The 115,343-nt window shown below is 40.2% G+C and carries 115 protein-coding genes, 5 pseudogenes and 1 riboswitch (2 of these 121 cut by a window edge); of the genes and pseudogenes, 40 read left to right on the top strand and 80 right to left on the bottom strand.

Translation table 11 applies throughout. The features are described 5' to 3' along the window. The 15 genes from miaA to ACGG81_RS07175 form a co-directional block, all read left to right on the top strand. Window positions 1–118, top strand: the 3' end of a protein-coding gene (gene miaA, locus ACGG81_RS07105) for a tRNA (adenosine(37)-N6)-dimethylallyltransferase MiaA (protein ID WP_009261845.1). 845 nt of this gene lie to the left of the window's left edge; 118 of the gene's 963 nt are visible here — the last part of the coding sequence; its start codon lies beyond the left edge, outside the window; its stop codon occupies window positions 116–118. Continuing rightward, a complete protein-coding gene (locus ACGG81_RS07110) occupies window positions 112–1,407 on the top strand; it encodes an aminotransferase class I/II-fold pyridoxal phosphate-dependent enzyme (RefSeq protein WP_008975736.1) in 1,296 nt (431 codons plus the stop codon). The genes miaA and ACGG81_RS07110 overlap by 7 nt, the downstream gene beginning before the upstream one ends. 90 nt (window positions 1,408–1,497) lie before the next feature. After that, on the top strand, window positions 1,498–2,745 hold the full coding sequence (locus tag ACGG81_RS07115) for an NAD(P)/FAD-dependent oxidoreductase (protein WP_270196686.1): 1,248 nt from the start codon (window positions 1,498–1,500) through the stop codon (window positions 2,743–2,745). Next, entirely contained in the window at window positions 2,742–4,328 is a 1,587-nt protein-coding gene (locus tag ACGG81_RS07120) for an NAD(P)/FAD-dependent oxidoreductase (RefSeq protein WP_016438953.1), read from the top strand. The genes ACGG81_RS07115 and ACGG81_RS07120 overlap by 4 nt, the downstream gene beginning before the upstream one ends. 104 nt (window positions 4,329–4,432) lie before the next feature. Further along, window positions 4,433–4,693 (top strand): DUF4321 domain-containing protein, encoded by a 261-nt coding sequence (locus ACGG81_RS07125; RefSeq protein WP_009261847.1) that lies wholly within the window; start codon window positions 4,433–4,435, stop codon window positions 4,691–4,693. A gap of 35 nt (window positions 4,694–4,728) precedes the next feature. Next, window positions 4,729–5,424, top strand: coding sequence for a RadC family protein (gene radC / locus ACGG81_RS07130; protein WP_008975732.1), 696 nt, complete (start codon window positions 4,729–4,731; stop codon window positions 5,422–5,424). 17 nt (window positions 5,425–5,441) lie between these two features. Continuing rightward, on the top strand, window positions 5,442–6,464 hold the full coding sequence (locus tag ACGG81_RS07135) for a rod shape-determining protein (protein WP_016438952.1): 1,023 nt from the start codon (window positions 5,442–5,444) through the stop codon (window positions 6,462–6,464). Then, a complete protein-coding gene (gene mreC / locus ACGG81_RS07140; protein WP_009261848.1) occupies window positions 6,461–7,333 on the top strand; it encodes a rod shape-determining protein MreC in 873 nt (290 codons plus the stop codon). Before ACGG81_RS07135 ends, mreC begins: the two co-directional genes overlap by 4 nt. A 14-nt stretch (window positions 7,334–7,347) precedes the next feature. Next, window positions 7,348–7,866, top strand: a complete 519-nt coding sequence (gene mreD, locus ACGG81_RS07145; protein WP_008975729.1) for a rod shape-determining protein MreD — start codon at window positions 7,348–7,350, stop codon at window positions 7,864–7,866. Beyond that, window positions 7,859–10,771, top strand: coding sequence for a penicillin-binding transpeptidase domain-containing protein (locus ACGG81_RS07150; protein ID WP_390110359.1), 2,913 nt, complete (start codon window positions 7,859–7,861; stop codon window positions 10,769–10,771). Before mreD ends, ACGG81_RS07150 begins: the two co-directional genes overlap by 8 nt. Window positions 10,772–10,812: 41 nt before the next feature. Continuing rightward, window positions 10,813–11,601: a septum site-determining protein MinD gene (gene minD / locus ACGG81_RS07155; protein ID WP_008975726.1), complete on the top strand. Its 789-nt coding sequence runs from the start codon at window positions 10,813–10,815 to the stop codon at window positions 11,599–11,601. Between the two features lie 15 nt (window positions 11,602–11,616). Further along, entirely contained in the window at window positions 11,617–11,847 is a 231-nt protein-coding gene (minE, locus tag ACGG81_RS07160; protein WP_008975725.1) for a cell division topological specificity factor MinE, read from the top strand. After that, window positions 11,844–12,959: an FtsW/RodA/SpoVE family cell cycle protein gene (locus tag ACGG81_RS07165; protein WP_009261851.1), complete on the top strand. Its 1,116-nt coding sequence runs from the start codon at window positions 11,844–11,846 to the stop codon at window positions 12,957–12,959. The genes minE and ACGG81_RS07165 overlap by 4 nt, the downstream gene beginning before the upstream one ends. A 15-nt stretch (window positions 12,960–12,974) precedes the next feature. Then, the gene (locus ACGG81_RS07170) at window positions 12,975–13,370 is read left to right on the top strand and encodes a methylglyoxal synthase (protein WP_008975723.1); all 396 of its coding nucleotides are present in this window, start codon (window positions 12,975–12,977) and stop codon (window positions 13,368–13,370) included. Next, window positions 13,354–14,325 carry a D-alanyl-D-alanine carboxypeptidase family protein gene (locus ACGG81_RS07175; protein WP_009261852.1) on the top strand — a complete coding sequence of 324 codons (972 nt, stop codon included), beginning with the start codon at window positions 13,354–13,356 and terminating at the stop codon, window positions 14,323–14,325. The genes ACGG81_RS07170 and ACGG81_RS07175 overlap by 17 nt, the downstream gene beginning before the upstream one ends. Before the next feature lie 83 nt (window positions 14,326–14,408). Here ACGG81_RS07175 and ACGG81_RS07180 read toward each other — a convergent pair whose 3' ends face one another. Beyond that, window positions 14,409–14,615 carry a DUF378 domain-containing protein gene (locus tag ACGG81_RS07180; RefSeq protein ID WP_008975721.1) on the bottom strand — a complete coding sequence of 69 codons (207 nt, stop codon included), beginning with the start codon at window positions 14,613–14,615 and terminating at the stop codon, window positions 14,409–14,411. A 72-nt stretch (window positions 14,616–14,687) separates the two neighbouring features. On the opposite strand from ACGG81_RS07180, the gene ACGG81_RS07185 reads away from it, so the two are divergent. The 8 genes from ACGG81_RS07185 to ACGG81_RS07220 all read left to right on the top strand — a co-directional run bounded on the left by ACGG81_RS07185 (window position 14,688) and on the right by ACGG81_RS07220 (window position 21,320). Continuing rightward, window positions 14,688–15,632, top strand: a complete 945-nt coding sequence (locus ACGG81_RS07185; protein ID WP_120091690.1) for a TIGR01212 family radical SAM protein — start codon at window positions 14,688–14,690, stop codon at window positions 15,630–15,632. 15 nt (window positions 15,633–15,647) lie between these two features. Next, a complete protein-coding gene (locus ACGG81_RS07190) occupies window positions 15,648–17,036 on the top strand; it encodes an HlyD family efflux transporter periplasmic adaptor subunit (protein WP_317344305.1) in 1,389 nt (462 codons plus the stop codon). Window positions 17,037–17,098: 62 nt separating this feature from the next. Beyond that, window positions 17,099–17,800: a YggS family pyridoxal phosphate-dependent enzyme gene (locus ACGG81_RS07195; protein WP_008975718.1), complete on the top strand. Its 702-nt coding sequence runs from the start codon at window positions 17,099–17,101 to the stop codon at window positions 17,798–17,800. Window positions 17,801–17,813: 13 nt separating this feature from the next. After that, on the top strand, window positions 17,814–18,338 hold the full coding sequence (locus tag ACGG81_RS07200; protein ID WP_009261855.1) for a cell division protein SepF: 525 nt from the start codon (window positions 17,814–17,816) through the stop codon (window positions 18,336–18,338). 7 nt (window positions 18,339–18,345) lie between these two features. Then, a complete protein-coding gene (locus ACGG81_RS07205; RefSeq protein WP_008975715.1) occupies window positions 18,346–19,116 on the top strand; it encodes a YlmH/Sll1252 family protein in 771 nt (256 codons plus the stop codon). A gap of 17 nt (window positions 19,117–19,133) precedes the next feature. Beyond that, window positions 19,134–19,673 (top strand): signal peptidase II, encoded by a 540-nt coding sequence (gene lspA / locus ACGG81_RS07210; protein ID WP_008975714.1) that lies wholly within the window; start codon window positions 19,134–19,136, stop codon window positions 19,671–19,673. A gap of 3 nt (window positions 19,674–19,676) precedes the next feature. Beyond that, on the top strand, window positions 19,677–20,582 hold the full coding sequence (locus ACGG81_RS07215) for an RluA family pseudouridine synthase (protein ID WP_317344301.1): 906 nt from the start codon (window positions 19,677–19,679) through the stop codon (window positions 20,580–20,582). Between the two features lie 90 nt (window positions 20,583–20,672). Next, window positions 20,673–21,320: an AAA family ATPase gene (locus ACGG81_RS07220; protein ID WP_270457031.1), complete on the top strand. Its 648-nt coding sequence runs from the start codon at window positions 20,673–20,675 to the stop codon at window positions 21,318–21,320. A 98-nt stretch (window positions 21,321–21,418) separates the two neighbouring features. Here ACGG81_RS07220 and ACGG81_RS07225 read toward each other — a convergent pair whose 3' ends face one another. Continuing rightward, window positions 21,419–22,153 carry a tRNA 2-thiocytidine(32) synthetase TtcA gene (locus ACGG81_RS07225; protein WP_009261858.1) on the bottom strand — a complete coding sequence of 245 codons (735 nt, stop codon included), beginning with the start codon at window positions 22,151–22,153 and terminating at the stop codon, window positions 21,419–21,421. Window positions 22,154–22,298: 145 nt separating this feature from the next. Here ACGG81_RS07225 and dtd point away from each other — a divergent pair, with 145 nt between their 5' ends. Next, window positions 22,299–22,745: a D-aminoacyl-tRNA deacylase gene (gene dtd, locus ACGG81_RS07230; RefSeq protein ID WP_008975710.1), complete on the top strand. Its 447-nt coding sequence runs from the start codon at window positions 22,299–22,301 to the stop codon at window positions 22,743–22,745. Window positions 22,746–22,862: 117 nt separating this feature from the next. Here dtd and ACGG81_RS07235 read toward each other — a convergent pair whose 3' ends face one another. Then, window positions 22,863–23,927, bottom strand: a complete 1,065-nt coding sequence (locus tag ACGG81_RS07235) for a tyrosine-type recombinase/integrase (RefSeq protein WP_390107570.1) — start codon at window positions 23,925–23,927, stop codon at window positions 22,863–22,865. 183 nt (window positions 23,928–24,110) lie between these two features. Beyond that, window positions 24,111–24,479 carry a hypothetical protein gene (locus tag ACGG81_RS07240; RefSeq protein ID WP_390107572.1) on the bottom strand — a complete coding sequence of 123 codons (369 nt, stop codon included), beginning with the start codon at window positions 24,477–24,479 and terminating at the stop codon, window positions 24,111–24,113. A gap of 207 nt (window positions 24,480–24,686) precedes the next feature. Here ACGG81_RS07240 and lexA point away from each other — a divergent pair, with 207 nt between their 5' ends. Continuing rightward, window positions 24,687–25,304, top strand: a complete 618-nt coding sequence (gene lexA, locus ACGG81_RS07245) for a transcriptional repressor LexA (RefSeq protein WP_008975707.1) — start codon at window positions 24,687–24,689, stop codon at window positions 25,302–25,304. Window positions 25,305–25,424: 120 nt separating this feature from the next. On the opposite strand, the gene ACGG81_RS07250 is transcribed toward lexA, so the two are convergent. The 7 genes from ACGG81_RS07250 to ACGG81_RS07280 all read right to left on the bottom strand — a co-directional run bounded on the left by ACGG81_RS07250 (window position 25,425) and on the right by ACGG81_RS07280 (window position 29,193). Beyond that, window positions 25,425–26,720 carry a glycoside hydrolase family 1 protein gene (locus ACGG81_RS07250; RefSeq protein WP_390107575.1) on the bottom strand — a complete coding sequence of 432 codons (1,296 nt, stop codon included), beginning with the start codon at window positions 26,718–26,720 and terminating at the stop codon, window positions 25,425–25,427. A 182-nt stretch (window positions 26,721–26,902) separates the two neighbouring features. Continuing rightward, window positions 26,903–27,376: a DUF6560 family protein gene (locus ACGG81_RS07255; RefSeq protein ID WP_016438942.1), complete on the bottom strand. Its 474-nt coding sequence runs from the start codon at window positions 27,374–27,376 to the stop codon at window positions 26,903–26,905. A gap of 46 nt (window positions 27,377–27,422) precedes the next feature. Continuing rightward, the gene (locus tag ACGG81_RS07260; RefSeq protein ID WP_009261863.1) at window positions 27,423–27,671 is read right to left on the bottom strand and encodes a hypothetical protein; all 249 of its coding nucleotides are present in this window, start codon (window positions 27,669–27,671) and stop codon (window positions 27,423–27,425) included. Further along, the gene (locus tag ACGG81_RS07265) at window positions 27,604–27,783 is read right to left on the bottom strand and encodes a sensor histidine kinase (RefSeq protein WP_390107579.1); all 180 of its coding nucleotides are present in this window, start codon (window positions 27,781–27,783) and stop codon (window positions 27,604–27,606) included. Before ACGG81_RS07265 ends, ACGG81_RS07260 begins: the two co-directional genes overlap by 68 nt. Before the next feature lie 478 nt (window positions 27,784–28,261). Continuing rightward, window positions 28,262–28,441 (bottom strand): hypothetical protein, encoded by a 180-nt coding sequence (locus tag ACGG81_RS07270; RefSeq protein ID WP_009261865.1) that lies wholly within the window; start codon window positions 28,439–28,441, stop codon window positions 28,262–28,264. A 53-nt stretch (window positions 28,442–28,494) separates the two neighbouring features. Beyond that, window positions 28,495–28,824, bottom strand: a complete 330-nt coding sequence (locus tag ACGG81_RS07275; protein WP_009261866.1) for a DUF1648 domain-containing protein — start codon at window positions 28,822–28,824, stop codon at window positions 28,495–28,497. A 111-nt stretch (window positions 28,825–28,935) separates the two neighbouring features. Continuing rightward, window positions 28,936–29,193 carry a hypothetical protein gene (locus tag ACGG81_RS07280; RefSeq protein WP_009261867.1) on the bottom strand — a complete coding sequence of 86 codons (258 nt, stop codon included), beginning with the start codon at window positions 29,191–29,193 and terminating at the stop codon, window positions 28,936–28,938. Between the two features lie 249 nt (window positions 29,194–29,442). Between ACGG81_RS07280 and ACGG81_RS07285 the strand changes: the two genes are divergently transcribed. The 4 genes and pseudogenes from ACGG81_RS07285 to ACGG81_RS07300 all read left to right on the top strand — a co-directional run. Further along, window positions 29,443–30,141, top strand: a complete 699-nt coding sequence (locus tag ACGG81_RS07285; RefSeq protein WP_390107583.1) for a helix-turn-helix domain-containing protein — start codon at window positions 29,443–29,445, stop codon at window positions 30,139–30,141. 17 nt (window positions 30,142–30,158) lie between these two features. Then, window positions 30,159–31,028, top strand: coding sequence for an IS3 family transposase (locus tag ACGG81_RS07290; RefSeq protein WP_390110362.1), 870 nt, complete (start codon window positions 30,159–30,161; stop codon window positions 31,026–31,028). A gap of 310 nt (window positions 31,029–31,338) precedes the next feature. Beyond that, window positions 31,339–31,779: a hypothetical protein gene (locus ACGG81_RS07295; protein WP_009261882.1), complete on the top strand. Its 441-nt coding sequence runs from the start codon at window positions 31,339–31,341 to the stop codon at window positions 31,777–31,779. A 19-nt stretch (window positions 31,780–31,798) separates the two neighbouring features. Further along, window positions 31,799–32,134, top strand: a pseudogene (locus tag ACGG81_RS07300) (DUF6040 family protein); the annotation flags it as partial. A 355-nt stretch (window positions 32,135–32,489) separates the two neighbouring features. On the opposite strand, the gene ACGG81_RS07305 reads toward ACGG81_RS07300, so the two are convergent. The 11 genes and pseudogenes from ACGG81_RS07305 to ACGG81_RS07355 form a co-directional block, all read right to left on the bottom strand. Continuing rightward, window positions 32,490–32,837 carry a hypothetical protein gene (locus ACGG81_RS07305; protein ID WP_390107585.1) on the bottom strand — a complete coding sequence of 116 codons (348 nt, stop codon included), beginning with the start codon at window positions 32,835–32,837 and terminating at the stop codon, window positions 32,490–32,492. Between the two features lie 97 nt (window positions 32,838–32,934). Then, window positions 32,935–33,216, bottom strand: a complete 282-nt coding sequence (locus ACGG81_RS07310) for a hypothetical protein (protein WP_390107588.1) — start codon at window positions 33,214–33,216, stop codon at window positions 32,935–32,937. Window positions 33,217–33,235: 19 nt separating this feature from the next. Then, window positions 33,236–33,433: a hypothetical protein gene (locus tag ACGG81_RS07315; RefSeq protein WP_005334773.1), complete on the bottom strand. Its 198-nt coding sequence runs from the start codon at window positions 33,431–33,433 to the stop codon at window positions 33,236–33,238. Window positions 33,434–33,466: 33 nt separating this feature from the next. Next, on the bottom strand, window positions 33,467–34,669 hold the full coding sequence (locus ACGG81_RS07320; RefSeq protein ID WP_390107593.1) for a hypothetical protein: 1,203 nt from the start codon (window positions 34,667–34,669) through the stop codon (window positions 33,467–33,469). A 31-nt stretch (window positions 34,670–34,700) separates the two neighbouring features. Then, window positions 34,701–35,660, bottom strand: a complete 960-nt coding sequence (locus ACGG81_RS07325) for a DUF6560 family protein (RefSeq protein WP_270602533.1) — start codon at window positions 35,658–35,660, stop codon at window positions 34,701–34,703. 3 nt (window positions 35,661–35,663) lie between these two features. Next, complete coding sequence (locus ACGG81_RS07330; protein ID WP_390107595.1) at window positions 35,664–36,299, bottom strand: hypothetical protein; 636 nt, start codon at window positions 36,297–36,299, stop codon at window positions 35,664–35,666. A gap of 23 nt (window positions 36,300–36,322) precedes the next feature. Then, entirely contained in the window at window positions 36,323–36,820 is a 498-nt protein-coding gene (locus ACGG81_RS07335) for a hypothetical protein (protein ID WP_009261889.1), read from the bottom strand. 60 nt (window positions 36,821–36,880) lie between these two features. Next, window positions 36,881–37,537 (bottom strand): hypothetical protein, encoded by a 657-nt coding sequence (locus ACGG81_RS07340; protein WP_009261890.1) that lies wholly within the window; start codon window positions 37,535–37,537, stop codon window positions 36,881–36,883. Window positions 37,538–38,038: 501 nt separating this feature from the next. Beyond that, window positions 38,039–38,206 (bottom strand): annotated as a pseudogene (locus tag ACGG81_RS07345) (DUF6061 family protein); the annotation flags it as partial. A 302-nt stretch (window positions 38,207–38,508) separates the two neighbouring features. Continuing rightward, window positions 38,509–39,324 (bottom strand): alpha/beta hydrolase, encoded by an 816-nt coding sequence (locus ACGG81_RS07350; protein WP_320852343.1) that lies wholly within the window; start codon window positions 39,322–39,324, stop codon window positions 38,509–38,511. Between the two features lie 47 nt (window positions 39,325–39,371). Further along, window positions 39,372–39,722 carry a hypothetical protein gene (locus tag ACGG81_RS07355; protein WP_009261893.1) on the bottom strand — a complete coding sequence of 117 codons (351 nt, stop codon included), beginning with the start codon at window positions 39,720–39,722 and terminating at the stop codon, window positions 39,372–39,374. Window positions 39,723–40,050: 328 nt separating this feature from the next. Between ACGG81_RS07355 and ACGG81_RS07360 the strand changes: the two genes are divergently transcribed. Together ACGG81_RS07360 and ACGG81_RS07365 are read left to right on the top strand one after the other, a co-directional pair. Beyond that, complete coding sequence (locus tag ACGG81_RS07360; protein WP_120091263.1) at window positions 40,051–40,890, top strand: tyrosine-type recombinase/integrase; 840 nt, start codon at window positions 40,051–40,053, stop codon at window positions 40,888–40,890. Between the two features lie 2 nt (window positions 40,891–40,892). Continuing rightward, entirely contained in the window at window positions 40,893–42,044 is a 1,152-nt protein-coding gene (locus tag ACGG81_RS07365; protein ID WP_390107600.1) for an IS91 family transposase, read from the top strand. A 378-nt stretch (window positions 42,045–42,422) separates the two neighbouring features. Here ACGG81_RS07365 and ACGG81_RS07370 read toward each other — a convergent pair. Both ACGG81_RS07370 and ACGG81_RS14085 read right to left on the bottom strand, forming a co-directional pair. Further along, a pseudogene (locus tag ACGG81_RS07370) lies at window positions 42,423–43,014 on the bottom strand (hypothetical protein); the annotation flags it as partial. Between the two features lie 85 nt (window positions 43,015–43,099). Then, complete coding sequence (locus tag ACGG81_RS14085) at window positions 43,100–43,741, bottom strand: hypothetical protein (protein ID WP_409338802.1); 642 nt, start codon at window positions 43,739–43,741, stop codon at window positions 43,100–43,102. A 285-nt stretch (window positions 43,742–44,026) separates the two neighbouring features. Here ACGG81_RS14085 and ACGG81_RS07375 point away from each other — a divergent pair, with 285 nt between their 5' ends. Then, on the top strand, window positions 44,027–44,557 hold the full coding sequence (locus ACGG81_RS07375; protein ID WP_390107603.1) for a hypothetical protein: 531 nt from the start codon (window positions 44,027–44,029) through the stop codon (window positions 44,555–44,557). A gap of 25 nt (window positions 44,558–44,582) precedes the next feature. Here ACGG81_RS07375 and ACGG81_RS07380 read toward each other — a convergent pair whose 3' ends face one another. Genes ACGG81_RS07380 through ACGG81_RS07390 form a run of 3 tightly spaced genes read right to left on the bottom strand, consistent with a single transcriptional unit; the run spans window position 44,583 to window position 46,853 of the window. Continuing rightward, window positions 44,583–45,350 (bottom strand): ABC transporter permease, encoded by a 768-nt coding sequence (locus ACGG81_RS07380; RefSeq protein WP_120091260.1) that lies wholly within the window; start codon window positions 45,348–45,350, stop codon window positions 44,583–44,585. A gap of 16 nt (window positions 45,351–45,366) precedes the next feature. After that, window positions 45,367–46,092, bottom strand: a complete 726-nt coding sequence (locus tag ACGG81_RS07385; protein WP_390107606.1) for an ABC transporter permease — start codon at window positions 46,090–46,092, stop codon at window positions 45,367–45,369. Further along, on the bottom strand, window positions 46,089–46,853 hold the full coding sequence (locus ACGG81_RS07390; protein WP_390107608.1) for an ABC transporter ATP-binding protein: 765 nt from the start codon (window positions 46,851–46,853) through the stop codon (window positions 46,089–46,091). The genes ACGG81_RS07385 and ACGG81_RS07390 overlap by 4 nt, the downstream gene beginning before the upstream one ends. A 155-nt stretch (window positions 46,854–47,008) precedes the next feature. On the opposite strand from ACGG81_RS07390, the gene ACGG81_RS07395 reads away from it, so the two are divergent. The 4 genes from ACGG81_RS07395 (at window position 47,009) to ACGG81_RS07410 (ending at window position 50,644) form a co-directional block, all read left to right on the top strand. Beyond that, window positions 47,009–47,710: a response regulator transcription factor gene (locus ACGG81_RS07395; RefSeq protein ID WP_016440535.1), complete on the top strand. Its 702-nt coding sequence runs from the start codon at window positions 47,009–47,011 to the stop codon at window positions 47,708–47,710. Between the two features lie 4 nt (window positions 47,711–47,714). Beyond that, window positions 47,715–49,097: a sensor histidine kinase gene (locus tag ACGG81_RS07400; RefSeq protein WP_390107611.1), complete on the top strand. Its 1,383-nt coding sequence runs from the start codon at window positions 47,715–47,717 to the stop codon at window positions 49,095–49,097. A gap of 130 nt (window positions 49,098–49,227) precedes the next feature. After that, window positions 49,228–50,466 (top strand): transposase, encoded by a 1,239-nt coding sequence (locus ACGG81_RS07405; protein WP_390107614.1) that lies wholly within the window; start codon window positions 49,228–49,230, stop codon window positions 50,464–50,466. Continuing rightward, window positions 50,435–50,644 carry a hypothetical protein gene (locus tag ACGG81_RS07410; RefSeq protein ID WP_390107617.1) on the top strand — a complete coding sequence of 70 codons (210 nt, stop codon included), beginning with the start codon at window positions 50,435–50,437 and terminating at the stop codon, window positions 50,642–50,644. The genes ACGG81_RS07405 and ACGG81_RS07410 overlap by 32 nt, the downstream gene beginning before the upstream one ends. 224 nt (window positions 50,645–50,868) lie before the next feature. On the opposite strand, the gene ACGG81_RS07415 is transcribed toward ACGG81_RS07410, so the two are convergent. From ACGG81_RS07415 to ACGG81_RS07465, 11 genes and pseudogenes are all read right to left on the bottom strand, one after another. Next, window positions 50,869–53,064: an FtsX-like permease family protein gene (locus tag ACGG81_RS07415; protein ID WP_390107619.1), complete on the bottom strand. Its 2,196-nt coding sequence runs from the start codon at window positions 53,062–53,064 to the stop codon at window positions 50,869–50,871. Beyond that, entirely contained in the window at window positions 53,054–53,821 is a 768-nt protein-coding gene (locus ACGG81_RS07420) for an ABC transporter ATP-binding protein (protein ID WP_390107622.1), read from the bottom strand. The genes ACGG81_RS07415 and ACGG81_RS07420 overlap by 11 nt, the downstream gene beginning before the upstream one ends. Window positions 53,822–53,930: 109 nt before the next feature. Beyond that, on the bottom strand, window positions 53,931–54,944 hold the full coding sequence (locus tag ACGG81_RS07425; RefSeq protein ID WP_178027621.1) for a sensor histidine kinase: 1,014 nt from the start codon (window positions 54,942–54,944) through the stop codon (window positions 53,931–53,933). After that, window positions 54,941–55,609 carry a response regulator transcription factor gene (locus ACGG81_RS07430; protein WP_390107625.1) on the bottom strand — a complete coding sequence of 223 codons (669 nt, stop codon included), beginning with the start codon at window positions 55,607–55,609 and terminating at the stop codon, window positions 54,941–54,943. The genes ACGG81_RS07425 and ACGG81_RS07430 overlap by 4 nt, the downstream gene beginning before the upstream one ends. A gap of 166 nt (window positions 55,610–55,775) precedes the next feature. Next, on the bottom strand, window positions 55,776–56,975 hold the full coding sequence (locus ACGG81_RS07435) for an MFS transporter (protein WP_009261898.1): 1,200 nt from the start codon (window positions 56,973–56,975) through the stop codon (window positions 55,776–55,778). Next, entirely contained in the window at window positions 56,968–57,822 is an 855-nt protein-coding gene (locus ACGG81_RS07440) for a GNAT family N-acetyltransferase (protein WP_390107628.1), read from the bottom strand. The genes ACGG81_RS07435 and ACGG81_RS07440 overlap by 8 nt, the downstream gene beginning before the upstream one ends. 203 nt (window positions 57,823–58,025) lie before the next feature. Continuing rightward, window positions 58,026–58,172 (bottom strand): annotated as a pseudogene (locus ACGG81_RS07445) (sensor histidine kinase); the annotation flags it as partial. A gap of 37 nt (window positions 58,173–58,209) precedes the next feature. After that, the gene (locus ACGG81_RS07450; RefSeq protein ID WP_008975645.1) at window positions 58,210–58,425 is read right to left on the bottom strand and encodes a helix-turn-helix domain-containing protein; all 216 of its coding nucleotides are present in this window, start codon (window positions 58,423–58,425) and stop codon (window positions 58,210–58,212) included. A 12-nt stretch (window positions 58,426–58,437) separates the two neighbouring features. Next, window positions 58,438–58,944, bottom strand: a complete 507-nt coding sequence (locus tag ACGG81_RS07455) for a DUF2975 domain-containing protein (RefSeq protein ID WP_390107630.1) — start codon at window positions 58,942–58,944, stop codon at window positions 58,438–58,440. A 266-nt stretch (window positions 58,945–59,210) separates the two neighbouring features. Continuing rightward, the gene (locus ACGG81_RS07460; RefSeq protein WP_390107633.1) at window positions 59,211–59,576 is read right to left on the bottom strand and encodes a hypothetical protein; all 366 of its coding nucleotides are present in this window, start codon (window positions 59,574–59,576) and stop codon (window positions 59,211–59,213) included. Further along, window positions 59,573–60,637 carry a hypothetical protein gene (locus tag ACGG81_RS07465; protein WP_390107635.1) on the bottom strand — a complete coding sequence of 355 codons (1,065 nt, stop codon included), beginning with the start codon at window positions 60,635–60,637 and terminating at the stop codon, window positions 59,573–59,575. The genes ACGG81_RS07460 and ACGG81_RS07465 overlap by 4 nt, the downstream gene beginning before the upstream one ends. A gap of 233 nt (window positions 60,638–60,870) precedes the next feature. Continuing rightward, window positions 60,871–60,915, top strand: a riboswitch (PreQ1 riboswitch). A 50-nt stretch (window positions 60,916–60,965) separates the two neighbouring features. Between ACGG81_RS07465 and ACGG81_RS07470 the strand changes: the two genes are divergently transcribed. The 3 genes from ACGG81_RS07470 to ACGG81_RS07480 are packed head-to-tail and all read left to right on the top strand — an operon-like array spanning window position 60,966 to window position 63,245. Beyond that, on the top strand, window positions 60,966–61,985 hold the full coding sequence (locus ACGG81_RS07470) for a nucleoside hydrolase (RefSeq protein WP_390107637.1): 1,020 nt from the start codon (window positions 60,966–60,968) through the stop codon (window positions 61,983–61,985). Further along, window positions 61,982–62,569, top strand: a complete 588-nt coding sequence (locus ACGG81_RS07475; protein WP_009261905.1) for an ECF transporter S component — start codon at window positions 61,982–61,984, stop codon at window positions 62,567–62,569. The genes ACGG81_RS07470 and ACGG81_RS07475 overlap by 4 nt, the downstream gene beginning before the upstream one ends. Further along, window positions 62,556–63,245, top strand: coding sequence for a radical SAM protein (locus tag ACGG81_RS07480; RefSeq protein WP_009261906.1), 690 nt, complete (start codon window positions 62,556–62,558; stop codon window positions 63,243–63,245). Before ACGG81_RS07475 ends, ACGG81_RS07480 begins: the two co-directional genes overlap by 14 nt. Window positions 63,246–63,313: 68 nt before the next feature. Here the strand turns inward: ACGG81_RS07480 and ACGG81_RS07485 are convergent, their stop codons facing one another. The 18 genes and pseudogenes from ACGG81_RS07485 to ACGG81_RS07570 all read right to left on the bottom strand — a co-directional run bounded on the left by ACGG81_RS07485 (window position 63,314) and on the right by ACGG81_RS07570 (window position 85,112). Then, window positions 63,314–65,260 (bottom strand): FAD-dependent oxidoreductase, encoded by a 1,947-nt coding sequence (locus tag ACGG81_RS07485; RefSeq protein WP_390107641.1) that lies wholly within the window; start codon window positions 65,258–65,260, stop codon window positions 63,314–63,316. 247 nt (window positions 65,261–65,507) lie between these two features. Next, the gene (locus ACGG81_RS07490; protein WP_390107643.1) at window positions 65,508–66,569 is read right to left on the bottom strand and encodes a helix-turn-helix transcriptional regulator; all 1,062 of its coding nucleotides are present in this window, start codon (window positions 66,567–66,569) and stop codon (window positions 65,508–65,510) included. 222 nt (window positions 66,570–66,791) lie between these two features. Then, entirely contained in the window at window positions 66,792–68,651 is a 1,860-nt protein-coding gene (locus ACGG81_RS07495; RefSeq protein ID WP_009261909.1) for a DUF5696 domain-containing protein, read from the bottom strand. Window positions 68,652–68,741: 90 nt separating this feature from the next. Next, window positions 68,742–70,682: a DUF5107 domain-containing protein gene (locus ACGG81_RS07500; protein WP_390107646.1), complete on the bottom strand. Its 1,941-nt coding sequence runs from the start codon at window positions 70,680–70,682 to the stop codon at window positions 68,742–68,744. A 13-nt stretch (window positions 70,683–70,695) separates the two neighbouring features. Next, the gene (locus tag ACGG81_RS07505) at window positions 70,696–71,523 is read right to left on the bottom strand and encodes a carbohydrate ABC transporter permease (protein WP_009261911.1); all 828 of its coding nucleotides are present in this window, start codon (window positions 71,521–71,523) and stop codon (window positions 70,696–70,698) included. A gap of 10 nt (window positions 71,524–71,533) precedes the next feature. Next, window positions 71,534–72,454, bottom strand: a complete 921-nt coding sequence (locus ACGG81_RS07510) for a carbohydrate ABC transporter permease (RefSeq protein WP_009261912.1) — start codon at window positions 72,452–72,454, stop codon at window positions 71,534–71,536. A gap of 11 nt (window positions 72,455–72,465) precedes the next feature. Continuing rightward, on the bottom strand, window positions 72,466–73,746 hold the full coding sequence (locus tag ACGG81_RS07515) for a sugar ABC transporter substrate-binding protein (RefSeq protein ID WP_178027628.1): 1,281 nt from the start codon (window positions 73,744–73,746) through the stop codon (window positions 72,466–72,468). A gap of 194 nt (window positions 73,747–73,940) precedes the next feature. Next, complete coding sequence (locus ACGG81_RS07520) at window positions 73,941–75,572, bottom strand: extracellular solute-binding protein (RefSeq protein ID WP_009261914.1); 1,632 nt, start codon at window positions 75,570–75,572, stop codon at window positions 73,941–73,943. 15 nt (window positions 75,573–75,587) lie between these two features. Next, window positions 75,588–77,180: a helix-turn-helix domain-containing protein gene (locus ACGG81_RS07525; RefSeq protein ID WP_178027630.1), complete on the bottom strand. Its 1,593-nt coding sequence runs from the start codon at window positions 77,178–77,180 to the stop codon at window positions 75,588–75,590. Next, window positions 77,173–78,786 carry a sensor histidine kinase gene (locus ACGG81_RS07530; RefSeq protein ID WP_178027631.1) on the bottom strand — a complete coding sequence of 538 codons (1,614 nt, stop codon included), beginning with the start codon at window positions 78,784–78,786 and terminating at the stop codon, window positions 77,173–77,175. Before ACGG81_RS07530 ends, ACGG81_RS07525 begins: the two co-directional genes overlap by 8 nt. 244 nt (window positions 78,787–79,030) lie before the next feature. Beyond that, window positions 79,031–79,675, bottom strand: coding sequence for a pyroglutamyl-peptidase I (gene pcp / locus ACGG81_RS07535; RefSeq protein WP_390107651.1), 645 nt, complete (start codon window positions 79,673–79,675; stop codon window positions 79,031–79,033). A gap of 34 nt (window positions 79,676–79,709) precedes the next feature. Beyond that, window positions 79,710–80,654 (bottom strand): DUF979 domain-containing protein, encoded by a 945-nt coding sequence (locus ACGG81_RS07540; protein WP_390107654.1) that lies wholly within the window; start codon window positions 80,652–80,654, stop codon window positions 79,710–79,712. A gap of 14 nt (window positions 80,655–80,668) precedes the next feature. Further along, on the bottom strand, window positions 80,669–81,349 hold the full coding sequence (locus ACGG81_RS07545) for a 5-oxoproline transporter, DUF969 family subunit (RefSeq protein ID WP_009261923.1): 681 nt from the start codon (window positions 81,347–81,349) through the stop codon (window positions 80,669–80,671). Window positions 81,350–81,397: 48 nt separating this feature from the next. Then, a complete protein-coding gene (locus tag ACGG81_RS07550; RefSeq protein WP_270196105.1) occupies window positions 81,398–81,808 on the bottom strand; it encodes a hypothetical protein in 411 nt (136 codons plus the stop codon). 593 nt (window positions 81,809–82,401) lie between these two features. Then, a complete protein-coding gene (gene tnpB, locus ACGG81_RS07555) occupies window positions 82,402–83,499 on the bottom strand; it encodes an IS200/IS605 family element RNA-guided endonuclease TnpB (protein WP_178027637.1) in 1,098 nt (365 codons plus the stop codon). 17 nt (window positions 83,500–83,516) lie between these two features. Then, a pseudogene (gene tnpA / locus ACGG81_RS07560) lies at window positions 83,517–83,768 on the bottom strand (IS200/IS605 family transposase); the annotation flags it as partial. Continuing rightward, window positions 83,762–84,694, bottom strand: a complete 933-nt coding sequence (locus ACGG81_RS07565) for a sugar phosphate isomerase/epimerase family protein (protein ID WP_390107657.1) — start codon at window positions 84,692–84,694, stop codon at window positions 83,762–83,764. The gene ACGG81_RS07565 and the pseudogene tnpA, both read right to left, overlap by 7 nt. Window positions 84,695–84,794: 100 nt before the next feature. Continuing rightward, complete coding sequence (locus ACGG81_RS07570) at window positions 84,795–85,112, bottom strand: hypothetical protein (protein WP_009261927.1); 318 nt, start codon at window positions 85,110–85,112, stop codon at window positions 84,795–84,797. 144 nt (window positions 85,113–85,256) lie between these two features. Here ACGG81_RS07570 and ACGG81_RS07575 point away from each other — a divergent pair, with 144 nt between their 5' ends. Next, entirely contained in the window at window positions 85,257–85,541 is a 285-nt protein-coding gene (locus ACGG81_RS07575) for a response regulator (protein WP_039930499.1), read from the top strand. Between the two features lie 180 nt (window positions 85,542–85,721). On the opposite strand, the gene ACGG81_RS07580 is transcribed toward ACGG81_RS07575, so the two are convergent. The 24 genes from ACGG81_RS07580 to ACGG81_RS07695 all read right to left on the bottom strand — a co-directional run. Beyond that, window positions 85,722–86,417 carry a class II aldolase/adducin family protein gene (locus ACGG81_RS07580; RefSeq protein WP_009261929.1) on the bottom strand — a complete coding sequence of 232 codons (696 nt, stop codon included), beginning with the start codon at window positions 86,415–86,417 and terminating at the stop codon, window positions 85,722–85,724. Beyond that, window positions 86,414–87,910 carry a rhamnulokinase family protein gene (locus ACGG81_RS07585; protein WP_390107661.1) on the bottom strand — a complete coding sequence of 499 codons (1,497 nt, stop codon included), beginning with the start codon at window positions 87,908–87,910 and terminating at the stop codon, window positions 86,414–86,416. The genes ACGG81_RS07580 and ACGG81_RS07585 overlap by 4 nt, the downstream gene beginning before the upstream one ends. A 48-nt stretch (window positions 87,911–87,958) precedes the next feature. Continuing rightward, window positions 87,959–89,752: an L-fucose isomerase gene (locus ACGG81_RS07590; RefSeq protein ID WP_390107663.1), complete on the bottom strand. Its 1,794-nt coding sequence runs from the start codon at window positions 89,750–89,752 to the stop codon at window positions 87,959–87,961. Beyond that, window positions 89,749–91,029, bottom strand: a complete 1,281-nt coding sequence (locus tag ACGG81_RS07595) for a Gfo/Idh/MocA family protein (protein WP_390107666.1) — start codon at window positions 91,027–91,029, stop codon at window positions 89,749–89,751. The genes ACGG81_RS07590 and ACGG81_RS07595 overlap by 4 nt, the downstream gene beginning before the upstream one ends. Then, window positions 91,017–92,360, bottom strand: coding sequence for an alpha-L-fucosidase (locus ACGG81_RS07600; protein ID WP_390110364.1), 1,344 nt, complete (start codon window positions 92,358–92,360; stop codon window positions 91,017–91,019). Before ACGG81_RS07600 ends, ACGG81_RS07595 begins: the two co-directional genes overlap by 13 nt. Window positions 92,361–92,388: 28 nt before the next feature. Beyond that, window positions 92,389–93,252, bottom strand: coding sequence for a carbohydrate ABC transporter permease (locus ACGG81_RS07605; RefSeq protein ID WP_009261934.1), 864 nt, complete (start codon window positions 93,250–93,252; stop codon window positions 92,389–92,391). Next, window positions 93,249–94,178, bottom strand: a complete 930-nt coding sequence (locus ACGG81_RS07610; protein ID WP_008975629.1) for a carbohydrate ABC transporter permease — start codon at window positions 94,176–94,178, stop codon at window positions 93,249–93,251. Before ACGG81_RS07610 ends, ACGG81_RS07605 begins: the two co-directional genes overlap by 4 nt. A gap of 88 nt (window positions 94,179–94,266) precedes the next feature. Further along, entirely contained in the window at window positions 94,267–95,580 is a 1,314-nt protein-coding gene (locus tag ACGG81_RS07615) for an ABC transporter substrate-binding protein (RefSeq protein ID WP_016440558.1), read from the bottom strand. Window positions 95,581–95,739: 159 nt separating this feature from the next. Further along, window positions 95,740–97,029: an extracellular solute-binding protein gene (locus tag ACGG81_RS07620; protein WP_390107670.1), complete on the bottom strand. Its 1,290-nt coding sequence runs from the start codon at window positions 97,027–97,029 to the stop codon at window positions 95,740–95,742. Next, complete coding sequence (locus ACGG81_RS07625) at window positions 97,016–97,783, bottom strand: response regulator (protein ID WP_270428594.1); 768 nt, start codon at window positions 97,781–97,783, stop codon at window positions 97,016–97,018. The genes ACGG81_RS07620 and ACGG81_RS07625 overlap by 14 nt, the downstream gene beginning before the upstream one ends. Continuing rightward, the gene (locus ACGG81_RS07630; protein WP_009261939.1) at window positions 97,755–99,461 is read right to left on the bottom strand and encodes a sensor histidine kinase; all 1,707 of its coding nucleotides are present in this window, start codon (window positions 99,459–99,461) and stop codon (window positions 97,755–97,757) included. Before ACGG81_RS07630 ends, ACGG81_RS07625 begins: the two co-directional genes overlap by 29 nt. Window positions 99,462–99,852: 391 nt before the next feature. After that, window positions 99,853–100,470, bottom strand: coding sequence for a pyroglutamyl-peptidase I (gene pcp / locus ACGG81_RS07635; RefSeq protein WP_008975623.1), 618 nt, complete (start codon window positions 100,468–100,470; stop codon window positions 99,853–99,855). A gap of 29 nt (window positions 100,471–100,499) precedes the next feature. Next, a complete protein-coding gene (rlmH, locus tag ACGG81_RS07640) occupies window positions 100,500–100,979 on the bottom strand; it encodes a 23S rRNA (pseudouridine(1915)-N(3))-methyltransferase RlmH (protein WP_008975622.1) in 480 nt (159 codons plus the stop codon). Between the two features lie 178 nt (window positions 100,980–101,157). Further along, window positions 101,158–102,546 (bottom strand): NADPH-dependent glutamate synthase, encoded by a 1,389-nt coding sequence (gltA, locus tag ACGG81_RS07645; protein WP_008975621.1) that lies wholly within the window; start codon window positions 102,544–102,546, stop codon window positions 101,158–101,160. After that, window positions 102,546–103,433 carry a sulfide/dihydroorotate dehydrogenase-like FAD/NAD-binding protein gene (locus tag ACGG81_RS07650; protein WP_008975620.1) on the bottom strand — a complete coding sequence of 296 codons (888 nt, stop codon included), beginning with the start codon at window positions 103,431–103,433 and terminating at the stop codon, window positions 102,546–102,548. The genes gltA and ACGG81_RS07650 overlap by 1 nt, the downstream gene beginning before the upstream one ends. Before the next feature lie 324 nt (window positions 103,434–103,757). After that, window positions 103,758–104,939, bottom strand: coding sequence for an iron-containing alcohol dehydrogenase (locus ACGG81_RS07655; RefSeq protein WP_009261940.1), 1,182 nt, complete (start codon window positions 104,937–104,939; stop codon window positions 103,758–103,760). Between the two features lie 124 nt (window positions 104,940–105,063). Next, complete coding sequence (locus ACGG81_RS07660; protein WP_390107675.1) at window positions 105,064–106,299, bottom strand: chitobiase/beta-hexosaminidase C-terminal domain-containing protein; 1,236 nt, start codon at window positions 106,297–106,299, stop codon at window positions 105,064–105,066. Window positions 106,300–106,313: 14 nt separating this feature from the next. Continuing rightward, complete coding sequence (gene folD, locus ACGG81_RS07665) at window positions 106,314–107,153, bottom strand: bifunctional methylenetetrahydrofolate dehydrogenase/methenyltetrahydrofolate cyclohydrolase FolD (RefSeq protein ID WP_120091233.1); 840 nt, start codon at window positions 107,151–107,153, stop codon at window positions 106,314–106,316. 13 nt (window positions 107,154–107,166) lie between these two features. Next, a complete protein-coding gene (locus tag ACGG81_RS07670; RefSeq protein WP_390107678.1) occupies window positions 107,167–108,837 on the bottom strand; it encodes a formate--tetrahydrofolate ligase in 1,671 nt (556 codons plus the stop codon). A 42-nt stretch (window positions 108,838–108,879) separates the two neighbouring features. Continuing rightward, window positions 108,880–111,378 carry a DNA translocase FtsK 4TM domain-containing protein gene (locus tag ACGG81_RS07675; RefSeq protein ID WP_390107681.1) on the bottom strand — a complete coding sequence of 833 codons (2,499 nt, stop codon included), beginning with the start codon at window positions 111,376–111,378 and terminating at the stop codon, window positions 108,880–108,882. A gap of 88 nt (window positions 111,379–111,466) precedes the next feature. Continuing rightward, window positions 111,467–112,156: a ClpP family protease gene (locus tag ACGG81_RS07680; RefSeq protein ID WP_009261945.1), complete on the bottom strand. Its 690-nt coding sequence runs from the start codon at window positions 112,154–112,156 to the stop codon at window positions 111,467–111,469. 212 nt (window positions 112,157–112,368) lie between these two features. Further along, a complete protein-coding gene (locus ACGG81_RS07685) occupies window positions 112,369–113,652 on the bottom strand; it encodes an O-acetylhomoserine aminocarboxypropyltransferase/cysteine synthase family protein (RefSeq protein WP_009261946.1) in 1,284 nt (427 codons plus the stop codon). A gap of 268 nt (window positions 113,653–113,920) precedes the next feature. Further along, the gene (locus tag ACGG81_RS07690) at window positions 113,921–114,652 is read right to left on the bottom strand and encodes a YebC/PmpR family DNA-binding transcriptional regulator (protein WP_009261947.1); all 732 of its coding nucleotides are present in this window, start codon (window positions 114,650–114,652) and stop codon (window positions 113,921–113,923) included. A gap of 46 nt (window positions 114,653–114,698) precedes the next feature. Continuing rightward, window positions 114,699–115,343: the 3' portion of a hemolysin family protein gene (locus ACGG81_RS07695; protein ID WP_009261948.1), read on the bottom strand. It continues 204 nt past the right edge of the window; the window shows 645 of its 849 coding nt (coding positions 205–849); its start codon lies beyond the right edge, outside the window — the gene reads right to left on this strand; its stop codon occupies window positions 114,699–114,701.

The following is a 115,343-nucleotide window of genomic DNA, read 5'->3' on the forward strand; positions in this document are numbered from 1 at the left end:
GTTTAAGAGAGAGCGTGATGTAATCTGGGTTCAGAAAGATGAGTTGAATTATGATGACAAAAAATTATTACAAAGTTTGCTAGAAAGTATCAAAGAAAGGATGAATCTTCCATGTTAGAAGAAAAACAGACAGTGGCTGCTATTTATGAGACACTGGGGATTTCCAGAGAAGTCTATGCATTTGGCAGTGAAATTGAAAAAACATTACAGGAGCGGTTTGAAGAAATTGATCAGACAGCAGAATATAATCAGTTGAAAGTGGTACAGGCGATGCAGGAATGCAGAGTCAGTGAAGGGTGCTTTAATTATGTAAGTGGATATGGATACAATGATCAGGGAAGGGATACGCTGGAGGAAGTCTATGCACATACATTCCATACAGAAGCTGCGCTTGTCCGTCCGCAGATTACTTGTGGAACGCATGCGCTTGCATTGACTTTAAGTGCAAATTTGAGACCAGGAGATGAATTGCTTTCCCCTGTCGGGAAACCATATGATACGCTGGAAGAAGTAATTGGAATCCGTCCATCCAAAGGTTCTCTTGCGGAATACGGAGTTACATACCGCCAGGTAGATCTGCTCTCAGATGGAACCTTTGATTATCCGGCAATCAAAGCTGCAATCAATGAGAAGACAAAACTGGTCACCATTCAGCGCTCCAAAGGGTATCAGACCCGCCCGAGTTTTTCAGTAAAACAGATCGGAGAGCTGATCGCATTTGTCAAGGGGATCAAACCAGATGTAATCTGTATGGTAGATAACTGTTATGGAGAGTTTGTGGAGCGGATGGAACCAAGTGATGTCGGCGCGGATCTGATGGTAGGATCTCTGATTAAAAATCCAGGAGGCGGACTTGCTCCGATCGGCGGATATGTTGTCGGAAAGCAGGAATATATTGATCAGTGTGCGTACCGCCTAACTTCTCCGGGACTTGGGAAAGAAGTAGGAGCTTCCCTTGGGGTGATGAAAGACTTTTATCAAGGATTTTTCCTTGCACCAACAGTTGTAAAAGGTGCTTTAAAGGGAGCTGTGTTTGCTGCCAATATTTATGAAAAACTTGGATTTTCAGTTGTTCCAAACGGAAGTGAGAGCAGACATGATATTATACAAGCTGTGACTCTTGGGACACCGGAAGGTGTGATCGCATTTTGTCAGGGAATTCAGGCAGCTGCCCCTGTAGACAGTTATGTCACACCTGAGCCATGGGCAATGCCTGGATATGACAGTGATGTGATCATGGCTGCCGGCGCTTTTGTGCAGGGATCTTCTATTGAATTGAGTGCTGACGGTCCGATCAAGCCACCATATGCAGTTTATTTCCAAGGGGGGCTTACATGGGAACATGCAAAATTTGGAATTTTAATGTCGCTTCAGAAAATGGTAGACAAAGGTCTTGTTACACTATAAGAAGCATATAAGGAAAAGAAAATCTGTCTCACAATCTGGAGAAACATCTGATTTCATAAAGAATTTAGGCAGATCTGGGGAGAGGATACTATGAAGAATGTAATTGTAGTCGGAGGAGGAGCCTCCGGGCTGATGGCTGCAATCTCGGCAGCAAAATCAGGAGCCAGTGTCTGCATTTTAGAACACAATGAGAAATTAGGAAAGAAAATTCTTGCCACTGGGAATGGACGGTGTAATTTTTCAAATCGTCTGCAGGAACCTTCTTGTTATAGAAGTAGCCAGAGAAATTTTCCATGGCAGGTGATCGAACAGTTTCCGGCAGAAAAGACCATTGCTTTTTTTGAAGAACTGGGTATCTGTACCAGAGACCGGGGCGGATACCTTTATCCGGGGTCTGATCAGGCAGCCTCTGTTTTGGAAGTACTTCAGATGGAAGTAGAGCGACTGCAGATACCGGTAGAATATGGTGTGCAAATTTGTGGGATTGTGAAGAAGAAAGAACAGTTTGAAATCCGCACCGCCACAAAGAGATACCATTGCCAAAAACTAATTCTTGCCACGGGGTCAAAAGCATCTCCGGTAACCGGATCTGATGGAAGTGGATATCAATACGCGAAGGATCTGGGGCATACGATTGCTCCGGTCCTCCCCGCGCTTGTGGCATTGCATGCAAAGGAAAATTTTTTTGCTGCGTTAGCTGGTGTCCGCATCCAGGGGAAAGTAACACTTTTCGTAGATGGAACAAAATGTGCAGAAGATACCGGGGAGCTTCAACTTACCAAATATGGAATTTCCGGCATTCCGGTATTTCAAGTAAGTCGTTACGCATCGGAAGGCCTTTACAGAAAAAAAGAGGTCATTGCAGTCTTGGATCTGGCACCGAATGTGACAGAAAAGGAGATGGACGATATCCTCAGACTTCGGATCCGGAGGCATCCGGAACGCAAAATGACAGAGTTTTTCACGGGCATGTACCACCAGAAATTTTCTCAAACTATTTTAAGGCTTAGCAAAATTGATAAAAAGAAAAGCTGCCAGGAACTATCAGAGCGGGAAATTATGATTTTATGCCGACTGTTAAAATCACTTCGCATTACAATCAAGGGCACAAATGATTTTGATCAGGCACAAATTTGTGCGGGTGGTGTCAGGACAGAGGAAGTTGATCCAAAAACAATGGAATCCCATTGTGTATCGGGGTTGTATTTTGCGGGAGAGCTCCTCGATGTAGATGGGATTTGCGGAGGATATAACCTTCAGTGGGCATGGTCCAGTGGGTTTGTTGCAGGAAAATGTGCTGCGCAAAGCAGTATAGGAGAAAGGGAAAAAAGAATATGATTCAGATTAGCCAATTGAAATTGCCCTGCACACATACACAGCAGGAATTGAGAGAAAAGATTGAGAGAACACTTCGGATCCGTCCTGAGGAGCTGATAGAATATTCGATTGAAAAGCAATCAATTGACGCGCGCAAAAAACCACAGATATTTTATGTCTATACGATTCATGCTTCCGTTTTGCAGGAGAAAAAGGTGTTTAAAAAAGTTCACAGCAAAAATATCACCATCGTGGAAAAGAAAGTATATCAATTCCCGTTTCATGCGGAAAGCACACCGGCAGATCGACCGGTGATCATCGGAAGTGGTCCTGCAGGACTGTTCTGTGCATACATGTTGGCAGAACATGGATTTGCCCCAATACTTCTGGAGCGCGGCAAAGCAATAGAAGAGCGGAAGAAAGATGTAGATTCCTTTTGGGAGACGGGCAAACTGAATCCAGAATCCAATGTTCAGTTTGGAGAGGGAGGCGCCGGAACTTTTTCTGATGGTAAGCTAAATACACTTGTCAAAGATCCTTCCGGAAGAAATCGGAAAGTGTTAGAAATCTTTGTAAAAGAAGGCGCACCGGAGGAAATCTTATATGTAAATAAACCACATATTGGGACAGATCTTCTGATGAATGTTGTAAAGAATATGCGGAAGACGATCCAAAGCAACGGCGGAGAGGTTCGGTTTGAAAGCAAAGTGACTGAGCTTTGTATAACTGACGGAAAGATCTGTGGCGTTGTAATAAATAAAGAGCAATTTCTTCCTGCGAAATCGGTGATATTGGCAATTGGACACAGTGCGAGAGATACCTTTGAGATGCTTTGGGAAAAACAGATTTGCATGGAAGCAAAATCATTTGCTGTCGGTGTGCGCGTCGAACATCCACAGAAATTGATCAATTATGCACAATATCAGATGGAACTGCCCAAAACACTTCCAGCGGCATCTTACAAGGTGACGGCACAACTTTCAAATGGAAGAGGTGTTTATTCCTTCTGTATGTGTCCAGGCGGTTATGTGGTCAATGCTTCATCGGAAGAAGGGCGACTTGCAGTAAACGGAATGAGCTACCATAGCAGAGCAGGAGAAAATGCAAACAGTGCCATTATCGTGACCGTGACACCAAAAGATTATGGCAGTGACCATCCACTAGCTGGAATGGAGTTTCAAAGAAAATTGGAAGAAAAGGCATTTCGTCTGGCACAGGGCAAAATTCCTGTGCAGCGCTATGAAGATTTTTGCAAAAACCGGGCAACAGACAGTTTTGGAACGGTTCACCCTTCCATGAAAGGAAACTATGCGCCTGCTAATGTCAGAGAAATCCTGCCGGAGATTGTGGCAGCATCTATCGAAGAAGGCATCCGTTGCTTTGATCAAAAACTACAAGGATTTGCTGACCCAGATGCACTCTTATCTGGCGTGGAAAGCAGAACATCTTCTCCGGTCAGAATTTCCAGGGATCCTTCTACTATGGAAGGAAGTGTAAAAGGGTTATATCCGTGTGGAGAAGGGGCCGGATATGCCGGTGGAATCACTTCCGCCGCAATGGATGGGATTCGTATGGCAGAAGCTGTGGCAGGTCAACTCAGATAGAAAGACAAACAATCTTCACAAAAAATTAATGTCTTTTCTATATACACTTTTTTTAAAGTATGATAAAATAAACAGAGTTTGTGAGAAGAAGAGGTGGAGTAAAGATGAAAGGACACGCAGGAAAAAACACGTGGGCACTTTTTTTACTGCTTTTGGCAGGAATTGTGCTTGGCGGGTTTATAGGTATGCTGGCAGAGGGAGTGCCGGCACTGAGCTGGCTGTCATATGGCCAGACATTTGGGTTTGACAATCCGATTGTGCTGAATCTCGGCTTATTAGTCATTACTTTCGGCCTGAATATCAAAATTACAATTGCAAGTATTCTTGGAGTTGTGATATCTATTATTATATACCGCTTATTATAGCATCTTTACTTGTAGCACAAGAGTCTAAAGAACACATGAATCAAAATTGTACCATAAGAGAAATTATATCAGAGGAACGTCCTTACGAAAAATGTGAACAGTATGGCGCAGGCAATCTGACCGATGTTGAATTGCTTGCGATTCTTCTGCGCACAGGGACAAAAGGACACAGCGTGCTGGAACTGGCCAGAAAGATTTTGTATCCGGTTTATTGGCAGGATGGAATTTTAAATATTCATCACTGGACGATGGAACAACTGATGCAGATCAAAGGAATTGGAAAGATTAAAGCGATTCAGATTCTGTGCCTGTCGGAGCTTGCAAAGCGTCTCTCAAAAGCAGATGCGTACCAAGGACTTGATTTTCGGACTCCGTCCTCCATTGCTGAGTATTATATGGAGGATATGCGTCATCGTACGCAGGAGCATATGAAGCTTTTGATGTTAAATACAAAGGCAAAGCTTCTCGGTGAAACGACAATCTCAAAAGGGACGGTCAACGCGTCTTTATTGACTCCGCGGGAATTGTTCATTGAAGCTCTGCAGAAAAATGCTGTTTCTATCATATTGCTTCATAATCACCCAAGCGGGGATCCCACACCAAGCCGAGAAGATCTTCTGATTACAAAAAGAATTAAAGAGGCAGGAAGTCTGATTGGAATTGAACTGTTAGACCATATTATTATTGGGAACAATTGTTATATCAGCTTTGCCGAACAAGAACTTATTTAGAGAGGAATCGATGTCGGTTGTCTAGAAATATATATGGTCTTGATCTTGGCAGTTATGAGATCAAAGTATATGATAAAAAACAAAAAACAATCTGGCGTGAAAAAAATGCGATTGCATTTGCGGATGAAAAGGAAATTTTTGCAGTCGGAGATGAGGCATATGAGATGTATGGGAAAACACCTGATCACATCCGCGTTGTATTTCCGATGAAGGAAGGCGTGATTTCCGGAATCACCGATATGCAATATTTATTACAAAATCTTCTAAAACGAGGGCACCAATTTGCTTATGGGTCCGAGTATGTGATTGCTGTTCCGACAGATGTAACAGAACTGGAAAAGCGGGCATTCTGCGACCTTGTCCTTCATTCAACTGCGAGAGCAAAATCGGTGCGAATCGTGGCACGCGGCATTGCAGATGCAGTTGGTGCCGGAATTGCCGTGGAGCGAGAACCAGGGATTTTTTTAGTTAATTTTGGGGCATCTACGATGGAATTGTCTGTGCTTTCCTATGGAGGAATCGTATTGAACCGCCTGCTTAAGATTGGTGGAATGCATTTAGACCGTGAGATCATCCAGCTGGTTAAAAATCGGTACCAAATATTAATCTCCGGGCGAACCGCAGAATTTCTTCGAAAAGAAGCAGGATTATTTCCAAACAGGCAGGAATCTATTTATCAAGTTCCGTGCAAAAAATTAGGAACCGGCCTTCCAAAGTACAAGGAGATTCCCGGAACGTTAGTGAAAACGGCACTTCGGGAGCCTCTGTCAGACTGTGTGAAGGAAATGACGGCGCTTTTAAAAAGAACTCCTCCGGAAGTGCGGCAGGCAATTGAGCAAAAAGGAATCTTTCTGACCGGTGGTATGGCATCGCTTTCAGGTCTTGACAGATATTTATCGCATGCCGGCGGATGGAAAGTGACTGTGGCAAATCAGCCTGCAATTTGTGCAGTGAGAGGCCTTGAAAAAATCATACACAATAAAAATCTTCACAAACTGACTTATGAGATGTCAGTGGAAAATGACAGGTGGATACGATGAGAAAGAAAAAACAAAATGGTCTGGCAAGTAAATACTGGCTTTTAATCCTTTCAGCGGTATGTCTGCTTTTGATGGGAATTTCTCTGATTTCTGATAAAATCAACGGACCTTTGCGGATTTTTGCCAATTATACGGTTGTTCCGATGCAGAAAGGAATCAATCAAATAGGAATGTTTTTAACAGATATTACAGATAATTTTGAGACATTGCAGCTGACAAGAAAGGAAAAAGAAGCACTTCAGGAAAAGGTAGATGAACTGACGTTGGAAAACAAGATGCTCCAACAAGAAAAATACGAGTTAGAACGTCTTCAGGAACTGTATAAATTAGATTCTAATTATGCAGATTATGAGAAAGTGGGAGCTCATGTGATCGGGAAGGATCCGGGTAACTGGTTTAGTACCTTTACCATCGACAAAGGAAGTGATGATGGACTCGCAGTGGATATGAATGTAATTGCAGGATCTGGATTGGTTGGTATTATCACAGAAGTAGCCCCAGGATGGTCTCGTGTCCGTTCCATTATTGATGATTCCAGCAATATCAGTGCCATGACACTTTCGACACTGGATACTTGTATTGTCAAAGGGGATTTGAAGTTGATGAATGATGGCAAGATCAAGTTTGAACAATTAGAAAATAATAAGAATGAGATTGCGGTCGGAGAGGAAATTGTGACTTCTCATATCAGTGACAAATATCTCCAGGGAATTACAATTGGTGTTGTCAGTGATATTAAGGTAGATTCCAATAATCTGACACGATCCGGTTATCTCACTCCGGTTGTAGATTTCAAGCATCTTCATGAAGTGCTTGTCATTACTACTTTAAAAGAAGATGTAACGAAAGAGATAAAAGAAGCAAAGTAAGGAGTGGAGAACTGATGAAACGAAAAATAGTAACCGGATGTCTGATCTTCTTTTGTTTCCTGCTTCAGACAACCATTTTTCAGACACTTGCACTTGCTTCCATCGCACCGAACTTAATGATCATTCTTACAGCTTCATTCGGATTTATGCGAGGGAAAAAGTCGGGAATGTTTGTTGGATTTTTCTGTGGATTGTTCATGGATGTTTTTTCAGGAAATCTGATTGGATTTTATGCACTGCTCTATATGGTGATCGGATATCTCAACGGATTTTTTCGACGATTATTTTATGCAGAAGATATTAAACTTCCACTGATCTTGATTTCCGGAAGTGAATTTGTCTATGGGATGTTAATCTATCTTCTCCTGTTTTTACTTCGAAGCCGATTTGATTTCCCTTATTATCTCGGAAATGTCATTTTGCCTGAGTTGATCTATACTATACTTGTAACATTAATATTGTATCCGATCATTCTGACCTTGAATCGAAGATTGGAAGCAGAAGAAAAAAGGAGTGCTGGAAAATTTGTTTAATCGTATCAAAGAATGGATCATGGAAATTATAAAATCTCGTCTGTTCGTAACAGTGATTGCCTTTTGTGTTCTGTTTGCAATTTTGATCCAAAGAGTTTTTTATCTGCAGATTGTAAAAGGACAGTATTATCTGGATAATTATAAACTTCAGATTCGGAAAACAAGAGAAGTTCCCGGGACAAGAGGAAACATTTATGACCGGAATGGAGAATTGCTCGCCTACAATGAATTGGCATATTCTGTTACGATTGAGGACAACGGCGATTACTCTTCCATGACACTCAAAGAAAAAAATAAAATTATAAATGAAACGGTCGAAGAAGTGATTGACATTGTAGAGTCAAACGGTGATACCGTTATCAGTGATTTTGGAATCATTTTAAATGCTTCAGGAAATTATGAATTTGCGGCACAAAATGAGACGTCCAAGCTTAGGTTCCTTGCGGATATTTATGGTTATCAGACAATTGATGAACTGACAGACAAAGAGGAAAATGCCAGTGCCGATGACATTATAAATTATCTATGTGAAGATGAGCGTTATGGATATGGAATCGATCAATCTTCCATGGAAAAGTCTCGTATTTTAAAAATGGTCAACATCCGTTATGCCATCAGTCTCAACAGTTTCCAGAAATACATTCCGACAACCATCGCATCGAATGTCAGCGATGAGACGGTAGCTGAAATTATGGAAAACTCTGACAGACTGCAAGGAGTTAATATTGCAGAGGATTCTCTCAGACGTTATACGGACAGTAAATATTTTGCTTCATTGATCGGATATACCGGTAAGATTTCCCAAGAAGAATACAATGAGAAAAAGGAAAGCTCCAAAGAATATACATTGACTGATATTGTTGGAAAATCCGGATTAGAACAGACCATGGATGAAGAACTGCAAGGAACAAAAGGAAAAGAAATTGTCTATGTGGACAGTGTCGGAAATGTAATTGAGACAGAGAAAAAAACTGATGCCGTTGCCGGGAACGATCTCTATCTGACAATTGATAAAAATCTTCAGGAGGCAACCTATCAGATCATTGAAGAAAAACTTGCCGGAATTCTCGTGTCACGCATTCAAAATATCATGAATTATGATACGGCTTCCGCAGGAGACTCCAGCAAGATCATCATACCGATTGATGATGTTTATCATGCGCTATTTGCAAATGAAGTGATCGACACAAAACATTTTTCATCGACAGATGCAAAAGAGACAGAAAAAAAGGTGGAAGCTCTTGTCGCGGAAAAGAAAGCTTCCTGCATTGCGGAAGTTATGTCCCAACTCCGGGATCCAGCGGCTGCTTCTTACAAATCACTTTCCAAAGAAATGCAGGCATATATGAATTATATTGCAGACGATCTTCTGATGGACCAGGCAGGAATCCTATCTTCCGATGCGATAGATACAAGCGATAAAACCTATATCGCATGGACAAAAGATGAAACCATCAGCCTTTACGAATATCTGAACTATGCGATATCAAAAAACTGGATAAATCTTTCAGAGATTCTGCAGGCAGAAACTGAGCAGGAGAAATATTCGGATCTCAATGAAATTTACGGGCAGATTTTAACTTACCTCGAGCAAACGCTTCCGTCGGACAGCACATTCGAAAAGCTTGTTTATCGCTATATGATCAAAGCGAATGAACTGAAGGGCAAAGATATTTGCAGAATTTTATACGAACAGAATGTAATTGCCTTTGACGAAGGGCAATATCAGGGACTGGAAGGCGGTCAGATTGACCCATATAGTTTTCTTGTCGGGAAAATCAGTTCTCTTGAAATTACACCAGCCCAACTTGCACTGGAACCTTGTTCCGGTTCTGCAGTTGTGACCGATGTAAATACCGGGGAGGTGCTTGCATGTGTATCCTATCCGGGCTATGATAATAATAGGCTGGCCAATACAATGGATTCTGCTTACTATAATAAGCTTGCAAATGATCTCTCCAGTCCTTTTTATAATACTGCTACTCAGGAGCGGACTGCACCGGGATCTACGTATAAAATGTTGACATCCGTTGTAGCTTTGACAGAAGGAATCATTACACCATCTGATGGAGTTGTATGTGAAGGAATATTTGAGAAAGTATTTCCAAATCCAAAGTGCTGGATTTCGCCGGGAGCTCATGGTTGGCTTGACGTCACAGGCGCTCTTCAGCACTCTTGTAATATTTTCTATTATGAAATGGGATATGAGTTGGGAGTGACAGAATCAGGGGATAAAAAGGGAGAGGATGGAAAGCCTGCGAAAACGTATTCCAGTGATCTCGGTATTGAGAAACTGACAAAATATGCAGAGATGTTTGGGTTAAATGAAAAGTCCGGATTAGAAATTTCAGAATCGAAACCTCAGATTTCCGATACAGACTCCGTACTTTCTGCTATTGGTCAGGGAACAAACAACTATACGACAAGCCAGCTCGCACGCTATGTGACAGCTGTTGCAAACCGTGGAAAAGTCTTTCAGCTTTCCCTTCTCGACAAGACTGTGGATAAAAAAGGAAATGTTGTAAAAGACTATCAACCGGAACTGAGAAATGAAATTACCGAAGTTTCAGACAGCACCTGGAATGCAGTGCAACAGGGAATGGAAGATATGGTATCAACAACTGGAACATTTGATTCTCTCCGCCTGGAAGGTTTTCAGATGGCAGGCAAGACCGGTACGGCTCAGCAGAGTGAGACCCATCCGGATCATGCACTGTTTGTCGGCTATGCCCCAAGCGAAAATCCGGAAATTGCCGTGAGCGTAAGAATTGCCAATGGCTATAATTCCAGTTACACAGCAGAAATTGGAAGAGATATTGTAAAATATAAATATCATCTTGGAGATACGGAAGATATCGTCACAGGAAGCGCCAGCATGCTTGGTGTTGCCGGTGCCGGAGATTAAAATACAAAAGACAAAAAAGAAATGAAATGGAGGAATTTTGTATGGGTGAAGTAATTGTAATCACATCTGGCAAAGGCGGTGTCGGAAAGACAACAACAACGGCTAATATCGGAGTCGGACTTGCACAGATGGGGAAAAAAGTGATTGTGATCGATACTGACTTAGGACTTCGCAATCTCGATGTTGTGCTAGGTCTTGAAAATCGGATTGTTTACAATCTGGTCGATGTCATTACGGGAAGCTGCAGGCTAAAACAGGCGCTGATCAAGGACAAGCGCTATCCGGAATTATACTTGCTTCCATCGGCACAGACAAAAGATAAGTCAGCGGTAACTCCGGAACAGATGAAAAAGCTGACAGCAGAACTAAAAGAATTGTTTGATTATGTTATCCTCGACTGTCCGGCAGGAATTGAACAAGGATTTCAAAATGCAATCGCGGGAGCGGACCGTGCAGTTGTCGTCACAACACCAGAAGTCTCTGCAATCCGTGATGCAGATCGAATCATTGGTCTTTTGGAGCAAGGAGGAATTGCCCAGTCCGAGCTGATCATCAATCGACTTAGAATGGATATGGTAAAAAGAGGAGAGATGATGTCCGTGGAAGATGTGACAGAAATCCTTGGAATACGCCTGATCGGTGTCATTCCTGATGATGAACAAGTTGTAATCGGTACAAATCAGGGAGAGCCTGTCATTAGTCTAAGTTCCAAAGCAGGCGCGGCATATAAAAATATTTGTAAAAGGCTGACTGGAGAAGAAGTCCCTTTCTTGAATTTTGAAAAGCAGGATGGATTGTTTTCAAGACTGACAAAAGTATTCAAAAAGTAACAGGGAGGGAATCAGATGCAGAAATTTGGATGGAAAAAGAAACGTACTTCGGTAACGATTGCAAAAGAACGACTGCGGTTGATCTTGTCGTCTGACCGCGTAAACAGTACTCCGGAATATATGGAACGGATCGCAGAGGAATTATTTCTGACCGTCTCAAAATATATCGAAATTACACCCGAAAACTTTACTGTTCAAATTACACAATCTGATATACATATTCAATTAGCAGGAGAGAAAAAGTGAAATTTTTAAAACGATATCATTTGAAAAATTTTAACTTCATACTGGTGACTTTTGTCACAGCACTTTCGATTATCGGAATCATGGCCGTTGGAAGTGCACAGAAATCTATGCAAGGCAAACAGATCTTCGGAGTGATTCTTGGTCTGCTTGTAATGCTTTTATTTTCTGTCATCGACTACAAATGGATCTTGCGGTTTTACTGGATTTTGTATGCTGTCAATCTGATTCTACTTCTGCTTGTTCATTTTTTTGGAGCAGAGGCAAACAACGCAGTCAGGTGGCTTGATTTTGGATTTATCCGGTTTCAGCCTTCTGATCCAACAAAGATTCTGATGATTTTATTCTTTGCTCAATTTTTAACGAAACATAGAAAAAAATTAAATCATCCAGTCATGATCATGGAAGCGATTGCTTTGATCCTTCCCTCTTTGTATTTGATTTACAAGCAGCCTAACTTGTCTACCACCATTTGCCTTGCAGCACTGTTTTGTGTCCTCTTGTATCTGGGAGGCCTTAGCTATAAGTTTATCGGCACTGTGTTGGCGGTTGTGATTCCAGTCTGTCTGATCTTTTTAAGTCTTGTTGTACATTCCAATGTACCGTTCTTAAAAGACTATCAACGGCAGAGAATCCTTGCATGGCTGGAACCGCAGAAATATGCTTCTTCCACAGCATATCAACAGATGAATTCTATTATGGCAATCGGGTCTGGGCAACTGAAAGGGAAGGGGTATGACAACAATACAACAACATCTGTGAAAAACGGAAATTTCATTTCAGAGCCTCAGACAGATTTTATCTTCGCAATTATTGGGGAAGAACTTGGATTTATTGGATGCTGTATTGTAATTATTTTATTATTGTTAATTATTGTCCAATGTATTATAATCGGATTAAGAGCGCAGGATCTTGCAGGACAGATCATCTGCGGGGGGGTAGCCGCACTGATAGGAATACAGAGTTTTATCAACATCAGTGTGGCGACCGGAATTTTTCCGAACACAGGTATTTCATTGCCTTTTGTAAGCTATGGACTTTCTTCCATAGTCAGCCTGTTCAGCGGAATAGGGGTTGTATTAAATGTAGGATTACAACCGAAAAAATACCAATAGGAGAGTGAGCACACGATGAGAATAGGATTAATAGCACATGATGCTAAGAAGATGTTAATGCAGAATTTCTGTATTGCATACAGAGGAATTTTAAGTAAACATGAATTATATGCAACAGGAACAACAGGACGCCTGATCGAGGAAGTGACCAACCTTTCCATTCATAAATATCTGGCAGGTCCACTTGGAGGTTCTCAGCAGATGGGAGCACAGATCGATCAGAATCAAATAGATGCAGTGATTTTCCTAAGGGATCCTCTTGCTCCAAAATCCAATGAGCCAAATGTCAATGATGTTGTGCGCCTCTGTGATATGCATAACATTCCAATGGCGACCAATGTAGCAACTGCAGAAGTATTAATCTTAGCGATCGACAGAGGAGATTTAGAGTGGCGTGAGATGTACAGATAGAAGAAAGAGATTTTTCTTTGGAAGTTTTCTTTTGATTGGTATGTTTCTCATAGCAGGATGCGCAAAAAAAGAATCCATCATTGCCATCTATGAGAAATCAGAATACAATCGGGATTTATATCGTGCAGATTTGTATGCAGAAAATCTCTGTGTGGCGGTGGAAAATATCGAACTTCCAGGTTATACGACAGACCAGCAATTACATGCTGCCGGACTGTTTGGTGTAAATCAGGAACAGGTGCTCTATGCACAGAATCTTCATAACAAACTTTATCCGGCAAGCACAACAAAGGTACTGACTGCTTATGTTGCTTTGAAATATGGAAATCTGTCAGATATTGTGACTGTGAGCCGACGTGCAGTGACCTTTGATGTGGATGCCTCTGTCTGTGGACTGCAAGAAAATGACCAGATTACGATGGAAGCACTCCTCTATGGATTATTACTTCATTCCGGAAATGATAATGCCATTGCAATTGCAGAGCATATTTCTGGCAGTGTGGAAGCTTTTGTAGAGTTAATGAATGAAGAGGCGAGAAAACTCGGCGCAACAAACACACACTTTACAAATCCACATGGATTGCATGAAGCAGATCATTATACTACAGCATATGATCTGTATTTGATTTTTAATGAATGTATGAAAAATGAGACATTTTTGACGATGATTTCACAGTCATCCTATGCTGCAACAGTACAGAATCCTACTTCTGGAACAAGACAGCTGACATGGACACCGTCCCATTTTTATGCGCAAGGTCTCGCAATTCCTCCACAGAATGCAGTGATTGTAGGTGGAAAGACAGGAACAGAAGATTTGGCAGGATCCTGCCTGATTCTTTTAGAAAAGGACCTTTCAGGAAATCCTTATATTTCTATTGTAATGGGAGCACCTGACAAAACGGTTCTTTATAATGATATGACTTCGCTGATTTCAGCGATTCCGGCTTCTTAGTGTGCCGCTGCATGTCTGATGCGGCAGCACACTTTTTAAAATTTAAATATACACAGTTACATGTACAAATATTCCATGTGCTGTTAAGACTCTGAGATCTCGTTGATTCGTCCAAAGAGACTGATCAAATAAAGGCCGCAAAGACCGATGACTGTGTAGATGATACGTGACAGCCACGACAAATCCCCTAACAGAAAAGCAACGAGGTCGAATTTAAAAATACCAACAAGCAACCAGTTAACAGCACCTATGATTACAAGTGTCAATGCTGTATTATCAAACCATTTCATGTGAATTCCTCCTTTTTTAAGATAATAATAGAATTGCCATGAAATGAGAATTTATACGTTAAAGGAAAAACTATGGAAACACAAAGTTACTATAATAAATATTCTGAATACTTAAAGAAAAAATATGGAACAAAGGTTTATAAACTTCCCATCAATCTTCCAATCACTTGTCCAAACAGGATTAATGGCGGTGGATGCACATTCTGTGCGGAAATCGGCACCGGATTTGAAAGCCTTTCCAATCAAAAAACTGTCACACAGCAGTTGAACGAAAATAAAGCATTTATTTCTAAAAAGTATAAGGCAGAGAAATTTATTGCCTATTTTCAAAATTATACAAATACCTTTATGCCGCTTTCTGATTTTCAAAATTGTATGAAAGAAGCTGCCAGCCAAAGGGATATTATAGAAATTTCTATTTCTACAAGGCCGGACTGTATCCGTAAAGATTATATGGAAGTATTGAAACAGATCAAGGAAACTTATTCTGTGGAAATTACGTTGGAATTAGGATTGCAGACGGTCAATTATCATACATTGGATGACATTCAGAGAGGTCATGGTCTTGCGGAATATTTAGATGCGGTCCGCTGTATTCAGATGTATGATTTTACAATCTGCACCCATGTGATTTTAAATCTTCCGGGAGATACGCGAAGAGATGCTATTGAAACTGCAAAAATCTTATCTGCCCTTCGCATACCGATTGTAAAGATTCATTCTCTTTATATTGCAAAAAATACTTTGTTGTGCAATGCGTATGAAAATGGTACAATAGCGGTGTGCTCAAAAGAAGAATACTTACAGAGACTTGCTGATTTCTTAGAATATCTTTCACCTGACATTGTAGTAGAAAGACTGTTCAGCAGGGTTCCGGAAGAAGATGCTGTATTTTCCAACTGGGGAACTAGCTGGTGGAAGCTTCAGGAAGAATTTGAGCAGGAAATGCAGAGACGAAACAGCAGACAGGGCATACGATGCAGCTACCTAAATGGTGCTGCACTTCAGAAATTATAGTAGGAGGTCATATTTTTGGCACAACAAGACAAGTTTATCGATTTAAACGCATACAAAACAAAAAAGAAAATTCCTTTCAATGTCGGAATCATCATTTTTGGAATCATTTTCTTTTATCTGATTGTTACAATTATTCTGTACCTAACTTCCCCTCATATTACTTCCTATGAAGTAAGAGAAGGAAGCATTTTGAATGATTATGAATATACGGGGCTTGCGATTCGTGAAGAAATGATCGTGGAGTCTGAAGGAGACGGCTATATCAATTATTATACTTCTGAAGGGAGTAAGGTATCCGCAGCTTCCAATGTATATACATTGAGCAATGAAAAGATGGAACACACAGAGGTATCTGGAGATGCCGCAGCTGTGGAACTCTCTGAAGGAGATCTGAACCAGATTGTATTAAAGACACAGAAATTTAATGAAACATTTCAGGACGAACAGTTTCATAACACTTACAATCTCCGCACAAATATCGACAGTGTGATGCTTGGAATCCAAAATCAAACTCGCATCAACGAATTGGATTCCATTATCGCTTCCGGAAATTCTGCCGGATTAAGATTATGCGCATCACCAAGAGACGGTATTATCATATACTCTGTAGATGGGCTGGAAGGCATTACAAAAGATACGCTTACATCAGATTTACTCAATAAAACAGATTATCAGAAGACAGAACTGCTGAACAATCAAAAGATTACTGCGGGTTCTCCTGCTTATAAGCTTGTGACAAGTGAGAAATGGTCTGTGGCCATCGAAATAGATAAAGAGTTCTCAGCAGAACTCTCTGAGATGAACTCTGTCAAAGTTCGTTTTCTAAAGGACGATGAATATCTGTGGGCCAATGTCAGTGTCGTAAGTAAGGATGACCATTATTATGGTATTCTTTCCTTTAACAATTCGATGGTGCGTTATGCAGAAGAGCGTTATCTGGATCTTGAATTGATTCTGGAAGATGAAACCGGATTGAAGATTCCTAAAACGGCTAAAGTAGAAAAGGAGTTCTTTTTGGTGCCGGAGGAATATGTAACCGTCGGCGGCAACAGCAAAGAAGCAGGTGTCATCAGGAAAAAACGCAATGGATCTACAGAATTTGTAAAAGCAACTGTCTATGCACAAAAAGATGGAAAAAGCTATATTGCCTCTGAAGAATTGAAAAAGGGAGATACACTGCTGTGTGAGGACAGCAATGATACAATGGCGTTGAACGAAAAAGGAACTTTAGAAGGGGTTTACAATATTAATCGTGGATATGCTGTCTTTCGGCAGATTAATATTCTTGCAGAAAGTGAAGAATATTATATTGTAGAAGAAAATACGTCGTATGGGCTGACAAATTATGATCACATTGCGCTGGATGGCAAAGGAATAAAAGAGGACGAAGTTGTGTTCCGATAAGCCCCGGAGCACATTCGTAATAAATCAAATGACAAAACAGCAAAAGACGAGGAGTGAAGAATATGCTGGAAAAAAATTTGAAATCTATACAGGACAAGGTGAAAGATGCCTGCAAAAGAAGTGGTAGACATCCGGAAGATGTTACATTGATTGCAGTGAGCAAAACGAAGCCGGTTTCGATGCTGCAGGAAATTTATGACCTTGGTATCCGGCAGTTCGGCGAGAACAAAGTACAGGAACTCACTGACAAATATGAAAAACTTCCAAAAGATATTTCATGGCATATGATCGGCCATCTTCAAAGAAATAAAGTTAAGTATCTGATTGGAAAAACAACACTGATTCATTCCGTTGATTCTCTTAGACTTGCAGAAGCAATCGAGGCAGAAGCAGCAAAAAAGAACTGTTTGGTGGATGTCTTGATTGAAGTTAATGTTGCCGGTGAAGAGAGCAAGTTTGGCATTTCGCCAGAAGAAGTGCTTCCATTGGTCGAACAAATCGCCCGTTTTCGTCATATAAAGATTAAAGGCTTGATGACGATTGCTCCATTTGTCGAAAATCCAGAAGAAAATCGTATACATTTTGCCAATTTAAGAAAATTATCTGTTGACATTGCGGCAAAAAACATTGATAATGTTAGTATGCGTATTCTTTCAATGGGTATGACAAATGACTATGAAGTCGCGATAGAAGAAGGTGCCACCATGGTTCGTGTCGGCACTGGTATTTTTGGTGAAAGAAACTATAATATAACAAACGAATGATAGGAGTGTAACTATGGGAGTATTTGACAAGTTTTTGGACATTATGAAACTGAGTGACGAAGATGATTATGAGGATGATTTCTTCGATGATGAAGTAGATGAATATCCGGAAAAGACAAGCAAAAATCCATTTAAAAAAGAAAAAGAAGAGTATGATGATTTTGATATGCAGGAAAAGTCAAAAAGCACTTCAAAATCTACAAATAAAGTAACTCCAATGCGTCCGAGTGGACAGAGAAGAGCGCCAGGAATGGAAGTATGTGTAATTCGTCCGACATCTGTTGATGATGCACGCGCAATTACAGAATCTCTTTTAAGCGGACGTACTGTTATCCTGAATTTAGAGGGACTTGATCTGGAGGTTGCACAGAGAATTATCGACTTTATTTCCGGTGCAGCATTTGCGATCAATGGAAATCTTCAGAAGATATCTACTTACATCTTCCTCGTAACACCTACCAATGTAGATATTTCCGGAGATTTACAGGATTTGCTGAATACTTCTTTTGACATGCCGTCCATCAACACAAGATTCTAGGAGTACTATGCAAAAAGAAGAAGAATTATTAAGAAAAAGACTGATTGAGTTATCAAAGATTGCATATCATCGCAATTTTATTACTTACACAGATTTTCTAAATCTTAATGAACTGAATATTTTACATACGTTGCCAAAAGATACTCTGTACACTCCGTACAGGACTTTTGGCGGCTATGCTTCTTCAGAGCGTCAGATTGCAGCATTTCTTCCTGATGCTCTTTGTTTACGTTCAGAGATAGAAGATCTTGCATATCCGATGGGAATTATCCATATCCTGCCGCGCAGTCAAAAGTTCTCCGAGCAGCTATCTCACAGAGATTATTTGGGAGCACTTCTGAGTCTTGGAATTGAGCGTTCAAAAATCGGAGATATTATCGTAGAAGAGCAAGGTGCGTTTGTATTTGTCTCAGACAAACTTTTATCCTATGTGTGTAAAGAAATGACACAGATACGTCGGACTCAGGTGATTGTTTGTGAAGAATCTTTTTCTGAGTTTCACTATACACAAAAGTATGAAAAAATTACAGGTACAGTAGCTTCTGTAAGACTGGATACCCTTCTTTCTCTTGCATTTTCATCTTCAAGAAGCCGCCTCAGTCCATTGATTGAGGCTGGAAAGGTGTTTGTCAATGGTAAACTTATTTCATCTAATGGATATAATGTGAAAGAAGATGATGTGATCTCTGTTCGCGGCTATGGTAAGTTCATCTATCGAAAAGTAATTTCCCAGACAAAAAAGGGGAGGCTTCTCGTGGAAATTCACAAATTGATTTAAAGGAGAAACGATAGAATATGAAAAAGAAACGATTTCTATGGTATTTAGGTGGTTTAGTTGCACTGGTTTTTGGAATTGTACTTGACCAGTGGACAAAGTTTCTTGCGACCACATACCTGAAGGGAAAAGAAGATATTGTTCTGATCAAAAATGTATTTTGTCTTCATTATCTGGAAAATAGAGGAGCGGCATTCGGAATTTTTCAAGGACAGAAAACATTTTTTATTATTACCACCTTGCTGTTACTTTCCGCAGCACTTTACTTTTATATCCGATTGCCGTATACAAAGCGTTTTGCTGCGTTTCGCATCTGCACGGTTCTTGTGGCGGCTGGTGGAATCGGAAATATGATCGATAGACTCTGCAACAATTATGTGACAGATTTTTTCTATTTTGAATTGATTGATTTTCCAGTTTTCAATGTCGCAGATATTTATGTAGTTTTGGCAATGTGTCTGTTCTGCTATCTGGCGTTTTTCTATTTTAAAGAGGAAGATTATCAATATTTTACCTTCCGTGGGAAAAAGTCAGTGCAGGATCCAGAAGAACAGGAGTAAATTATGGAAGAAAGACGATATACCGCAGAGAGAAATGATCTGATGCGAATTGATAAATTTTTATCCGAAAAACTTCCAGATCTTTCTCGCTCTTATCTCCAAAAGCTGATCAAAGAAAAAGAAGTTCTTGTAAATGGGCAACCGGTAAAAGCAAACTATAAGCTTTCTTTGGAAGATCATATTTCAGTGACGATTCCAGAATTGAAAGAACCTGATATTCTTCCAGAACAGATTCCGCTTGATATTCTCTATGAAGATGAAGATATCCTTGTTGTGAATAAACCAAAAGGAATGGTCGTTCATCCTTCTGCAGGACATTATAGTGGAACTTTAGTCAATGCACTGATGTTTCATTGCAAAGATCAACTCTCTGGGATCAATGGCGTAATGCGCCCGGGAATTGTGCATCGTATTGACATGGATACAACTGGTTCTCTGGTTGTCTGCAAAAATGATTTTGCACATCAGTCGCTGGCTGAGCAGTTAAAAGACCATACGATTACACGGAAATATCATGCGATTGTTCACGGAGTGTTAAAGGAGGACAATGGTACTATTGATGCTCCCATCGGCAGACATCCTGTTGAGCGAAAGAAAATGAGTGTAAACTATAAGAATGGAAAGCATGCTGTCACGCACTATCGGGTATTAAAGCGTTTTGAAAAATTTACGTATGTAGAATGTCAGTTGGAGACGGGAAGAACACACCAGATTCGGGTACACATGGCAAGTATTCGTCATCCTCTTCTTGGAGATGCTATCTATGGTCCGGCAAAATCTCCAATGAAGCTTCAAGGGCAGACACTTCATGCAAAAATTCTCGGCATTATCCACCCACGTACTAGTCAGTATATGGAATTTAATGCAGAATTGCCAGATTATTTCAAACACCTGCTGGAAATTTTGTAAAGTTGTGTACATTTCATCAGATTTGATGTATAATATGTTATATATCAAATCTGATTCTCAGATGGATTTACATAAAGGAGCGTGACAGTTATGACAAAAGCAAACACAATTATTACAATCGGAAGACAGTTTGGAAGCGGTGGACATGAAATCGGTACAAAGCTTGCAGAGTATTACGGAATTAAACTGTATGACAAAGAGATGCTCGCAGTTGCAGCAAAAGAGAGCGGTATCTGCAAAGAACTCTTTGAATCACAAGATGAAAAGCCTACAAATAGCTTCCTCTACTCCTTGGTGATGGATACTTACTCTATGGGCTATCCTGCCGGTGGATATTCGGATATGCCGCTGAATCATAAAGTTTTTCTTGCTCAGTTTGACGCAATTAAAAAAATTGCAGATGAAGGACCTTGTGTGTTGGTCGGACGCTGTGCAGACTATGCATTGGAAGAGTATGATAATTGTGTGAATGTGTTTATTCATGCAGATTTGAATGCCCGGATTAGGCGTGTCGCAAGACTTTATGATCTGACAGATGCAAAGGCGAAAGACATGATCTTAAAAACAGATAAGAAACGTGCAAACTATTATAATTACTATTCTAATAAAAAATGGTCTGATGTAGACAGCTATGATTTATGTATTTCCAGTTCCGATCTTGGAGTGGACGGCGCTGTTGAAATAATCAAATCTTATATTGCAGCAAAAGAAGCATTGACGAAAGCTCCTCAGTTATAGCAGAGCCATCTGATCTTAGTTGATTGAAAAAGAGGCAGGACTTGTACAACACAAGATTCTGCCTCTTTCTATTTTATATACGTTTATTCAGATGAAAATTAACGTTTTTGTAATATTCTTTCCGGCCATCCATTGATCTTTCCGTTTAAAATTGCAGTAAACATACGCTCTTTTGCTCCTGTATGTTCTTGATTTAACTGCCTTACAAGTTCTTTGGCATATTGCCTCTTTGTATGTCCATCTACCGGACACTTACTTTTGACTACAGGAAGATCATATTTATTCTTAAATCCAATCACATCCATCTCGTCGACAAACATCATTGGTCGAATCACAGTCAGATCCATCCGGTCAAGATAAGTCTTTGGAGAGAATGAATGAAAACGTCCTTCAAAAATAAGGGAGAGTAGCATAGTTTCAATAATGTCATCTTTATGATGTGCGTATGCAACTTTATTGCATCCCATATCTTTGACAGCATCGTTTAAGGCACCTTTTCGCATCTTTGCACAGAGAGAACATGGGTTTGATTCTTTTCGTTCCTCAAAAAGGATGTGAGCAATATCCGTCCGGACAATCTTATAAGGTACCTCAAGCTGGGCACAAAGTTTTTCGATTGGCTCCAGATGAAATTCCTCATATCCGAGATCTACAGTAATTGCACTCAATTCAAATTTTTTAGGATAAAATCGTTTCAATCCATGAAGTGCATAGAGGAGTGTCAGACTGTCTTTCCCTCCGGAGATACCAACTGCAATATGGTCTCCCTCTTCAATCATTTGATACTCATCCACGGCTTTTCTCGTATAACTTAGCAGCTGCTGTAATTTCATATGTATATTCCTTTCTCGTTATTCTCTATCGATTCATTCAATATCTTATCTGATTTCCTTTTTCCTGACAAGAGAAAACTTGATTATTTTAAAAAAAGAAGCTAATATAAAAGGAAATAGTCATAAAAATTGGAGGGAAAAATATATGAAATTTATAGTACAGCGTGTATTAGAATCATCTGTTTCTGTTGATGGAGAAACAATTGGAAAAATTGGAAAAGGATATATGGTGTTGATTGGTGTCGGCAATGAAGATACAAAAGAGATTGCAGATAAAATGATTAAAAAAATGGTTGGTCTTCGGATTTTTGAGGATGAGAACGGTAAGACAAATCTTTCTCTTGCAGATGTAAAAGGATCCCTTTTGCTGATTTCTCAGTTTACACTCTATGCCAACTGCCGGAAAGGAAACCGTCCAAGTTTTATTGAAGCCGGAGCACCGGACAAAGCAGAGCAGTTGTATGAATATATTATTTCAGAATGCCAGAAACAAGTCCCGATAGTAGAACGAGGAAAATTTGGCGCTGATATGAAAGTTCAGCTAATCAATGATGGACCATTTACAATCATACTTGATTCAGAAAAATTATAAAGCAGAAGAGGAACACAGGGCATTGCACCGTTATTGATATAGTAACTGTGGCGATGCCCATTGCTTTCCTAAGTGGTTCAGCAAAAGGAGAGTGGGTCTCTCTATAACTGTAGAGTACTATTCTTCCCGCAATTTTACTGCAGAAGCTGCTTGTCTGCGCCTGCTTTCATCGATTGCTGCATAATGTTTCTTTGTTGTATTGACATCTTTATGCCCTAGAACATCAGCTACGAGATAAATATCACCGGTTTCTTTATATAAAGAGGTACCGTAAGTGCTTCGAAGTTTATGAGGTGTAATCTTTTTATTTGGTGTCACTTGCTTTGCATATTTTTTGACCATATTTTCCACTGCCTGTACCCCCATTCGCTTTCGCTGGGTAGAGAGGAAGAGGGCATTTTCATGATCTGGCAGGGGAGTAATATTTTTTCTTGTCAGTTCCAGGTAATCTCTAAGAGCTTTTTCGACTTCCCTTCCAAAATAGACAACCATTTCGTTTCCACCTTTTCTTGTAACTTTGACCCCATTATTTTTGAAATCAACATCATTGATATCCAGCCCAACACATTCTGAAACACGGATTCCTGTTCCGAGCAGGAGAGTAATGATCGCTAGATCCCGATATTTTGTTTTTTCATAATAAACTTTCTTTTGTCCTGTCAGCTGACTTCCGCATGTTTCTATATAATCAAGCAGAATTGCGACTTCATCAGTATCCAAACGTATGATCGCTTTTTCGTGGAGTTTTGGCATGTCTACGAGCAATGTCGGATTTTTCTCAATTGCCTGTCGTTTAAAGAAATATCCGTAGAAGCTTCTGAGTGCAGACATTTTTCTTGCAAGCCCTTGTCCGCTGTTTGTGATCTGTTTGTTTTCAGAAGATTCGTATACTTTCAGATATTCTAAATATTCTTCAATATCTACTGAACTTAACTGATCGAGATCTTCAAGGGTGAATTGTGTTGTGGAGCGATCGCGATACAGAGGATTGCATTCCACCAAAAAGTAGAAAAATGTTCGGATGTCATAAGCATAAGAAATTCTTGTTTTTGCAGAAGTTGTTGGCTCCATTGCGCGAAAATAATCTTTTGCAAAGGCAGGAAGTGTTGTCAGAATTTCCCTCAGCCGTAAAGTATCTTCAATAAAAGTCTGTTCGTGATAAGTTTTTATATCTTTTGCCATAGAAAAGTACCTCCTTAAAATAGTTACGAATTAACCTGATTTTGTAGGTAATTATAGCATAAGTAGACTTTTTAGTCTATATCTTTTGGAAAAATCGGTATTTGTCGTATAGATTAACTTCTCTTTTAGAAAGGCAGTTTTCTGCCTTTCAATGGATTTTTATTGTTTTGAAAAGAATCTCTCTCACATTACTTCCGGTACAGAATCATAATAAATGATTAATAGATAATCTCCCGCACATAAATCATTCAGCCACATCCCATTTAATTTCTTTACTTCCTTAATGTATCTGGCAATTGTCTTTTTATCAGAATCTTTTGCATAAGTGTCTGCAAGACTCTGTAAAGTGTCACCTTTCTGAATCTGAATACTTTTATAATACTTCCCAACAACAGGTTCTTCAGATGCATTTCCATGTGCATTGGTAAACAAAATGCTGCCAACTGCGCTGATATAAAATGCTGCTAAAATTGAAAAAGCAGAAACAATACATCTCCTTCTCATCGCTCGTTGTTTCCTGATCTTCACTGCATATGCTCTGTGCTTACTCATCTCTCCCACTTCCTCTTTCTCTTTCTGAAATCATAACGCTGTCTATTCGCTTTTTCGAACAAATGTTGCGAACAAATGTTCTTTACGCAGATTATATAACACGAACAAACGTTTGTCAATAAGGTGAACATACTTTCTAAACATTTGTTTGCTTTTTCCTTTTTCATATGATAAAATAATTGCAGAATACAAAAGGGAGGCTTTTTTATGCCACTAGGAAAGATCAGTAAAAAACAAGAAGAAATTTTAGAGTATATTAAATCGGAATTATTATCAAAAGGATATCCACCGGCAGTCCGTGAGATCTGCGAAGCAGTCCATTTGAAATCTACCTCTTCTGTTCACTCTCATCTGGAGACATTGGAGAAAAATGGTTATATTCGCCGAGACCCAACAAAACCGCGTGCAATCGAGATCATGGATGATACGTTTAATCTTACACGAAGAGAAGTCGTGAATGTGCCTGTTATCGGTCGTGTTGCTGCCGGAGCACCAATTCTTGCGGAAGAGAATATTGAAAATTATTTTCCAATCCCGATGGAATTTATGCCAAATGAAAAAACATTCCTTCTTTCTGTCAAAGGAGAAAGTATGATCAATGCGGGAATTTTAGATGGAGATTATGTACTTATTAAACAGCAGTCAAATGCTGAGAATGGAGATATGGTTGTTGCACTCGTTGAGGATGGCGCAACGGTAAAGCGATTTTTTAAAGAAGAAGGCGTTTATCGACTTCAGCCGGAGAATGATTTTATGGATCCAATCATTGTAGAAAGTGTAGAAATTCTCGGAAAAGTAATCGGTGTATTCCGGTTTATGAAATAATGTAAAATACTTCTGTCACACATTTTGATGGGGAAGAATAAAACCACTTTCGAATTTGTCCTTCCCCATTCCTATCAATTTTTTGTTCTTATATCTGTCAGCCTATTGTGCCTGCACAATTTATTTATCCGGACATAACTGTCCAAGGTAGGTAAGACTTGGCTTTACTTGTCTTTTCATTCCATTTTTTCTGTCTACTTGTATCAGCCCAAATGTCATTGTGTATCCCCTATGCCATTCAAAATTATCTAAAAGACTCCAATAGAAATATCCTTTCACCGGAATATCGTCGGCAATGCAGGAAGCAACACCGTCAGTTGCTTTTTCGATAAAAGCAATCCGTCGTGTATCATCTGCTGTGGCAATCCCATTTTCCGTCACATATAAATCACCATGAAATTGTTTAGAAACCGCTCGAATCACATGTTCTAATGCCTCTGGATAGTATTCATAATTCATTTGTGTCAGCTCAGCATGTTCCGGCGCTGGAACGATTCCGTCAGCCCCTATTCTTGAACGGCTGTAATTTTGTACTCCAAGGAAATTATCTTGTTCAATATAAGGAAGATAATGCGTAAATTCCTTCTCCCACTCTGCTTTTGCACGCTCTTCTCCTCCTGGTTGTGGCTGGATATCATGAAGAGAAAGCGTTAACCCTGTCTTCGTCTCCGGATAAAGTTCTTTAATGATATGTACCGCCTTCTGATGCGCCTTCATGACAATGAAATCTCCCTGTTCTGTACGGCTGCTGCAAAATGTCTGAGGAGTTGCGGTATAAAAGACTCTTTCATTTTCTTCAGCTCCAAGGCGTTCGTTTTCTTCCATCTTTTCAGAATCCATTCCTAACTGCACCTGCTGCCCTTCTTCTTTCCTTCGACTGGCATTTGCTTTTTCCTGCCTCTTTTGCCGTTCCATAATAGCTGCGATTTGAAGCCCCATATTTGCCTCGTTGATCGTACAGACATACTTAATCTCATTACCAAGCTTTTTCATCACATATTCGACATACTCCGCAAAATATTGTATGACATCCTCTGACTCCCAACCACCTTTTTGGATCACCCAAAGCGGGCTGGAAAAATGATGAAGAGTAACGAAAGGTTCCAGTCCCTTTTCCCTACAGCAGCGAATAACATTGCGGTAATGTTTAATCTCTGTTTCCACGAATTTCCCTTGTTCCGGTTCAATACGCGCCCATTCAATACTAAACCGATAAGCATTCAATCCAGCATCTGCCATATATTCTATGTCTTCTTGATACCGATTGTAATGGTCAACCGCGTCTAAACTTGGTTCTTGAAAAATAGAATATTTCAACTGTTCCTGTGCCCAGCAATCGCTGTAAATGTTATTTCCCTCTACTTGATGTGCAGCCGTCGCAGCACCGACAAAAAATCCTTTTTGAAATTTTCCCATAAGAAGTCCTCCTGATCATTTGCTTTTCTATTTCCTTATTATATCATGCGTATTGTACGGTGTCTTCATTATATGATATCCATCTAAGAAAACAGATTGATTATCATTACAATAGTAATTACGATATTGTTGATTCTCTTAAAAATTGCATCTGTTCATATTCCTATTAAAATATTTTTTGGTTATTTAGATTTCTTTTTCATTTTAAGAGAAAAACTATAACTCCAGATAGGAATATGTAGTCTGTTCATTTGTTCGATAAACAATGAATTGTCTATATTATCATCAAAAGTAAATATTCTTTTTTCGTCTATGTAAACCCGAAAAGCTCCGCTCTTTTTATACACACCCTTTGTGATATCTGCAAAATAATACTTTCTTACGCGGCCAAATGTAGAACGATACGTAATTTCCATATCGTTTACTTCTACTTTCCATAAACCGATATTAAAAGCTGCAATCGCCATCACTATAGAAACAAGCAGCAGAAACAGGATCGCCCACAAAGCTTCCTCTATAACAATACTATAAATCAATAAACCTGTACTGCATATTGCAAAAAAAGCAAACAGCCAACTCAGATAGATTTCTGAACGGATAACATAATGAGACAACGGTTCTCTTCCAATTTGGATTTGATTTCTAGCTTTTTTCATGAGATTTCCTTTCTCCTGTAGATTTTAAAGTTACTTTTTTAATCGGCTAATTGAATTCCACAAGCTCCAACCCGGTTTCCAGCTGGAATCCTTCTGCCCACTCTTTATCACGATAAAAAACAATCCCTTCCTGATATCCGTCGCTCGTAAAGAATAACTGTTTTTCATTTCCATAGTCTTTAATGATCTTATTCAATTCATTTGCAACATTTACATCAAACCAGTCATCATACACTTCTGCTTTCAATGTAATTTCTTGCGAAAACCTGTTTTTGCAGTTGTGGTGATAATCCATTTCCATGATCTTCTATTTCAATTATGCTTTTTCCATTTGATGTGGTGAGTCGTAGAGAAATATATTTGCCATCACCACCATGTCGAATCGCATTATCTATCAGATTTTTCAAAATGCGCTGTAATGCCTCATTATCTGTGTAGGCAAAATGGGTGTATCTGGTATCTGAATATCAACTTCAAATTGTGTCTGTTCAAGCAGATCATAATAGTCCAAAATTGTGTCTTGGCAAAGGCTTGAAACATTTTCCTCTTTCAGTTTAATGGGAAAATCGCTGGAAGTTATTTTAGACATTGTAAAATAGTTCAGGTAGTCCAGAAATGTTTTCAGATACATTTAAAGAAACGATTGTTATACAGAAAATAACAAAATGGTATTGTAATAACTGTGGGACGCAGGGGAAAGATATTGAAGTGGAATTGACGATTGTTGATAATTAGTGTATATAATGCGGATTCACAAAATATCGTAAGCTTATTAAGCTGAGAAATGTAATATGATACTAAATATGAATGGGGACTAAGGTGAAAATAAACCTTGCTCCCTTTTGACAAAACTGATAGATATTGATGATTGGACGTAAAATGAATTTACTTATTCCGGCTAAAATACATTTCAAACAATAATCCAAGTCCAGAAATGGCAGATAATATTACTCCTGCTGTGTACCAGTTTATTTCACTCGCTAAAAATCTGCTAAATTCCGAAGCCCCTAAAATCATGACTATTCCAACAATGAATAAAATAATCCATATTTTTCTTTTAGCCATTATGAAAACCTCCTTTGATTTTTCTGAATTCAAAGTTTATTCCTCGAAAACTCTTAAACAAACGAAGCATAAATAATATAAATTTCAGCAATTAAAACAAATCCAAGAACTCCATCTGTCATCAAATTATATTGTGTATCTGTTAAAAATACCTTTGAATGTGTTAAGATATACTTTATTTTTTCTTTTCCAGTTAAAATCGTAATCATAAGTAGTAAAATAGGAAACAGAAAAATTTCTATCTTATTTCCAAAACCATCTGGTATTCCATTTGCAAAGTGCATAGGGATAATTTGAGGTAAGAAAAAAACTCCTACTAATGCTAATAAAATACCAATACTACAAATTCCCCATGTTAATTTTCTACTTCCTACAAATTTCATAAAAATGCCTTCTTTCCGCCAAATTATAATGTTTTGCTTTTCATGTCCACATTATAACATTCTCATGTCAGTACTACAATAAAATTTTGTGCACCGATCATCTTACAAATTCTAATTTTTTGATTTATTTTTCAATTTATTTGCAAAAAGCATTCTTAGTGCCTTAAGGATTAAAAGGACTCCGATTACTCCGAAAATAATTCGATTTAGATTTTCTTTGAGGAAGTCTAGCGGATTTAAGGCACAATACAATAAAAAAGTGCCGATTAACACCATCAGAATACTTCCTAAAATATCTGCTATTTTCCCCGATATTGTTACTTTCTTTTCCCAAAACTTTATTAACATAGTTTCAAACTTTATTTTCATAGTTCAACCACCTTCGTAAAAGATAAATTCTGTTTTGTTGCTTACATTATACTTCATCAACCTAAAGAATGGAAGATGTTTTCTTGCTCCCTAAAACAAAAGTACCTGTTATTTTCAAAACGAAAACAGCAAGTGCCTTAAAGTTCTATATTCAATTTGGGGTGCAAAAAAGCAGGAGACCTTTTCTGATATGCTCCCTTTATGAGAGACAGTGAAAAAACAAACTGTCATCATGAAGGGAGCAATTCTATGTCACAAAAAGGTAAACTAAACACAGAAGAAAAAGTCGAGATTATCAAGAAGTACCGGCAAGGGGAAATAAGCTTAGTTCAGGCGGCCCGGGATGCAGGAGTTGGGACAACGACGATTTATAGATGGAGTGCACGGTATGAGACAGAAGGGGCGGCTGGATTTTTACCATATCGGAAAAATCGTGTCTATCCGCCAGAACTAAAGTTAAAGGCGGTGCTGGAATACTTATCCGGGGCGGGAAGTCTCGAAGAAATCAGCAAAAAATATAAGTTGCGAAATGATCGTCAACTCAGCAACTGGATAAAGGTGTATAATGCTCATGGAGATTTCAACTCTACAAAGTTTTCTGGAGGAGGAAGTTACATGAAGCAAGGACGAGAAACCACATTTGAGGAACGAGTTCAAATCGTCAGGGAATGTATCGCTATAGGGAAAAACTACGGAGAAATAGCCTTAAAATACCAGGTAAGCTACCAACAAGTTCGTACTTGGACACTTCGTTTTGAACAGATGGGAGAAGCAGGATTACAAGACCGGCGTGGACAGCGCAAGAAGGACCAAACTCCCCGTACCGAGCTGGAACAGGCACAAATTGAGATTGAGCAACTCAAACATAAACTGTATCTGGCGGAAATGGAGAATGCACTGTTAAAAAAATTGGATGAAGTAGAGAGGAGGGATGCCTTTCAGAAGTAAGACAACGACATACTTATATAGCCATTCGAGAGTGTCACGAAGAACAAGGGTTTGCTATTGAGACAGCCTGTGACCTTCTCCATGTATCCCGTTCTGCTTACTACAAATGGGCTTCCGGAAAGCTAAGCCACAGAGTAAAGGAGAACGAACAGTTGGCCGACAAGATTGAGAAAATCCATTCAGAAAGTCCAGATAAAGGTTACCGGAGATTGAATGACGATTTGCGTCATGACCATGGTATCTATGTCAATGACAAGAGGGTGCTACGCATCTGCCGGGCCAAAGATATAAGATCCACTGTGAAGTACAATAACCGCGGCTGCACAAGACGGGCAAAGAACCCTCAGTATCTTGCTGAAAATCTGCTGAATCGCCAATTCTATGCGGAGAAGCCGAATGAGAAATGGCTTACTGATGTGACAGAGTTCAAATGGTATGATGGCATGGAAGTACATAAACTCTATCTAAGTGCCATTCTGGATCTTTGTGACCGGCGCATCGTGTCCTATGTGATCAGTGAGCGCAATGATAATCCACTCGTTTACAAAACCTTTGACAAAGCTGTTAAGGCGAATCCAGATGCCCACCCGCTGTTCCACAGCGATAGAGGTTTCCAATACACAGGCAGAGCCTTCCACCATAAACTCGTACAGGCTGGAATGACTCAGAGTATGTCCCGTGTGGCTCACTGCATTGACAATGGACCTATGGAAGGATTCTGGGGCATTTTGAAACGGGAACGCTATTACGGCAAGCGTTTCACCAGCAAACAGGAACTCGTGCAAATGATTGAGTGCTACATCCGTTATTACAACACCAGAAGAGTCCAGCGTAACTTGGGCGTACTGACGCCGATAGAAAAACACAAGTTGTGCCTTGCTGCATAAAAAGCGGCCAGCAACATTTAGCTGCTGGCCGGGAAAATTTTATATTTTTTCTCTGTCCTCTTGACGGGGAGCAGTTCAGAAAAGGTATCCTGCTTTTTTGCACCCAAAATTGAATATGGAATGCTAAGGTACTTGCTATTTTCACTTTGAAAATGACAGGTGCTTTTGCTTTAGGGGGCAAAAATATCTTTCATTCTTTAGCTTGATGAAGTATAATGAAGAAAAGTTATTTTCTATTCGGCACTTTAATATATGCGATGAAATATATTGATTGTTTGTCCGCAAAGTTTTCAAAACAGGGGAGGATATTATGAGTACTGATAGATTATCACTATACTGGCTATACTTTGTCATAATGAGTATTTGTGCCATAGTTTGTGCCTTTCTTGCTATTTCTAAATTAAAAATAGTTAAGTGGGAATTTTTTTATCCTAAGCAACAAAAATGGGCACAGAAACATGAGAGGAAGCTTAATATTATAGTAAAAAAGTTCTTCTTATTAATAAGTATAATTTACTGTTTGATAGGAACATTACCTTCTTGTTTAGATTTGCCGTATGTTTTAACTGCAAACTATAAGGAAGTTCAAGGTGTAATTGTTAAAAAAAATGGAATGCTAATATATCTTGAAAATGGAAGAAATTATAAAGTTGGTAAGGTGGATTGGTGCGAAACTGGCGATAGTGTTCAATTAGTCTACTTACCATTTACCAGATATGCAACTATTACAAATATAGTGGAAATTGAATGATTTGTCATCAGTGATTATAGTGGCACAGATTAGCACAAAAATTCCAAATCCTTTTATAGCCGGAATGGTATATTGGTTATTTCTGATATTAGTTGTCGGAATATGTGTGGCAGGGACAGGGATACTGGCGATACTGATAGAAATAAAGGTTATAGAATTATATAAGAAAAACTGTTGGGATGTTATTACTCTACTGATGATACTGACAAGTACTGATGTCATCATTTATTTTGGAGAAGCAATTAAAAAAGCACTTTCCGTAAATCTTCTATTGCTTTTCGTACTTTCGCAGGGAGTATATCTTGGAATTAGATGTTATTTGAAAAATCGGTTAGGTACCAAGCAATATTGGTGAAAACATGCTAAAAAACGTATAATAGCAGGGGATAAAACATCGTCCCCTACTATTATATAAACAGCGAAGTTTTGCCCATCTCTCTCTTTTGAAAGATTCGCTACTTGTGGAACCGAGATATAAGGTTTCGCCTGTGTTCTTTGGTGTATCACTACCACATTTCTCTGTACCGATGTAATCTTTCTGCATACGGAAGCAAGAGATACAATATTCCTTATTTTAAAACATAATTACAATTCCTGTTTGACAAGAACGATCATCATAGAAGGATTGTATTTGTCCCCACTCATAATAATATTCGACACCTGTCATACTCTTTTTACTGGGAGTACCTAAGCATTTCCTTAAAAACCTATTAATATCCCCCTATTTTTAACATATCTTCCTTTAGCTCATCCTTTATTTGGATAATCTCCATACTTACTATAAAAACAACATAGCCTTCACACACTACAACGGTAACTATTTTTGCCCATAGCACATCTGGAACAAACATGTTCCAAGCTATAAAAGGAAGCAAAGCTACTCCTACCGCAGTCACCAGTAGAAGCACCCTCCAAATATAATTTTTCTTTCTTTTTCCTTCATTAGTTAAATTTTCATCATAATAAAGATGACCTGGGGCTTCGAATGAGTTTAATAGAAATTCCTTTAAAAATGACACCAGAACCGCTCCCCAAAAAGATTTCTTTTGTTCCTTCATATTACCCAATCTCCTCTGCTATATGATTATTTTTCATTCTATTTTTTACTTGACTTATACATTAGCAAGATTTTTAGTTATTCTTCTAACAATATTTTTATCCCCGCTTTTTCTGCTTTATGCGAAAAGTCAACAGCAAATCCCCATCCCATCTCTGCAAATTGCCATTTCTTCGTTTTTTTGTGATTTTATAGATTTCAACTGTAGACACTTTATTTAATTCAGGATATAACTTCTTAAGTGTAAGTATTGGTTTATTTCTGCTTATTTTTTCATTCCATATAATTGTTAATTTAACCTGTTTTCTTTCAAAAAAACCCACCTTACATAAATCTGCATAGCAGGCTTCTGGTATTGATATATCATTGTTTTTTAACATTTTTCTCCTTTATTTAATTTTATAAAAAACTTCTAAGCCCTATTAAAAGAAATATGAAGCCTATTAGAGGAACAGGTATCATACAAATGAGAAACACATTAAATTTTTTCCTTGCTTCATCAGTATTTTCTTCTTTTGTTACTTTTGCTTTTTTCATAACTATAAAAGGGAATATCAGTAATAATAATCCTCCAACTACTGCTAACAATATTTTCATCTTATATATTCCTTCCTTATCTTTGAATAAATATTAATCATGTATCGTACTATATTCCAATCCTAATGCACTTTTTCTTCTACAAATTCTTTTACTATCGCCTATTGATGTATTTTCATATTCACTGTTTGAAACAGTATATATTTCTCTTTTACCATTACAACTTACATATAACTCTCTATCTCTAGTTTTACCACTGCTAATCTTTTTGTCTGTTACAATTGCAATTTCATGAGTTGCCCCATCAAATGTAAATAAAAAATTTATTGGGAAGGTAATTGTAAATGCGATTATAAAAGCAGCAAATACAACTGAAAGTTTACGTCCAAATTTCTGTGGTACATCTGTTTTTAAAGATTTAATAATAAATGGCAGTGCAAGTAAAGCAGTAATAATTGCCGTAATCTTCATATAGTTTCCAAATTCATAATTAAAGAGTTTACTCGTATTCAGGGATAAAAGCATTGCTATTGCTGCACCCATAAATGGTAATTGATACGCCAGTTCTTGTCCTTTTTTTGTGGTGACTTCTATAAATATATATGGATAATATTTTATATACACTGCATATGTAATCATCAAAACCATTATAAATATAACTAACATTGTTTTGCCACCAATAAAAAATGCTACCGCATCAGCAATTATTAGAATCCAACCTAAAGCTTTTAAAAATTGCTTTGTTTTTTTACGCTTTTCTTTTTCTATTGTTTTTGACATATTTTTGATAGTTGTATTCTCATTACATATAGATTTATAGAAATTCTTTTCTATCCAGTTTAAAGCAGGTACATACTTTGATACATCTTTGTTCTGTTCAACTAACTCACCAAAATCCACAAGATCTATTTCATGTTTTATAAGTGTATCATATAAAATATCATAATTTACATACATTTGCTCCAGAGTAACAAGTCTATTGTACATCTTATCAATTAATACGACATCTGTTCTACCATTTAATGGAATCATTAAAATACAACGAATATCATTATATTTTATATGTTGAGTTTTCTTAACCAGATAGCTAAATACAATTTCATCTTCATTTACTACAATTATTTGTTTCTTGTATGCCAAAATTAAAGCAATACCTAAAAATACAAAAGGCATAAAACATATCGCAACCCCCATATTTCCTGTAACAAATGTTACCAGTACGATTATTAAAAAAAGAACTGTTGTTACTATTCCTAAATTTTTTACAAATTTACTTAATCTAATGACATTATCCATAAACTCAATCTCCCTATATGATTCACATTTTTCATTTTTTACGCTCTAATTTCTTCTTATCCTTTTTTATTTCTGCAATCTTTACTTGCAGCCAGTCCACATTTCTATTTCGGGCAGAAATTTTAGCGATTTTTTTCTGATTTTTGTATAAAATAAGAGTTTCTCCAAATAAATTCTTTTTTCTTTTCACCTGGGTAATATCCGTTAATCTGATTTTACAGTTCTTCCTTAAAAATCCATTTCTATATAACCATCCATCCCTGACAATTGTTTTGTCCATTAAAAAATAGAAAAATATACCTCCCGGTACAAGAGAGAATAAAAGGAAAACAAAAGCTGTTTCTTTTGCATTTGATACAAGTATCACACTATTGTAAACCAAATATAAAAAGAAAATGCCCGGCAGAACATAGTGGCTTTCTTTTGGTCTTATGATGCACTCTTTATCTCTACAGCCCAACCATGTTTCTTGTGAAATTTTATGCTTAGACAGACTATTTTCAAACAATGATGTGCTTATGTTTTCATCAAATTTGAATATTTTTTTGTCCCCTGCATATATTTCCAATGTACCATTTTCTTTATCTACACTTCTTGTTATATCTGAAAATTTATAATATTTTTTTCCAAAAAGCGACCGGTATTCAATTACATCATGATTTACCTTGACTCTCCACAGGAACAAATGCAGGGTACAGATTCCAGAAAAAGCAATCAATATTCCATATGCCACTATAACAGAAAAATCCGCCTGTCCGTCTATAAAACCATACAAAAGTAATCCTGAGAAAAATATAGTTCCAACTAAAAATAAAATTCCCAGCCATCCTTCTTCTTGGATGCTATAATTATTTTCATCTATATTCTTTTCTTCCAACTGTTCTAAAGTTTTTAATTCACGATTTATCTTTTTTATTTTTATTGCCCTGATAACCAACAGAGCCGCAACCCAAGGAATGATTGATAGGATTCTTTTCATAAAAATATTCATTTTTCAACCCCCCCATTTTTTGACAGCAAAATACTTTACCAGGTGAAAAACTCCTAAGATAGAACCCAAAGAACAAAAATAGAAACAAAGGCTTGCAATTCTAATCATGGCTGTATATTCAACGCTGCTACTAAGTACTTTTGCCACACCCATTCCAAGCAATACAAAACTAGTAATACACCATCCTCCAGCCAGCTTTTTGGAAGAAGATGGATTGTAGATATCTTTTTTAATCAAAGTTATTATAAGAAAAATGTATGCAGCGATTACCAGTATGTAAATGATAACGAGTATGGTTAGATACCTCTTATAATATTCTTCTTTCATAGTTGTCAGCATGAGGATAGTTGCTGCCCAACAGAACAAAATAGAAAACGTCAGACTTTGTATTCCAATGATCCAAAAAACCTTTTTCCCTGTCACTTCTGTTCTTGAAAAACTAAGAATCACGAATCCAAGATAAACAATAACTAAAAATACTTTTGAAAAAAACGGTGATGGAGCTGATTCAGATAAAAAGAAAAATAAAAATACTAGAAACAAGATTGCTCCATCTAATTTGTAGATTTCTTTCGGCTTAATCACATCTTCTATACCGTATAGTAAAAAACTTTTTGTTTGTTCATTAATCTTTTTCATTCTCGTTTTCCCCTATCATTTCTTTATTCTTCCTCTACGGATATTTCCACATTTGCATGAAGCACCTTTTCCAGATATAATAAAACAAGCCGTCGCCCTTCTTCACATTTTCCTATCTTAGAAATATTCCTATACAGCAGATATAATGGAAACATAAATAAAATCAGACATTCTGTTAAAATCAATAAATCTCCCTGAGAAAAAAACAATGCAAATAAAATCACTATGAGCAGAAAAAATAGTGCAGCTTTTTTTATGTATGGCAAAAGCACAAACGTACCTTCCAGCATTACATCTCCCTCATAGCTTTTTATATGTGTCTGGAGCATTTCCCAGCCACCGCCTGTCATACTTCCTGCTGCATATCCGATACATAAGGTATTATCCTCTTCTTTGTAGGCTGCAAGTGCCATATCTCTATAAGCCTGGTTTGAAATACATAATGGTTTTGTAGTCTTCTTAATCTGTTCCAATAAATGTTCTTTGGAATAAGGAAAATATATTTTATAATATTCTTGCATACGTTATCCTTTCTCATAAAAAGGTTTTCTAAAGTTCAATACAATACAAATTTTTTTACATTAGTTTCCATCGTTTATAAGCTGAACCCTTTCCATAGAGATATTGTATTCTTTGCAAAAGCTGTTTATTGTCCAATTATTAAAGAGAAGAAAACTTTTCGTCACATAAATATCTGCTTTTGAATTATGTATCAAATTGAAAATACTTTTTATATCATAACAGTTAAAACTGTAGGCAGGAGACATTCCTATCTGCCCATTGCTTATATTGATATCATATATTTTTTGTATAACACTTGGATATGCCAAATAAATTGTAATATTGCATATATATTTTTTCTTCCCATTTTCTTTTATGTATAGGTATGGCTCTCCCAGTCCAATATCATATATTCCTTTAGGTCTGGAGGATAGTGTAAAAACTAATGAATGGATATCCGCATACAAAATTTCTCGTTCCCTAAATCCATATGTTATTTTTTGATCGAATAGTTTATAAGTACGTTGTTTTATAAAGTAATAAAACAATAATAAAAAAATCACAAAAAGTATGGTAAAAATCAGTGCTTTTTGAAAACTCACTTTAAAATCAAAGGAAAACAAAAGTTCGGTTAAACAAAACGATATTGCTGAACAACTAATAATACTAACTATAATGTTGAACCAAGCATTAAATTTTCCATTTCCAAAGATATAATCATAACTTTTATTCTTCATTATAACCTCGTATATTTTTTAATATAGAAAAACTGCATCACAATATCGAACCAAAATATAAAAATCAATTTTATCTCTTTATCATAATTATATACATCAACTAACCACATTGTAAAGCAAAAAGCAAGCCATTTTCAGACTTGCTTTCCACCAGATTACTGGGCCTTATTGCCAAATCATCTCCTTATTCAAAATTCCCTTTTCACACTCTTGTATAGTATTTATTTTGCTACCCATTCCATCTGTTTATCTGCCTTCAACTCTTCCTTAATCCCCTGTGTCTATTTCATTTGCTCTACAATTGACTCTTATTCCAGTGATTATATAAAAACCATAACCAATACAAAATATGGAAACGGTGCTTCTAACTATACCGCTAAAGCCTTTCGCCATTATCCCAAAAATAATACTCCATCAGAAAAATAGAGCCATCAGGCATAAAGAAACCTCGGAAACCCTTGTAAAATAGGCATCCGAGGTTTTCTATCCGTTATTCTTGTTCTATAATTCAAGTGAATCTTCTGCATCCACCCACATCTGTAAATTGCCATCAAGATATAATCTTGCATATTCTAAAGGCTCATCCACAGCCAATGGAGTAAACGCACATTCTGATCCATATGTAGTTTTTAAATCTTTTTCAGCTTCCCAGCAATCAATGCGAAGCATTTATCTCCGTTTTCTTTTAATAATCAGTTATAGAGTTAAATATCGAAAACATTTCAATCAGTTCACCATGTCGTTATTGTTATACTGTGTTATGAAATTTTCTTTCCCTTATTTTTTCCCATATTAAGATTCATGAAAGCTATTGGGAGAATATAACACAAGGGAAAGAGTAAGGGAAAGCTCACTTGCTACAAACTTAGTATTTTCAAGGGTTTGCGAAGAATTTGATAATCAAATATAACAGTTATTAAATTTCCTAAAATAAGTGCAATATCAACTGAAAGTTTTCGATTTATCCGATTCTATTGAATATTTTTAAGAAAGCTTTCTATCAAATCATTTATCAGTTCTGGATTGTCAGTGTTGGAATTGTGTCCAGCACCCTCGACCCACTTCAAAGGAATCTGCGTGTCTTGGTGCCATGCCTTATTATACCGGATACAAGAACCCGCATGATCCTGCATACCACATATCAACAAAGCCGGACATTTAATTTCATATTGTAGATTTTTTTCCATTGCTTCGGCTAAAATGCGATAGCCATGCCCTGCAATCTGCGCATAACGTTTTTGGTCTCCATCATATACCGACATCATTTTGCGCATCAAGTCTCTTCCATAATGGGAAGTCGCTACACCGTTTGAACCTGACTTCAAAAGCAGTTTCCAAGGATAGTGATAATATACGGGCTCCATTCTTTTCAAAAGCCAGATTTCAAAGCCGGTTACATATTTTCTTTGCAATGGTGCAGAGTCAATGGAAACAAAACCCGACAATTGATCAGGATAAAGCTGCGCATAAGTTTGTCCTACGTATCCACCCATAGATTGACCGACAATAACAGGGTTTGTGATTTTTTCCCGTTTAAAAATTTCTTTCAGCCATTTTGCTTTATCGAACAAATCAAAATTAAATTTAAATGGCCACGAGGATGCGTGTGCAGGTGCATCCCATACAAAAATGTTATATTTTCCATCAAAATATTCCATTTGTCTTTCAAATAATCTATGATCAGCCGTCAGTCCCGGAAGAAAAGCAAGCGTAATTGCATTAGGCGTTGTAATACTCGACCAATAGTGAATCGTTCCACAAGAAGTTCGATATGTATTTTCTTTCAATGCGTTCACCTTCCCAAATTTGATAAGCTCCTCTAAGAGATTATGTTTCAATTTTCTTCTATGTATTTCACTACTCTATCTATATTTCCGCTTTCATATTCATCATGTGTTAATTCGAAACACTCATCCTTATTAACACTGCTATAGTCTATATACCTAGCAATATCTTCCGGAATTAAAAACAAGTTTACTCCTTCTCGTTTCAGCGATTGTAAATCTCCATGATTGACATCAACAATTACTTCCGCTTCCCAACTTTTCGCTTCAATCACAGACTGTAAATTCTCTTTTAATACAGTACTTCTCTTTTTCTTTAAAATGTTAAAATGCCCATCATGCCCAATCTGTGAATTTCTCCCATTCGTTACATAGGGTACAATAGCTATTTTTTTTATCATTAACTTGTCCTCCTTTTCCACTTCTTATAACTTTTAATTTATACCAACAACTTCAGATTGAACAAAATCGCTGCGCGATGGCCTTCCAAGGCTATTGCACAGTTTCTTACTTTAGTTTTCTAAAAAAGCAGTGACAGGATTCTCCCAAGATAGTATTGTTTAAGTACCACCAAAAACAAACTTCAAATACGGGCTTAGTTCCCTACCACTGCCTATGAAAAGAATACCATTTTTCCACCGTTTCTACAAGCGGTTTTATCAAGCGAATGCTCCTCCGTAAAGGCATGTGGAACTTATAAAATTTCATTTATTTTACGGAGGATATTTTATGTACGAAGATATTTATAATCAAATCAAACTCGCTGCGGAAAAGAAAAATTTAAAGCCATCCACAGCTAATGCCTACTGTCATACGATTAGACATTTTTTAGATTATACAGGGAAGCCATGGGATGAACTGATTATTGATGACGCGGATGCTTTTTTAACTGCAAAAAGGTTATCTGGAGTCATGCCGGAAACTTATAATCATTATTATTCTGCTATACGTTTTATGTATAAAAGAATCTTAAAACTATACTGGGACGAAGATGAAATCGCCCGCATGAAACGCGATCGGGCTCTTCCTGTTGTTCTTTCAAAGGATGAAATCAATTCTATTCTTGATGCAACTAAAAATTTGAAACATAAAGCAATGATTGCAACCATGTATTCTGGTGGACTTCGTGTATCAGAAGTGGTACATCTGCACTATGACGATATATCCAGAAGTAATAAGTCTATTCATATACGCAATACCAAAAACCGAAGAGACCGATATACTATTCTTGCCGACCGTACACTGGATTTACTTACAGAATACTGGTTTCAATGCGGTAAACCAAGGGATATACTGTTCCCAAGTCAATGGACTCACAATTACCTTGATATTTCAAGTGTAAATCAATTCTTAAAAATAAGTGCAAAAAAGGCTGGCATTACGAAACATTTTTCTTCTCATACTTTCAGGCATAGTTTTGCAAGCCATCTTTTGGAAGCGGGTTGTGACATTAAATATATTCAAGCATTATTAGGACATACAGACCCAAAATCCACAGAAATATATCTTCATGTGAGTAACAAAACACTATTGGGAATTAAAAGTCCTTTTGACGTGCAGGAGGATTAGGCATGGAAAATCCAACTGTACAGGATATATTTCACTCTTTTTATCTCAAATATCTGGACAGATATACACCTTCTGCGGAACAGGCAAAAGTTTCACACTCCATTATGAACTGCAAGACCGGCGCTTATGGAGCAAATGTCAGTGTTTGTGAAGATTGTGGCCATCTTCAGATTCACTACAATTCCTGTCGTAACAGATGCTGTCCTATGTGTCAAGCTCTTCCTACCGAAAAGTGGATGGATGCCCAACGGGAAGACGTTTTGGAAGCACCTTACTTCCATGTGGTATTTACAGTCCCTCAGGAACTGAATCCTTTAATCTATTGTAACCAGAAGCTCCTGTATAATGCCTTGTATCATTCTGTCTCTTCCACGATAAATGAACTTGCTGAGGATGAAAAATATCTGGGTGCAAAGGTCGGATACATCTGTATCCTGCATACATGGGGATCTGAAATGAATTTCCATCCCCATATCCATGTCATTCTTCTCGGTGGTGGATTGACTGCTAAGAATCAGTGGCGCGATAAAGGTGAAGAGTTCTTTTTCCCTGTTAAAGTGTTATCTAAACTTTTCCGTGGAAAATATCTGGATGAACTGAAAACTTTATGGAAAAATAAAAAACTTCAATTTCACGGAAGCAGTGAAAAATACCGGAATCACTATGCCTTCAAAGAGCTGATAAATATCTGCTATGAAAAAGACTGGATTCCACACTGTAAGAAAGCCTTTAACGGTGCACAGTCTGTTATTCATTACCTTGGTAAGTACATACACAGAATTGCTATCAGTAATCGCCGTATTATCCGCATGGATGAAGATACTGTCACATACTATGTGAAGGACTACCGTGAAGCAGGTAAATGGAAAGAATTGACTATCCCCGGAGTTGAATTTATCCGTAGATTCCTTATGCACGTACCACCGAAACGATTTGTCCGGATCAGACATTATGGTCTGCTGTGCACCCGAAGCAAAACCAAACAACTTACACTATGTAGAAATCTTCTTGGCTGCAGGCAATATCTGTCTCGACTGAAAAATATGAAAACAGCTCAAATATTGGAAACACTTTATGGAATCAAGGTTTCTGTTTGTAAATGCTGTGGAGGACATCTCGGAACCCCTCAGCAACGGATACCTTTACGGATTTAAAAACCAATAATTAAATATTTTTACGAAGCCGCAGAAATGAGGCCTGTTTGTTGTGGAAAAATATCTTTTTCTATAAAGAAATCTGATACAATATTTTAATCAAAACAGTTTTTTTCTACAAAAGAAACGAATTGAAACTCCATATATTCCGGCTATCCGGACACGACTTTGTTCACTATAGAAAAATCGAAATTGGTGCAAACGACAGGGCAGTTTATCAGCAATCTATAAGCTGCTTTATCGTTTACACCAACTTCGATTGGTTTCTAATCAATTTGTTGCTCACATTATACTCTATCAACCTAAAGAATGGAAGATGTTTTCCTGCTCCCTAAAACAAAAGCACCTGCCATTTTCAAAGTGAAAACAGCAAGTGCCTTAAAGTTCCATATCCTGTTTTTTGCTTTTCACCGGAATTGTCCGGCTGACTTCACGCTCTGCCATTTCTTTCTTTTTGCGGCTCAACTGCTCTATAATGGAACTTTTGGCTTTCTTCTTGATTTGCTCCGTTCCGGCTTTTTTGTCCTCTGGTTTCATCAGCGTAGTTTGGATTTTCTGAATGGTTGATTTCATAGCATTTGTGATTCTGGCAATCACGCCATCCAATCGTTTCGTTGCATACTCGATTTCTTTGAAGCCTTCCGCTTAGGGGAGAGAACCCATGCTTTAGACTACTCCACCAGCTTAATATCCTCCTTGTGCGTTTCCAGTTTCACAGTATCAGCAACGACCTCAACCGTCTTGTCATAGGTAATATCGGCAACCTCGTCCAGCAGAGCTTCCACATCTTCAATCTTCATCGTGAGTTCTTCCAATTTTTGCTCCTGTGCTGCCACTTGCTCCAAGCCTTTTCCTGTTGTGGGGCAATCTCTCCATATTGATTTTCACAGTCGAACACATGACGCTCGTGAATATGAGGGGGGCTTTCATCCAAGTGCAGCGCCCAATTCAGGATATGGACATGAGAGCCGATTTCACATGAGTTCCTCCTTTTCTTTTTGATTTCCCCGACAGGAGAGACGGGCAGCGAAGCTGATTCCTTGCGACTTTCTGCGTCAAGTAATATACCCAGTACTAAGTGGCGAAACGCCCCTTACCTGGGCAAGGCTGCCGCCCTTGACCTGCACAGGGGTATTGCATTCCCTGTACCCATGCACAAAGAGTTGCACCCTCTGTACTCCCGCCCGAACAAACTGACTTCGCCCTGTCCCAAGCTCTGTCAGTTCCTTCGGTTTCTTCATCTGACCTTGACGGTTATATTCAGTTGCGGCAAAATCATCTTTATGAATACCATTTTCCCAATACAGATTTAAGTCATATAGTTTACCATTATCCTTTTCTTCCACAACAACATTGTAACATTCTAACTTATTTGATGATTCTATATTTGAACCTTTTACTACAATCCCTTCCGTTATTACTGCTCCTTTGCTTACCACAATCGGAATATCCATCAACGCTGATAATCCAAAACTGCAACTTACAAAAATCATATTAGAAATCACTATCAAATTGATAAGAAAGTCAACTATTCTTTTCCGTTTTTTTAGCATATCTCTTAGACGACATTGTATCATCCTGTCTGGATTAAATCTAATCCACCCTTTTCTTATATATCTCACTAATAAATATCCTACAAACGCATAGATGATAAAAACTTTTCCATAAAACATTAACAAAAATAAATTCCAATTCATATTACTCCCCCTCTCTACTATGCAGTAAATTTGAATATAATGAAATTTATTGTGTTATAAGAAATTGTACTTCAACAACATAAAGAATGGAAGAAAAAATTTTGTGTACAGAGTTCCTGTTCAAGCCTTGTAACGCACATTTCCGCAAAATCCATATTCCCCGATAATAGGTTCTTTCTTCGTCACGATTTCAACCTCCCTTCATTTTGTTGTTTGTAACGCTTCTTTTTTCTATCTTCCTGAATTATAGCCCTTTTGATCAGTTACTACAAAATAATTGACATTATGAAAATTGATTCCTCATATTTGTCTTTAACTCAAAATATACCCCTTAGTAAATATTATGAAGTAGGCAAGGTCACAAGGGAAAAGTTGCCTTGTGACCTTGCCTTACAAGTATTTAAATTTATAGCCAATTCCAGCGACACTCTCAATATAGTTTGGAAGATTCTGTCTATACAATTCATAAGTAAAAACACCTTTGGGCTTTGTAATAAACAATATATCAAACTCTTTGCTTGTCAGGTTAATAATCAGTTTTCTTACTACACGAAAGTAAGAAACAAGGCGAGTGTAACAATTCCCACCATCAACAGCGCCAAAAAAACGCTGATTGCTGTGGATGCGATATTGATAACGCTGCGGCTTTCCTTGCTCCGTACACATACTATTGAAAGAATCAGACCCAGCAGGACAAAAGCAATATTGCCCCAGCCCAAACAGTTCGGATTCCGTTTGACAGAGAAAAGTGCAGGAGCGACGGGACAAGGGCTGTCAGCGCAGGATGCTCACAATGAGCGCAGCTATACTTATTGATTGAAATTTTTTCTTTTCCATAATTTTACCTCATTTCTTTTTTCCCAAATTGGGTAACCGCCAGTGCAAAAAACAGACCGAACACCACAATCGCACACGGCAGGAACGGAAACATCGAAAAAACAGCATCGGAAGTTTCTACTGTAAAATCATGAAGAGAACAGGATACAAGATAGCCACTGTAACAGTACGGGTAAACAATCCACAATGGCGTATTCGCAACCAATACACCGGGAATAACAAGCAGCAAATTCAACCCTACAGAAAGAAGTGGCTTTTCAAACAGTACGGTGATTGCCCACATGGCCGCAATGCAAGGCAGCATTGTTAGAAACAGTCCCAAGCACCATTTCAGCAGATACAGGATCGGTAAGATTTCTGTTACTCCCATCGTCTGTGTCGCAATCAATCCGGCGATTACGAACACGACAAGAAACACTACCATTTCCATGAACAGATAAAAGGTAAGCACACAGAATTTCGCAATAGATAATGTGCTGCGACTGACCGGCAACACCAGCATTTTCAGAATCCCGTTATTTCCTGTTTCCCGTCCCGCAATCATCACACAGACTACAATCATGCTAAACGGGAGCAGATAGTAAGCGTAGACAAGCGCACTTTGAATGAACATGGCAGGCCACGCATTGGTAGTGATTTCCGGTGTAAAGTAGTTGCTCAAACTCGCAACCCCGGAAATCACTACCAATAAAGGTGCAACGAAAATCAGGGGTACGATTTTGGATCGTCTTACTTTCATAAACTCGATTTTTAGTAAATCCCAAAAGCTCATTTCTTACCCTCCCTCCTTACTCGTAACGTCTGTACTTTGCCAACCACAAGCCCACTGCAAGGAACAACAATGTTTCTGCCAAAGCAACAAAAGTAACCATCGGATCGGGCTGGGCGCTCATGGCTACTGCCGGTTTTAGAATAACCACAAAAGGATGTACCAGCAAAAGCGTCAGTCCCGAATTTGCAAGAGCCATACCGCTTAGGAAACCAGCAACACCAATTCCAAGCGACACCCACATATTTTCAAAACGAGAGGAAATCAGCAGCATAAACGACAACACCGGCATGGATGTGAGAAAAGAGTATCCGGCAAAGCGCACCAGCATACCCATTTCAAATGCTCCCTCCGGCAAGTACGTCATGCCAATCTGTGCAAGTGTCAAGTTTTGCAGCACGATTGCAACAAAAAATATAACTGTCAAAATCAGGAATTTGCACAGGTACATAGCCGAGACACTCACAGGAAGCATATACATCTTCTTAACCGCACTTCCTTTAAACTCCATGTTGTAGATCATGCAGGTAGCAACCACAATACCGAACAGGTTCAGCACCATAATCATACCGTAAAGCTGGGTTAGCAAAACATCCATCGGGTCCAACGGCAGATTCAGAAGTGTGTCTTTTCGCACAAGGAAATTAACAAACGCGTAGGTGGCTCCCAAGACACCAACAGCCAGCAGCACGGGAATCACGCCTGTTCGCTTTTCTTTCCGAAGTTCGATTACCAGCGTTTTCATAATTTTGCCCTCTGCTTTCTGTCCATGTTGTCTTTCTCAACCATAGAAAGGAACACATCCTCCAGATTATCTGCAGCGAAGCCGGATTGCAGAGCATATTGTCGCAGATCATTCATGCTGCCCTCAAACAGCAATTGTCCGTGGTTTAGAATCCCAATGTCATCCGCAATCAATTCGATTTCAGACAGCATATGAGACGAGATCAGCACCGTGCAATCATAAAGGTCTGGCAAGGATTTTACTAAATTACGGATCTCGTGGATACCAGATGGGTCAAGTCCATTGGTAGGTTCATCTAGAATCAGTATCGGCGGACGCCCCAACAGCGCCCCGGCAAGACCCAAACGCTGCTTCATTCCCAGTGAATATTTCTTTGCCAGCCGATCACCAAACTCGGTTAGCCCCACTAGCTCCAGAGCATCTTCCACTTTGGCTTTTGGCAACCCCAAAATGCGACGGATAATATCAAGATTTTCCCGCCCGGTCAGGTTTGCATAGAAAGATGGCGCTTCGATGAATGAACCGATCTCTTTGAGAATGGCAATCCGATCCCCCGGAAACTGCTTCCCATCAATGGTAAAGCTGCCCTTTGTCGGTGCAGTCAGGCCCAGCAGCATTTTCATGGTCGTGGATTTTCCCGCACCGTTGGGGCCGAGAAAACCATAAATGCTGCCCTTGCGAATATGAAGTGAAACATTGTTGACCGAAGTGAAGTTCTTGTACTTCTTTGTCAACTGTTCCGTTGTAATGATATAGTCCATAGAAACATCTCCTTTCGATATTTTTATGTTACAACTTCAACCTGACATCTACATTCTCCTGTTCTTACTTTTACCTTACTTTTTAAGAAGCGAGACCGCAAAATGGACAGCTTATGATATAATAGAAACAAAGAAATCAGATTGGAGAGAATGCTATGGACAATTCTTTTTTGCATAGTAAAAGGCTCCTGTTGGTAGATGATGAGCAGGAGTTATTGAAAATGGTAACAGATATATTGAAAGATGCAGGATTTGAAACTATCCTTACCGCTATGTCAGTCAAAGATGCCGTTCTAACTGCCAAAAATGAAAATCCAGATTTAATTGTTTTGGATGTTATGCTGCCAGATGGGGACGGCTTCGCTCTGATGCAGCAGCTCCGTACCTTCACCAATGTGCCGATCATTTTCTTAACAGCAAAGGACGAAGCGACAGACAAATTATCAGGATTAGGGCTTGGTGCAGATGATTACATTTCAAAGCCTTTCATGCCGCAGGAATTAGTGTTGCGTATCTATGCAGTATTACGTCGAACCTATAAAGAGGATTCACCACTGCTTGTTTTAGATGGGTGTACGATTGATTTCAGTAGAGCCGAAGTCCAGAAGAAGGACAAGATTATTTCTCTGACTGCCAAAGAACACGCTTTGTTGGAAACTCTCGCCCGTAATGCTGGAAAAATTGTAACTGTAGATGCGCTTTGTGAATCACTATGGGGTGATAATCCTTTTGGCTACGAAAACAGCCTCAATGCTCATGTCCGACGCATCCGGGAAAAAATTGAAATTAATCCATCAAAACCTGTATCCCTGATAACTATTAAAGGCTTAGGCTATAAGCTGATAGCAAGGAAGTGATGTCATGAGATCATTTGCAAGTTACATATCGAAACACCTTGCATCTTTTGTTGCTTTTATCCTGATATTACTGTTTCTTAACACGGTAGTATATAGTCTAACTTTTCAAAAGATTATGACTGCGGATTATAGGAATTCTTCCCCGCAATCCATGTTGGAAATGACTGCTGATGCCGCCACACCGGAGCAATTATCGGACAATATGATACAAAAACTTCGGCAGAATCATATTTGGGCAATTTATCTAAATGCTAATGGGCAGAGTTATTGGTCGGTTGATTTGCCCGACGAAGTGCCAGAAAGTTACACTATTCAAGATGTCGCATTGTTTTCAAAAGGGTATATTGAGGATTATCCTGTTTTTGTCTGGAACACCAATGATGGACTGTTGGTATTGGGGTATCCGAAAGACAGCTATACAAAACTCACCAGCAATTACTATTCCATTGCAGCACTTCGACGTCTCCCTATCTTTGTGCTTGGAATGTTGGGATTAGATGTTCTGTGCCTATTTTGTGCCTATTATTTCTCCAAACGCAAAATCATTCGTAATATCGAACCGATTGTATCGGCTGTGGAAACTCTGGGAGACGGAAAGCCTGTTTCAGTTTATATCAGCGGCGAATTATCGAAAATCGCAAATAGCGTGAACAAGGCTTCTTCTATTTTGAACAGACAAAATGAGGCGAGGGCGAACTGGATCAGCGGTGTTTCTCATGATATCCGCACACCCCTCTCCATGATTATGGGATATGCAAATCGTATTGCAGAAAACGAATCTGCCAACAAAACCATCCGAGAACAGGCAGAAATAGTACAGAAACAAAGTGTAAAGATCAAAGAACTGGTACAGGATTTGAATTTAGTATCGCAGTTAGAATATGAAATGCAGCCGCTTCATAAAGAAGTGGTTCGCTTATCCAAACTGCTGCGCTCCTACGTGGCTGACCTATTGAATACGGGGATTTCCGATAGCTACATTATTGGAATTCAGATTGATCCTGATGCCGAAAATGCTGTGTTGGAATGTGATGCTAGATTGATTTCACGAGCCGTGAATAATCTCGTTCAGAATAGTATGAAGCACAATCCGCTGGGATGTAGGATTCTGTTATCTTTAAGCCAAACGAAAAATATCCCTCAGCTTATTGTGCAAGACGATGGGGTAGGACTCTCTGAGAAAAAACTACAAGAACTAAAAGAAAAACCTCACTATTTAGAATGTACAGATGAACGCTTGGATCTTCGACATGGACTGGGGCTTGTTTTGGTTCGACAAATTGTGGCAGCACATGGAGGTACTATGACCATTGATAGTAAGATTAACTGTGGATGCAAAATCACTCTAATTTTTAGCTCTACGGATTCTATTCAAAATCTCACATAAATTAGGTATGAAATCATTTTGAATATTTATTAATGATAAAAAAGTGTCTTCGACACTTCAACTCACCTGCCCCTCAATCTTGAGGGGTTGGGGGTTTCTTTTTTTCCTTATTTTCCCTCATAATAGACTTATGAATATTTTACAAAAGATTTTTAAACACCATTTTGAGGAAATGATTTATATTCAACACCCTCGCGACTCTGTCATCGAAAATGTAGAAAAAATGATTAATTGTGGTGATCCTTCTTTTGGTGGTGCCATGTATACCTGCCCTTCCTGCGGAAATTTCAAATTTGTTCCTTTCCGTTGTCATTCCCGCTTTTGTCCTACCTGCGGTAACATGTATTCCATTGACAGAACTACCTCTATGTCCTTTAAGATCATCAATGTCCAGCATCGCCACTGTGTCTTTACCATTGCCAGAGAACTCCGTCCTCTGTTTTTAAGTGACCGCTCTCTTTTGAACTGCCTTTTCTCTGCTGTTAACAGTGTTGTCACACGCATGTTCCATAAAGATAATAAATCAGAACTCTTTACTCCTGGTTTTATCTGTGTCCTTCATACCTTTGGCAGAGATTTAAAGTGGAACCCTCATATCCATTGTCTAATTTCTGAAGATGGCATTGGTAATTCCCTTCACTGGCGTCACAAAAAACATTTCAACTATACATTTTTACGTGATTCTTTCCAAACCGCTCTTTTGAATGACTTACATTCCAAAATCGGCGACTCTTTCAAAAAACTAAAAGCTTCTATCTACACTGATCATAAAAATGGTTTTTACGTTCGAGCTATCCCCAATAAATGCAACCCTTCTCAGGTAATCAAATACATTGGTCGTTATCTTGGCAGACCTGTCATTGCAACATCACGCATTGATTCTTACGACGGTGAATTTGTTACTTTTCATTATAATCGCCATGAAGACGAGAAACTGGTCACCGAGACCCTCCCCGTTCTTGACTTCATGGCTCGACTTACCCAGCATATCCCGGAAAAGCATTTCAAAATGATTCGTTATTACGGTATTTATGCCAGGCATTGTAAATCTGACCGATATCTTCACAGGGCTATCTCAAAAGAAAAACACAAAATACTTCTCTCCTTTAATCGGTGGCGTGAGTCTATCCCTCATTCCTTTGGATATGATCCATTAAAATGCCCTTCTTGCGGTACAACCATGATTTTCCTTGAGTTATATTTCAATCACAAACCTGTTCCTTTGCATGAATTGTATGAAAAAGTTATGCGAAAGCATCATTGCCGCTCTCCTGCCTCCTCTTCTTTTCTTTCACAGTCTCTTATTACATGGTACAATCAACGTATCTACTATAGAAATGGAGGCGATCACTATCAAACGAATCACTGAGGCAGAACTTGCAAAGGAACTTCGGGAACAGTATATTAAAAATCCTCCAGAAGGCATAACCTCTGACGAAGTCCGCGACATGAGCGCGGATGATCTTCTGGATATGGATTATTTCTTACACGAATTTGATGATCTGGATGATGACGATTTCGGCGAAGAAGGTTTTTATATCTTCTAAACTAAAACCGTCTGTTTTCCATGCCCGCCTTTGTGCGGGCTATTTTCATTTCAGAGTTCGGCAAAAGTCGAACTTTCCTATAAAGCAAGAAAAGCAGGAAATCTAAAAAAGATCTCCTGCTTCCAGTTTCTTATTCTCCGTATACTGACAGGATACAAGCACACGCTCTAGATGGACAGGCTTCCCATCCTCATATTCTACAGTCATACGTTACATTTTCCCTCCTACCCTTGTGAAATGGACTTTCGGAATAATATCCAGGTGCTGGTGAAATAACAGATCAATAAGGCAAACAAAATAATCAAAATAGTTCCTACTTGCTGCAACAATTTCCAAGCGCCGATATACGTTCTAATCTGTATGGAAAATCCAATAAATAAAAACAGTATAAATGCACTGGATATGAGAAGAGCCACCATAACAGGGACTCCGAACCAAATCCCTAATTGTTTTAATACCAACCTGCGGATATGGTTTTCCTCCACTCCCATATTCCTTAAAACCTGAAAACGATACCGATACTTTCCAGAATCAGATAATTGCTGCAGAGATAGAATTGTAAAACATATAACAAATAAAATAATTGCACTATAGATCAATCCTGTCTGTACAATGAAAATCAATGCAGAAGTATCATTTCTTTCAATTGTTTTTGTAGTGACAGAATAAACCTCCTGTCCATCCATCGGCATATATTCATCAAAATAATCCGTTAATTGTTCGGCGTCTGCATAGGAAAGAGGACTTTCTGTCATGATATACCGATAAGAATTTGCGACCGTCAGCTTATCACACGTCAAATCAGGTAGAATCAGAACAACATTTTGATTACTGTATATTACTTCTCCTAGTTCCTCTGTTTTCGGTTCAATAGCAGAAAGAATCAGTTCTCCATTATCTGTAGCGATCCTATCGTACTGGGTTTCGAAAGTTTCTATCGTACTTTTCGGTGTAATGGATAACCACTGTGTTGAAAATTCATTTTCAGCAAGAGAAATTTCCTCATATCCAAACATTTCCATCAAGTGGTTATAATCAGACAAGGAAATAGCTGTAATTGCACTCTGCCCATGAACATCCGAAGTTTTCAAAAAGTATGTTGAAAAAGTACAGTTGTCTTTCAAAGTGATGTGCTTTTCCTCAAAAAATGAATCCAAAAATGCGTAATCTGTTTCGGGCAATAATTTTACATTCTCTGCAGCTGTATAGTCGGAATCAATCTGAATATCATACACCACTCTCTTATCTAAAAATCCCTGTGCCCATTCCACCAAGAACGGGGTAAGTAAAAATAGGGAAATAGATAATGTCAAAGTCAAACAGATCAACGTCATTGATAGTGTATTTAATCCTAATTTTGATAAAATCTGTCCGAAGAAAAACAGATTTTCTTCTTTATACTTTACTCGTAGACTATGATTTTTCAAGACCAGAAGTCCATCACTGAATACAACAAAAAATACACTGACAAGAAATATCAGACACCAGATGATAAATGCCAGATATAAATTAAATGCCCCCTTATCCATCGGAAGGGCAAAATACATTTTCCAGACAGGAAGCAGACTTACGGTTATCATTTCTGCAAATCCGACCAATCCAACCATAAGCAGATATTTTACATGGCTGCAAGATTTTCGTATCTTCTTTTCAGCAATTCCCAAACCTACCATAACAAAAGGTATTACAATACTGATTAAAACCCATATTTGAATTGCTGTTTGAAACTCATCAGTAAGGTAATAAGTCAATGTCCTGATACTATAAATCCCCATCAGAAAAAACAAAATAAAATTAACTTTTAAAACCTTCTCCACCCATTTATGAGTTGTGGAAAATGCTTCATTTTTTCGATCTGCATGAAGCATATCAATGATTTTTATCTTTCTGATAGTACGAATCTGAAACAGTCCTACGATTGCAAAACAAGCGCCAAAAAAGAAAACGGTCAGGAACACCGTATCCGGAAACAACATAAACGAAAACACAAATGGTTTCTGAAAAACCTGCAACAACATGGCAGTAATAAATTGTGAGAAAATGACTCCCAATACAATTCCTAACACCAGTGAGAAAAGTCCCATTACCAATGTTTCTATAAAGAAAAGACCGGCAATCATTGATTGCTCCATTCCCATGATACTCTGCACTGCGAATTCTTTTTGCTGATTCCTTATCATAAACCGATTGACATACTGCACCAGAAAAATCAAAAGCATGGTAATTAATATAATCACCAGCAACATTCCGTCTCCTAACACCTCCAGATTAAACTCCGCACCAATATCTGGTCTATAATAACGGCTGGTAATCGACAAAAATGCGTAAAATAAGGAGATGCAGGCAGTTAGTGTCATAATATAAATCAAATAATCTTTTATAGAACGTTTTACATTTTTAAATGCCAATCTAAAGTACATCACTTACCCCGCCTCCCATCATGGTAAGAACATTCAGGATTTTATCAAAAAATACCTTACGGGTGTCCCTGCCTTTTAAGATTTCAGTGAAAATTACACCGTCACGTAAAAATAAAATCCGATTGGCATAGCTTGCCGAAAATGCATCATGTGTAACCATCAGAATGGTTGCACCCAGATTCTCATTCATACTCTGCATGGTAGATAAAAGCATCTGAGATGAGTGGCTGTCCAAGGCCCCTGTCGGTTCATCCGCCAAAATCAGCTTCGGGTGATTGATAATTGCTCTGGCACAAGCACATCTCTGCTTCTGTCCACCGGAAACCTGATATGGATATTTGTCCAAAATATCGGCAATATTCAGACTTTTCGCAATCTCTTCCACTCTCGGTTCTATTTCCCTGACCGGAATGTGGTTAATCGTCAGGGCCAGAGCAATATTCTCACTAATGGTTAAAGTATCCAGCAGGTTAAAATCTTGAAAAATAAATCCCAGATTTTCTCTCCGAAACTTTGCAATCGCCTTTTCTTTTATCTCAGTTACATCTGTACCATCCAAATAAATATGCCCTGCGCTTACCGTATCTATGGTAGAAATGCAGTTCAGCATCGTTGTTTTTCCTGAGCCTGATGCGCCCATAATCTCTAGAAATTCACCTTCCTGCACAGAAAAATCAATATCCTGAATCGCTTTTGTTACATTGCCTTCATTTCCATAAAATTTTTGAATATGGTCTAATTTTAAAATTTCTTTCATGATACTCACCTCGTCTTTTGATATTATCATTGTAACGGATTTCTGCCTGTGTTTGTATCAAGTTTTCTAACAAACTTCTAACAAAAATGTAAGAAATGCAGGGCTTTTCTTAGCCCTGCACCTGATGAATAAAATGATTGATTTGAAAGGACAGAATCATCGTCGTTCCTGTCTCTCCTGACTGGGCGGAAATTCCAATTCCCAGCTTGTCACAAAGTCTTTTGCAAAGATAAAGTCCGATACCGGTTGCATTTTGCCGGATACGTCCATTTTGCCCGGTAAAACCTTTCTCAAAAATACGGGGCAGATCATTTGCAGAAATTCCTATTCCATGATCTTTTACAAAGAGAAAAATCTGATCTCCCTGCACCTTGGTATAAAAGTGCAATGCGGGATGCTCCCGACTATATTTTACAGCATTGACAATCAACTGATCCAGAATAAACCGGAGCCATTTGTCATCCGAATAAACCGTCAGTTCACTCTCTTCCGTCTCTAAGGCAACCTGATTCTGCAATAAAAGATACTTGTTATCTGCAATCGCCTGATGCACCACATCAAATAACCGGATTTCCTGAACAGAATAATCCTTTTCCGTATATTCACTACGGGCATAGTAAAGCGCCTGTTCTGTAAAGCGATTGGTTTTTTCCAGTTCCCTCATCAATTCTCTGGTAAAAGGCTCTTTATGATTTTCACACAATAGTTTCATTGCAGTAATCGGTGTTTTGATTTCATGAATCCACTGCTCAATATATTCCCGGTACTCCTGTCTCTCCCTTGCTACTGTTCCAATCTGTTCCAGCATAGATTTGGACGCCATTTTTAAGAGTTGAAAATAAACCTGTTCTTCGGCATGTTCCGGTTCCGGAAGCATCTCTGATAACAAGTATTTTTCTTCCAGTCCTTCTGCCATCTTTACTAATCTGTTTAATCTCCTTTTTCGCTGATGATAGGTAAACGTCAGTACACCAGCCAGTAACATCGTCCAGATGATAAGAATCACTGCAATACTATCTACATTATTTCCTACAAAGAACAGAAAAACCGATAACAATACCATACAGACGATATTGATGATGAAAATAGGGATTTTGTCTTTCCAATACTGTTTTCCATTCATAATGTGTACCCCTGACGGTGTTTCGTTTTAATAAAGTCTTTAACACCAATCTTTGATAGTTTTTCTCTGATACGTCCAATATTTACACTCAATGCATTATTATCTACATAGAGCTGATTGTCCCATAAATATTCAACCAGATCTGCTCTCGTGCAAATGGTTCCGGCATGTTCAAATAGATAGTACATAATCTTCAGTTCATTTTTTGTGAGTTCTGTCTGCTTTCCTTCCGCTTCGATTGTTCCAGTCTCTAAAGATAAAGAAACACCTTGATAAGTCAGATGTCTGCTTTGTATATCAGGATAAGCACGTTTCAGCAAGGAAGTAATTTTTGCAAGTAAAATGGCTGTGTGATAGGGCTTTGTGATAAAAGCATCTCCTCCAAGCATAATACTGTTCAATTCATCCATATCCGTATTGCAGCTGGTAACAAAGATAATCGGAGCCTGTGAAAAACTCCGAATGCCAGAACAAATGGTAAACCCATTTTCTTGCGGTAATTTAATATCCAATAAAATCAGATGTGGATTTATTTTTCGCACTTGTTCTGTTACATCAGAAAAATCTTCAATAACAGACGTGTGATATTTATTTCCCTCCAGTACTGTTTGCAGTTCTTTACGGATCACTGGATCATCTTCAATAATTAAAATTTCTGTATTCATAACAATCCTCCTAAACTGCATTATAACATAATACAGCTAAAATTGGAGCAAGTTTCCCTGCCCCAATTCGTTTTATTCCATTGCTCGCATTTCCACCTGTTTCAATCTAACATCATACACATCTATAAAAATTACTAAGAATCTTTCCTAATTTCTTGAGATTAACTTAGTCATAATTCTCATAAGTTATACCCGAAATTACCATAAGTGCTATACCCGATCCAATCATAATCCACTGTAAAGGAAGAATATCCGCCAAAGGGCCAAACATAGCCATACCAATCGGTAAAAATCCAGCATACATCGTGCCAAGTAATCCAAATACACGCCCCTGCATACATATGTCTGTTTTCTCTTGTAAGATAGTAGTAATTACTGTTTGTACTACTGTTAATGCAATACCATAGCATACCATTAGGGCAAGATAAAGAATAAAATTATTTGAAATGCCCATTCCAATTGCCAAAGAGCCAAACACAAAAAGTCCTCCTGCTAAAGTTTTTCCTCGATTCTTAACTCCACTCCAAGTACTCATAATAACTCCTCCTGCCATCATGCCTAAAAAACCGACTACTTCTACTGCAGTAAGATGCCAGTAAGTATCACCGAATACCCGTCGGACAAGAAGTCCTGCCAGATACCCTGCCGGAACACAAAAGAACGTGAATAAGCCGTAAATGATTAAAAGTTTTCCGATCAGCCTGTCCGAAAAAGCGTATTTCATACCAAGTTCCATATCAGAAACGGCACTTGCTTTTTCAACAGAAGTATTCTGTTTCGGAAGGGTCAAGCAAGACAGTAGCCCTGTTCCTAAGACCGCCGTTATAATGTCTATCATAAGTGTCATCCGCAATGTGCTGATTGTAAAAAACACACCTGCCGCCGCTGGAGCTACAAAATTTACAATAGACTGCATTGTTACGTAGATGCCATTGTACCGCATAAGCTGATCTTCCGGGACAAGTTGTGGGATGACGGCATTGACTGCTGGCATTTGTATTCCGGCTCCCAAAGACCGAATAATCGACATAACAAGCAAACCTCCAAGCAAAGTAGATTCGGATGAAATCTGAGGAATTGCCAATACCATTATAAAAGTGGCAACTGCAATCAGCAGGTCTGCGCCTATGATCAATTTTTTTCTGTGATATCGGTCTGCCCACACACCACCTAGAAATGAAATCAGAAATTGTGGCAAATAGGAGCAGACTGTAAATGTAGCTACCCAAGTGCCGCTGGATGTTTGCATAGTTGCATACCAGACAAGTGACATTTGAACAAGCGTAGAACCAAAGAGTGTGATACATTGGCTGGTTAAAAAAAGAAGTATTCTTTTCTGCCAACCGCTGTGTTGCGTGTCATTCATTTTTCATATCCTCCTGTTTTTTAGGGAGGAACACAAAGCGCTGCGTAGGATATCCAAATTCTGTCAGCAATTCTTTTTCAGCAAATCCAAGTTGCAATAACATATCCCGATATCCTGTATCTGCCTTATCCTGTTCACGATAGGTTGTTGTACTTATTTCCTGTCCTGGAAGATATGTTTTCAATAAAGCATCTAAGAATAATTTTTGAAGTCCGCGATTGCGATATTGTGGATGTACTCCAAGAAATTCTATGCTGCCTGGAGAGTAGGTAAATGTTAATGCTCCAATTAGAGTATTTCGATCTCTTAATACAAGCGCTCGTTTCTCGGCAATACTTTCTTCCAGCTTAGCTAAGTAATCACCTTCATCCATCATAGGATACCCATCGATAACAAGCCACATTAAGTTCATCCAATCAGAAATATCTTTCTTTTCTGCTAAACAAATATCCTGCGTTGTGAATTCCATATCCGCGATTTCTTTATGTAAAGTAAAGCGCAACTGCAGAGGATAAAAATTCTGTTTTTCACGATATTCCGCAGGCGGTGATTTATACATAGATTTAAAAGCCATTGAAAACGATTGCTGACTTTCATAACCACAGATAAAGGATATTTCAATAATCGGTTTATCAGAAAAAATCAGTAGCTTTGCTGCCTCTGTAAGCTGGCGGCGTTGCACATAGTCGTGGATTGTCATTCCTACGGTTTCAGTGAATAATCGGTGCAAGTGATATTTTGAATAGTGGACAGCCTCTGCAACTGTTTCTAATTCCAGTTTTCCATCAAGATGATTTTCAATAAAGTCAATGACAGCCTCTATGCTGATGATTGATTTCTTACCCATTCGTGTTTCCTCCTTTCCCTTACGCATGATAACAAAATTCATGTAGAATCTTTTAATAATTATTGCGGAAATTTAAACAGAAACATATTGGAAGAATCTTTCCGAAAACAGCAGCACCCATGATACCAAGAAACTCTCCTGCCTCCACAGAAAAACTATTTTCTTACACACCTCTAACAAAAATGTAAGAAATGCAGGGCTTTTCAGCCCTGCACAAGAAAGTGGTTGATACGAAAGGAACGTATGGCAAGACCAATACCGGTAGAACTTTTAACATTCCGGCCATTCTGACCGGTAAAGCCTTTTCCAAATACACGGGGCAGATCAGCTGCTGTAATCTTTATATCATTCTGTCGCAGCAGCCTATCCGCAATACAACCTAGCTTTTTACTCTTCCGAGTCTTTCTGATATTCTAATATATCCCCCGGCTGGCAATCCAGCACTTTGCAAATGGCATTCAACGTAGAGAAACGAATAGCACTTACTTTCCCTGTTTTAATTTTAGATAAGTTGACATTTGCAATACCAACCTTTTCCGCGAGTTCATTTAGGCTTATCTTTCTATCCGCCATCATTCTATCAAGTCTTAAAATTATTGCCATATCAAATCTCCTTTATATCATTTCATCTACTTCTTGCTGTAACTCACATCCATAATCAAAAATGAGGGAAATACAGAACAAGATAAGGGCGAATAAGCCACACATAAAGAAGGATAAAAATGCCATTTTAAAGACAGAGAGTACGGAAAAAACAGCGAAAATCAAAACATACATTGCAATTTTTCGTATCTGAATGGCTGTTTTGGCTGTAAAAGGAGAATTTCCTTTGCCAATACATCCAAATATTCTTTTAGCATTATATAGTGCTAAAAAGATACAGATAAACTCTCCAAGGCAACAAAAGAAGAAGAATACGCATTGCCCAAAGCTAAGAGATTGTCCCGCCTGAACAGCAGTTCCCCACGCCTCACGGAACATTTCCGGAGAAAAAAGCTGAGTGCAAACGATAACCATAATTCCAATCAATAGCGATACACTTAATATACCGAAAATAATGCAGCCAATGTTAAGAAGTATGGAGATAAAACGAGCAGATTTTTTCAAAGTTTTTTGTTTCATAAGATGTAGATCCTTTCCTTTCAGTTCTTAACTCACAGTATAGCATCATTTTTATCTTTGTCAATTATAATTTAATGATAAACGTAAAATATTTTACTTTTTGCACTGTTTTTGTACAATCATTCCATTTAGTTCTTCCCGAATATATTGGAAAATCCGCTCATCGCCACTCTTCGTATCAAAAATTGTTTCTAAATGTTTATACAGATAAAAGTATAGTCCCACCCCTGGAAATAAGAGAAATATCGTAGGAAAGCTGCTTCCTGCTATAAAAAAATAGCTACAGTCATTGCTGTAAGAAAGAGCAATGTCAAAATTTTTATCCTTGGAAGAATACGGAATATGCCAATGATCCGCATGCCATACGCTTCTTCGCTAACCGTTCCTTCAAATAAAATTCCATTGCTTTTCATAATCCCGGCAGACGCTTTCAGTCGAATACAATCATTTGAAAAATCTGATAATATTTGATGACGGTATGCTTCATTTTCTATGCAAAGAGGATAAGTGGTTTCTTTTAATCTCCGACGTAATGTTTCCTTTTGAAGCGGAATCACAATTTCATACTTCGTTTGCTCCGTGTTGTCCCTCCATTCCATCCCACTCGGAAAAGCGATGCAGTTCTTTTTCATTTATAGTCCCCCTCTTTTTCTTTCTCAAGCCAACAAAGCAGCTCTTGATAGCCTGGATATAGAGCATCTACAAACGTGAGTTTTTTCCCGTTTTGATAAAAAATAATTTTCTCATTGTTTTCCCCTGTGAAACGATATACAATATCGTCTCGGTGAAAGTCTACCTTTTGAAACAACGTTTCTATCCGCATGTATGCACCTTTGATCAGTATCCTCTTTTCCCTACAATAAAGTCGCAGAAAACCAAAGAGCAACGCACATACACTAATCAGCAATGCATAGATTGTATCAACACCTGTCTGAAACGCTTGCGTGACGAATCCAAATATACCAAGTGCACCGAAGATTCCACAAACCCAGAAAAATACTGAGATTAATCGCAATAATATCGGAGGCATCTGTATCAAAATAACATTTTCTTTTTTAGAATACGCATTGACATATTTCTGCTTTCTACTGAAAAAAAGTAATGCTCCAAATAAAAGTATCCAGACTACTGCAGTACTGATCCGGACCGATTGTGATATGGAATTTATTTTCTCAGACCAAGACTCTGCTTTTTGAGCGGAAGCATTAGTCTTTTTGCAGGAAAGTAACACACCTGCTTTGGAATGTGGAAGATATTCTGCTGAAATCACATCCCCGGTCGCAATCCCGTTTTTTCCATAAAGGCTGATCTTTATAGTAGTTCCTTTTTGATTCTGAATAGAAATATTGTAAGCTTCCCATTTGTTTTTTGATTGAATATTACTTCCCTCTTCTACGACTCCTTCAAAAAAAGTGAACTCATCCTTGAGTGCGTGAGGAAAATCAGCTGCTGCGGGAAGTAGCGCACGAAAGAAAAGAAAGGAACTCAGAAAAAGGACAAGGATATTAAACAATATTTCCAGAAAATGCTTTTTCTGTTCCAACAACTTTTTTAATTTACATTCAATCATCCCTTCAAAAGAAAACCGAAAAAATCCTTTCCGGCAATAATGGATACAGAGCCAGAGAAGGATTCCAAAAACGAGTATATATTTTCCATAAAAAATAACCAAAAACTGTTCTTTTGACATCATAAAGATTTCTCCCATCCAACACACAATTTTTCTGTCAAAAAATTTACAGAGCAAACAGTATATGAAATAGTATGCAAGTATTATAACATTTTCAAGGAAACTATTCCAATAAAAATATTCCAAAACGTATAAATGCTTTCTCATCAATGTTTTCTCATAAAACACTGTACATACACTCTATTTTGTGCTATACTTTACATCGCATTTATAAAATCAGAAGGGATTTCTTACCCTCTGGACTGGTTCGTGAACTTCCCAGTATAAAAAACCAAGTATCTCATACTGTAGCTCTCTGAGCACAGAATCAAAAAGTAAAGGAGATTGGAGAATGAATGCTAAAAAAGTCATTATTGACTGTGATCCCGGGATCGATGACGCACTTGCGCTGATGTTGGCACTTTGCTCACCTGAATTAGAAATTTTAGGGATCACAGTTGTCTCTGGAAATGTACCGGCAAAAAAAGGTGTGGCAAATGCTAAAAAAGTCCTTCACTGGATGAACCGCCTGGACATTCCTGTTTATCTTGGAGAAGAACTGCCACTTGTCCGCCCTTACGTGGATGCCATGGATACCCATGGGGAAGACGGTCTCGGCGAATCTCATTACCCTGAAATTACTAATCAAATCATGGATGAAAGTGGTGTGGAGTTTCTTACCCACACACTGAAAAATGCTGCCCAAACTGATGACCCAGTGTCGATCATTGCACTGGGCCCTCTTACAAACCTTGCAAAAGTGATCCAAGAGGATCCGCAAAGTCTTGCCGGACTTGAGGAATTGATCAGCATGGGTGGAAGTTATCAAAGTCACGGAAACTGTTCACCTGTTGCAGAATACAACTACTGGTGTGATCCTCATGCAGCAGAAATCGTATACCGTGCATTTGAAGACCTGCCTGTCTGCCAGGATAAAAAAATTCATATGGTCGGATTAGATGTGACAAGAAAAATTGTTCTGACTCCCAACATCTTAGAATATATGTGCTATGTGAATCCACAGATAGGTGAACGGATCCGAAAGATTACCCGGTTCTATTTTGACTTCCACTGGAAACAGGAAGGTGTCATCGGCTGTGTTATCAATGATCCGCTTGCGGTGGCCTATTTTGTCGACCGTACACTCTGCAGTGGTATCGATGCCTGTACGAGAATTGCAACAGACGGACTTTGCATCGGTCAGAGTGTCGTAGATGGATTTGATTTCTGGCATGGACACAAAAACAGTCACGTTCTGACCAAAACTTCTCCTCTGGCATTTATGCAGATGTTTTTTGACAGAGTTCTTGGAGTACATCCTAAGGTAAGCTGTTCTGTCTTAGAGCAGATTATGAAAGGAGACTCACAATGAGAAAATTTTCGACAAATAAGCTTTGTCTTCTCGCACTTTGTTCTGTAATCAACCTCATCGGAGGGCATATCGCGCTGCTGTTTCGGCTTCCGGTTTATCTGGATTCTCTTGGCACTGTATTCGCAGCAGCTCTGATGGGACCTCTTTCGGGAATGATCCCGGGGATTATAAGCAATCTCATTGGAGGCGTGACTACTGATATTTATGCTCTTTATTACTTACCTGTTCAGATGATCACCGGTGGGATTGCAGGACTTCTCTTTCAGAAAATATCATTTCATGAGAGGAAAAGATTGATAAAAATCCTGCTTGGAGCAGGAATCGTCAGCATTCCTGGAACCGTCATCAGTTCTTCCATCACCGCGATCGTGTTTGGCGGAATTACTTCTTCCGGATCCACACTTCTGGTGCAACTGCTCCATCATCTTGGTCTGGGATTAACTGCCAGCGTCTGTATCGTACAAGGATTGACAGACTATGCAGACAGAGCCATTGTTCTTGCTTTAACGGTTGCTCTGCTGGCTGTAGTTCCTTCTTCCATCAAAATAGCTGCAGATAAGGAGAAATCTCATGGAAAGGTATAATAAGATCACCAATAAAAATCCCCGCGAAATCGTACTTCTGAAAGGCAAACCATGTGCCTGGGGCAAATGCCGATTCTGTGATTATATTGACGATAATTCCCGGGATATTGATACAATAAATGATTTAAACTATGAAATTCTCTCTCGTGTCACAGGAGAACTCGGAGTGTTGGAAGTTATCAACTCTGGAAGCTGTTTCGAACTTCCAAAAGAAACATTAAAAATGATCAAAGATATCATCATCGAAAAGCAGATTCACCGTCTATTTTTTGAAGCTCACTGGATGTATCGGAAACATTTGCAAAAAATGCGGGAGTATATGGGAATTCCAATTACTTTTAAGATTGGTGTAGAGACATTCAATCGAAGTTTTCGGGAAGACTATTTAAATAAACATGCTAATTTCGATTCCCCGGAAGAAGTCCGAAGATACTTTGACTCCCCGTGTCTGATGGTTGGGATCAAAGGACAGACAAAAGAAATGATTGATTATGACATCCAAATGCTGAAGACGCATTTTGAACTAGGAACGGTCAATGTGTTTACAAATAACAGTACCGATGTAAAAAGAGATCCGGAACTGGTAGACTGGTTTATGAATAAATATGCGTATCTTTTAGAAGATCCAAGTGTAGAAGTGTTATATGAAAAGACAGATTTTGGTGTAGGGGACTGAGAATAACTCTCGTCCCCTATTTTAAAATAAATAGCTTCTTTATTACTTTACATTATATCAACTATCTGTTAAATTTCTCTTGCAATCTGATATCCTTCTGTAATTGCATTTTTGATATTTCCTACCTTCTTTGCATCTCCGATCAAATGGTAAGAAACATTTGCTTTTTGGAGCGTTTCTTCTAATTTCGAATCTGGTAGGTATCCCATTGCAAGCACAAGTGTATCTGCATCCGAGATACAGTGTTCTTCACCATTTTCTGTATAGTAGATTTTCTCCGCTTCTACCTTTTCTACCTTTGCCTTACAGTGGATCTGAATTCCTTTTTTCATCATCCGCTGTGTCAGAAGACTTCTGCCCGGACCAGATTCCTGGAGCATGATCCCGTCTGCCATCTCCAGCAAGATGATTTCACGATTTCTCGGGAAGAGATCGTTGACAAGCGGAGCAAGATAGTCTGCCGTTTCACACCCTACAGATCCCCCACCAATCACTACTACTTTCCTTCCGGCAAACGCTTTTCCTGCAAGAATATCGTCTGCAGTCACGCAGTGCTTAAATGCAGTAAATGCATTTACTACAATTGGATCCGCACCTGTTCCTGCAATGACTTCATATCCTGCGAATTCATTTTTCAGCATTTCCTCTGTCACTTCACAGTTCAGACGGATTTCTACACCTTCCCGGATAAGTTTTCTCTCCATATATTGAATCACTTTCGTCAATTCCTGTTTTGCAATCGGAACTGCTGCAAGTTTTACAAGTCCACCAAGACTATCACCTTTCTCGCACAATACTACTTCATGTCCGCGTTTTTTTGCAACGAAAGCGGCCTCCATGCCTGCCGGTCCTCCTCCGATCACAAGCACTTGTTTCTTTTCTTGTGCAACCGGAATATTATCCTCGTTTTCCAGTTCCAGAGATGGATTAACGGTACATGCGACACGTTTTCCAAACATGATGCCATTTAGGCAACGCAGACATCCAATGCAAGGACGGATTTCATCTTCTCTTCCCTCACAAGCTTTCTGTACAAATTCTGGATCACAGAGGTTTGCGCGTCCGATCATGCAAATATCTGCTTTTCCATTTGCAATCAATTCTTCTGCGAACCATGGCTCTGTGATGCGCCCTACGGTCGCAACCGGAATCGATACTTGTTTTTTGATTTCTTCTCCGACTTTGCTGTGGGATCCCATCGGTGTTCCCGGTGCAGGGATCGAACTTCCTCGCATAATTGTAGTTCCTCCGGATACATGGATGAAATCAACCCCAGCTTTTTCTAACTGTTTTGCTACATATACAGCATCATTTAAGTTCTGACCTCCGTCTGTATATTCATCACCAGAAATGCGGACATCAATGATGAAATCCTTTCCGCACATTTTTCTGACTTCCTCAATGACCTCCAATGTCAGACGCAGTCTGCCGTGGATGTCTCCGCCGTAAGCATCTGTTCTCTTATTGTAGAGCGGGGAAAGGAATCCGCCAAGTAAGCCATGAGCATGGGCTGCATGGATTTCTACTCCGTCACCGCCAGCCTGCTTCACACGGAATGCAGCTTCCCCGAACTGTCTGATGATCACTTTCAGTTCTTCTATAGTCACAGCTCTTGGAGCTTCTTTTGCATAGTAAGGGCCAACATTGGACGGAGCGATCAACTGCGGAGTTCCCGGTATCGGAAATGCCATATAAGCTGGGTGAAATAACTGTGGAAGAATTTTGGCACCATATTTATGAACTGCGTCGGTCAGTTTCTTCCAACCCGGAATGTAAGAATCGTCGCAAATAGACATATCTCCCGGCAGATAAATATAAGTAGGCTCTACGGTAGTGACTTCCGTAATGATCAGACCAACTCCACCTTTTGCACGTGCCGCATAATGCTCAACCAACTCATCTGTGACATAACCTTTGTCAGCAAGATTTGTAGAAATCGGCGGCATAAATACACGGTTTTTTACTGTTGTCGTTCCAATCTGAATTGGGGAAAATAAATGTTCGTAAGAATTCATAATTTGTATCTCCTTCATATTCATTTGTTCTTGCTCTTATTGTACCATGTCTTTCTTTTCCAAACCCGCCCTTTCAGATACATCAGCAGGCAGATTTTGTCCTATTTTCATATGAGATTACAAACTTTTTTGAAAATCTGTGCCGATTTTGTCTTTACTTATCCGAAATTTTCCAGACAAAACAAAAGAGAAATCTTCTGCTATTTTCTATTCCTGCAAAAAATTTCTCTCTGCCTCTTTCGATTTTTTATGTTTCCTCAAAAAATACTTCTATTTTTCCATTTGCTGCAACTGTGACATCTCTCCACATTTCTTTTACCTGGCAGCAGAACTTCTCTTGCTCTTTCCAGATCACAAGCTTTGCATCTTCATACACCATCTGTCTGTTTCCTTCCACAAGATGAAAAAGCAGACTTTTCTGCTCTTCATCCAACTGCATAACTCTTCCTTCCTCATCTTTACTGTACTTGAGATTTTGTCTAAACTGCCTGCGGTAAGCACTGGGCAGAATTCCGTAGAGCTCTCGGAACGTTTTTGTATAAGCTTTTCCATTTGGCATTCCACATTCAAGAGCAATCTGTTCAATCTGCTCTTTTCCCTCCAACAACGCTTCCAGCGAGGCCCGCACACGAACATAAGATAAATATTTACTAAACGGAATCCCCATATATTTTTTCAAAAGTTTGGAAGTATAAGATAAGCTGAAAGAAAGCTGGTCTGCTACGTCCTGAAGCGTCAAAGGTTCTTTAAAATGTTCATCAATGTACTTGATTGCTTTAAGATAATTCTCCTGATACTCCGATTGAAGTGGAAGCTCCTCCAACGAAATATTTTCGCGAGCTGAAAAACAAACAAGTTCTGTCATCAACACATTCAATCGCAGCAGATTACTTTGACCATCCATCAACATCTTTACAAGCTCTCCGATCTTACGCTTCAACGGAAAATAGACAGAAGGATTCTTCTGGCTGTTAAAAACTCCCGAATAAAACTGCCCTTTTACTTCTCCTGTCATCGACTCCGGCATACGATCAAAGTCGATATGGATTGTCAGAATTTTTCCGTCATCTTTCCCACAGCGTTTTCTAAGCAGATGCATTTCATAAGGTGCAATGAGGATCAATTCTTCCTTGTGGACAATGGTAGAAAACTGTTCTGTCACAGCTTCATATTCTCCGCAGAGCACATAGGAAAGTTCCAGACTGCTCTGCCTTGTAAAAACATTTTGCGAAAATCCATTGATGCTAAGGCTCAAGGGATAACCGAACTTCTGCCCGGAAAAATCATAATATCCATTCATATCTTTCATAAATTCGGATCCTTTCTCTCTTCTGTCACTCAGACTTTCTCGGTGTTTTTTGCATATCTCATATTTTACCATACTTCGACGATGTTTCCTATCGGATTTGGCAAAGTAATCTGCTTTTTCAGGGATAAATAAAAAATCAGCAAAACCAAATCTTCGGCACTTTCTAAAAGCACCCTTCGGTTTTGCTGATTTTCAAAACACGCCGAAACGAAATGATTTCATCTATTTCTGATGAATTTGATAAGTTCCCGCCTCAAGATCTACGTTTACTTCTGTCCCGTCAGCAAAGACAGTTTTTTGTTTCTTATAATTTCCATCCACAAATTCATGGCGCACCATTTCAGAATAAGCAACCTTCTCCTGAAGTTCTGCCACAGTCCGATAGCGATCAATCTCTCTTTCGAGTTCTTCTCCTCCTGCCTCACAGTTTAAGTATGCAGCACCACCGTTTAAAAGTGCATACAGCATATAGTCTCCCTCCGGCTTATCGGCATCCATCATCCATGGGAGTACCATACAGTCATGGTATACGAGGTTAAACAGCGGAACCGGAACCCCAAGAGTCGAACCGTTTTCTTCCACCATAAATGAGTACGGACCATAGTGGGCTGTCACAAGACTTGGAACTGCCCAGTCGATTGTCTCCTCGGAACTTGCAATAATGTCATTTGCATTCAGGAAGTCAAAGCAGTTTTTCCGGTATTCCAGACATTCTTTTCGCGTCATCGTATGCCATGGATGCGCACATTCGTCCGGCTCGTTGCAGGTAAAGACATCCAGATATGTTCCTTCCAGCTGGATTCCCTGACGGAAAAGTTCTGTAAAGTTTCTCCTCAGGTAAAGTGGTGACTGGCTTGCACAGATGTATGTCTGCCATCCTCCTGCCCAGCGGCAGAAATCCGGTTTCTTTCCTTCCGGGGAAATCATGGAGAATTCCGGATCATATGTCTTTGCGTCAAAGTAGTAATCGCGGTACTGATCGTGGATCGCGAAGATATAATTCATCTCTTTCATACGGTCGGACAGTGATCTCATTCCTTCCCAACCACCGGCTTCCTCGCATGCAGGCAGGTAATCCGGGTGCTGATTGTCATAACCTGGATTTCCCCATCCATCCAGATGCAGATAAACTTTTTCAAGACCATGTTCCTTTAATTTCTGCATCTGCGCTTCCCTTACTGCAAACGGGATCACTTCATCATTCTTTTCCGGATGTTCTTTGTCATAATAGAAGGAATCCGGCGATACATGCGTTTTGATTCCGGTATGTACGATGGCGGAACCGATGAATTTATCCACGACCGGGTTTTTTGCAGCCTTTTCTTTCAGCGTAACAAGCAATGCTTTTTCCTTTGCGTAGGCTCTGTATACTTTACATAAATCATTGTAGTCTGCATCTTTTAAGAAACGGTATTTGATCGTACGCTTATAGGAAAGTTTTCCAAGACTCGGAAGCCATCTGACAGAGACATGACAGTAGTCAGACTCTTCCGGGTGCTCTACCTGATAGCCGGCATCCCATGGATCACAGACGATTCCGATATAGGCAGCTCCCGGTCTTACCTGTCCAAACCATGGCATAAATGCCCCGGCGCTGCACATTTGCCCGTCAAATACAATTTTTCCTGCATCATATTTCCAGTCATTTGGAATCAGCAGTCCCTGACGATTCGTGATAACGGTATACCAGTCACTTGCCTTTTTGCGAAATTCCATCTGTCCCGGCCAGTAGAAATTTCCGACAAGCTGCTCTGATTCTGTCAGAGGGTTCAACTCAAAGAAAACATCCTCCGTCGCATACTCGATCCAGATCACTGTCTGAAAACTTAAGGTATCCTCTTTCCCGGAAAGTTTAAAGCCGGAAAATACACTTCTGACCCCACAGCCGACACCGGTATTCCACGGGAAGTGTTCAATCTTACCTGCCTGATTGAAATATACTTTCTCATCGTTCACATAGAAATGCGGCTGATACGTTTTTTCTGACTGCCATGTTTCGCCGCAACTTGTAATCTCGATGCCGAGCGTTTCTGTGTTCAGAACAAGCGCTGTGTTCTGATGGCTTACTTTGATTTCATTCATATCCAATTTCCTCACTGTTTCTTGTTTTTTATTTATTTTATACCGAAATTGTTTCCCCGTCTATCCTTCGGAGATTTGTTTTTCTGTATTTTATGACGACGGATTTGTGGAAAAACGAAACACATGAGGGACAGGAAGTTTTTCACCCGTCAGTGTTTCCTGAATTTCGCTCCACAGCTGTTCCACAGACACTTCCCCCTCACGGAAATCGTCCGGGATCAGGCCACCGTTTTCATTTAATATTGCAAAGGCTTCCTTTGATTTCCCCGTCTGGTGCAGTGCTTTGGCATAGAGAAAACGAATCCGGGATTCTTGTTTTTGGATTTTAGAAAGCTTCTCATACCATTTGACGATCCCTGCACTGTCATGGCACAGATCAAGCAGGCGAAAACCTTCTTTTATATAAGAAAGTTCGTCTTTTGCAAGCGCCATTCCCTGACAGATGTAACGAGAGGTTTTTGCCTCTTCTTTCTCCTGCAGGCAGACACATGCCAGACCATGGCAGGCCCACGGATTTTCCGCAATCTCTAACGACTTCTCAAATGCTTTCCTGGCATGTCTGTATGAGCCTTCCTGATATTCCAGCACTCCAAGCTGGTAGTAGGCATACCAGTTATCTTTATTGTCTGTACAGACAGTCTTTCTCAGCAGATCAAGATATGCCCTTCCGATCACAAATTCCCCAGGCGGAAGCTTTGGATCCCGGCTGCACAGCTTTCCTGTCTTTAAAAATTCCTGCCAGTCATTTTTCGAATGTTTCCCTAAATCCTCAAAGAATAAATGTTCTGTTCCCCTGCGTTCTTTCTCCCACGCGCCAAACGGACTTCCGCATGCCACAGCAGAAGCAGGTTCTTTTGCTGTCTGTTTTGTAGAAACCAGCTTTTCTTCCAAATCCGGATATTCTGTCTTTGTTAAAATATAGTCTGCTGTGATCGATTTCAATTTCTCATAGGATTGAGACAAATCTTCTTTTGCCAGCTGAACCGGACCATACTGCTCCATCCACTCCCAGGCTGTATGCGGCGCCATAGGGATACAGCCGTACTGAGTTTTCCCAAGCCCTGCCTGGATCTCAATGTAGCGCCCCGCATCCTTTGTAAGAAATTCCTGCCAGCGGTCCGACCCTTCATTGTTTCCCCACGAGAACAGTTTCCTGCTCTGCAGCCGCTTTGTTGAGAGATGGAGAAGACCATAACCTGTCTCGTCCAGATGAGCGATATAGGTCGGAAAATCCTTTTCCAGTTCAAAGAAATAGTCCACTGCCTGTGGAATTTCTTTATATCTGGTCACATCCACTCCTTCCACAACCGGAATATCCACCTTGTATACTTTCCCTGCCTTTGAAGTATATGCCTGCTTTGCAGGCACGATGATCCTTCCTTTTTCATGTTCCGGCACGGCAATGTTGCTCCACCAGTACATCGGCACGACCTCCGTTCCCGGATTCACAACCCGCATACGGCAGTTCAGGAAGCGGCTTTCTTCCTCGAGCCAGAAATCCATCTGATAAAACACCCTTCGGATTCTTTCATATTCGTACATTCTGAGAATCGGGTATCCGTCCCCTTTGACATTTGCCACATACAGCGGAGCTGTCGTAAACGGAGAATGTCCGATGATCCCGATATTCCACTCAACGCCACCACTGAACCAGGCATTACAGACAGCAAGATTCCGAAACTGTAATACATCATTCGTATAGAGAAGATTTTTTCCGGTGCTCTTGTCGATCAGCGACCAGAGACGACCGCCCAATTCTGTCAGAAATTCTGCCCGCAGATATGCATTCTCCAGCACTGCCGTCTTTAGCTTTTTCTGGCGAAGCTCCCCTTTGTAACCATTATTCTGCCGATATGGATACGCACTTGGATACTGTCCGTAACCTTCATAGATTTCATCTGTCTCTCCCAATACAAATTCTGTATTGCTCTGCTGGAGATTCACATGTCCCACCAAGTCAGGGACGCTGGACGTTTCGCCCAGATCCGCTGCCGGCAGAACGATTTCATCAAATCTTAATGTTGATTTCATATCGTTTCTTTTTCTATCCTTTCACACCGGTGTGTGCTACACCTTCGATAAACTGTTTCTGGAAAATGAAGAACATCACAATGACCGGTACCACAGACATCACTGCTCCGGACATCTGCATTGGATAATTTGTCGTAAACTGCCCCTGAAGTGTTGCAAGTGCCGGTGCCAGTATCATTTTATCCGGTGATGTATTGGCGATCATCGGCCACATAAAACTGTTCCATGCCGATTTTCCTGTAAAGATCACAACTGCAACAATACCAGGTTTGATCAGCGGAAGCATGATCTGCGCATAGATCCGGAAGAATCCACATCCATCCACGATTGCTGCCTCTTCCAGCTCTTTTGGAAGTGACATAAAGAACTGACGCAGCAGGAATACCGTAAATGCACTGCACAGATTCTGTATAAACAATGCCGGCAGAGAGTCAAGCACACCTAACTTCTGCATGATTAGGTACTGTGGCATGATAAAAATCTGTGACGGAACCATCAGAACCGATAAAATGATAATAAAAATCAGATTTTTCCCGCGAAACCGCAGTCTTGCAAATGCAAAGGCTGCCATAGAACAGAATAAGATCTGTCCCAGAACCGTGATCACTGTCACGATAATCGTATTCAAATAGACTCTTGCAAACGGAAGTGCCTCAAGAACCCCTTTGTATCCGTCCAGTTTCAAAGATTCCGGAAGGATTGTCGGCGGTATTCTCATTGTTTCTCCGATTCCTTTAAACGAAGTAAAGATCATCCACAGGAAAGGGAAAACAGTCAATAACGTACCTGCGATGAGGACGATATGTACAAATAAATATTTTGTTGTTGTCTTCTTTTTCATCTTTCCTCTCCTACTCATAGTGAACCCATTTTTTCTGCATGATGAACTGTATTGCAGTGACGATCATTACAATCAGGAATACAACACTTGAAATCGCTGCCGCATATCCCTTTCTGCCGTAGTCAAACGCATTTCGGTAGAACATCATGACCAGTGTCTGTGATGCTGCAAACGCAGGACTGTCTTTCGGAATCATCATAAAGATCGTATCAAAGATCTGGAAACTGCTGATGATCGATGTAATGACCACGAAAAAGATGGTAGGTGTCAAAATCGGAATCGTTATCTTTGTAAACGAAGCCACCGGACCTGCACCATCGATCACTGCCGCCTCATAATAAGACTTTGAAATTCCCTGCATACCTGCAAGCAAAATGATCATATTGTATCCGACTGCCATCCAGATTTCTACGATCAGCACCATAAGCAGTGCATACTGAGGGCTTGACAGCCAGTTTTTCCCCTCGATTCCGAATGCTCCGAGAATAGAGTTCAGTACTCCGTACTCTCCGTTGTAGATCCACTTCCACACAAGCGAGATCGCAACGGACATTGTTACGGCCGGAAGAAAGTATAAGGTACGATAAATGGATTTTCCCCTGATTTTCGTATTTAGCAGCGATGCCGTCAAAAGTGATAAAAGTACGATTGCCGGCACAATAATGACTGCTGATTTTAAAGAGTTCATAAGCGCTGTGAGAAATTCTTTATCCTGAAACAGTCTGGTGTAATTATCCAGTCCGCAGAAGGATGCGACATTGAACTGATTTACATCATTAAATCCAAACCACAGGTTCTGCAGAAACGGGAAAATATAGAAGATACTTAACCCGATTACGACCGGAGCGATGAAGAGATAGGCTGCTATCTCTTCCTTTCTCTGTCTTTTTCCCATTTTTGGTTTTTTGGTAATTGTTTTTTCACGAGTCATAATAGTTCCCTCTATTTTTCATTCATACGGTCATAGATTTCCTGAGCTTCTTTCTGCAGTTCTTTGCTCACCTCTTCGATTGTTTTTTCACCTGTAAATGCTTCTGTATATTTTTTCACTTCCAGATCGCGGATCTCTGACATAGATTTGCAGTATGGCATCGGTACTGCTTCATCAATATGGTTTGTAAATGCAGCCAGGTTCCACTCCGGAATAGTGTCGGCAAAATATTTCTGTGCATCTGTTCTTGCTGAGATAACGGATCCCATCTCTCCTTGAATCTTCATAGCCTCTTCACTTCCAAGCCAAAGTGCAAAATCAATTGCCGCATCTTTTTGTTTGGAGTTTTCATATACAGCATAACCAAGTCCGCCTGCCATATTTGGCTCTTTTCCGTTGTAAGACGGATACTCTACGAGATTGATCTTATCTTTTATCTCTTCATTACTTGCAAACTGAGTTGTCATATAAGATCCTCCCAAAAACATTGCAAGACGTCCGGCTTCAAATCTTGTAGCTGCTGAAGAGTCTGTCAGATCTGCCACGGACGGAGAATATCCTTTGTCAATCAGGTCAATCCAGCACTGCACACCTTCCATTGTCTCCGGCATTGTATAAGTAGGCTCCTTTTTGTCTTCTGACATGATGTTTCCGCCTGCCGCAAAAATCGTTGAGGAGTAATTTTCAAAATCAACCGGAGCACCGATCGCATATACGCCATCTCCCATATTTCCTTTTAATTTTTCGCTTGCCGCAAGCATATCTTCCCATGTCCAGTCGTCAGTCGGATACGCTACACCTGCCTTGTCAAATAATTCCTTATTGTACCAGAGAGCTGCTGTTCCGGTATCTTTTGGAATCGCATATAACTTTCCGTCGATCGTATAGGAATCTGTCATTGCTTTTGCATAGTTTTCATACAGTCCGATGTCGGATTTCTCAGCAGGTTCTGTCAGATCTGCAAGAATTCCGCCTTCCTGGTATACCTCTGCATGCAGTGTATTTAACCAGAAAACATCCGGTGCAGTTCCGCCTGTTGCACTCGCTTCCAGCTTTGTCCAGTAATCTTTCCATGGTGTCAGCTGAATCTCTATGGACACATCCGGATTTTCCTCTGTGTAAGCTTTGATCATCTTTTCCAATGTTGCTTTCTGGTTTGTATCCCAGATTCCGACAGAGAGGTTTGTCTTCCCGCCTTTTGATTTTTCATCTCCTCCGCACCCTGCTAAAATACTTGCGCCAAGTGCCATTGTCAGTCCCATTGCAATAAATTTGTTTGCCTTTTTTTTCATAATTCTCCTTCTCCTCCATTGTCAGTTTTGAACAATTTTATTCGTCTTTTCAGTCGCGCAACTGTATTATTTATACTACTTATCATATGAGAAATCGCCGCCGATCACAATCTTAAATATTTTACATTCTTTTTCTTTTTTTACTTTTCCGTATTTTTACACAAAAAGAAGAGCAGGATTTTTCCTGCTCTGTGCTAATTTACCAAAGGGGATTCCTTCTGGTCGTACCATTGATTTACTTCTTCAATCATCTCCTGGCCGCCCAGCTCCAGCCATTTTGTCCGGTATTCCTCAAAGGCATCCACCGGAGTCTCCCCCATGACTATTTTAATAAATGTTTCTTCCGTCATATTATTTAGAACATCCTGTCTTTCACTCATCGCATTTGACGGAAGTCCATAGTATTGATTCTGTTCGTATCTGCCTTCTTCCACCAGCTTTCTGACCGTTCCCCACGCTCCGTCCTCATCCACTCGTGCAAGAAAGATTCCCCACTCATTGTTTTTCGGATAGATGCCGCCTTGTTTTTTCCACTGATAATATCCTTTTCCATAACTCCAGTAGGCAAGAAGTCTGTTTGATACATCAGGCGGTGTCTCCAGATCTCCGGTCGCAATCTGCGCATTAAACGATTCATACATCTCATCCACATCGTATGGATCAATATATTGGGCGCCGGACCATTCCCATATGAATCCATTCTCCGGTCTTGCCTCCTCAGGATAGTCCTCCTCAAACTCTGCAAACTGATTAAAAAGTGCCATGACTGCCTCCGGATGTTTGCATTTCTTGCTGATGACCCAGTACTTTTCTATAGATACCGTGTCCATCACCGCACCTTTGACACCTTCTTCAACAGGAATGGGCACTGCGACCCATCTGCTGTCCTGGTTCTTTGCAATCTCTTTTCCGATCAGAGAATCATATTCCCAGAACGGTGCGATCACAATTCCAATCTTTTCATCCAGCACATCTCTGGCAATCCTGTCATAATCATACAAAGGAAATTCTTTTGACAGAATTCCTTTCTCATAAAAGCGGTGAAGCATCTCCAATGCACTTTTTGTACTTTGACTGATCTCTCCGGGCACCAGTTCTCCGTCCTCTTCGATCCATGCTCCCGGATAAGATCCGGACATATTCATCAGCCCTCCCATACTGCCCAGGCTTTTTCCGAATACCTTATAAGTCAGACCGATTCCCTGCTCAGCTCCGGTCTTTTCCTGAAATGCCATGGCCACCTTCTCCAGTTCTTCGACCGTTTCCGGTACCTCAAGCCCTGTTTCTTCCAGCCAGTCTTTGCGGATCATCATAATGTTCAGCTTCCTTTTGGGATCCCAGTACTGCGGCAGTGACATGATATTGCCCTCCTCATCCGTCACTGCCTCAAGAACTTCCGGATCCCTGAAAATCCACTCTTTGAGTGTAGCATTTGCCTCCTTTAGTACCTCATTCCACGGCAGAATCATATCATTTTCCAGCAGGCTTCGGTAAACCGCCCCATCTTCCACCGCCATAAAATCCGGGATGTCCCCCAAGGCCAACGCCACGTTCAGTTTCTGTTTATACTGCTCTTCCGGTGCGATCCACATCCAGTCAATCTGAATGTTCAGCTTCTGAAGCGCAGTATCCAGGAAACTGTTATGTTCCGGTGTGACACCCTCGGGACACTCATCCTCGATCGCTCCATATTGTAATATCGTCGTCAGTGTAACCGGTTCTTCCTTCTGCTTCTCTCTTTCTGCGCAATCTGCCGCACATCCTGCCACAGCCGCCGCAGTAAACAGAACAGCCAGAAGCAAACTTCTTCCCTTTCTTTTTTTCATTTTCCCACCATATTCTTATTTTTTCGTGATTGTCTGTGCCCGGTATTCCGTCGGCGTCATCCCCGTATGCTTTTTTAAGAAGACAGTAAAATATCCGGATGATTTAAATCCAAGCATTTCTGAGATCTCTTCGATTTTTTCATTGCTGTCCTTCAGAAGTTCTTTCGCCTTGATGATCTTTGCCTCAGCTATAAACTGCGACAGATTTTTCCCGGTATTTGCCTTATAAAATCTGGACAGATAGGACGGATTAAAATATACCAGTTCCGCCAGTGTATCTAGAGAGATATCTTCCATAATGTGATTGAAAATATAAGTTTCGATTTTTTGGACGATCCTCTCATCTTCCGAGATATCTTTTTCGGAATTTGCTTCCATATAACAGAGAAAACTCATTACAAATCTGTGGATGTCACCGACACTTGTCATATAGCGCAGATGAAAATAGCTTTTTCTCAGATCTTCCGGAATCTCAGAATACTTTACATAGTTCTCGATATAGGATGCGATGACACCCACTGCCTTGTAATACTCCTGTACATCCGCAAGACTTCTCTCTTGATTTTTCCGTACATCCAGATAAAGCCTGTCGAAAGCTTCTCTGATTTCTCCGAATTTCTGTTCCATCAGCCATCGCTCCAGCCGTATTTCATACTTTTGCCTGTCTGCACTGCCGGATGGTTTCTCTTTCATAAAGTCCTCTATCCTGATAAAAACAGGGTTGTTTTCAGACCAGTTTACTTCTAACAGTGTGGCAAAAAGCTCAGTCTGCACTCCGAGTTCTTCCAGTGCCACCGGCTTTTCCGAATAAATAAAAGAGAGTTTCCGGCCTCCGAGTTCCAGCATGATATTTTGCATCCGGTTCAGAATATGCTGAAACTCCGGATACTCCTCAACTTTTGGCTGGGCAAGGATCAGATACGAATCATTGTATGGAAGAAATACACTGTAAATATGATAAAAGTACCTGTATTCCTCCTTGATCTGCAAAAGATACTGTGCCAGATCTTCCTCACAGGCTTCCTTTTTCTTCTCCGCACATAAAAGCCGTCCCATTCCGCAGGCCACAGGCTTATCACAATCCACGCCTTCTTCTTGGCAGACCGTAACAAGTGCTTCCGGTATCTTTTCTCCATGTCCATTCCTTAAGTATTCTGTCCACAGCTGTTCTCTTTGATTTCTCAGATACCTGTCTGTCAGGATCTTAAGCTGCTCTGATTCCAGCCTGTTCCGCTGCTCCTCCTCAATCTCAGTCATATATTTTCGGATCACTTCCACGAGCTTCTCTTCATCGCTCTTTAAGACATACTGGCCGTTAAACTCATGGATCGATCTGTAAATGTAATCAAATTCATTGTATCCGGTCAGGAAAAGTACTTTACATTCTTTCCAGTACTGCAGCACTTCCTCTGCAAATTGAAATCCATTCATGACCGGCATTTGAATGTCGCTGCACAAAATGTCCAGCTTTACACTCTTTGCGACCTTCATTCCTTCTCCTATCGTCGAAGCTGTATAGACGGTAAGATTTAAATTCTCCCGGTTTAAAGTCTCCTCCAGACCACTTACAATTCCCGGTTCATCATCAATCATCAGTATGTTATACATGTCTTTCTGCCTCTTCTTTCCTTATGATCACCGTATTTTTGATGCCTCCCAGTTCGCTGCGCTCGATCTTCATTCCATTCTCTGGATGGAGAAACTGCAGCCGCTTCTGCAGGTTTCCAAGTCCGGTAATGTTGACCCCTTCCTTTTCGAGCGCTTCCCTTGTCCGGGTTACCGTATCCTCATCTGTCTGATAACCACTGTCTTCCACGATGATCCTGACAGATTTTTCATCCGCCTCCGTGTGGATCTTCAGATACCCTCCGGTCTCCACATGTTCAAAGGCATATTTATACGCATTTTCCACGACCGGCTGCAAGATCAGCCTTGGAACAAGCATCTGCTCCGCCGCTGCCGGAAGGTCTCCTACCTCCATTTGAACTCTCTTCTCAAACCGGATTTTCTGGATGGTGAGATAATTCTTCATGTGCGTGTATTCTGCCTGCAAAGTTACCAGACTTCTTCCGGTTCTTGTAATATAGCTGTAATATTTGGACAAAGCCCTGCTTAGCTGCTCTACCTTTTCCACATCATATGACTTGCAGAGATTTGATATATTCGCAAAACAATTATACAAAAAATGGGGCTTTATCTGTTCCTGCAGATGGTCCAACTCCATCTGGCGCATGATGATCTCCTGCTCATAGCGGTGTCTGGTGTAATATTCGAGATATTCTTTCATTTTATTGAATTCCAGTGTCACATAATGAAATTCCTCCGGTCCCTGATGAACTGCAGGTTCCTTATAATTTTGTTCTTTCGCACTCTCCATAAACCGCACGATATTATTGAGCGGACGGTGAATTGCTCTGTTTAGATACCTTGAAAATGCGATCGCCGTGATCATCAGGAACAAAATGGCAATGCCGCCCAAAATATACAGATATTTTCGGAAGGATAAAAGGCTTGCAGGAATATAATACCGGACTTCAATCGGATATATGTCACTCTCAACCAGAAGCACATGATACTTCTCTTTTTCCTTTACTTCCGTCAACTCTTTCCCATCTATGGAAATCTGCATCACGATATCCTGATCCAGTTTCTGATCCAGCAGTTTGTATAATTCTGTGGAATTCAAGGAGACATATCCCTCGGTATATTCTTTCCCGTTTTGAAGTCCAAGTCTGAGACAGATCTCTCCGTCGGCAAGTTCAAGACGTTCTCCTTTAAATTGTTCCTCAGGGGCCTTGCTTCTCCCGAACCACGTTCCCACATCAATCCAGGTCTCATATTCCGGAATATATATCCCGATATCCTTAATATAGCTGTACTGACTCGCCAAAACCGTCAGTTCATTTTTGACCTTAAGTTTTAATTCCACCTCCTCATAGGTGGTAAGCTGTCCTTTCCTTCCCTGAAGGATCTGCATGTTTTCCCCGTACATGGTAAGTGTCAGCACATCTTTTAACTGCAGGATTTTCTGGTTTAAATCTTCCATCGACTCCTCTACGGTCCGCTGATACTTCTGTTCAAACTGTTTTTCTATCCGCAGAAGCACCTGATCTGCGAAAAACAAAATAGCAATCACGAGAAGGATATGGTACAGCAGATAATAAAAGGTCAGCCGATATGCCAGTTTAAAATTGTCCGATTTTCTGATTTTCATACCCCACCTCAACTCTCTCTGATTTCCTCCCATGTTCAGAATATTATAGCACAGATTCTGATCCTGTAAAGTAAAAAACAGAGCAGAGTATCTATTTCTACATACTCTGCTCTGCTGTAAATTGTGGACTTTAGTCTGTTTCGCCCATTGGAGTTTTTCGTTGATCCGAAAAATGGAGATGGGCGAAACAATAATCCACCCGCTATGGTGGTCATGATTGCTCTTGACAATGGAAACTCAAAGATTAATCTGTGATTCCCATATGGATCTTTGCATCTTCTTCTGTCTCTGCCACTGCTTCCAGCGCACACTCTAAAGCTTTCGCGATTGTCTCCAGAGCCATCGTCGCTGTTCCTACCGGCTTTCCTACCCCTTGTTCTGTCGCAAACGGTACATGGATAAATCCGCCGCGGATGGAAGGATATTTGCGATCGATCATATAAAGCAGATCGTACATGACATTGTTGCACACATAAGTACCTGCTGTATAAGAAACGCTTGCCGGAATCCCGTGATCGTTGACATTTTTTACCATCGCCTTTACCGGAACCGTTGCAAAATATGCAGTGTCTCCATCTTCCTGCACTTTTACATCCATCGGCTGATTTCCGGCATTGTCTGGAATCGGAGCCTCTGAAAGATTGATCGCAATGCGTTCCTCTTCGATATCCGCTCTTCTCCCCGCCTGTCCTACACAGATGACTGCATCCGGATTGTGTTCGATGATTCCTTTTTCTACAGCTTTTCCCGCTTCACCAAACACGGTCGGAATCTCTAATTTTATGATTTCTGCTCCTTTTACGCTGTCCGGAAGAAGCTTTACTGCCTCATAAGCCGGATTGACATTTTCTCCTCCAAATGGATCAAATCCTGTAATTAAAATTTTCATCCTGTTATTCTCCCTTCTGTACTTGTTATGATTTTTATTTAAATGCAATCATGTAGCAGATCTGGAACACTAACATGATCACTGCCACTACGACCTGATTTTTGATTACGGTAAAACGGTTCTTCATATCAAGAAGTGCAATCGGAACGATATTGAAGTTCGCCGCCATCGGTGTGAGCAGCGTACCGCAGTATCCGCAAGTAAGTCCAACCATACCGATCAATACCGGATCCGCTCCGTATGCCAGCACAAACGGTGCTCCGATTCCGACAGTCATAACAGTGATTGCCGCAAATGCATTTCCCATGATCATAGTAAAAAGCACCATACCGATCGCATAGATAATGATCCCAAGATTCACATTTCCTTTCGGGATAATATTCCCAACAATATCTGCAATGACATCTCCGACTCCGGCTGCTGTAAACACTGCCCCGAGACATGCAAGAAGCTGCGGCAGCATACTGAGCGGTCCTACCGTAGAAAGCATACGCTCAGAATCGTTTAACAGGACTTTCGGTGTGTTGGATTTCAAGAATGCACAAAGCAGTACAGCTGAAACAAGGACACCTACTCCAAGTCCTACCAGCGCTCCGAGGTCTGTAAATACCGCGAAGATCAGTGCAAATCCACCGATTGAGAGCGCCGGAAGGAAAATCTTCATTCCAACTTTCTCAAAGTTTGCTTTTGTCTCCGCTTCCTGAGGCTTGTCATGTTTTCCGACACTTACTTTCTTTAATATCGCCGGAATACACATCACTATGACAAGGACTCCTGTCACCTTGGCCGGGATCCATCGTCCAAATGCAATGACGATTCCGAGGATGATCCAGAAAAATGCTGTTTCCGCACGGGAAGGATTCTCTTTGTCCTGTGCATTCTTCACTCCAGTGTAGATCGTGATAAGTCCTGTTAAAATATAAAAAATCTCAAGCAGTTTTCTGCCGAGCGTAACCTCTGCATCCATAAAAAATGCCATAATCTTCCTCCCTCCTACTTCTCTTTTCCGTAATACTTCTTAGACAGTTGCTTGTCTTTCAGGAAATAATATACGATTGTGATGATCAATGCAAAGACTGCAACCGGAACTTCCACTTTTGCAAGATCCACCAGACTTACATCATATCCAAGTCCCGCAAGTGTACCCTGCACAAGAAGTCCTCCACTTCCGCCGATGAACAATACCTGGAAGAAGAACCACATGATATTTTCCATTCCGGCCGCCATTCCCTTTGCCTGCTCTTCATGTTCTTCATTGATCTCTCCTTCTTTGTTCTCAATCGCCGCTGTGACCATCGGCATGATAACCGGTCTTACAAATCCTGCAACCCCGCCGAATCCTACATTGAATGCTCCAAAGATTGCTCTCATCACACCATATGCAGCAATAACGACACTTGCAGATGCTCCTTTTACCTTGCCGATCAGTGCTGCTGCCGCTTCTTTGAGACCGCTTCTTTCCAACGTTCCTGTCACAAGCATGACAAGAATAAAGATCGTCATATTTCGGTTATCGATAAAACTTTTCCCGAGTGTCTCTAAGAGTCCATCCACTCCGAGACCGCCTACGAGCCCCGTCACGATCAACGCTGCCATGATCGTCAGGATATTATCCAGTTTCAGGGCAAATCCGACAATAACGATCAGAATGCCTATTAAGGTGATATATTCCATACCTTTTTCTCCTTTACTTTTATAAAATATTTATGTTCCCACGTCATATCAGACCAGCAGCGGGCGCTGTCTGATATGACAGATTGAAACCTTATCTTTCTCATTTTCCTGTGCGGACAGAAAAATGCTCTTTCCTTTCAGGATCATATCAATTGTGGCAAGATCATGTGTCACATGTGCCTTTGCACAGAGGTTCAGATAGGCCCCCTGTGCCGTCTCGTCAGCAACCTCACTTGTATATGCCACGGTCGTGATCCACGGAAAACGAATGGACGGATACCGGTGATTGATATCTGCTGCAAACGGTATCCAGTAATTGATCATTTCTTTGTAATAGTCTGCCGGAAATAATTTCGGCATCCAGCCATGGGCGAATTTCTCAAATTGTTCCATCCACTCCTGATTCCGGCCCGAGATGTCTTTCTGTGCCCCGATTGCGTCTGCAATCACATCTTCCATCTTTTTATTGACTGCATAGTTGCTCCGGGTCTGCAGGTCATGACTGGTGGGACAAGACACATTTTAAATCCCAGACGGCGCTATTATCAGATCCTCAATCAGTTTACAAAAGAAGGAATCGATTCCGGGGAAATCTCTTTCCCCGGATCTTATAAGGAGCTCAGTGAACAGATTGCCTCACTCCAACGCGGACTGACCTACGACTGGTGTCTGAACGAACAGCGTTATTCCCTTTTACACCGTGGGAATCAGATCGTTTCCGGATATCTGTATTCTCTGAAGTCTCCTGATTCTGGTCAGCATTCCCGCTCCGTTTAATACAAGTGAACCCCAAATTAACAAACTCTAAAAATAGAACAGATATGCTTTTTCTCGGAGAGAATCGATTACAATGCATATCTGTTCTATCTTTATCCATGCTTCTATTCTATTTCAACAACTTGACACTCCCCACAGCTAAAGCAGGGGGATTCTTGCTTCAACCACTACTGCATTGGATGATACCATGCGGTACTTCAATGTCTTACACAGTGTCCACAAGCTAGATTATACTGTTCCCGTATGCCCTACGGTGCAGTCTTATATATATTTATTTATGCTGACTGCATTTGCAGTCCTTTCTTCAAGATGTTTATGCTTGCATTGCTATCTCTGTTATGCACTGTATGACAGTCTGGACACTCCCATATACGAACTGTCAGATTTTTTACCAGTGGATTCTTATATCCACAACAAGAACATGTCTGGCTGCTTGGATACATCGCCGGTACTTTTACAACATCATTCCCATACCAGACAGCCTTATATGCAAGCATATCAAAAAACTTACTCCACGACGCAGAACCGATGTGCTGTGCCAGTTTATGATTACGCATCATATTTTTTACTTTCAAATCTTCTATGCAGATCGTTTGGTTTTCACGAATCAGTATCGTTGATTGCTTTTGTAAAAAATCGTTTCTCTGATTGGTAATCTTTTCGTGGACGAAAGCAACTTTTACACGTTGTTTATTACGATTGTTTGAGCCTTTTTGTTTGCGTGACAGTTTACGCTGTTCACGTATGAGCTTACGCATGGACTTCTCAAGATATTTGGGATTTGACACAACATTTCCGTTACTATCAGAGTAAAAATCTTTGATACCTACATCAATGCCAATGCAGTCGCCCTTGTTTTGTCTTGGCTGGGGTTCAAATTCTACATTGAGAACTGCAAAATATTTCCCCGTAGGAGTATGCTCTATCGTTACGTTGTTGATTTTTCCTACTTCCGTGGACTGACGTATTTTGACAAATCCAAGTTTGGGAAGTTTGATGTATCTTCCCACGATACGGATATTACTCCCTTGGTTGATTGTTCGGTACGACTGTCGGCGGTTATGTTTACTTTTAAATATTGGGTGTGCAGCACGTTTCTGAAAAAAGTTCACAAAACCTCTGTCCAAATCACGTAAAGACTGCTGTAACGCAATAGAATCTACCACTTTAAGAAATGCAAAATCTTCACACTTTTTAAGCTCGGTCAGCATAGCCGAAGTCTGAGCATAGCCAATTTTATTGCCATTCTCATAGGCTTCATTCCGCATAGCAAGTCCTTTGTTGTAGATGAGTCTGCAACAGCCAAGTGTCTGATTGATTAAATTTTGCTGTTCCCTGTTCGGGTAGATTCTAAATTTGATACCTTTTTGCATTATCCCAGTTTATCCTTTTATCTTTGCGATGTTTTCTGATTTTCGATATACTGCTTGTTAACCGCTTTGCGAATACCGAACTGAGGGTCTGCCTCCATGAGTATGTATACATGGTCTGGCATGATTTCCATTTCCATGATGTCTACAGAAATATTTGCAGCATACTCAAGAAGAAGTTCCTTTCATCGGGTATCTATTCCATTTGTTAAAATTTTGCGTCTATACTTAGGACACCACACAACATGGTATTTGCAAGAAGAGACTAAATTCTCTTTCTTTCCATTTCGTTTGCAAGTCTGATTCCCGCCTCATAACTTCTTCTCAAGAACTCCTTCTGATTTTTTTCATGACAATTCAATTCCAAGACAATCGGAAGCTCATAAGGAGATTCTGCCAGCACATCTGTCACCGCTTCCCAGTCAATCGTCCCTTCCCAAGGGATCCAATGCATGTCACAGCACCATACCAGTTCTTCTTTGCCGTCAAGATCTATACGCGGACCTCCGAGGTTATCGTTTAGGTGGACACTGAATATCCGGTCCCGGTAACGTTTGGCAAATGTAGTCATGTCCTCATTTAAGATGACATGGGTGTGTCCGGTGTCCCAACAGATTCCAATGTATTCTTTTGGATAGCGCGCAAAAATCCGGTCAAACTGACGGTACTGCTCTCTTGCCGGGATTTCCAGCATCGTTTCCAGGCAGATTCGTATCCCTCTCTCCATCGCCTCAGGCTTTAGTTCATCAAAGGATTTAAATACTTGTCGGTAAAATTGTTCTTCGCTTCCCGGCTGTTCTCTAAATGTCAGATAAGGAACATACAAGTGAATCACAATCTCTCTTGCTCCAAGCACCTCGGCCAATTCCATACGGTTTCGTATCAGCTCTACCCCCGCCTGCCTGCTGTATTCATGAAAAGAAGCGAAATCTTTCCGTGCCTCCATATCTTTTCGCATCGCGGAAGCAATGCGGCTTCCTTTGGAAGCATGCAGAGATTTTGCTTTCAGTCCGAATGTGTCAAACCACGACTTGATCTGGAGCATCTCCGACGGTGCATACAAATAATCTCCATCCCACTCATGACACCAGTGGACATGGGTAAACCCTGCCTCGGAAATCCTCCGCAATCCCTCTCTAATCTCAGAAAGTTTTGTACTCTGTCCTCCAAAATCAGAGGCAAATCCCAACTCAATCATTATTCCATTCCTCCTCTTTTCTCTTTATTTTTATATAGTTCTGAAAGAGAAAGTCCTACATCATTATTTAAACTGAAATTCATATATACTTGCCACAAGATTATTTAATTTCAATGTTTGTCATAGTTACTAATCCAAGACGAATTAAAATAGTTTCTACAATACGATACCAAATGATAATTGTAATCAAAGCGAGAGCATATAAAATAATTGATGCTTGAAAATATTGTCTGTTAAAGTAAATAAGGATAAACGGTGGAGACATTAAAATTACAAAGAATATAATGCTTACAATTATTTTTTTAATGCTCTTTGTATCTGCTAAATCAAATTTGGCTCCACAAGAACATTTGTTTGGTATCATTCCAAATTTAATATTCATTTTAGAACCACAGTTCATACAATATAATTTCTTCATTTTCTTTTCCACGCTTTCCAAATTCCATTTGTCTATTACTATTTACTACAATATATCATTAGAAAATTGAGCAGTCATTACTTTTCTGCTATCTGTCAGAATATTTTTTGTCCCTCGCCTTATCAAGAGTGCAAGCATTACTTAATGTTTAAAAACGAAGTCGGACACTCTTGCATTTTAGCTAATGATGGAGTAGAAGCACTTTCAATTTTGGAAAAGAATACGGTTGATCTTATCATTTTAGATATTATGATACCACGATTAGATGGATTTACTGTATGTAAATTTGCGCGAAATATATGTGATGTCCCTATTATTTTTCTAACTGCCAAAGGCGAAGAAAATGACAAACTCAAAGGGTTTGTAATATACGGAGTGCTATTGACTTGTATTGGGATTATCGTTATGAAAAAGCGGGATATAAAATAAACTATCTGCCGCACGACGGCAAAAGAAAAGCCGCCGATGGTTTGATTTCTACAATCAAGGCCACCAGCGACCATGTTCAGGTAGAGTGGAGAATCTGACATTTCCGCTCTATCGCCCCTCATTTCTATTTTATCTCGTTTGTACCCCTTGTACACCGATGCCTCTGTTCCTTTTTATTTTTTAGACATCCTGCTCCTCATGATATTTCCGATATCCCGGATGTCTGCCCGTAACCTGATACTGCTCTCTCATAGAGATCAGACGGTCGATATTCTGGCGAGAAAGTTCCCTGGCACCTCCGAGTAATTTTGCATTTAAGGAAATCTGCGCAAACAATTCCAGTGTTTCCATCCGGTAATATGCCCCGATGATATCCGGCCCTACTACCAGTGCGCCATGATTCTGTAAAAGCATCGCATCATGATCGGCAAGATACGGAGCGATCGCTTCAGGTACTTCCTCTGTGGAAGGTGTTCCGTAAGGAGTAACCGGAACGGAGCCGAGGGAGATCACAGTTTCAATCATCGAATAATCATCCAGCGGAATGTTTGCCACTGCAAACCCGGTCGCCACCGGCGGATGTGCGTGCAGCACTGCTCCGACATCTTCTCTTTCTCTGTAGCAGCGCAGATGCATTTTAATCTCCGAAGAAGGGCGCAGTCCTTGTTCTCCATCAAGAACCTTCCCGTCTTTATCAATATGGACAAGTTTCTCCGGGGTAATAAAACTTTTGCTCATACCTGTAGGGGTTGCAAGAAATGTCCCATCTTCTAATCGAACGGAAACATTTCCATCGTTGGCTGCCACCCATCCTTTTTGCCACATTTTATGACACACGTCACAGATCTGTTCTCTTAACTCTCTATACTCTTTCATAATATGTTGTCCTCTCTCACTTTTACTGTATGTTTCCAGATTTCATATATTTCATCCCACACTTCGGTGTCCGAAGGCTCGTACCGTTTAAGATCTTCTGAAGTTCTGATCAGACCACGAAGCTCCTTTACATCTTTCACTTCCTGCTCTGCAATGAGCTGCATCCCAAGATTTCCGTATACCGTTGCTTCCTGTGGGCCAGTGATAACCGGTACCTTGCAGGCATTGGCCGTCATCTGACAGAGCAGATTGCTTTGGATCCCTCCACCCACCATATAGATCGCCCGATATTTTTTTTGCGTACAATCTTGAATTTCTTCCATTGCATTTCTGTAACAAAGTGCAAGACTCTCATCGATTCCTCTGACAATTGCTCCCGGTGTTTCGGGAATGTTCTGTCCGCTCTCTTGACAAAATCTTCGAATTTTTTTTGGCATATTTCCTTCCGGGAGAAAAATCGGTGCATCCGGGTCTAACAGACAGCAAAACGGTTTTGCAGATTTTGCCATGTCCTCTAGTTCTCCAAAGGAATACGCCTGTCCTTCCCGCATCCATTGCCTGCGGCTCTCCTGAATCATCCACAATCCCACAATATTTTTCAAAAAAGAAATTTTATTTTCACAGCCGCCTTCATTTGTCATTCCGTAGGAAAATGCTTTCTCATTGATCAGTGGCTCCTTTACCTCCGTCCCAAATAATGACCATGTACCACAACTCAAAAACAGAAAATCCTCTTCTTCTGCCGGAATTGCCGCCATAGCACTCTGCGTATCGTGACCTGCCACCGTAATAACCTTCAATGACTTCACACCAAGTTCCTGACTCAGCTCTCTTCGGAGCATTCCAAGCGGTGTGCCAGGCATGGAGATATCTGGAAACAGTCTTCTTGAAATCCCTGCTGCTTTTAAGATTTCTTCTGACCAGCTTTTTCCTCTCGCATCCAGAAGCTGTGAAGTGGAAGCAATCGAATATTCCGCAGTCCTTTCTCCTGATAGAAAATACCCGAACAAATCCGGCAGAAACAAAACTTGCTCTGCCATACCAAACAGGTCTTTTCGGATCTTTTTCTCCGCCAGAAGCTGATAGAAAGTATTGATCTCCATAAACTGGCTTCCTGTAATTTCATACAAAAAGGACTCTTCTATCTGTGCAGCAGCTTCTCTTCGCATTCCGCTGGTACGCAGATCACGATAATGGATTGGATTTGTAAGAAGTTGTCCGCTTTGATCAAGCAGACCATAATCGACACCCCAGGTATCAATTCCGATGCTGTCTGTGTTCCCTCCTGCTTTTAATATTCCTTTTTTCAGTTCACAGAACAATCTGAGGAAATCCCAGCACATCATGGAAGTCTCTTTGCCCCACAAAGTCACCGGTTCATTTGCAAAACGATGTATTTCTTCCAGAGAAATCTGGTTTCCGTCAAAATTGCCTTTTACCACTCTTCCGCTGGAACCTCCAAAATCGGCCGCCAGCATGTGCTTTTCTGCCATTTTCTATCCTTCTTTCTACTTTTTAGTCGTTGGAGCACTCCAGAAGTTTTATCGATAAAGCGGTCCATAAGCGGAACATGCCCGATAGTCCTGCCCTTCTTTATCCATTCCGAACGCATTCCATGCAGCTGGACGGAAAATGTTCTCTTCTGCTACATTGTGCATAGATACCGGTATCCTTAACATAGAACAAAGTGTGATCAGATCGGCACCGATATGTCCATAGCTGATTGCCCCATGATTTGCTCCCCAATTGTTCATCACATCATAAGCGGTCCGAAATGCCGGACTGTCATTGGTTCTTGGAACAAACCAAGTACACGGCCATGTATAATCTGTCCGCTTCCATAGAATGTCTGATACCTCCTCCGGCAGTCGGATCGTCCATCCCTCTGCAATCTGCAGCGCAGGTCCAAGACCTTTGATCAAATTCAGGCGAACCATTGTCACTGGCATCTCTGCATTGGTAAGAAATCTCGAAGAATAACCACCACCGCGAAAGTATCCAAAATCTGCAGGATTCCATGTGACATTTTCTAGAATCTGTCTCTGATCTTCCTCAGTCACTTCATACCACGGCTTCATGACTGCATTGCCACAATCATCTTTCGCTTCTCCACAGGCATCCAGACATGCTGCGCCGGAGTTGATCAGATGGAGCATTCCGCCTGCTTTGGCAGCTTTTCCCCCCATGGTATATCCTGTTGCTTTCCATACAGCCTCTGGGCTCCAGTAAGTTCTGACATCTGCAAAAATCTGTGCACGATTTGTCAAAAGTTTCATAAACAACATTCCAATTCCGTTTAACACATCATTTTCTGTAGCAAGGATATACGGCTCACGCGGTCCATCCCAGTCAAAGGAGGTATTTAAAAGTGCCTCTGCAAAATCTCCGTTTGGATAAAAATCTGTCCACTGTCTCTGTCCCTGAAAACCTGCTGCCAAAGCATTGTGTCCCATCTGTTCTTCCTCGCATCCTTCTGGAAGATTCGGATTTCCATTCATGAGGTCTTTGATAATACACATCATTTTTACAACAAATTCCCAGTCCTGGTCTTTCTGTTCTCTTGTTTTTTGTACCGCTTCCGGATTTTTATCAAATCCTTCTTTACAGTGTTCTTTTGTCCATTTGAGTGCCTTCTGAAATTCTTCTTCATCGTAGATTCCTTCTTCCATGCGGCGGATCAGTTCTACTTCGTCCACAGATTCCATACGCATACCGAGATACTCTTCCAAAAATGCAGCATCGATGATGGAGCCACCAATTCCCATTGTCACAGATCCAATCTGCAAATAAGAAGTTCCACGCATAGATGCCACTGCTACTGCACTTCTCCCAAATCGCAGAAGCTTCTCCTTGACATCTTCAGGGATCTCGCGCGCGGAGGCCGGCTGTACTTCATGCCCATAGATCCCAAATGCTGGAAGACCTTTCTGCGCGTGTGTTGCAAGGACACTTGCCAGATAGACTGCTCCTGGTCGCTCTGTCCCGTTAAATCCCCAGACAGCTTTTATCGTTTTCGGATCCATGTCCATTGTCTCGGCTCCATAACACCAACATGGTGTCACAGTGAGTGTAATGTCAACCCCCTCCCGACGGAACTTATCCTGGCAGGCCGCCGCCTCTGCGACACCACCAATTGTTGTATCAGCCAGAACAACTTGAACAGGCTCTCCATTTGCATACCGGAGATTCTCACGGAAAAGAGTTGCAGCTGCTTTTGCCATGCTCCAGGTCTGCTCTTCCAATGATTCTCTTACTTTTAAATATCCTCTTCTTCCATCTATCGTTGGGCGAATCCCAATAACCGGATAAGCGCCGATTCTTCTGTTTCTGCTCATCGTTGTACCTCCTCCATTAAATTCTTCTTATAGGTTGCAAAGTCGATCGTCTCTCCACTGAGCCTTGATTCCTCCGCTGCCAGTGCCATCAGATGACTGTCTACAGAAATTCCAGCACCTGTCGGTACCTCGCTATTTTCTGAATTTCCAAGAAGCTGGACAAAATCGTGCATCATTCTCTCGTCACTTCCGCTGTGTCCTTTGGACGGTGTATGTAAATAAATCTCCTCGGTATTTCCACTGACAAAATCAAAAATACGGATTCTTCCTTCCTCCATATCTCCTTGTATTTCTCCATTTGTTCCCATCAGCGTGATCGTGCACTTACATTCTTTTGTAAAAGCACTCATCACAAAGGAAACTTCCACGTCATTTTCAAATTCCATATTGACGATCTGATGGTCTACTACCGTATTATCACAGCGGAACACACAGCGCCCGTACGGTCCTGTTTTCAACGCCGTGAGCACTGATTCTTTGTCACTTGTCGGAGTCACCGCATAGACAAGTCCGTCTGTCTCTGCCTTTGGATGTTCCAAATAAAACTTCGGTGCATAAAAAGCACAGTGATCTCTATGAGGGCATCCATCCATGCACTGCTTTGGTGCATGTGCAGGCGCATTTTCTTCTTTAAAAAAAGTAAGTTTCCCAAAAGAACTGATTTTTTTGCATGGAGCTTTTGCAAGCCACAGAAGAATATCCATATCATGGCAGCACTTCTGCAGGATCATTGGGCTGGATTCTTTTGCATTTCTCCAGTTTCCTCTCACAAAGCTGTGTGCATGATGCCAGAACCCGACTGATTCCATCGCCTGTATGCTCATTAACTTCCCTATTTTCCCGGAATCAAGTAATTCTTTCAGTTTTGTGTAAAAAGAGGAATAACGAAGCACATGGCAGATTGCCAGCACCCGATTATATTTTTCCGCAAGCATTCCCATTTGAATGATTTCTTCTTTTTTAGGCGACATCGGCTTTTCACAAAGTACATGATACCCTCTTTGAAGAGCCATCGTCACTGGCTCATAATGCATCTGATCCTGTGTGCAGACAAGTGCACAGTCTGCCATACATTCTTTCTGAAGTAGCTTTTCATAACTTTCATATTGATTTTCTTCTGGAATTTTATGAAGTGCTGCTATCTGCTTTCTGCGCGCAATATCAGGTTCTGCAACTGCTACAATTTGAAATTCATCTGGATGTTCCAGTGCATAGGAGGCGTATACATGTCCTCCGCGGAGCCCTGCTCCAATTAGGATGGCTGTTATTTTTCCCATGAGTCTTTGTCTGCTCCTTTCTTTTTCAGGACAATTTTCAAAACAGTATCTGTCTGATCTGGAAGTGGATAAGTAAATACCGGATTTTCTCCAAAAGAAACAAATGCTGATTCTTGAAACTGTACGGTATTCCATGCTTCTCCACGATTCATCTCACTTCCATCTGCCAGATAGTAAACGACATCTAATTCCTCCGGTGTAATCCCGTAAAGCGGCATGGCTCCCAGCGCTTCCTCAAATACATGTGCATAAATCACATCGCCTTTTTGCGTGTATCTCCCCCATTCCGGTTTCAGACGTTCGCAGATAGTATTTCCATAAATACTTTCACCGTTTTTCTTCATCCATACACCAATCTCTTTTAAAATTCTGACACTCTCGCAAGGAATATTTCCTTTTGCATCCGGGCCTACATTCAAAATCATATTTCCGCCTTTGCTTGTACATTCTACTAGCTTACGTATCAGCATCTGCGATGATTTAAAGGTATGGTCAAAATTGCAGTACCCCCAATGGTTGTTCATTGTCGCACAAAGTTCCCATGGAATCAGCTCTCCCTCCTGATCCCGGATTCCCTCCGGCGGAATGATCTGTTCCGGACTTGCAAAATCACCACTGAAGATCGAAGGCTCCGCCGTCGCGATACTTCCATGATCTTCCCCGGAACCTTCCAGACGGTTATCAATAATAACATCCGGCTGATACATTCTCACCATGCGGATCAACTCCTCAGCGCGCCATTTCTCCCCACACATATCATCGTAGGAAAAATCAAACCAGAGTAGATCTAACTTTCCATAATTCGTCACAAGTTCTTTTACTTGTCCATGCATATAATCTAAATAACGGTCAAAATCAATTTTTTCATCTTTGTATGCTTCACAGTTTCGCATCGGATGCTGGCGGTCTTTGTACTTTGGAAAATCCGGATGATGCCAGTCAATCAGTGAAAAGTAAAGACCAACTTTGATGTCTTCTTCCCGACAGGCATCCACAAACTCTCTCACAAGATCTCTCCCTGCTTTTGTGTTCGTACACTTATAGTCTGTCAGAGCAGAATCAAACAGACAAAATCCATCATGATGTTTCGCCGTCAGCACCGCATATTTCATCCCTGCTTCCTTTGCAAGACGCACCCACACTTTTGGATCATAGTCAACCGGGTCAAACAGGTCAAAATATTTTTCATACTCTTTCACCGTCATCTCGCGCTCTGACATAACCCACTCTCCGCAGGCAGGGATCGCATAAAGTCCCCAATGGATGAACATTCCAAATCTTGCATCCATAAACCATTTTGTTCTCTCTCTAATTTCCTGATTCATTTCTATCTTCTCCTTCTTTTCATATGCTGTATGATTATCCTTTTACTGCTCCTCCGGAAAGTGCTTCCACAAAAAACTTGCTGAATACACAATACAAGATAACCGGCGGCAGGATGATCACGACCATTGCCGAGAACAACCCATTATAGTTTGTCCGGAATGATGTTGTAAATGTAGATAACAATGCCGGCACTGTCAGTTTTTCGCGGTCGATCAACACAAGAGAGGCCCAGTAGTATTCATTCCAGTTATTTAAAAAGGCAAGAACCCCTGCTGTCATAATTCCCGGACGTGCCATCGGAAAAATAACCTTCTGCCATGTCTTCACATAACCGCATCCATCTATTCTTGCCGCATCTTCCATCTCCTTTGGAATATTCATATAGTAATTTTTAATTACAAAGAAACTCACTGCCAGACCACTGCAAGAATAAATCAAGATTAAGGCGCCTCTCGTATCATACAAATGCAATTTATTGACCAGATTATAAACCGGATAGGTCAATGCAGTAGCTGGAATAAACATGGTCGAATACAGCATGACATTTACAAGCTTTTTCCCTTTAAAATCCAATCTTGCCACAACATAGGCAGACATGGAGATCATCACGATACTGATCACAACTGATACGAAAGAAATCAGTAAACTGTTTCCGAAATACCGCATCACATGCAGATCACGGAAGGTAGAAATATATCCTTCCAGATAGATAGATTCCGGAAGCATAAATCCCGGGCGTGCCATCGGATCTTTTTTGAAGCTGGAAAGTAAAAGCCATACAAGCGGAACAAGCGCTACAAATGCTGCCCAACACAGACAGATAACAGTTACGATTCTTGTCGCTTTTGAGTCTTTTTTCATTCGGTTTTTTAATACTTTCTGTCCGTTTTTTCTCATGAACGTTTTCCTCCTTTTGTCGGTCTTTTCCATGTGAGATTAAAAAGCATATTTATGATGACAATAATTAACATTCCTGCCAGAATCTGTACAACGGCAACGGTATTTGCACGGCCAAACTGTGTACGAGGACTTGTAATGGCAAGTTCCCGGATCACATAGCTGATGCTGTAAGTACCGGCTGCACCCTTTGTGAGAAAATATACTTCATTGTAAAGTAAGAATCCGCCAGTTGCCGCTAAAATACATACCATGCGCAGTGTTTCCTTGATCATCGGGATCGTAATATACCAATCCTGCTTTAACCCACTTGCGCCGTCCAGTCTGGCGGCTTCTCTTACTTCTTCCGGAACTGCCATAATATTTCCGAGAATCATCAGTGTTGTCGTACCTGTAAAGAAAATATATGCAGCTGTCATTGCCCAGAATGCCGGTCCTTCAAGCAGAAGAATGCTGTCTTTAAAATCCTTGTTGAACAATTTGATAATCGGGTTTACCACCCCATAAAGCGGACTATATAGCTGTAAGAAAATCATACCCATAGCTGCTGTTGAGATCATATTCGGGATAATGTAAATATTCCGGATTAATTTTACCCCTTTCATCTTTCTAGAAAATGCAAGTGCAATCAATGTAGCGATCGGGATCTGGATGGCAACTCCCAAAAGTGCCCACAGAGAAGAATTTTTCAACGCTTCCCAAAAATATGGATAAGTATGAAAAATGTATTTGTAATTATCCCACATATTTTTTATGCCAAAAAATTCCGGTGCATTGATATTTGTGTAATCCCATTTGCAAAAGGAAGTGACAAAAACTGTCACGATCGGGTACAAATAAAAAATAACAAAAGCAATCAGTGTCGGAGCTAGAAATGCAAAAATGAATCCCTTCCTCCGCCAACCAAGTCTGTTATGTCTATTCATCTTTTAAACCTCCTTTTAAGAACGAGTTCTGTTCTGCCAAAGAAAAAGAGCTGTCGTTTTACGACAACTCTTTTCTACAAAACATTCGTTATCCGATAAGCGCTGTCAGTTCCTTTTGCAGCTGTTCAAACCGGCTGTCGATATCTGTTCCGGATACCGCACATTCCATTAAAGCATTGATCATGGATGTTCTTACATCTGATCCCCATACATAGTTCAGATCCTCTGCAATGTATTCTGCATCATTGACAAGTGTACATGCTTCGGCGAGTTTGATCGTCGCTGCATTTCCACTTTCTTCGGCAAGTTTATTTAAGTCTAACGTTGTGTTACATGGATTTGCCTGTACTTCTGTAAAGATCTTAGACTGCACTTCTTCGCTTGTCATATATTTTATAAATTCCAAAGCAAGTTTTTCTTCTTCCGCACTCAGTCCGCTGGAAATTGTAAGTCCAGATCCTGCTGAAGACAAAGCTACATTTTCAGGGAATATTGTCGGCTGAATCTTTTCTACCATACTTTCATCGATTCCACTGGCATTCCAGACACCATTTGGAAGCACTGCCATCGTCCCTTTTTTGTTAAAGTCATCCATCACATTTCCAAGATCTTCTACGGTGTGATCGGAGCCATTTGCCTGATCCATCTTCGCCACTCTCATAAATGCCTCTTGAAACGTCTTAGATTCGATTGTCTCCTGTGTCATTTCTGACTCCAAAAGTTCTCTTCCTTCCTCCGTAGATGCAAGCATTGCATTGAACATGATGATGGATCCCTGACCCGCTGCATATCCGTATGTATCACCGCCGAGTGCTCTGACTTTCTCCATTGCAGCCTCATAGCCATCCCAAGTACTTAAGTCTTCTAACGTTACCCCTGCCTGATCTAAAATTTCCTGATTGTACCACATTCCACGGCTTTCCATCTGATCGTGTACAGAATAAATATGTCCGTCTATATCATTCTGCGTATAATTCAATCCTACCGCATCTTTCAGATTGTTCTCATCGATGTAAGGTTTCATATCCAGCACAAGGTCCTGAGCAATTGCGGCCTGCGGCACTGCAGTTCCACAATCTACAAGATCTGGGAAACTTCCCCCTGCAACCTGTGAGCTTACGATGTCATCCCGATTTTCAACTGCAATTGGTTTGAACTTTACTTTGCCGTCTGCATGGCTTTTTGCAAATTCTTCATAAATATCACGCATCACTTTTGCCGCCGGCCACTCACTTTCCTCATGGTAATATCCGTGATAGAATTCCAGCACAGCTTCTGCATTTTCTTTTTTCTCCTTTGCCGTCCCTTTTGCTTCTTTGGAATCTCCACATCCTGCAAGCGCCGTTGTTCCCATCGCTACCGCCAATGCAGTACTGATTACTCTTGCTTTCATTTTCTTCATCCTACTTCCTCCTCCACGCACAGTTTAAAATTCTCCTTGTTTTGTGCATTCATTTAATTTATGTGCTTATTTTAAACATTTTTCTGTGCATTTTGAATAAAGTATTTTTACGAATAGTTTGTTCTATATTTACTTTTTAACTTTTTATATGGATTATATTTACTTTTTTAGTCTGTTTTGACTATTTCGTTCTAGTAATTGAAAAAAAACTTCTTCACTCATCTCCTCCTGAAAAAACACCGGCAAATATTCCTCGAATATATGCATCTGTGCACTGTTCCACAAATTTGCCGGTACTTGGATCTTTATTTCTGCCTGTTTCACTTCCGTAGCCGCCTGGCAGAACCGGGGCATTTTTTCGCTATACTGTTCGATTGTAATCTGAGGATTTGCCGGCATCTGTCCGGTTTTCAGCAAGATTCTCTCTTGCACCTCTTTGCTGAGCATATACTTCAAAAATTTTATGCTTGCATCGATTCGTTTTTCATTCTCTGTATTTCCAAGAAGATATCCAAGCCCCGCAGATTCACAGGCAATCTCTGCACCTTCCCCAAAAGGAAGAAGCGCATAAGATACTGGAAGGGTCTCGTCGATCATAAATGCTCCCCAAATTCCATTGATGTACATTGCAAGCTTTTCATCATTGAACAGGTCTGTTTCATCCCGATAGCTATATTCCTTGCTTAAAGGTTTTGTATAATGCCACAACTCTTTCTGCTGCTCTAACACAGTACAGATTTCTGACTGAGACATTGGAACCTTGTTCTGGCTGATCGCAACACTCCCTCTCCCTCTATTCTTTGCAAGCATCTGATCTGTGATATAGAGATATCCCTCCACGGTAGGTCCAAGAGGCATCACATCCTTGTTTGATGTCTCAGACCACGTTTGAATCTTTTGACATGCGCTATAAAATTCTTCCCATGTCTCTGGAATAGACGTAATTCCAGCTTCACGAAAAATCTCTTCATTGTACCAGTAACCTCCACCAAGCATAAGGACATCGGAGACGGTATAGAGCTTACCATCCCTCGTCTTCCAATACTCCATACTAGATGGGGCAATGCTGTGCAACAATTCTTTATCCTCCTTAATGTATGGCATAAGATCCAGCGCCAGTTCGTTTTCTATCATAAACTGGTACAAGGATTCCTTTCCTGCATCCCCACAGAAAATCACATCTGGAAGATCTCCCACAAGAATTCTGTCCTCTGCCCGTTCTACCATCTCTTTTCCTGTCGGCATTGCGATCAGATTCAGAGAGATATCCGGATACTTTTTCTGAAAATCGGAATAGATTTTCTGCATTTCTTTGTGATCCATCTCCGTGCTTCCCCAGCCATGCATCACTGTGATCTCCACCTGCTTTTCCTTTCTTTCACTGCAACCTGACAGAAAAAATACTGCTCCTATCATACAGATAATAAATATCCTCTTACTTTTCCTCATGCTCCTCCCCTCCTACATTTCTGAATTCTTTTGGCGACATATGCGTATATCGTTTAAATACACGGGAGAAATAGCCGGTATCCTCAAATCCAACAGCCTCTGAAATCTGATATATTTTCCAGTCTGTTGTAGTCATGTATTCTTTTGCCTTTTCTACACGCTTTCTCAAAATATCATCAAAGAGATTTATGCCCCTTTTATTTTTATACAGTCGACTTAAGTAGCTTCCATTGGCATGAAGCGCTTCCGCCATCTCCTCCAGTGTGATTTTCTTTTCCAAGTTTTCCTCGATATAGCGAAGCATCTGATCATAGAGACTATCATTCTCTTTCTTTTCCTCCAGCTCTCCACTGACTGACAAAGACTCTTTTTGCAACTTTTCTAAATTTTGTATCGCCTTTTCTACTGCTCCCGGGAGTTCCTCTAGGACGGAAATTTTCAACACATACTCACACACCCCATACTTGATCGCCGCTCTCGCATACTCAAACTCAGAATAGGCGCTCAAAATAATCACCTGGGTCTCCGGATACGTTTCATAGATATACTGACAAACCGCCAATCCATCTGCTCCTGGCATTCGGATGTCTGTAATTACAATATCTGGTTTCTCCTCCTTCATTCTGTCTATCAGTTTCTTTCCATCTTCTGCTACATACTTAAGACTGCATCCCATCTTTTCCCATGAAATTAATTTTTGCAGTGCCTCCCGAATATAGGCCTCATCATCTGCTGCCATCACGTTCCACATCATCCGCTCTCCTCTCCGAGGGTATTACAATCTCCACAGTCGTTCCCTCTCCTTTTTTTCCTGTCACCTTCCATGTGTGGTTTTCTCCATATAAAATATAAAGAAGTCGCTTTGTATTTTCCAGTCCGGTATGTGTATGCCCTTCTTTTTCCCGGACCGTTTCCATATCTTCTTCCTCAAACCCTACACCATCATCTTCTACAATAATATGAAGCCGCTTGTTTTGTTCATAAAGTATTACCTGCACCTTTCCACTGCCCTGTTTTGGTTCCAGACCGTGCGATACCGCATTTTCCACAAGCGGCTCGATCAAAAGTCTCGGAATCAGATTTTCTTTGACTTTTTCTTCCGGACAGATAATCTCATAAGTGATCTTGTCCTGAAATCTACTATTTTGAAGATATAGATAAAATTCCACTAACTCCAGTTCCTCTGCCACTGGAATCATAATCTCCTTTTTTCGGAAAATTTTTCCTCTCACCAATTCAGAGAATGCCCGCAGACATTGATACAGTTCTTCATTCCCTGCCAATTTTGCCTTCAGACTCAGCATGGAAAGGATGTTGAACTGAAAATGCGGTGTGATCTGTGCCTGGAGATACTTTACTTGAAGTCTCGTTGCGGTAAGTTCTTTCTCATACACTTCAAGTATCAAATGCTGGATCTTATCCGCCATCTCATTAAATACTACAGATATATCATGGAACTCCTGAATCTGAAAATCATCCATTCGGATATCAAATTGTTCCTCCCCAAATTCATGCATACTTTCTCTTACTTTCTTCAATGGTTTTGACAATCGATACCCAGAAACAAATGCAAGAGCGGCTGCCAGGACAAGTGCCAGAAGAAGGATGAATAAAAACGCAAACAATGTTGGACGAAGAACGACATAGAGATTTTCTTTCCCGACTACCGAAGAAATCTGGATATCAAATTCGCCGTCAGCACTGCTGTATACCAGATTATCGCCCTCTATTTTTCTTCCGTCCGAAAACAAAATTTCATCGTTTCCTTTGATTTCCCATCCCCAGTCCTGGTACCCTTCCACTGCCGAAAAAATCTCTTTTATCGCCTCTCTCTCTATTTGCACCATGCAGATTCCTACGTTGTTCATACTTTCATCATATATTGTAAAACAGAGATACCACTTGCCATTTCGGATATAACTTTGATATCGACAATTTTCTTCATAAAACTCTGTTAAAATGTGCTGACAAATTTCTTTCTCCTCCTTTGCTGCCAAAACAGTCAGCGGATAATAGCGTCTGTCAAGTTCCTTCCCCACTTTGTTAAATAAATGTACACTTTCAACGAATGGGGTTTGCTCTGCCAGGTTTCCCGCCGAAAAAAGTTCCATCATATATCCAAGCTGTTTTTCCGCATTTTCCTGATCATAAGATTCATTTTTTAAAAATGCTTCCAATAATGGATTATGACGGATAGAAACTGCGCCATCTGAAATAAACTGGATGTGGCTTTGGATCTGCTCGTTTGTACTGTCCAGGACATATTGCATATCTTCTTTTGCATTTTGTAAAAATAAAAAAGAAAATACACTGATCAGAACAACTCCCAAGAGGAACAGTGTCCCTACAGAAGTCACTACTGTCAGAAGTGTAAATTCCTGGCTGAGTGTTTTTCGTTTTTTCTCTTTTCCCATTTTCTGTCTCTGAATCATGTCTTCTGCTTCCTTAAAATAAACTCTAATGGATTTATTCTAGCACAGCTTTTCCATAAAGTCATTTGCTTTTGTAGTTTTTCTTCTCTATTTCATTTAAAATCCTATATTTTTTATACATTTTGCCCAACAAAGAAAAGGCGGAACATTTTTCTATGCGAAAATAAGTTGAAAAATATTCATGACAAATGGGAGAAAATAGTGACGTATTTTTTGATGAATGGTATAATATAAGAAATTTAGCAGCAGTGAAAATGATTTTTCATAGAAATGAAAAACAAATGAGGTTATAGCAGTGAATAAAAGTTATGATTATATTTAGTAATCTCGCTATTCTATTAAAAAAATAACGAGATTTTTTATTTCAGTCTATGTTTCTAGATAGGAAATGTCAATTTTTATCCTCTCCGGCAACTGCCTCCAACGCATATAGTAATGCCTTTGAGATGGTGGAAAGTTCCATTGTAGCTGTTCCGACAGGCTTTCCGACGCCTTGCTCTGTCGCATATGGCACATGAATAAAGCCGCCTCGAATAGAAGGATATTTTCTATCAATCAAATAAAGAAGATCATACATCACACTGTTACATACATAAGTCCCCGCTGTGTAAGATATGCTTGCAGGGATCCCATGATCCTTGATGTTTTTTACCATTGCTTTTACCGGAATGGTTGCAAAATATGCCGTATCTCCATCTTCTTGCACTTTTACATCCATAGGTTGATTTCCGGCATTATCCGGAATTGAAGCTTCTACAAGGTTGATCGCAACACGCTCCACTCCGATATCGGCTCGCCTTCCCGCCTGCCCAACGCAGATTACTGCATCCGGCTGATGTTGCAGAATTCCTGTTTCCACAACTTTTCCGGCCTCTCCAAACACAGTTGGAATTTCCATTTTTACAATCTGTATATCTCCTGCCATATCTGGTAAAAGCTTCACTGCTTCATAAGCAGGATTTACACTTTCTCCTCCAAATGGCTCAAATCCTGTAATTAAAATTTTCATCTCTGATCTCTCCTGTACTTTCAATTCTGTTACTTATGATACGGTGCTCCTTCTATAATCCGATATGCACGATAAATCTGTTCCAGCAAAATAACACGCATCAGTTGATGCGGAAAAGTCATTTTGGAGAAACTCAATGCATAATCGGACTTTTCTAAAACTTCTTCGCTAAGTCCAATCGAGCCTCCAATCACAAAAATAATGTGGCTTTTCCCTTGAATTCCAAGTTGTTCGATTTTTTCGGAAAATTCTTCGGAAGATAACAATTTCCCATTGATTTCCAAAGTAATCACATAGGCACCTTCTTTTATATGCTTTAAAATACGTTCACCTTCTTTTCTGCGAATTCCATTTTCTACCAATACGCTTGCCTGATCGGGGGTTTTCTCATCAGCCACTTCGATGATCTCCAATTTGCATGATTTGCTCAGCCGCTTTGTATACTCGGCGATTGCATCTTTCAAATATTTTTCCTTTAATTTTCCAACAGTAATAATTGTAATTTTCATGTTCATCTCCCTGCTCTGTACAAGACAGTGCTTCTATCTTATTTCTTTTCTCCTATTATTCTGGCGAAAAAAAGGACTTCCGTTTCAGTCATATACGGCAGTCCTTTTTTGTTACATCAGATCTGACTGAGATATTTCCTATCTCAGTGCTTCCCTGAAACAACGATGATACTATCTTTTATTTATTGCTTAAGTATTCGTGAATACCTTTTGCTCCTGCTTTTCCCGCACCCATTGCAAGGATAACAGTTGCTGCACCTGTTACAGCATCTCCTCCGGCATAGACACCCTCTTTTGTTGTCTTACCGTTCTCTTCTTCTGCAACGATACATTTCCATTTATTTACTTCCAGTCCTTCTGTCGTAGAAGAGATCAGTGGGTTTGGAGATGTACCAAGAGACATGATCACAGTATCAAGATCCATTGTAAATTCAGATCCTTCTACTTCTACCGGACGTCTTCTACCAGAAGCATCTGGTTCTCCTAATTCCATCTTCACGCATACCATACCTTTTACCCATCCATTTTCATCTACTAAAATTTCTTTTGGATTTGTAAGAAGATCAAAGATGATTCCTTCTTCTTTTGCATGGTGTACTTCTTCTACTCTGGCAGGAAGTTCTTCTTCACTTCTACGATATACGATATGTACTTCTGCACCAAGGCGAAGAGCTGTTCTTGCAGCATCCATCGCAACGTTACCACCACCGATGACAGCAACTTTTGTTCCTGCAGCAATTGGGGTATCATAAGATTCATCAAACGCTTTCATCAGGTTGCTTCTTGTCAAGTATTCATTTGCAGAGAATACACCGTTTGCATTTTCTCCCGGGATTCCCATGAATTTTGGAAGTCCTGCTCCAGATCCGATAAATACTGCCTCAAATCCTTCTTCCTCGATTAATTGATCGATAGTTGTAGATTTACCGATAACAACGTTTGTCTCAAATTTTACTCCGAGTTCTTTTACTTTCTCAATCTCTTTTGCAACAACTTTCTGTTTTGGAAGACGGAACTCAGGAATACCATATACTAATACACCGCCCAGTTCATGGAGTGCTTCAAATACAGTTACTTCATATCCTAATTTTGCAAGGTCACCAGCACATGTCAGTCCTGCCGGACCAGATCCGATTACAGCAACTTTGTGTCCGTTTGTCTTCTCTGCGCCAACTGGTTTAATGTCGTGCTCTAATGCGTAGTCAGCAACAAAACGCTCTAATTTACCGATGGAAACCGGTTCTCCTTTGATACCACGGATACATTTTCCTTCACACTGTGATTCCTGAGGACATACACGTCCACAAATTGCAGGAAGTGCAGAAGATTCTCCAATGATCTTGTAAGCTTCCTCGATATTTCCTTCTTTTACTTCCTTGATAAATCCTGGAATATTAATAGCTACCGGACATCCCTGCACACATTTTGCATTCTTACAGTTGATGCAGCGAGTTGCTTCTTCCATTGCTTCTTCTTTGTTATATCCAAGACAAACTTCTTCAAAGTTTGTTGCGCGTACTTTTGGTTCCTGCTCTCTTACAGGTACTTTCTTTAATACATCTGCCATTAGTTGTCACCTCCGCAATTTCCACATCCGCCATGATGTGTATCGCCTTCCTGCAATTTCAAAATTGCACGGCCTTCTTCTGTTTTATACATTAACTGTCTCTTCATTGCCTGGTCAAAATCTACCAAATGTCCATCAAATTCCGGTCCGTCAACACATGCGAATTTGATCTCATCTCCTACCTGAAGACGGCATGCTCCGCACATACCTGTTCCATCTACCATAATCGGGTTCATGCTGACGATTGTAGGAATCTCTAATTTTTTTGTCAGAAGACATACAAATTTCATCATGATCATCGGTCCGATTGCAACGCATCTGTCATATTTCTTGCCTTCTCCGACTAATTTTTCGATCATGCTTGTTACCATTCCGTGGTGTCCGTAAGAACCATCATCTGTACAGACATAAAGATTTCCAGCAACAGCTTCCATCTCTTTTTCAAGGATCAGCATCTCTTTTGTCTTAGATCCAACAATTACATCTACATCTATTCCACGTTCGTGCATCCATTTTACCTGTGGATATACAGGAGCTGCCCCAACACCACCTGCTACGAACAAAATCTTTTTATTCTTTAATTCTTCAAGATCTTCTTCTACAAATTCAGAAGCACATCCTAAAGGACCTGTAAAGTCTCTGAAGTAATCCCCCTCTTTTAACTCTGCCATCTTATCTGTGGAAGCTCCTACAATCTGGAATACGATTGTCACTGTTCCTGCTTCTCTGTCATAATCACAAATCGTCAATGGAATTCTTTCCCCTTTTTCATCCATTTTTACGATTACAAACTGTCCCGGCTGACAGTGTCTTGCAACTCTTGGTGCTTCAACATCCATAAGAAAAATCTTATCTGCTAATTTTTCTGCCTTTTGTATTTTATACATCTTGCGCCTCCTAAAATTTTATATATTACCTATTTACCGCTAAGCCGTGAATAAGCATACATGATTATTAATATAATATATCATTCTTCGTTAAAGTTCAAGTATATCTTGCGATAATGTTAAAAATTTATCGGCATTTTCTAGTAATATTTCCTAAAGATTCTTTTAAAAAGCTTTTGGAAACAAACAAAATGGCACATCTTACGGAAGACATGTACTCCTGCAAAATGTGCCTTTTTGATTTTCTATCTAAGTAATCATTCAACTGCCTGATCCGGGCAAAACCTGTTTTTCAAAAGGTCGTTCTCTTGACAGACTTTCTAATTAGAAATCAACTTCTGTTCCGTAATAAATACATGTAAATAATCTCTCCATTGTTTCCGGATCGATTGCTCTTGGATTAGACCCTGTACAGGCATCTCCAACTGCATTTTTTGCGATTTCAGAAATCTTTTCTTTGAATTCATCTTCTTTAATTCCAAACTCTTTTAATGTTGCAGGAATTCCAAGGATTACGTTAAATTCATTGATTTTTTCACATAAACTATTGATCAGTGCTCGTTCGGAAGCTCCGGCAAGACCTACTCTTCTTGCAATCTCAGCATAACGCTTTGCAGCGACAGGATCTTTTGCATTATACTTGATGACATATGGAAGGTACATTGCATTTGCAAGACCATGTGTAATATGTCCTGTTGAGAATGCTGCTCCTGTCTTATGTGCCATAGAATGTACAATACCAAGCAACGCATTAGAAAATGCCATACCTGCAAGGCACTGCGCATTGTGCATCTGTGCTCTTGCTTCCATGTTTCCTTTGAAAGAAGCTGGAAGATAATCAAATACCATCTCGATTGCCTGAATTGCAAGTGGGTCTGTATATGCACAATTCAAAGTAGATACATAAGCTTCAATTGCATGAGTCAGAGCATCCATACCTGTATAGGCAACCTGACGTGCCGGAAGTGCTTCTACCAACTCAGAGTCAACAATTGCAACATCTGGTGTAATATTAAAATCTGCCAATGGATATTTGATTCCTTTTGCATAGTCTGTGATCACAGAGAATGCAGTAACTTCTGTTGCCGTTCCTGATGTAGACGGAATTGCCGCAAACTTTGCTTTCTGACGCAGTTCTGGGAAGTTAAACGGAATACATAAATCCTCAAATGTTACATCTGGGTATTCATAGAATGCCCACATTGCCTTTGCAGCATCAATTGGAGAACCTCCTCCCATTGCCACGATCCAGTCTGGACCAAATGCGCGCATTGCTTCTGCACCTTTCATAACAGTCTCTACGGATGGATCTGGCTCAACACCCTCGAATAACTGAACTTCCATGCCGGCTTCTTTCAAATAGTTCACTGCTTTGTCAAGAAATCCCTGACGCTTCATGGAACCTCCTCCGACTACGAGAATTGCCTTTTTCCCTTTCAGATTTTTCAGTTCTTCCAGACACCCTTTTCCGTGGTAAATGTCTCTTGGTAATGTAAATCTTGCCATTGTCATGCATCTCCTTTGAATATGTATTGTTAATTCTCAAACAATTACATTATATCACTGTTAACAATTTAACGCAATTCTTTTTTGTTATTTTACAAACAATTTATTTTCTTTTTACACTTCCTTATTCATAAGAATATGTGAGAGTATAATTCCTTTTTGTCACAGCACTTGCACGTCCCTTTTTGTCGATCAGCACTGCCGAAAACAAAGTATTTCCTTCTGGCATGTCAATTGGTTCTGTGTATTTATATGAATCTTCTGAATCCTTTTCCGGTACCTCACCATTGAAGGTATAATATGCCTCATATCCTTCGGGAACTTCAATTTCAATCATCGTATACTCATAGTACTGTCCTGTCGTTGGTGTTACAACCGGTGCATCTTCCAAAGGTAATTCTACCGTATATGTCTTCTCTTCCGTAAGACTTGGGACTCTTTTTTTATTTACAGCAATCGCTTTCACTGTCGTTGTACCTTCCGGGATAGAAATCGGTTCCTCATATTTTGTGCTGTCTGTTGTAGGTTCGGAGCCATCGATCGTATAGTAGATTTCTTTCGCTTTGGATGTCAAGGTTAATTCCTGTACTTCATCATACTTACTTTCATCTAAACTAAATTTTGGCACCTTTACCTGATAAGATTTTAACGCAGTAAGAACACTTTCATCCTCACACTCATCAAGAAGGAGCGGAATCTGTGTCTCCTGATCTGTGGCAATATAAAAATCAATCATCTCTTCATACAATTCCACGCTGGTAGGATTTGCTTCGATAGCATCCCAGAATACCATCTCTGCCCTGTCAAGATCTTCCTGTGCATTGTACACAGCCGCAAGCCCGGCATACGCTTCTGCACGCGCCGGCTTTTTCTCTACTGCCTTCTCAAATGTACGGATAGCCTGATCATATTTCTGCTCCTTTGCCAATGCATATCCTTTTTTTATCTTGCCACTATAGGAACTTCTATAAATTCCGGCACTTAGAAGTGTCAGTAGTCCAACAGATGCTGCGGTCATACCAATCAACAAACGTCTCTTCTTCCTTCTGACTTCTCTTCGACGCGCAAGCCGTTTCTTTCTCCGTGCTTCTTCTTCAGCCTCAATCTGGCTTCTTCTCTGCACAAATTCCCGTTTCTGCTGCTCTTCCTGTTTCTGCTGTCTTAATTTCTCCTGTACTGCCTGGCGATAACGCTCCAGTTCATTTTCTGAAGTTTCTCCCCCGCCAATGGCATCCCGCACCTGCTCCGCCAGCATATCATCCAGCGGATTGTAATCTGGAACAATTCTGACTTCTGCGCCACAATACGGACAATATCCTAGGTCATATGTAATTTCTGCTCCGCATTTTGCACATTTCATTTAGTAAAAACCCCCTATTTGCATGCCGCCTCCACACAGTTATACATCAGCATAGCTCGTGTCATCGGTCCCACTCCTCCTGGAACCGGTGTGATTGCGCCAACTTTTTCTATTACGTCATCGTAATCGACATCCCCGCACAACACATTGTCTTCATTTCGGTGAATGCCGACGTCGATCACGACTGCATTTTCTTTTATATATTCTTTCGTTATAAATTTTGGTTTCCCGACTGCCGCCACAAGAATGTCTGCTCGCTTTGTAATCTCCTTTAAATCTTTCGTTTGGGAATGTGCGATTGTCACAGTTCCATTCTCCCTTAGTAGAAGAAGCGCTGTCGGTTTCCCTACATTGTTGCTTCTTCCAACAACTACACACTCTCTTCCACGGATCGAAATCCCCGAACGTTTCAAAAGTTGAATGACTCCAGCCGGTGTACAGCAGTCAAAGCCATCCCCTCCGATACAAAGCTTCCCGATATTGACCGGATGAAATCCATCCACATCCTTCGCCGGATCAATTGCCTTCACAACTTTTGATTCATCCATATGAGATGGAAGCGGAAGTTGTACAAGAATTCCATGCACATCTCCGGTGTGATTTAATTGATCGAGCAATGCGAGAAGTTCTTCCTCTTTCGTTTCTTCTGGCAGCTCGTAAGAACGCGATTCGATCCCGATATAAGCACAATCTTTCTTTTTCCCATTCACATATACCGTAGATGCGGGGTCATTTCCCACCTGTATCACAGCAAGGCAGACAGATTTCCCCTCCTGGTTCAGCCTTGCCACACGCTCTTTTAACTCTTCTTTGATCTGCATTGCAATCTGTTTTCCGTCAATAATCTGTGGCATATTTCATCTCTCCTTAGAATAAACCTGTAATATTTCCACTTGCATCTACATCAATATGATTTGCTGCTGGAACTTTCGGAAGTCCAGGCATTGTCATAACAGCTCCCGTAAGAGCGACAACAAATCCTGCTCCGGCATTTACGTACACTTCACGGATATGCATATCAAAATTCTGTGGACGGCCAAGTAATGTAGCATCATCAGAAAGGGAATACTGATTCTTTGCCATACATACTGGAAGATTTCCAAATCCCATCTGCTCAATCTTTGCAAGTTGCTTTTCTGCTGCCGGAGCATACTCAATTCCTTTTGCGCCATAGATTTCTTTTGAAATCGTCTCAATCTTCTCTTTGAGTGTCAACTCATCGGAATATAACGGTGCGAAATGGCTTTCCTTTGTCTCCAAAGTCTGAAGTACCTTTTCTGCCAGTTCAATTCCGCCCTCTCCGCCGTGTTCCCACACTTTAGACAATGCAAACTCGCATCCTCGCTCCTCACAGAATTTTTGGATAAATGCATTCTCAGCATCTGTATCTGTCACAAACGAATTCAGTGTAACAATGACCGGAACATTATATTTCTGAATATTTTCAATATGTTTTTCCAAATTCACGATTCCTTTTTCCAATGCTTCCAAATTCTCTTCTGCCAAAGCATTTTTCGGAACCCCTCCATTGTATTTTAATGCGCGCACAGTCGCAACGATCACAACTGCATCTGGTGCCAGTTCACTGCTTCGACATTTGATATCAAAGAATTTTTCTGCACCGAGATCTGCTCCAAATCCAGCCTCTGTAATGGCAATGTCTCCAAGTTTTAACGCCATCTTTGTAGCTCGGACACTGTTACATCCATGTGCAATGTTGGCAAATGGTCCACCATGTACGATGGCTGGTGTATGTTCCAGTGTCTGGATCAGATTTGGTTTCATCGCATCTTTTAAAAGAGCTGTCATTGCACCTGTTGCCTGAAGCATATCGGCAGTAACCGGGTTGCCAGAGAAGTCATAGGCAACGATAATCTTGCCAAGACGTTCCTTTAAATCTTGAAGATTATTCGCCAGACAGAGTACCGCCATAATCTCTGAGGCAACTGTGATGACAAAATGATCTTCTCTTACCATTCCGTCCATTTTGCTTCCAAGTCCAATTACGATATTTCTAAGAGATCTGTCATTCATATCCAGACATCTCTTCCAGACAACCTGCCTTGGATCGATCTGCAGAGCATTTCCTTGCTGAATATGATTATCTAACATTGCTGCAAGCAGATTGTTGGCAGAAGTGATCGCATGAAAATCTCCTGTAAAATGCAGATTTAAATCTTCCATCGGAACAACCTGTGCATAACCTCCGCCTGCTGCTCCGCCCTTAATTCCAAAGCATGGGCCAAGGGAAGGCTCACGGAGTGCGATCACTGCCTTTTTATTTAATTTTGCCATTGCCTGTCCAAGTCCAACACTTGTCGTTGTCTTTCCCTCTCCTGCCGGTGTAGGATTAATAGCTGTCACAAGGACAAGTTTTCCATCTGGTCTGTCTTTGATCTGATCCCAAAGTTCATCAGAAAGTTTTGCTTTGTACTTTCCATAAAGTTCCAGATCATCCTTCTGAATCCCAATTATCTCTGCCACCTCTTTGATCGGCTTCATCTGTGCTTCCTGAGCGATTTGAATATCTGTCTTCATCTTCTCTTCGTCCTTTCTTTTTATGCATCTGCTGCACTTACTTTATACATACTCCTCTATGTACTGCTCAAACTCTTCCATAGACATCAGTACCTTTCGCGGTTTGGTTCCTTCCTCCTCGCCAACGACACCAGCTTCGAAAAGCTGATCCATAATGCGTGCTGCACGGTTAAATCCAATTTTGAATACCCGCTGGAGCATTCCGATAGAAGCTTTGTCTTTTTCTATAATAAAACGTCCTGCATCTACAAAGTAGACATCGCGTTCATCGGCTCCTCCACCTGCTCCTGCAGCTGATGCCATTCCCGTCTGTGCACTGTTTACATGATTTTCTACTTCTTCATTATATATGGCATTTCCATTCTTTGTCACGAGATATTCTACAACATTTTGAACTTCTTTATCAGAGACAAATGCTCCCTGCACACGGGCAGGCTTCTGGTATCCCGATGGATAAAAAAGCATATCACCTTTTCCAAGAAGTTTTTCCGCACCGTTCATATCAATGATTGTTCTGGAGTCCACTCCCGAAGACACCGAAAAAGCAATTCGCGACGGCATATTTGCCTTGATCAATCCGGTAATAACATTCACGGACGGTCTCTGCGTCGCAAGAACAAGATGAATTCCCGCTGCGCGGGCAAGCTGTGCCAGGCGGCAGATTGCCTCCTCGATTTCCCCTGGTGCCACCATCATAAGGTCTGCAAGCTCATCAACAATAATGACAATCTGAGGCATTTTTTCTGGCTTTTCACCATTTTCTATCTGTTTTTCAACCTCAGATACCTTTTCGTTATATCCCCGTAAATCACGCACATTGTATTCCGCAAATAACCGATACCGCTTATCCATTTCCACAACAGCCCAGTTTAAAGCTCCCGATGCTTTCTTCGGATCTGTAACTACTGGAATCATCAAATGTGGAATCCCATTGTAGACACTTAACTCTACAACTTTTGGATCGATCATGATTAATTTCACCTCATCCGGATCCGCTTTATATAAAATACTCATGATCAGTGTATTGATACAGACAGATTTTCCAGATCCTGTCGCACCTGCGATCAGAAGATGAGGCATCTTCATAATATCTGCCACAACAACCTTCCCTGCGATATCTCTTCCTGCTGCGAAAGCAATCTTGGAAGTACTCTTTTGAAATTCTTCCGTTTCCAGAAGATCCCGCAGCATCACTGGGGAAGTCTCTTTGTTCGGAACCTCGATTCCAACTGCAGCTTTTCCCGGGATCGGCGCTTCAATACGAATGTCAGCGGCCGCCAGATTCAATTTGATATCATCGGCAAGACCGACAATCTTACTGACTTTTACTCCCTGCTCCGGCTGAAGTTCATAGCGTGTCACAGATGGTCCACAACTTACATTTGTCACAGTAACACGTACTCCAAAATTATAAAGCGTCTGCTGCAACTTGTTCGCTGTCTCACGCAAATGTGCATCGGAATCCCCACCACCTGCTTTTCCGCGCTTCAATAGCGAAAGTGGCGGTCGCTGATAGTTTAATTTTGGTTGATGTTCCGTTTCTTTTCTCTCTCGTTCAACTTCTTCTGTCGCCTTTTGTGTCTCTTCCTCACTGGATTTCTTTTTCTTTGCTCTCGTATTTTTTTTCTCTGTTGCAGGATCCGGTGCAAATGGATCTCCTGCCGGAGCTACTTCTTCTAAAACTTCCTGTTCCAAAGTAGGCTCTGCACGATTGATCACAAAATCCAGCGGCTGTTCCTCAAATGGAACTTCTTCCGGTTTTAATTCTTTCAAATCTTCCTTAGGCTGTGTGAGCGTAGTATCAAATGTCACACCTGATATATGCTGATCTGCTTTGGCTTTGGTCGCTTTTTTGATCTCTCGTTTCGCAGCTTTTTGCGCTTCTTTTATCGCTTTTGTTTCTTCTTTTTCAGCACGCGCTTCCTTTTTCGCAGATGCCTGTGTCCGTCTTTTTTTGACATCTTCCTTCGCAGATGTGTAAACTTTTGCACTGCCCTTTTTCAGCCCTCTTAAAAAGGACTTTTCCGTGATCAGCACAAGAAAGATGATCATTAAAATAATCACTATCACATAAGTTCCCGCGACTCCAACTGCCGGGCACAACAATTTTGTAAAAATCCCTCCGAGCAGTCCGCCACCCTTTTTCTCCTTCGCTGCATATCTGTAAAAGGAAATAATAGTCTGCTCTTTTTCAAATGGAACAGTAAGCAACTGTAAAAAAGTGCAGAGCATGAAGGAAAAACCAACTCCTGCCCCCAGTTTTATGTATGCAAAAGAATTACCTCTGTTTGAAAATACGAAAGCAGTCCCTAAAAAAAGTAAAACCGGCATGATATAAGCCGGCAGTCCAAAGATTCCGAACAAAAATGCAGAAACTGCATTTCCAAGAAATCCTCCCAGACCGAAATTACTCAGAATAAGAAGAATTGCCACTGCTAATGTCAAAAGAATGATAATCTCATCACGGAAAGAATAACTGTTTTGTGCCTTTTTCCCTTTTGTGCCTGCCTTTTTTGTTGTTTTGCCTTTCTTTGCAGCCATACAATATTCCCTCCTTGTTTCTTATTCGCAAGTTGCGGTACAGGCTATTTCCCATACCACAACAAAACATACTATGTTTATTATAACACTATTTTTTGTTCGCTTCAATCATTGCCTGCAATTTTTTTAATGCATCACTAATGCCTCCAACCGCATCGATCAGTCCTTCCCGAACGGCATCTTCTCCTTCCAGCAATGTTCCCACATCTTTTACTAGCTGTGTCGAGTCTAACATCAACTCTTCGACACGGTCTTGAGAAATCCGGGAATGTTCTGCGAGAAACCGTGTAATACGATCTTGTGTCCGCTCCATATTCTTATAGCTTTGTAAGACACCAATAAACATTCCGGTCGAACGCACTGGATGCACGATCATAGTTCCACTCGGTACAATAAAAGAGTAGTCTGCCGACACCGCGAGAGGTCCACCGATAGAATGACTGCCTCCCAGTACAAGCGAAACTGTCGGCTTACTAAGAGATGCTATCATCTCCGCAATTGCAAGTCCTGCTTCCACATCCCCGCCCATTGTATTGAGAAGAATCAACACTCCATCAATTTCCTCATTATCTTCTATTTCCGCAAGCTTTGGAAGTAGATGTTCATATTTTGTTGCTTTTGTATTTCCCGATACTGCTTCATGACCTTCGATTTCTCCAATAATTGTAAGAAGCTGGATACGATGCTTTTCTCTGTCTTTGTCAAGTTCAAGCGCTCCCATTTCTTTAATTTGTTCCGTCTCTTTTTCTTGATGATTATCTCTTTCTTCCTGTCCCATTTCACACACTCCTGATATTTTCTTTTTAGTATGTGCAGAAAATAATATTTCATACTTTCCTAAAACATAAAGAACTCTTTGATCATATAAAAATACGTCTCACAAAATAATGTATCCCATCCATCGGACAACAGTATTCTGCAAGACGTATTTTATTTATTTCTTCATCTGTACCATTTCATCAAAACAGGTCGGAGTTTCTTAGCTTGCCATTAGACATAGGCAAGTGCTTGCTCCAAATCTGCAATAATGTCTTCTACATGTTCGATTCCGACACTAAGGCGGATAAGATCTGGCTGTACCCCTGCTTCCAGCAGTTCCTGTTCATTCATCTGACGATGTGTATGACTTGCCGGATGGAGTACCGATGTTCTCGCATCTGCAACATGGGTAACAATCGCAGCCATCTGAAGATGATCCATCATCGCAACCGCTCCGTCTCTTCCCGCTTTCAGCCCAAAAGAAATTACTCCACATGTACCATTCGGCATATACTTTTTCGCAAGTTCATGGTACTTATTTCCTTCCAGCCCCGCATAGTTCACCCATGCCACTTTTTCGTGGCTCTCAAGATACTCAGCAACTTTCTGCGCATTTTCACAATGTCGCTCAACCCTCAGACACAATGTCTCCAGTCCGATATTCAATAAAAATGCATTCTGTGGAGACTGAATCGATCCAAGATCCCTCATCAATTGTGCTGTCGCCTTCTGGATATAGGCCAGTTTTCCAAAGCGTTCTGTATAAATCACTCCATGATAAGTTTCATCCGGAGTTGTCAATCCCGGGAACTTTTCTTTTGCAGCATCCCACTCAAAATTTCCACTGTCTACAATACAGCCTCCGACACAAGTCGCATGTCCATCCATATATTTTGTAGTAGAATGTGTTACAATATCTGCTCCCCACTCAAATGGACGGCAGTTCACTGGAGTCGCAAAAGTATTATCAACAATCAATGGAACCTGATGTGCATGAGCTGCCTTCGCAAACTTCTCAATATCCAGAACAACAAGAGATGGATTAGATATGGTCTCTCCAAATACTGCTTTTGTGTTCTCCTGAAATGCAGCATGTAACTCCTCTTCTCCTGCATCCGGATCTACAAAGGTTGCTTCAATTCCCATTTTTTTCAATGTATGGGCATACAGATTATAGGTTCCCCCATAAAGTGCTGACGCACATACAATGTGATCTCCAGCTTCTGCAATATTCATGATCGCATAGAAATTTGCTGCTTGTCCAGAGGAAGTAAGCATTGCTGCAACCCCTCCTTCCAGATCGCAGATTTTCGCTGCCACGGCATCGTTAGTAGGATTCTGAAGTCTTGTATAAAAATATCCTGCCTCCTCCAGGTCAAAAAGTCTGCCCATCTGCTCACTGGACTCATACTTAAATGTTGTACTCTGGTAGATCGGGAGCACTCTGGCTTCTCCATTTTTCGGCTTCCAGCCTGATTGAATACATTTTGTCTCTGGTCTGTAATTATTGCTCATTTGCGTTGCCTCCTGCGTATTCATTCTGATTTTTTCTCACTAGAATCTAGTATACCATTCAGAAAATATTTGCACAAGAGCTATCTTTTTCATATTTTTTAATTTGTAATTGAAAATAATTTATCTAACTATGAAAATTTTATGCAAAAATGGCACAGCCGCTCTTTCACCTGGTTGGTGATCGATCTGACTGTGCCATTTATCCTTTTAAGAGAAACAGCTCCTTTTGCTGCAAAATAACTACATGCTATACTATAAACTGAATTTCTTATTCATCCCAGTTGTGGTACACTTCCTGGACATCATCATCTTCCTCAAGCAGATCCAATGTCTTCTGAATATTTTTCAGGTCCTGTTCATCTGTCAACTCTACCCATGTCTGTGGAATCATGGTCACCTCTGCATTTGCCATCGGAATTCCTGCTTCTTCCAATTTCAGACGAACTTCACTGAAATCTTCCGGTACTGTCAACACTTCGTAGCTGTCTTCCTCTTCCACAAAATCTTCTGCTCCTGCATCTAAAGCAAGCATCATCAATTCGTCGGAATCCATATCGCAATCTTCTTTTGCAATAATGATCTGTCCTTTCTCATCAAACATGAAAGAAACGCATCCTGGAGTCCCAACATTTCCACTACCTTTTGTGAAGGCGTTGCGGACATTGGATGCAGTACGGTTCTTATTATCTGTCAGCGCTTTCACAATGATCGCTGTTCCATTTGGTCCATATCCCTCATACGTAATGTGTTCGTAATTGTCAGCAGATCCTTCGCCCGCCGCTTTCTTAATACTGCGGTCGATGTTGTCATTTGGCATATTGTTTGCTTTTGCTTTTGCAATTACATCTCGCAGACGACTGTTATTTGCCGGATCCGGTCCGCCTCCTTCTTTTACTGCTACTGCAAGTTCTCTTCCGATCTTTGTAAAGATTTTTCCTTTTGCAGCATCATTTTTTTCCTTTTTATGCTTAATATTCGCAAATTTTGAATGTCCTGACATTACTCTAACCTCTTTCTATTTTGTATTTCACTGCTATATTCTATCACTAATCTTCTATCTTTTCAACTTCAACCAACTCGATCATATTATTGTCTACGCGAAGAATTCTAAAACAGTAAACATCATATCGTACCTCGCACGTCTCATGTTCAGCTGGAATCCGTTCAAGTTTCGAAATCAAAAAGCCATTCAACGTCTCATTTTCTTCATCTTCAATCTCGATTCCTAAAATCTCCTCCAGATCATCCAATGCTACTTTTCCCTTAACAAGATAGGTTCCATTTTCCTGCCGGAAGTACAATGTTTCTTCTTCATCATATTCGTCAAAAATGTTCCCGACGATTTCCTCAATGATATCTTCCATCGCTACAATCCCCGCTGTCTGTCCATACTCATCCAGCACAATAAATAAATGATTCTTTTCTGTGTTCATCTGTTTGAACAAACGGGACAGTCCTTTTGTTTCCGGGATAAAACTGACCTCACGAAGACAATCTTTTAATTCTTTTACTTTGACCGGGCGAAGCTCTTTGTTTAAATAATATTTCATCGCATCTCTAAGATGGATCGTACCGATAATATCATCTATATTCTCCTCATAAACCGGAAATCTCGTAAACCGCTCATCCAGCATGAACTGCAAAGCATGTTCCAACGTCTCACTGCCATCCACCGCTACAATATCCTTTCG

The sequence above is a fragment of the Faecalimonas umbilicata genome, assembly GCF_042846195.1.
Classification (GTDB): Bacteria; Bacillota; Clostridia; order Lachnospirales; family Lachnospiraceae; genus Faecalimonas; species Faecalimonas umbilicata.

What these genes read in the sequence shown, in the direction of transcription:
- ACGG81_RS07125 (WP_009261847.1), top strand. Translation starts at nt 4,433, where the DNA reads ATGAAAGGACACGCAGGAAAAAACACGTGGGCACTTTTTTTACTGCTT.
- minE (WP_008975725.1), top strand. Translation starts at nt 11,617, where the DNA reads ATGCAGAAATTTGGATGGAAAAAGAAACGTACTTCGGTAACGATTGCA.
- ACGG81_RS07390 (WP_390107608.1), bottom strand. Translation starts at nt 46,853, where the DNA reads ATGGACTATATCATTACAACGGAACAGTTGACAAAGAAGTACAAGAAC.
- ACGG81_RS07460 (WP_390107633.1), bottom strand. Translation starts at nt 59,576, where the DNA reads ATGAAAAAGAACTGCATCGCTTTTCCGAGTGGGATGGAATGGAGGGAC.
- ACGG81_RS07590 (WP_390107663.1), bottom strand. Translation starts at nt 89,752, where the DNA reads ATGAGCAGAAACAGAAGAATCGGCGCTTATCCGGTTATTGGGATTCGC.
- ACGG81_RS07575 (WP_039930499.1), top strand. Translation starts at nt 85,257, where the DNA reads ATGTTTAAAAACGAAGTCGGACACTCTTGCATTTTAGCTAATGATGGA.
- ACGG81_RS07690 (WP_009261947.1), bottom strand. Translation starts at nt 114,652, where the DNA reads ATGTCAGGACATTCAAAATTTGCGAATATTAAGCATAAAAAGGAAAAA.
- ACGG81_RS07280 (WP_009261867.1), bottom strand. Translation starts at nt 29,193, where the DNA reads ATGAAAATAAAGTTTGAAACTATGTTAATAAAGTTTTGGGAAAAGAAA.
- ACGG81_RS07470 (WP_390107637.1), top strand. Translation starts at nt 60,966, where the DNA reads ATGAATGCTAAAAAAGTCATTATTGACTGTGATCCCGGGATCGATGAC.
- ACGG81_RS07320 (WP_390107593.1), bottom strand. Translation starts at nt 34,669, where the DNA reads ATGGATAATGTCATTAGATTAAGTAAATTTGTAAAAAATTTAGGAATA.
- ACGG81_RS07250 (WP_390107575.1), bottom strand. Translation starts at nt 26,720, where the DNA reads ATGGGAAAATTTCAAAAAGGATTTTTTGTCGGTGCTGCGACGGCTGCA.
- ACGG81_RS07675 (WP_390107681.1), bottom strand. Translation starts at nt 111,378, where the DNA reads ATGGCTGCAAAGAAAGGCAAAACAACAAAAAAGGCAGGCACAAAAGGG.
- ACGG81_RS07530 (WP_178027631.1), bottom strand. Translation starts at nt 78,786, where the DNA reads ATGAAAATCAGAAAATCGGACAATTTTAAACTGGCATATCGGCTGACC.
- ACGG81_RS07380 (WP_120091260.1), bottom strand. Translation starts at nt 45,350, where the DNA reads ATGAGCTTTTGGGATTTACTAAAAATCGAGTTTATGAAAGTAAGACGA.
- ACGG81_RS07315 (WP_005334773.1), bottom strand. Translation starts at nt 33,433, where the DNA reads ATGAAAATATTGTTAGCAGTAGTTGGAGGATTATTATTACTGATATTC.
- ACGG81_RS07420 (WP_390107622.1), bottom strand. Translation starts at nt 53,821, where the DNA reads ATGAAAGAAATTTTAAAATTAGACCATATTCAAAAATTTTATGGAAAT.
- ACGG81_RS07610 (WP_008975629.1), bottom strand. Translation starts at nt 94,178, where the DNA reads ATGAATAGACATAACAGACTTGGTTGGCGGAGGAAGGGATTCATTTTT.
- ACGG81_RS07630 (WP_009261939.1), bottom strand. Translation starts at nt 99,461, where the DNA reads ATGATTCAGAGACAGAAAATGGGAAAAGAGAAAAAACGAAAAACACTC.
- ACGG81_RS07415 (WP_390107619.1), bottom strand. Translation starts at nt 53,064, where the DNA reads ATGTACTTTAGATTGGCATTTAAAAATGTAAAACGTTCTATAAAAGAT.
- ACGG81_RS07275 (WP_009261866.1), bottom strand. Translation starts at nt 28,824, where the DNA reads ATGAAATTTGTAGGAAGTAGAAAATTAACATGGGGAATTTGTAGTATT.
- dtd (WP_008975710.1), top strand. Translation starts at nt 22,299, where the DNA reads ATGAAATTTATAGTACAGCGTGTATTAGAATCATCTGTTTCTGTTGAT.
- ACGG81_RS07540 (WP_390107654.1), bottom strand. Translation starts at nt 80,654, where the DNA reads ATGGCATTTTTTATGGATGCAGAGGTTACGCTCGGCAGAAAACTGCTT.
- ACGG81_RS07395 (WP_016440535.1), top strand. Translation starts at nt 47,009, where the DNA reads ATGGACAATTCTTTTTTGCATAGTAAAAGGCTCCTGTTGGTAGATGAT.
- radC (WP_008975732.1), top strand. Translation starts at nt 4,729, where the DNA reads ATGAATCAAAATTGTACCATAAGAGAAATTATATCAGAGGAACGTCCT.
- ACGG81_RS07305 (WP_390107585.1), bottom strand. Translation starts at nt 32,837, where the DNA reads ATGAAGGAACAAAAGAAATCTTTTTGGGGAGCGGTTCTGGTGTCATTT.
- ACGG81_RS07170 (WP_008975723.1), top strand. Translation starts at nt 12,975, where the DNA reads ATGAGAATAGGATTAATAGCACATGATGCTAAGAAGATGTTAATGCAG.
- ACGG81_RS07605 (WP_009261934.1), bottom strand. Translation starts at nt 93,252, where the DNA reads ATGAGAAAAAACGGACAGAAAGTATTAAAAAACCGAATGAAAAAAGAC.
- ACGG81_RS07255 (WP_016438942.1), bottom strand. Translation starts at nt 27,376, where the DNA reads ATGAAAAAAGCTAGAAATCAAATCCAAATTGGAAGAGAACCGTTGTCT.
- ACGG81_RS07365 (WP_390107600.1), top strand. Translation starts at nt 40,893, where the DNA reads ATGGAAAATCCAACTGTACAGGATATATTTCACTCTTTTTATCTCAAA.
- lexA (WP_008975707.1), top strand. Translation starts at nt 24,687, where the DNA reads ATGCCACTAGGAAAGATCAGTAAAAAACAAGAAGAAATTTTAGAGTAT.
- ACGG81_RS07585 (WP_390107661.1), bottom strand. Translation starts at nt 87,910, where the DNA reads ATGGCAGAAAAGCACATGCTGGCGGCCGATTTTGGAGGTTCCAGCGGA.
- ACGG81_RS07400 (WP_390107611.1), top strand. Translation starts at nt 47,715, where the DNA reads ATGAGATCATTTGCAAGTTACATATCGAAACACCTTGCATCTTTTGTT.
- ACGG81_RS07430 (WP_390107625.1), bottom strand. Translation starts at nt 55,609, where the DNA reads ATGAATACAGAAATTTTAATTATTGAAGATGATCCAGTGATCCGTAAA.
- ACGG81_RS07545 (WP_009261923.1), bottom strand. Translation starts at nt 81,349, where the DNA reads ATGGAATATATCACCTTAATAGGCATTCTGATCGTTATTGTCGGATTT.
- ACGG81_RS07215 (WP_317344301.1), top strand. Translation starts at nt 19,677, where the DNA reads ATGGAAGAAAGACGATATACCGCAGAGAGAAATGATCTGATGCGAATT.
- ACGG81_RS07375 (WP_390107603.1), top strand. Translation starts at nt 44,027, where the DNA reads ATGAAAATTGATTCCTCATATTTGTCTTTAACTCAAAATATACCCCTT.
- tnpB (WP_178027637.1), bottom strand. Translation starts at nt 83,499, where the DNA reads ATGCAAAAAGGTATCAAATTTAGAATCTACCCGAACAGGGAACAGCAA.
- ACGG81_RS07495 (WP_009261909.1), bottom strand. Translation starts at nt 68,651, where the DNA reads ATGAATGAAATCAAAGTAAGCCATCAGAACACAGCGCTTGTTCTGAAC.
- ACGG81_RS07620 (WP_390107670.1), bottom strand. Translation starts at nt 97,029, where the DNA reads ATGAGGAAAAGTAAGAGGATATTTATTATCTGTATGATAGGAGCAGTA.
- ACGG81_RS07680 (WP_009261945.1), bottom strand. Translation starts at nt 112,156, where the DNA reads ATGGGACAGGAAGAAAGAGATAATCATCAAGAAAAAGAGACGGAACAA.
- rlmH (WP_008975622.1), bottom strand. Translation starts at nt 100,979, where the DNA reads ATGAAAATTACAATTATTACTGTTGGAAAATTAAAGGAAAAATATTTG.
- ACGG81_RS07240 (WP_390107572.1), bottom strand. Translation starts at nt 24,479, where the DNA reads ATGAGTAAGCACAGAGCATATGCAGTGAAGATCAGGAAACAACGAGCG.
- ACGG81_RS07490 (WP_390107643.1), bottom strand. Translation starts at nt 66,569, where the DNA reads ATGAAAGATATGAATGGATATTATGATTTTTCCGGGCAGAAGTTCGGT.
- ACGG81_RS07235 (WP_390107570.1), bottom strand. Translation starts at nt 23,927, where the DNA reads ATGGCAAAAGATATAAAAACTTATCACGAACAGACTTTTATTGAAGAT.
- ACGG81_RS07465 (WP_390107635.1), bottom strand. Translation starts at nt 60,637, where the DNA reads ATGATGTCAAAAGAACAGTTTTTGGTTATTTTTTATGGAAAATATATA.
- ACGG81_RS14085 (WP_409338802.1), bottom strand. Translation starts at nt 43,741, where the DNA reads ATGAATTGGAATTTATTTTTGTTAATGTTTTATGGAAAAGTTTTTATC.
- minD (WP_008975726.1), top strand. Translation starts at nt 10,813, where the DNA reads ATGGGTGAAGTAATTGTAATCACATCTGGCAAAGGCGGTGTCGGAAAG.
- ACGG81_RS07515 (WP_178027628.1), bottom strand. Translation starts at nt 73,746, where the DNA reads ATGAAAAAAAAGGCAAACAAATTTATTGCAATGGGACTGACAATGGCA.
- ACGG81_RS07220 (WP_270457031.1), top strand. Translation starts at nt 20,673, where the DNA reads ATGACAAAAGCAAACACAATTATTACAATCGGAAGACAGTTTGGAAGC.
- ACGG81_RS07195 (WP_008975718.1), top strand. Translation starts at nt 17,099, where the DNA reads ATGCTGGAAAAAAATTTGAAATCTATACAGGACAAGGTGAAAGATGCC.
- ACGG81_RS07525 (WP_178027630.1), bottom strand. Translation starts at nt 77,180, where the DNA reads ATGTATAACATACTGATGATTGATGATGAACCGGGAATTGTAAGTGGT.
- ACGG81_RS07550 (WP_270196105.1), bottom strand. Translation starts at nt 81,808, where the DNA reads ATGGAAGATGTGATTGCAGACGCAATCGGGGCACAGAAAGACATCTCG.
- ACGG81_RS07440 (WP_390107628.1), bottom strand. Translation starts at nt 57,822, where the DNA reads ATGGGTAAGAAATCAATCATCAGCATAGAGGCTGTCATTGACTTTATT.
- ACGG81_RS07205 (WP_008975715.1), top strand. Translation starts at nt 18,346, where the DNA reads ATGCAAAAAGAAGAAGAATTATTAAGAAAAAGACTGATTGAGTTATCA.
- mreC (WP_009261848.1), top strand. Translation starts at nt 6,461, where the DNA reads ATGAGAAAGAAAAAACAAAATGGTCTGGCAAGTAAATACTGGCTTTTA.
- ACGG81_RS07120 (WP_016438953.1), top strand. Translation starts at nt 2,742, where the DNA reads ATGATTCAGATTAGCCAATTGAAATTGCCCTGCACACATACACAGCAG.
- ACGG81_RS07650 (WP_008975620.1), bottom strand. Translation starts at nt 103,433, where the DNA reads ATGTATAAAATACAAAAGGCAGAAAAATTAGCAGATAAGATTTTTCTT.
- ACGG81_RS07655 (WP_009261940.1), bottom strand. Translation starts at nt 104,939, where the DNA reads ATGGCAAGATTTACATTACCAAGAGACATTTACCACGGAAAAGGGTGT.
- ACGG81_RS07285 (WP_390107583.1), top strand. Translation starts at nt 29,443, where the DNA reads ATGTCACAAAAAGGTAAACTAAACACAGAAGAAAAAGTCGAGATTATC.
- ACGG81_RS07310 (WP_390107588.1), bottom strand. Translation starts at nt 33,216, where the DNA reads ATGTTAAAAAACAATGATATATCAATACCAGAAGCCTGCTATGCAGAT.
- ACGG81_RS07625 (WP_270428594.1), bottom strand. Translation starts at nt 97,783, where the DNA reads ATGATGTGGAACGTGATGGCAGCAGATGATGAGGCCTATATTCGGGAG.
- ACGG81_RS07505 (WP_009261911.1), bottom strand. Translation starts at nt 71,523, where the DNA reads ATGAAAAAGAAGACAACAACAAAATATTTATTTGTACATATCGTCCTC.
- ACGG81_RS07355 (WP_009261893.1), bottom strand. Translation starts at nt 39,722, where the DNA reads ATGATAAAAAAAATAGCTATTGTACCCTATGTAACGAATGGGAGAAAT.
- ACGG81_RS07225 (WP_009261858.1), bottom strand. Translation starts at nt 22,153, where the DNA reads ATGAAATTACAGCAGCTGCTAAGTTATACGAGAAAAGCCGTGGATGAG.
- ACGG81_RS07110 (WP_008975736.1), top strand. Translation starts at nt 112, where the DNA reads ATGTTAGAAGAAAAACAGACAGTGGCTGCTATTTATGAGACACTGGGG.
- folD (WP_120091233.1), bottom strand. Translation starts at nt 107,153, where the DNA reads ATGCCACAGATTATTGACGGAAAACAGATTGCAATGCAGATCAAAGAA.
- ACGG81_RS07450 (WP_008975645.1), bottom strand. Translation starts at nt 58,425, where the DNA reads ATGGCAATAATTTTAAGACTTGATAGAATGATGGCGGATAGAAAGATA.
- ACGG81_RS07615 (WP_016440558.1), bottom strand. Translation starts at nt 95,580, where the DNA reads ATGAAGAAAATGAAAGCAAGAGTAATCAGTACTGCATTGGCGGTAGCG.
- ACGG81_RS07660 (WP_390107675.1), bottom strand. Translation starts at nt 106,299, where the DNA reads ATGAAATGTGCAAAATGCGGAGCAGAAATTACATATGACCTAGGATAT.
- pcp (WP_390107651.1), bottom strand. Translation starts at nt 79,675, where the DNA reads ATGAAAATTTTAATTACAGGATTTGATCCATTTGGAGGAGAAAATGTC.
- ACGG81_RS07520 (WP_009261914.1), bottom strand. Translation starts at nt 75,572, where the DNA reads ATGAAAAAAAGAAAGGGAAGAAGTTTGCTTCTGGCTGTTCTGTTTACT.
- ACGG81_RS07405 (WP_390107614.1), top strand. Translation starts at nt 49,228, where the DNA reads ATGAATATTTTACAAAAGATTTTTAAACACCATTTTGAGGAAATGATT.
- ACGG81_RS07425 (WP_178027621.1), bottom strand. Translation starts at nt 54,944, where the DNA reads ATGAATGGAAAACAGTATTGGAAAGACAAAATCCCTATTTTCATCATC.
- ACGG81_RS07580 (WP_009261929.1), bottom strand. Translation starts at nt 86,417, where the DNA reads ATGAAAGAGTATAGAGAGTTAAGAGAACAGATCTGTGACGTGTGTCAT.
- pcp (WP_008975623.1), bottom strand. Translation starts at nt 100,470, where the DNA reads ATGAAAATTTTAATTACAGGATTTGAGCCATTTGGAGGAGAAAGTGTA.
- ACGG81_RS07335 (WP_009261889.1), bottom strand. Translation starts at nt 36,820, where the DNA reads ATGCAAGAATATTATAAAATATATTTTCCTTATTCCAAAGAACATTTA.
- ACGG81_RS07570 (WP_009261927.1), bottom strand. Translation starts at nt 85,112, where the DNA reads ATGAAGAAATTATATTGTATGAACTGTGGTTCTAAAATGAATATTAAA.
- ACGG81_RS07330 (WP_390107595.1), bottom strand. Translation starts at nt 36,299, where the DNA reads ATGAAAAAGATTAATGAACAAACAAAAAGTTTTTTACTATACGGTATA.
- ACGG81_RS07510 (WP_009261912.1), bottom strand. Translation starts at nt 72,454, where the DNA reads ATGACTCGTGAAAAAACAATTACCAAAAAACCAAAAATGGGAAAAAGA.
- ACGG81_RS07670 (WP_390107678.1), bottom strand. Translation starts at nt 108,837, where the DNA reads ATGAAGACAGATATTCAAATCGCTCAGGAAGCACAGATGAAGCCGATC.
- mreD (WP_008975729.1), top strand. Translation starts at nt 7,348, where the DNA reads ATGAAACGAAAAATAGTAACCGGATGTCTGATCTTCTTTTGTTTCCTG.
- ACGG81_RS07500 (WP_390107646.1), bottom strand. Translation starts at nt 70,682, where the DNA reads ATGAAATCAACATTAAGATTTGATGAAATCGTTCTGCCGGCAGCGGAT.
- ACGG81_RS07435 (WP_009261898.1), bottom strand. Translation starts at nt 56,975, where the DNA reads ATGAATGACACGCAACACAGCGGTTGGCAGAAAAGAATACTTCTTTTT.
- ACGG81_RS07270 (WP_009261865.1), bottom strand. Translation starts at nt 28,441, where the DNA reads ATGGCTAAAAGAAAAATATGGATTATTTTATTCATTGTTGGAATAGTC.
- ACGG81_RS07340 (WP_009261890.1), bottom strand. Translation starts at nt 37,537, where the DNA reads ATGAAGAATAAAAGTTATGATTATATCTTTGGAAATGGAAAATTTAAT.
- ACGG81_RS07565 (WP_390107657.1), bottom strand. Translation starts at nt 84,694, where the DNA reads ATGATTGAGTTGGGATTTGCCTCTGATTTTGGAGGACAGAGTACAAAA.
- ACGG81_RS07455 (WP_390107630.1), bottom strand. Translation starts at nt 58,944, where the DNA reads ATGAAACAAAAAACTTTGAAAAAATCTGCTCGTTTTATCTCCATACTT.
- ACGG81_RS07185 (WP_120091690.1), top strand. Translation starts at nt 14,688, where the DNA reads ATGGAAACACAAAGTTACTATAATAAATATTCTGAATACTTAAAGAAA.
- ACGG81_RS07295 (WP_009261882.1), top strand. Translation starts at nt 31,339, where the DNA reads ATGAGTACTGATAGATTATCACTATACTGGCTATACTTTGTCATAATG.
- ACGG81_RS07115 (WP_270196686.1), top strand. Translation starts at nt 1,498, where the DNA reads ATGAAGAATGTAATTGTAGTCGGAGGAGGAGCCTCCGGGCTGATGGCT.
- gltA (WP_008975621.1), bottom strand. Translation starts at nt 102,546, where the DNA reads ATGGCAGATGTATTAAAGAAAGTACCTGTAAGAGAGCAGGAACCAAAA.
- ACGG81_RS07260 (WP_009261863.1), bottom strand. Translation starts at nt 27,671, where the DNA reads ATGGATTATCACCACAACTGCAAAAACAGGTTTTCGCAAGAAATTACA.
- ACGG81_RS07385 (WP_390107606.1), bottom strand. Translation starts at nt 46,092, where the DNA reads ATGAAAACGCTGGTAATCGAACTTCGGAAAGAAAAGCGAACAGGCGTG.
- ACGG81_RS07410 (WP_390107617.1), top strand. Translation starts at nt 50,435, where the DNA reads ATGGAGGCGATCACTATCAAACGAATCACTGAGGCAGAACTTGCAAAG.
- ACGG81_RS07200 (WP_009261855.1), top strand. Translation starts at nt 17,814, where the DNA reads ATGGGAGTATTTGACAAGTTTTTGGACATTATGAAACTGAGTGACGAA.
- ACGG81_RS07685 (WP_009261946.1), bottom strand. Translation starts at nt 113,652, where the DNA reads ATGAGCAATAATTACAGACCAGAGACAAAATGTATTCAATCAGGCTGG.
- ACGG81_RS07325 (WP_270602533.1), bottom strand. Translation starts at nt 35,660, where the DNA reads ATGAATATTTTTATGAAAAGAATCCTATCAATCATTCCTTGGGTTGCG.
- ACGG81_RS07360 (WP_120091263.1), top strand. Translation starts at nt 40,051, where the DNA reads ATGTACGAAGATATTTATAATCAAATCAAACTCGCTGCGGAAAAGAAA.
- ACGG81_RS07485 (WP_390107641.1), bottom strand. Translation starts at nt 65,260, where the DNA reads ATGAATTCTTACGAACATTTATTTTCCCCAATTCAGATTGGAACGACA.
- lspA (WP_008975714.1), top strand. Translation starts at nt 19,134, where the DNA reads ATGAAAAAGAAACGATTTCTATGGTATTTAGGTGGTTTAGTTGCACTG.
- ACGG81_RS07595 (WP_390107666.1), bottom strand. Translation starts at nt 91,029, where the DNA reads ATGGGAAAAATAACAGCCATCCTAATTGGAGCAGGGCTCCGCGGAGGA.
- ACGG81_RS07480 (WP_009261906.1), top strand. Translation starts at nt 62,556, where the DNA reads ATGGAAAGGTATAATAAGATCACCAATAAAAATCCCCGCGAAATCGTA.
- ACGG81_RS07180 (WP_008975721.1), bottom strand. Translation starts at nt 14,615, where the DNA reads ATGAAATGGTTTGATAATACAGCATTGACACTTGTAATCATAGGTGCT.
- ACGG81_RS07475 (WP_009261905.1), top strand. Translation starts at nt 61,982, where the DNA reads ATGAGAAAATTTTCGACAAATAAGCTTTGTCTTCTCGCACTTTGTTCT.